Source organism: Solilutibacter silvestris, from assembly GCF_002895945.1.
Taxonomy (GTDB): Bacteria; Pseudomonadota; Gammaproteobacteria; order Xanthomonadales; family Xanthomonadaceae; genus Solilutibacter; species Solilutibacter silvestris.
Genome location: NZ_NPZB01000002.1, coordinates 57,672 through 173,014, shown reverse-complemented (window position 1 = coordinate 173,014; position 115,343 = coordinate 57,672). Strand labels below are relative to the sequence as shown.

Sequence of the window (115,343 nt, the reverse complement as noted above, 5' to 3'; positions counted from 1 at the left end):
GGTGGGATTCGGTTTGTCGGAACCGCAAGCGCTGGAACGCATCCGTGCGATGGGTGCGACGCCGGTGGTCGGGACGGCGCTGGTGCAGGAATTGGCAAACGGAATGCCGGCAGAACAGGCCTTTCTGGCGCGCGTCTGATCCCATTTGCTACCGTTGCATCGATGCCATGCGCGCACCTGCGCCCGCGAACGGAGCCCCGCAATGCCATTGCCGATAAAACTCATGGTCTTCCTGCTCGTCGCACTCCCCTGCGTGTTGTTGAGCGCCTGCGCGAGCGCACCCAAGCGTGCCGGCGGCACCTTCCTGGAACGCAGCATCGATATCGGCGGCAAGCAGCACCGCTATCAGGTCTTCGTGCCCTCCACGCACGCCGGTGGCGGCGAACCCCCGGTGATCGTCTTCCTTCACGGCACGGGCGAACGCGGCAACGATGGCGCCAAGCCGACTCTGGTCGGCATCGGTTCCTACATCCGCGCGCACCAGGAGACGTTCCCGGCGATCGTGGTGTTTCCGCAAGCGCCGGACGATACCGAGTGGAGCGACAACGTCGATCTCGTGTTCGCGGAACTCGATGCCGCAACTCGCGAATTCCACGGCGATCGCAACCGCACCTACCTCACGGGCCTGTCGATGGGCGGTTACGGGGTGTGGGAAATGGCCCTGCACGCACCGGAGCGCTTCGCCGCACTGGTTCCGGTTTGCGGCGCGGTAAAGCCTCCCGGTGACGAGCGCGCCTTGCTGGTCACCGCCGTGGCCAAGGAAGCCGATCCGTATGCCGTCATCGCGCAACGCCTGCGTCGCACCCCGGTCTGGATCTTCCACGGCGCGAAAGATGATCAGGTCCTCCCGAATGACGACCGCAAGCTGATCGTGGCCTTCCGTGCCGCCGGCGCGACGGACGCGCACTACACCGAATTCCCTGATGCCAACCACAACAGCTGGGACCCGGCGTATTCGCGGACGCCGGAACTGTGGACTTGGCTGTTCGCGCAGAAGCGCTGATCAGCCAGCCAGCGCCGCCTCCAGCACCGCCATCCGCACCGCGACGCCATTCGCCACCTGCCGCAGGATCAACGACTGCGCGCCATCGGCGACGTCATCGCTGATCTCGACACCGCGATTCATCGGGCCCGGATGCATCACGATCGCATCCGGCTTCGCCAACGCCATCCGCGCCGCCGAGATGCCGTAATCGCGGTGGTAATCCTCCAGCGACGACACCAGTCCTTCCTGCATGCGTTCGCGCTGCAGGCGCAACGTCATCACCACATCGGCGCCAGACAGCGCATCGGCAAGGTCATCGACCACCGCGCAACCGCGCAAAGTCTCGGCATCCGGCAGCAATGACGCCGGCGCGCATACTCGAATGTCGTTCGCACCCAGCGCACGCAACGCGCACAGGTCGCTGCGCGCGACGCGCGAATGCCTGATGTCACCGACGATGGCGATGCGCAATTTCGAGAAATCGCCGCCCTTGGTCTGGCGGATGGTCAGCATGTCGAGCAGCCCTTGCGTCGGGTGCTGGCTGCGACCGTCACCAGCATTGATCAACACCGTTCCCGGCTGCACCACTTCGGACAATCGCGCGATCGCGCCATCTTCGCGATGACGGATGACGAAGCCGCGCACACCCATCGCTTCGATGTTGCGCAAGGTGTCGACATCGGTCTCGCCCTTGGTCGTCGATGACGTCGCCGCGTCGAAATTCAGCACATCGGCACCGAGACGCTGCGCCGCGCGCTGGAAACTCAGGCGCGTACGCGTCGAGGGCTCGAAGAACAAGGTGCACACCGCGATCCCGGCGAGACGGCCGCGTGCGTCCGCGCCATCGGCGAACTGCTGCGCGCGATCGAGCAGCGCATCCAGATCAGTACGCGCCATCCCTTGCAGCGTCAGCAAGTGTTTTCCCGTCATCGTCACGTCGTCGCTCCGGGCACGGCAACCGCATCATTCGGGGAGGCAATCCAGCGTTCGACGATGATCGCTGCCGCCATCGCATCGAGCACTTCGGCATCGCGACGGCGCGAGGCACCAGCCGCACGGCGTTCGGCGAACGCACCTGCGGCCTCGACCGAGCTCGACCGTTCGTCCATCATCACCACCGGACGATTGCTGCGTGTCGCGACATCGCGCGCGAACTGCTGCGCGAATTGGCGGATCGGCTGATCCTCGCCGGCCAGCGTCAACGGATCGCCCACCACCAGACCGTCGGGCAGCCATTCGCGAATCAGCTTGTCGACCGCTTTCCAGTCGACCACACCATCGTGCACATCGACCACCGCGATCGGCCGCGCGCCGCCGCTGACCGCACTGCCGACTGCGACACCGATGCGGCGCTTGCCGACATCGAAGCCGAGCACGGTGCCGTCGGTTCTGATCACGTCAGGCGCGGCCGGAATAACCGGCCATCTGGATCAGATCGACGCCGAGCCGCCCAGCCGCCGCTTGCCAGCGCGATTCCAGCGGCGTGGTGAACAGCAATTCATTGTCCGCCGGCACGGTGATCCAGCTGTTCTCGGTGATTTCCTGTTCCAGCTGGCCCGGGCCCCAACTTGCGCAACCGAGTGCCACCAGCGCGCGCTCGGGACCAGTGCCCGATGCCAACGACTCCAGCACATCGCGCGAGGTGGTCAGCGCCAAGCCGTTGCCGAGGGTGAAACTCGAATCCCAGTCCTGCTTGCCATCGTGCAGCACGAAGCCGCGCTCGGGATGCACCGGGCCGCCGGCCAGCACATGGTGCATGCGCAGGATTTCGTCGCCGGTGGTGACCTGGATCTGTTGCAGCAACTCGCCCAGCAACATGTCGGACGGCCGGTTCACCACGATGCCCATGGCGCCGTTCTGGTCGTGCTGGCAGATCAGCGCAACGGTACGGCAGAACGTGGGGTCTTCGAGGGCCGGCACCGCAATCAGCAGTTGATTGGCCAGCGAGTTCGGTCCGGTCGGGATATCACGAGGCATGGCCCCATTCTAGTGCCTCGGGCTGATCCTCGCTTGGCAATCCGCTAGGCCATTTGGGTGCAATGCAAGGAAGAGGACGCCGCCAAGGCCGTGAGCCTTGGCAAGGACGATGACGCCGCAGTGCGCCCAAATGGTCAGCGGACTTCGGAGATTTCGACTCCATCTAGCCCCTGCGCCAGCGTCTTGGCATCGCCGCCCTGCGCCAGCTTGATCTTGAGGCGCACCTCGTTCTGCGAATCGGCGAAGCGCAGCGCGTCCTCGTAGCTAATGTGGCCGCCCTGGTAGAGCTCGAACAGCGCCTGGTCGAAGGTCTTCATGCCCTGCTGGGTCGAATCCTTCATCACTTCCTTCAGCTTGTGGATCTCGCCATCGCGCAGGTAGTCCTGCACCAGCGGCGTGCCGAGCAGGATTTCCAGCGCCGCGCGCCGGCCCTTGCCATCGACCGTCGGCACCAGTTGCTGCGCGACCACGCCCTTGAGGTTCAGCGACAGGTCCATCAGCAATTGCTGGCGGCGTTCTTCCGGGAAAAAGTTGATGATGCGATCCATCGCCTGGTTGGCGTTGTTGGCATGCAGGGTGCACAGCACCAGATGGCCGGTCTCGGCGAAGGCAATCGCATGATCCATGCCCTCGCGGGTGCGTACTTCGCCGATCATGATGACGTCGGGGGCCTGGCGCAGGGTGTTCTTCAGCGCGTTCTCCCAACTGTCGGTGTCCACGCCCACTTCGCGCTGGGTGATGATGCAGCCCTCGTGGCGATGCACGAATTCGATCGGGTCCTCGATGGTGATGATGTGGCCCGAGGAATTCTTGTTGCGATAACCGACCAGCGCCGCCAGCGACGTCGATTTGCCGGAACCGGTCGCGCCAACGAACAGCACGATGCCGCGCTTGGTCATCGCCAGCGTCTTCATCACCGGCGGCAGGTTGAGTTCCTCGATGGTCGGGATCTTCATCTCGATCCGGCGCAGGACCATGCCGACCTGGTTGCGCTGGAAGAACGACGACACGCGGAAGCGCCCCACCCCGGCCAGGCCGATCGCGAAGTTGCATTCGTGGGTCTTCTCGAATTCCTCGCGCTGCATCGGATTCATCACCGACAGCACCAGGTCGCGGCTTTCCTGCGGCGTCAGCGGTTCCTGGCCGACCGGCTGCAGCTTGCCGGCGACCTTCATCGCCGGGGCCATGCCCGCAGTGATGAACAGGTCGGACGCGCGCTGCTGTGCCATCAGGCGGAGGAAATTGGTCAGGTCGGTCGGAGTAGTGGGCATCGGGGGAGCTCCGTCGGCACGCCGCGCTCACGCGCGACGCTAGGGATACATCAATCGAAAATCTTCTTGTCCTTGGCGTACTCGCGCGCTTGCATGCGCGGCACGATGTTGCGCTTGACCAGGTCCTGCAGGCACTGGTCGAGCGTCTGCATGCCTTGCGCCTGGCCAGTCTGGATCGACGAGTACATCTGCGCCACCTTGTCCTCGCGGATCAGGTTGCGGATGGCCGGCACGCCGACCATGATCTCGTGCGCGGCAACACGCCCGCCACCAACTTTCTTCAACAGCGATTGCGAGATCACCGCACGCAGCGATTCCGACAGCATCGAGCGCACCATCGGTTTTTCACCGGCGGGGAACACGTCGATGATGCGGTCGATGGTCTTGGCCGCGCTGGACGTATGCAGGGTGGCGAACACCAGGTGCCCGGTCTCCGCCGCGGTCAGCGCCAGGCGGATGGTTTCGAGATCGCGCAACTCGCCGACCAGGATGTAGTCGGGATCTTCACGCAACGCCGAACGCAGCGCCTCGTTGAAGCCGTGGGTATCACGATGCACTTCGCGCTGGTTGATCAGGCACTTCTGCGACTGGTGGACGAATTCGATCGGATCCTCGACCGAGAGGATGTGGCCGTATTCGTTCTTGTTGATGTGATCGACCATCGCCGCCAGCGTCGTCGACTTGCCGGAACCGGTCGGCCCTGTCACCAGGATCAGGCCCTGCGGCTGTTCGATCAGTTCACGGAAGATCGGCGGGCAACCAAGCTGGTCCAGGCTCAGCACTTCCGAGGGAATGGTGCGGAACACGCCGGCCGCGCCGCGGTTCTGGGTGAAGGCGTTGACGCGGAAACGCGCCAGCCCCGGGATCTCGAAGGAGAAGTCGGTTTCGAGGAACTCTTCGTAATCGCGGCGCTGCTTGTCCGACATGATGTCGTACATCAGCGCATGCACTTGCTTGTGTTCCAGCGGCGGGATGTTGATGCGGCGGACGTCACCGTCGACACGGATCATCGGCGGCAGGCCGGCCGACAAATGCAGGTCGGACGCCTTGTTCTTGACCGAAAACGCCAACAGCTCGGCAATATCCATCCCATTCCCCACAGGTTGCGAATGGGGGCACCATGTCGGGGCCCCGGCTTCCGGCATGCTACCCCGTCTTGACGAAAACTTCACATGTCGACAATTGAACAGCGTCACCACGATCTTCTCGCCAGTTTGCAGGCCGCCGCAGGCCGCCAAGGGCAACGGCTGCCGCGCCTGCTGGCGGTGAGCAAATTCCAACCGGTGGCGGCTATCGCCGCCCTGCGTGACGCCGGGCAACGGGCGTTCGGCGAGAACTACGTGCAGGAAGCCATGGCCAAGCAGCGCGAACTGGCCGACCGCGACATCGAGTGGCATCTGATTGGCCATCTCCAGACCAACAAGGCGCGCGAGGCCGCCCGCCACTTCGACTGGGTGCAGTCGGTCGATCGGCAACGACTGGTCGATGCCCTCACCCGCGAACGCCCGGCCGACCTACCGCCGCTCAACGTGCTGGTGCAGGTCAATGTGGATGATGAAACGAGCAAGTCCGGCTGCCGCATCGATGAAGCCGAAGCGCTGTGCTCGGCCATCGCCACGCACCCGAACCTCAGACTGCGTGGATTGATGGCGATTCCGGCGCCTCACCCTGACCTTGAAGTGCGTCGCACGGCGTTCCGGCGCATGCGCGCGTTGTTCGACCAATTGAAAGTCGCGCATCCCGGCATGGACACGCTTTCACTGGGCATGAGCGACGATGCCGAACTGGCGATCGCGGAAGGTTCGACCATGGTGCGGATCGGCACGGCGCTGTTCGGGCAACGGGAAAATCGTTCACACTCGGACCATTGAGAGCCACTGGAGCCACCATGCCCACTTTATCTCTTGCGTTCATCGGCGGCGGCAACATGGCGCGCAGCCTGATTGGCGGATTGATTGCGCAGGGCCGTGATCCCGCTTCCATCCACGTTGCCGAACCAATGGCCGAGCTGCGCGAGGCGTTACGCCGCGATTTCGCCGTGCATGTGCACGAGTCCGCCGAAGCGGCGGCAAAACATGCGGCGATCTGGATGCTGGCGGTCAAGCCGCAGGTAATGCCCGAGGTTTGCCGCGATCTTGCAACGACCGCATCGACGCGACGCCCGCTCGTGGTCTCGATCGCCGCCGGCATCACCAGCGCACAACTCACACGCTGGTTCGGCACGGCGCTGCCGATCGTGCGTGCAATGCCCAATACGCCGGCATTGTTGCGTGCCGGCATCACCGGGTTGTACGCCAATGCGGAGGTGACGAAGGAGCAGCACGCGCAGGCCGATGCACTGCTGCGCGCCGCCGGCCCGACGATCTGGCTGGAAGACGAAGCGTTGATGGACGCGGTCACCGCTGTTTCCGGCAGTGGCCCGGCCTATCTGTTCCTGCTCGCTGAAGCGATGCAGGCCGCCGGCGAAGCGGAAGGATTGAGCGCCGGACAGGCGAGCGTACTGGTCGCGCAGACATTGTTTGGCGCAGCACGCATGCTCGACGAAAGCCGCGAAACCGCCGCGGAATTGCGCCAGCGCGTGACCTCGCCCAAGGGCACCACCGAAGCAGCGATCAACACTTTCGAAGCAGGCGGATTCCGTGCACTGGTGAAAGACGCCATCCACGCCGCACGCATTCGTGGCGCCGAGTTGTCGGCAGCCAATGATGAGGAGCCGACATGATCGCGCGCATCTTCCTAACCACCTCGTTGCTGGTACTTGCTGCGTGCAGTGGCGGCCACCCTTCCACGCAGGCCAGCGCAGCGACGACGAACGCGAATGCAAATGCATCGGCGGAAGCGAATGTCGATGGCGTGGTGGTGCATGCTTCGGCAGCGCCAACCGCACGGCTCAATACGATTACCGCGAGTCGTTACGGAATTCCCGTCGATGGTGATGCGCTGTTGCTGCTGGTGACGGTGCGCGACAGTCATGGCGATGGCGTCCCCGCCAATGCGGTGCAGCTCACGGCGCAGTCGGCGGTGTTGCCGGATGCACCTGCGCCGCTGTCGTTGCGGGCGATCACCACGAATGGAATGACGGACTACATCGCGGTGGTGTCGGCGAAGCCGCCGGCCAGCGTGCAGTTCAAGATCGATGCGCGCAAAGGCAGCGCGACTGCGACGATGGCGTTCACGCAGGATTTGTTGCCGCGCTGAATCCTCGGCTCGCGCGGGCTGGTATGGCCGGAGCTCCTCCCACGCGCTGGCTGGGCGCGTCCCGAACGATACGAAGTCGGCTTTATCGCGCCCGGCGTGCGCCCGCTTGGGTGTCCCTCTGGCCGACACGCCGTGAATCCATCCATGGAGGCTCAGCCGCCGCATCCATGCGGCGGAATGGTCGGCCATAGGGACACACCGCGCAGGCGCTGCCGGGCGGGCAGCGTTTCGTCGTTCCGATGAAGTCACAACATGCACGTGCAGTTGCTCTTTCGCGAGCCGCCACAACACGCGCGCGGCAAGTGGGCGGTCTGCCTGATGCGCGGGCATACGAGGCAGGATGCCGAGTCGAGCCTACATGGATGTATTCACGGCGTCCCGCGCATCGGGTCTGACCGGCCACGCCAGCCAGCGCGTGCGAGGCTCTGCACTAATCCCGCCCCGCCCAGCGCTGAATGATCGCGGCGATATCCGCCACGCCATCACTGAGCGCAGCCGGCCCCGGTTGCAGGATGCGTGGCGACTTTACCTCGTGCAGTTCGCCATCGCGCACCGCCGGAATGTCCTTCCATCCGGGCCGCTGCGCGACCTTCTCCGGTCGGAAACGCTTGCCGCACCAACTGCCGAAAATGATGTCCGGTGCACGCCGCGCCACTTCCAACGGATCCTCGAGAATGCGCTGCTTCGCCAATGGTTCGATGGCGCGTTCCGGGAAAATATCGTCGCCGCCGGCAATCGCGATCAACTCACTGACCCAGCGAATGCCGCTGATCGGCGGCTCATCCCATTCCTCGAAATACACGCGCGGACGCCGCGACAACTTTGCTGATCGATTGGCGATCGCATCCAGCCCGCGCTGCAATCCATCGGCGTACTCGTTCGCCTGCTCGGCCACGCCGACCAGCGCACCGAGGCGGCGGACGTAATCGATGATGCCGTCGACGCTGCGATGGTTGGAAATCCACACCTCCACGCCACGTCGCACCAGTTCGGCGGCGATATCGGCCTGGATGTCGGAAAAGCCGACCACGAAATCCGGCTGCAACTTCAGGATCTCGTCGATCTTGGCGCTGGTGAAGGCGCTGACCTTCGGCTTCTCCTTGCGCGCCCGTGGCGGTCGCACGGTAAAGCCGCTGATGCCGACGATACGATCCTCCGCGCCGAGCGCGTACAGCACTTCGGTCGGCTCTTCCGTCAGGCAGACGATGCGACGCGGACCGATCATCCTGTCACCGGTTTGCGGAAATACACCACGCGCTCGGTTTCCTCGAATCCGCAGGCGCGGTGCGCCGCGTGCGATTCATCGGCATCGAGCATCGCATCGGAACACAACTCGTCGCGGCCCCGCGCGCGTGTCCACGCGGCGGCGGCATCGACCAGCGCACGACCGATGCCGCGACCTTGCCAGCCATCCTCGACATACCAGCCTTCGATGAAGCCGACCGGTGATGATTCCGATCCGTTGACATAGTCGTGGCGGATCGCGACTTCGATGAAGCCGAACGGTCGTCCGTCGTGATCCACCGCGAGAAATGTCGTCGCCGGACGCGCGGGATCGATCGCCGTGCGCATGTCATCGTGTTCCGCCACGATGTCGGCGCTGTCATCCCACAGTCGCGCGCGCAACGCACCCCAGGCGGCGAAGTCCGCGGGCGTTGCCGGGCGCAGGGTCCAGCCGTCGCTCACCGGCTTTCACTCATGGGTACAACTGCTCGCGATGCCAGTCGCCGCAACGATCGGCCACATAGACATCGCGGCGGTGCAGGCGGTATTCGGCGCCGTACCAGAACTCGATGCGCTCGGGCCGCACACGGAATCCGGTCCAGCGCGGCGGACGCGGCACATCGCGCCCGGCGAATTCGGCTTGCGCCTGCTCGAAACGTTGCTCGAACTCGTCGCGGTCGGCCAGCGGCTGCGATTGCCGCGACGCCCACGCACCGAGCTGGCTGTCGCGCGGACGGCTGGCGAAATAGGCATCGGCCTGCGCGTCGCCGACCAGTTCGACCGATCCTTCGATGCGCACCTGCACCGCGTCGCGCACCCGCGGCCAGAAGAACAACAGCGCTGCATGCGGATTGGCCTGCAATTCCAGGCCCTTGCGACCGTCGAGGTGGGTGTAGAACACGAAGCCGCGTTCGTCGTGCGCCTTCAGCAACACCATTCGCAGTGATGGCCGGCCGTCGAGTGCGGCGGTGGCGACGGCCATCGCGGTGGGATCGGGTTCGCCGGCCGCACCGGCTTCGGCGAACAGGCGATCGAAGGTGGCGAGCGCTTCGGCGTGGAGATCGTTCATCCCCACATTGTGGCGCAGCGCCCGCGACGTTGCTCAGTCGACGATGAAACTGACCTTCATGTTCACCCGCCACTCGGTCACGCTGCCGTTCGGCTTGGTCACCACCTTGATTTCGTTGACCCAGGCGCCCTGGATGTTCTTGACGGTCTTGCCGGTCTTGGTCAGCCCGGACTGGACGGCGTCCTCGATGCCTTTCTTGGATGAGGAAGTGATTTCGATGACCTTGGCGATGCTCATGTCGGTGCCCTTGGTTGGGGTGGTGGAACGGGTTCCCGACCGTAGGCCATGACGCGTTAGCACGGCGTGGGCGCCGGCGCTGCAGATGCGCCTGATAGCATGTCGCCATGCAGCATCGTCCCATCGCATTCATCGGCCCCATGGGCAGTGGCAAGAGCCGCGTGGCCGAGCAACTGGCACGGCGGCTTGACCGGCCCTGTCTCGATCTCGATACCGAGGTGGAACAGCGGGCCCGCCAGTCCATCGCCACGATCTTCGCCAGCGCCGGCGAGACGCGATTTCGCGAACTCGAATGCGCGGCACTGCGCGACGTGCTGGTGGACACGTCGGCCGTCATCGCGACCGGTGGTGGCGTGGTGCTGGCGGAGCGCAACCGCGACCTGCTGAAGAAACACGCGATCGTGGTCTGGTTGCAGGCCGATCTGCCGACGCGCCTGGAACGCATGCGTGACGAGCGGGCACAACGTCCGTTGCTGCATGGCGACGATCCCGCCGCGACATTGGCGAAACTCGATGCGATCCGCACGCCGCTGTATCGCGAAACAGCCGACATCATGGTGGAGACCAGCGGTTTGAACGTGGATGAAGTCACGGATCAGGTGGTGATGATGTTGCAGCAACACGAGGCGGCGGCATGATCGCTGCGACAACGGTCGAAGTCGGCGGCGGCGAGCCCTACGCCATCCACATCGGCGATGGCCTGCTGGGCGATAGCGCGTTGCTGGCGAAAACATTCCGCGGTCGCCATGCATTGATCGTCAGCGATGAACACGTCGCTCCCTTGTATGCGGAGGCCGTGGCTGCGGCATCGCGTTCGGCATGCACGAACGTGCAACTCCACATCTTGGTGCTGCCCGCCGGCGAAGCCGCCAAGACCTTCGACAATTTCACCCGTGTCATCGATGCACTGGCGACACTCGGCGCCACCCGCGACGCCTGCGTGTTCGCGCTCGGTGGCGGCGTGATCGGCGACATGGCCGGCTTCGCCGCCGCCTGCTGGATGCGCGGCATCGACTGCGTGCAACTGCCGACCTCGCTGCTGGCGATGGTCGACTCCTCGGTCGGCGGCAAGACCGCGATCGACATCCCGCAGGGGAAGAACCTGGTCGGCGCCTTCCATCCACCGCGCGCCGTCGTCATCGACACCACGACCCTGCGCACCTTGCCTCCGCGCGAACTGCGCGCCGGACTGGCCGAAGTGGTGAAGTACGGCGCGATCATCGATGGCGCTTTCATCGACTGGCTGGACGCGCATGCCGACGCGCTGCTGGCGATGGACGCGACGGCATTGTCCGCCGCCATCGCCCGCAGCTGCACGCACAAGGCCGCGATCACCGAACGCGATCCGCTGGAACACGGCGAACGCGCCCTGCTCAACTTCGGCCATACCTTCGCCCACGCCATCGAGGCCGAACAGGCGGCTCTAAATGGAGGATGGGGCGCCGGACTCAACCACGGCGAAGCGGTGGCGGTCGGGATGGTGCTGGCCGCGCGACTGTCGACTCAGCTCGGCATGGCGACGATGGACGACGCCACGCGATTGACCGCCTTGCTCAAGCGCTTCGGCCTGCCGATCCGCATCCCCGCCGGGCTCGACGCCGACGCGCTGCTGGCGCGCATGCGCCTCGACAAGAAAGCTGCGGCCGATGGCCTGCGCTTCATCCTGTGGGACAGCATCGGCCATGCCCGCGTGGTCGCCGGCGTCGACGAATCCGCCGTGTTGCAGGTGTTGCGCGCGGACTGATCGGCGGCGACGCCGTACAATTCGCACATGCGTCTCCTGCTGCAACAACGGCCCGACGGCCACGAAGCGCCACGCTTCGTCCAGCTCATGCTCCAGCCTGATCTCTTCGGGGGTTGGGAGCTGGTGCGCGAAACCGGCCAGCAGGGCGCGCGCAGCACGCTCCGCCGCGAGCAGTTCCCCGACCAGGCCGCCGCCCTTTCCGCGATCGAAAAAGCCCGCGATGCCCAGCTGAAGAAAGGCTTCCAGCTGATGTTCGCCTCCGGCTTCGATGGCCCGCGCTGACCCATTGTTGGAATGAAATGAACGCACCTCTCCAGAACGATCGTTTCCTGCGCGCCTTGCGCCGCGAACCCGTGGACCGCACGCCGGTGTGGCTGATGCGCCAGGCCGGGCGCTACCTGCCGGAATACCGCGCCACCCGCCAGCGCGCCGGCAGTTTCCTGGCGATGGCGAAGAACCCGGAGATCGCCTGCGAGGTGACCTTGCAGCCGCTGCAGCGTTTCGACCTCGACGCCGCGATCCTCTTCAGCGACATCCTCACCATCCCCGACGCGATGGGCCTCGGCCTGCATTTCGTCGATGGCGAAGGCCCGAAGTTCGAGCGCCCGGTGCGCAGCCACGACGACATTGCGCGCCTCGCAGTGCCGGACATGGAAACCGACCTGCGCTACGTGATGGACGCGGTGCGCGTGATCCGCCGCGAGCTCGACGGCAAGGTGCCGCTGATCGGTTTTTCCGGCAGCCCGTGGACCATCGCCTGCTACATGATCGAAGGGCGCGGTGGCAGCGACTTCGGCCGCATCAAGGCGATGGCCCTGAACGATCCGGCGGCACTGCATCGCCTGCTCGGCGTCGTCACCGACGCGGTGATCGCCTATCTCTCGGCGCAACGCGCAGCCGGCGCGCAAGCACTGCAGGTGTTCGATACCTGGGGCGGCGTGTTGTCACCGGCGATGTATCGCGAATTCTCGCTGCGCTACCTCAAGCGCATTGCCAGCGAATTGCAGCGCGGCGATGGCGCGGAACGCACGCCACCAAGCAACGGCTTGTCCGTTGCGCACACACCTCTAATTCTGTTCGGCAAGGGCAACGGCCCCTATCTGTCCGAACTCGCCGATACCGGCACCGATGCTGTGGGTGTCGACTGGACGGTATCGCTGCATGGCGCCTGCCTGCGCACCCAGGGCAAGGTCGCACTGCAGGGCAACCTCGATCCGGCGACGCTCTACGCATCTCCCGGCACCATCCGTCGCGAAGTGCGCACCGCGCTCGACAGCTACGCCAAGGGCAACGGCGGATCGCGCGACGGCCACGTCTTCAACCTCGGCCACGGCATGGCGCCGGACATGGATCCGGAACACGTGCGCGTGCTGGTGGATGAAGTGCACGCGGCCAGCCGGGAACGTCGACTCGGCTAGTTGCGGCGGCACGGCCATCACGCCAGACTCGTGGAATTCCACTGCGAGGGGTTCGGCGATGGCGCTGCTTCCGATCAGGCAAGTCATATCGATACTGCTGGCATTGCTGCTGGCGGTGCCGGGTTCGGCGCTGGCAAAGGAACCGTCGCGTTCCGCGCAACATCCGTCCGCGAACTATTTCGACAACAGTGGCCGCAGCGACGCATGGAGCGGCGGCGTGCGGATGATCCCGGTCAAGACCAGTTTCGGCACCTTCAAGGTCTGGACCAAGCGCGTCGGCAACAATCCGCGCATCAAGCTGCTGTTACTGCACGGTGGTCCCGGCGCGACGCACGAGTATTTCGAAGAAATGGATTCCTGGCTGCCGGCCGCGGGCATCGAGTATTACTACTACGACCAGCTCGGTTCCGCCTACAGCGACCAACCGAATGATCCGCGCCTGCTCGATACCTCGCGCTTCGTCGAGGAAGTGGAACAGGTGCGCAAGGCGCTCGGCCTCGATTCCAGCAACTTCTACCTGCTCGGCCATTCCTGGGGCGGCGTGCTGGCGATGGAATATGCGCTGAAATACCAGAAGAACCTCAAAGGCCTGGTCATCTCCAACATGATGTCGAGCATCCCGGCGTACAACCGCTACGCGCACGATGTCTTGATGCCGCAGATGGACCAGAAGGCGCTGAAGGAAATCCTCGCGCTGGAAGCCGCCAAGCACTACGACGATCCGCGCTACGAGGAATTGCTGCAACCGTTCTACGAACAGCACATCCTGCGCAAACCGTCTGCTCAATGGCCCGAACCCGTGCTGCGTTCGTTCGCGCACATCAACAAGAAAGTCTACGTGCCGATGCAGGGGCCAAGCGAGATGGGCGCCAGCGGCATCCTCGAGCAATGGGATCGCACCACCGATCTGAAGAAGATCACGGTGCCGACACTGGTGATCGCCGGTCGTTACGACACCATGGATCCCGCCTTCATGCGCATGATGTCGAAGAAATTCCCGCGCGGACGCTACCTGGAAGGCCCGAACAGCGGCCACATGGCGATGTACGACGACCAGCCGATCTACATGAACGGGCTGATCAAATTCCTCAAGGATGTCGATCGCACGCAGTCAACGCATTAGTGCATCCAGCGCGCGCGACAACAGACTGCCGGTCACCGGCTTGCGCAGAAAGCTGTCAAACCCGGCGGAGCGCGCCAGCGTTTCCGCTTCGGCGTCGGCGCGCGCCGTCACCGCCAGCAAGCGCCCATCGAAACCGTTGCCGCGCAGCGTGCGCGCGAGATCGAAACCATCCATGCCGGGCAGGTCGAGATCGAGCAAGGCGGCATCGAAACTTCCGCTCGCCGCTTCGGTCAACGCCGCGAGCCCGTGCGGCGCATGCACCACATGATGCCCTTGCGCCTGCAACATTCCCGCCAATACCTCGGCGATGACGAGATCGTCCTCCACCATCAACAGGCGCAGCTGGCGTTGCGATGAAGGTTCGGTGGCCGCGCGTACATCCGGCAACGGGACGCCGTCGGCGCGTGGCAGCGGCAGCGTCACCCGGAAGCGCGCGCCTGCACCGGGCGCACTGTCGATGGCGATGGCGCCACCCATCGCACTGGCAAGTTCCTGGCTGATCGCCAATCCCAAGCCACTGCCGCCATAGCGTTCGTTGGTGCGTGCACCTTCCGCCTGCTCGAAGCGACGAAACAACCGCGCCTGCTGTTCGGCATTCATGCCCGGCCCGGTATCGCGCACTTCGACGATGACGCCCTGCGGCTCACCACGCCTGACGTGCAGTTCGATGCGTCCCTGCTCGGTGAACTTGATGGCATTGCCGATCAGGTTGAGCAGGATCTGCCGTACCCGCACCACGTCGCCGCGCAATGCCGGCGGCACGTCGTCGTCCACTGTCGCGGCGAACATCAATCCCTTGCGCAAGGCATTCGGCGCGGCCCAATCGCGGACATCGGAGACCAGCGCACCGAGGTCGAACGGCACATCGGCAAGCTCGATGCGCCCGGCTTCGATCCGCGCCAGGTCGAGCGCATCGTCGACCAATTTCAGCAGATGCTCGCCGGCACGTCGGATCGTGCGCACCTGGCTGTGTTGGCGCTCGTCGAGCGGAGTCGCCTCCAGCAGTTCCGACATGCCGAGCACGCCCGTCATCGGCGTGCGGATCTCGTGACCGAGCGTGGCAAGGAAGCGCGTCTTCGCCAGCGAGGCCTCTTCGGCGATCGTGCGTCGCTGTTCGGCATCGCGGAATGCGCGCTGCTGGTCGCGGCGCCTGCGCCACGCCCGCACACCCAGCGCCAGCAACACCAATGCACACACCAGCCACGCCAGTTTTGCCCACGAGGTCCACCACCACGGCGCCCGCACATCGAAATGCAATTGCTGTTCCCGCGCCGGATTGCCGAAGGCGTCCTGCGCACGCACACGCAAGCGATGGCGACCCGCACCCAGGCCGGTGAAGATGCGCTCCGGCGTCGCCCCCTGGTCCACCCAATCGCGATCCACGCCATCCAGCCGCGTCCAGTAGTGGTTGCCGGCGGGGTTCTCGTAGGCGAGGAGGTGCATCGCCGCACGCACTTCGTGATCCTCCGGCGCCAATCGCGCGGTATCGGGATCGAGCGCGCTCCACTGGCCATCGCGGCGCGCTTCGATGGTCGCGCCCGCGAGCAACGGCGTGTGCAAAGGCGGATCGTTTGCCAAGGTATCGACCAACACGACAGTGCCGGCCTGGGTCGATGCCACCAGGCGGCCATCCTTGCCCATCACCGCGCTGCCGCCGCTGAAGAAGAAATCCTGGTTCTGCAAACCATGTTCGCTGCCGACATGGTGCAACTGACGCACTTGCGGATCCCAACGCAACAGTCCGCGACGGGTCGTGAGCCAGACCCGCCCACGCGGATCGACCAGCAACGCCGAACTGTCGACCTGCGGCAATCCCGCTGGCGCGGTGGCAACGAAGGCATCGCGCCGCCAACTGTCATTGCGTGGACTGCCGTTGCTGTTATGCACGCGATAGTGCGCCAGCCCACTGCGACGATGCACCCACAAGCCGCCAGCGTGATCGAACCCCAGGGAATAGGTTTCGTCGCCGCGCAAATCGGGCACGGCGACGAAACGATTGCCGACGACATCGACGCGCAGGATCTCTTTGCCGATGATCGCCCAAGGCGTGCCTGCGGCATCGAGCACCAATTCCCGCGGCAACTGTTGGTCTTCGGCTGTGATCGTGCGCAACACCCGGCCCTGCGCATCGCGCTGTTGCGCGCCACCGCTCGCCAGCAACCACAGGCTGCCATCCTCCGCTTCGCGCACGCGATTCACGCGGGGACCCGGTGGCGCCTGCGCGCCGGCATCCGCCAGCCACGAGCGCATCTTGCCATCACCTTCGACGCGAAAGAGCCCATTGCGTTCGCCGATCCACAGTCCGCCATCGCGCGTCGGCTGGATCGAGAACGGATGCGTGCCTGCCAATCGTTGCCGGGTCTGCGCCGGAATACGTTCAAGCCGACCATCTCGGGTCACGCGTTCGATGTCGCCATCGTCGCCGGCCAGCCACGCGCTGCCATCGCCGCCGAGGCCAATGCCGCGATACATCATCCCCGCGAGATCGAGTGCGCCGGCGCCATAACGCAACTCCGCGATGCTGCGCCAATCCGGACGCAGGTAACCGAGTCCGGTCTGCGGCGCGCCCGCCCACACCTCGCCGTTCGGCCCGACCACCACGCCATTGACCACAAGCTCGATCGGACGCCCTTCGGGATCGATCGGCATCGGGGCCTGTCCCGGCACCACATGCCACAGGCGCTTCTGGCTGCCGATCCACAGTTCGCCACCACGGTCCGGCACGATGCGCAACGCTGCGTTCGGCCGCTGGAACTGCGTACTCCAGAATGGCGTGTGCCAATGGCCATCGGCATCGAGATAGTAGACACCGCTGGCCGCCCCGACCCATACACCGCGTCCCGTCGCGCACACGTGGTAGATGATCGGCGTCGGTGCAGCACCGGGCAGCGCGACGCGTTCGATGCGCCCGTCGCGCAAGCGCGCGAGCCCGGCCACGGTCCCGATCCACAACGTGCCATCGGATGCGAACGACAATGACGGCACGGTATCCGCGGGCAGGCTGGCGGGATCTTTCGGATCGTTGCGCAAGGGGTGGATGCGGCCGGCGGCGTCGAGGTGATACAGGCCATCGCTGCCGGTGCCCATCCACACATCATCCCCGCGACTGGTAATGGCATAGATGTTCTGGCTTGCGAATCCCGCGATTGCAGCGTCGTAGCGGGTGATCGTCTTGCGCTGCGCATCCAGCATCACCGCACCATGATCGGCCACCCCCACCCACAGGCGGTTGCGCGCGTCGACGTGAACGCGGTTGATTTCACCTCCAGGCAAGCCCTTGCTGGCATCGCCTTCCGGCCGCCAGATGCGCAGGCCGCTGCCGTCGTAACGCACCAGGCCGTCGGGCGTCGCCATCCAGATGAAACCCTCGCGATCGCGCGCGATGTCGGTCAATTCATTCGATGGCAGGCCGTCGATCACCCGCAACAGGCGCATGCGCGGGATGCTCGGCAGCTGCTGCGCTGCGATATCACCCACCACGGCGAAGGACACCACGGCGGCGATCAGCGCGACGACAACCTTGCTGGACATTCCATCCTCCCGTGGACTTCCCCTCCACGCCTGTCTGCAGTGTGACCGCCACGGCCGCCGCGCCGCAACCACCGCATCGCCCGCCCCGTGCTGACATAGAATCCGGTCATGCACCGCCACCCGCTCCCATTGGCACTCGCCGCCGCCATCGCCATGGCCTGCGCCGCCACCGCTCAGGCCGGCGAACCGCAGCGCTATGCCATCGACCCGGTGCACACGCGGGTGCTGTTCGCCATCGATCACGCCGGCTACTCCAAGGCCCTGGGCACCGTGTCCGGCAGCGAAGGCAGCCTGCTGTTCGATGCCGACGACTGGGGCGGCGCGCGACTGGAAGTGGATGTGCCGATCGATCGCATCGACATGGGCGATTCCGGCTGGGCCGCCGCGATCTTCGCGCCGCGCTTCCTCGACGTGAAACGCTACCCGCGCGCGCGTTTCGTCTCGACCACCATCACCCGCCACGATGCCAGCCATGGCACCGCCTGCGGCGACCTCACCCTGCACGGCGTCACCCGCCCGTTTTGCATGGAGCTCGTGCTCAACAAGATCGCGCGCTATCCGCTGCCGCCGTTCCGTCGCACCGCCGGTTTTTCCGCACAGGCGCATTTGAAGCGCAGCGATTTCGGGATGACGTCGTGGCGCTCGCTGGTCGGCGATGATGTCGAACTGCGGATCGAAGCCGAACTGATCCGCCACGATGGCGACAACGCGCCGTCATCTGCCCGGCAATAAAGGAGTCGACATGGCGCTGGAGAACACATCGGATCAATGGGGCGGCGTCAGCAAGACACTGCACTGGCTCATCGTCATCCTGATCATCGTGATGGGCTGGCTCGGCCTGACCATGGTCGACCTGCCCAACAGCCCGCACAAGATCGCCACCTACGCGTTGCACAAATCGATCGGCCTCACCATCTTCGCGCTGGTGATCGCGCGACTGGCGTGGCGCCTTTACGCCGGTGCCCCGGCCGAAGTTGCAGGCACGCCGCGCTGGCAGCACACGCTCGCGACACTGATGCACTGGGCGCTGTACGCGTTGCTGTTGGTGACGCCGCTCAGTGGCTGGATTGTCAATTCCGCGGCCGGCTTCCCACTGCAATGGTTCGGGATGATCAATCTTCCCGCACTCGTCGCCCGCGACCACGACCTGCACGAACGCATGGCCAACGTGCACCAATACCTGTTCTGGACGATGGTCGTGCTGGCGGTGCTGCACGCCGGTGCTGCCCTGTACCACCACTTCATCCAGCGCGATGCCACCCTCGCCCGCATGTTGCCGCGCGGCTGGTTGCGCGCGAATGACCAAGGAGACACCTGATGCCACGCCCCGCCCCGATCTTCAACACCTGCACACTCGCACTCGCGCTGTTCGCCGCGCCGGCCTTCGCCACCGATTACGTGCAGGCGCCCGGCTCCGGACTGGCCTTCGCCGGCAAATACCAGGGTGAAGTGTTCACCGGGAAATTCCCCGGCTTCGCCACGAAAATGACATTCGATCCGCAACAACTGGCGACGGCGAAACTCGAAGTCACCATCCCGATCACCACTGCCAGCACCGGCAATCCCGATTACGACGGCGAGATGCGCGGCGCATCATTCTTCGCCTCGGCGAAATTCCCGCAAGCCACCTATGTCGCGACCAGGTTCCGCGCGCTGGGGGGCGGTCGCTACGCCGCTGACGGCACGCTGTCGCTGCACGGCATCAGCAGGCCGGTCACGCTGGAATTCACCTGGACGCCGGGCGCGAAGCCGCTGCTGGTCGGCACGGCCTCGGTGAAGCGCCTCGATTTCGGCGTCGGTGCCGGCGACTGGGCCGATACCAAACTGATTCCAGATGCCATCGCCATCAGCACGAAGGTGGTATTGCAGCCGGTGAAGTGAAGGCGCGCACCCTGGCGACATCGAACGGCCAATCCAGTTCGGAAGCCGACTCGGAATCGCGCAACACGGGCACGCGCACGCCGTAACGTGCTTCCAGCACGTCGTCGCCATCGATGAAGACGCTGTCGAACTCGGGGCAACGCGCCTGCGCCAGCACCTCCAGCGCAAGATCGCAGAGATGGCAGTGGTCGCGCTGGAACAGGGTCAGGGCCATTGCCGCAGGATAGGTCGAAGCACGACGCGACGTCCATGCATTCCATGCAGTACGGGCACATCGCGCGCTTCCGGCCTAGAATCGTCGGCACTCCCGATCCGGAAACCGGCGTGATGCACAAGAATACCGACACTTGGGGCAGCGTCAGCCGCAGCTTCCACTGGCTGATCGTCGCCTTGTTGATCGTGCAGGGCGCACTCGGGCTGCTGCTCGACGACCTCCCGCGCGGCAGCATCCGCCTGCACGTTTCCATCGGCATCACCATCCTCGCGCTGGCGATCGCGCGGCTGGCATGGCGGCTGTACGCCGGGCGACCGGCGCCGATGCCCGGCGTCCTGCCATGGCAGCGACGCACCGCCGCGGTCGGGCATTTCCTGCTGTACGTGCTGTTGTTCGCCACCCCGATCACCGGTTGGCTAATGTCGAATTACGGCGACCATCCCGTGCGCTGGTTCGGCCTGTTCGAGCTGCCGCATCTGGTTGCACCGAACGACGACGCGCACGAAATCATGGAGTCCCGCCATCAGCTGATGTTCTGGTTGCTGGCAATCGTCGCCACCCTGCATGCACTCGCCGCGACCTACCATCACTTCATCCTCCGCAACGCCACGCTCACGCGGATGTGGCGCGGCTCCTGATCCACACCGGAATTCGCAACAATGGCCGTCAGTACCTTCGACATCTACAAGATCGGCATCGGGCCGAGCTCCTCGCATACGGTCGGGCCGATGTGCGCGGCAGCGCGTTTCGTCGAACATCGCCTCAAGGAAAGCGGGAAGCTCGAACAGGTCGCGCGCGTCCGCGCCGAAGTGTTCGGATCGCTGGCATTGACCGGTCGCGGCCATGGCACCGACAAGGCGCTGCTGATGGGACTGGAAGGCCACTGGCCGAACCAGATCGATCCCGACATCATCCCAGCCGCGCTGGAGCGAATCCGCAAGGACAAGCGCATCCGCCTCCACGGCGAACGCGAGATCGGCTTCAACGAAAAGACCGATCTCATCATGAACAAGCGCCAGAAATTGCCGTTCCACACCAATGGCATGCGCTTCGCCGCCTACGACAGCGACGGCAACGAACTGGCGACGCGCGATTACTACTCGGTCGGCGGCGGCTTCGTCGTCAACCAGGACGAAGCCGCGGAAGATCGCATCGTCGCCGACACCACCGAAGTGGCGCACCCGTTTTCCAGTGGCGACCAGTTGCTGGCGCGTAGCCGCGAAACGGGCTTGCCGATCGCACGATTGATGATGGAGAACGAACGCGCCTGGCGCAGCGATGACGAAATCCTCACCGGCTTGCGCGAATTGTGGACGGCGATGCAATCGTGCGTGGCGCGCGGCATCCGCGAAACCGGCACCCTGCCCGGCGGACTGCATGTGGCGCGACGCGCACCGGCGCTGTACGCGGAGCTCTCGGAGAAACCGGAAGCGGCGATGCGCGATCCGCTCACCGTGCTCGACTGGGTGAACCTCTACGCACTGGCAGTGAACGAGGAGAACGCCGCTGGTGGTCGCGTCGTCACCGCACCGACGAACGGCGCCGCCGGCATCGTTCCCGCGGTGCTGCACTACTACGATCGTTTCTGCCCCGGCGCCAGCGAACAGGGGATATTCGATTTCCTGCTCACCGCCGCGGCTGTCGGCATTCTCTACAAGGAAAACGCCAGCATTTCCGGCGCCGAAGTCGGTTGCCAGGGCGAAGTCGGCGTCGCCTGCTCGATGGCGGCCGCGGGATTGACCGCGGCGCTCGGCGGCACGTCCTCGCAGATCGAGAACGCCGCCGAAATCGGCATGGAACACAACCTTGGCCTGACCTGTGATCCGATCGGCGGGCTGGTGCAGATTCCCTGCATCGAACGCAATGCGATGGGCGCGGTCAAGGCGATCAACGCCTCGCGCATGGCGCTGCGCGGCGACGGCAAGCACAAGGTCAGCCTCGACAAGGTGATCAAGACCATGCGCGATACCGGCCGCGACATGCAGGACAAGTACAAGGAAACCAGCCGCGGCGGGCTGGCGGTGAACGTCATCGAGTGTTGATCGCCACGACGCCTGCCCACATCGGGCAGGCGTTGCAATGACGATTGACGATTACACCGCGTGGCGAACCAGGCTGCGCACGCGGAACGCGAACAACACGCGCAGGATGCCGATCACCAGCGCCCATGCACCGATCATCATCGACACGCTGAGACCACCGATGCCCGGCGCCCAGATCAACAGCAGGCCGAAGACCACCGAGAGGATGCCGGCGAGATAGAGCAGCCATTCGCTGCGTACCACCTTGCGAATGCTCACGCCAAACATGAAGACGGCGACGCCGAAGAAGATCGCCTGGAACGCAATCACCGTCACGAACAACAGCATCGCCGTGACCGGGCCGGTCAACGCATAGATGCCGATCAACACGCTGACCAAACCACCGAAGAACACCCACCAGCGACCATCGGCGCCTTTCGCCATCAATGCGCGGATCGCGCTGATGAAACCGTCCACCAGGATGAAGCAGGCGAACAGCACCGACAATCCGAGCAATGCTGCGGCGGGCCGACTCAGAGCCAGCACGCCGAAGATGATGTAGAGCAAGCCGCCCAGCAGGAACATCCACCAGTTGGCCTTGGCAAAATCGAGCGCATCCTGGAACAACGACGAGCCTTGGGTCCGATCGTTCATGTTTCCTCCGCAGTGATGGTCAGCGATTCGCCGGCGGGAGTGCCGACCGGCCGAGGATACGCGCAGGACCGAACCCGTGCGGTGACTAGCCCCTGATCGCCAACACGTCGTCCAGCAGCGCCGCCGCGGTGACTTCCGCGCCCGCGCCCGGCCCTTGGATCACCAGCGGCTGCGTGTTGTAGCGGTCGCTCCAGATCGCGACGCGATTGTCGGTGCCGGCGCCGCCCGCGAGTGGATGATCGGATGGCAACGATTCCAGGCCGACGCGCGCGCGACCGTTTTCCAGGCGCGCGATGAACTTCAGCACCTCGCCATTGCGATGCGCATCGGCGAAGCGCTGGCGCAGCGGTTCGTCCATCGCCGGCAACGCCGCATCGACATCACCGACCGGCAACGCTGCCAGCGCTTCAGGCACCAGCGATTGCACTGCAACATCAGCGCTTTCCAGCTCGACGCCGGCGGTGCGTGCAAGGATCAGGATCTTGCGACGTACATCCTCGCCGGAAAGATCATCGCGCGGATCGGGCTCGGTGTAACCGGCGTCGCGCGCCTCGCGGACGAATCCCGAGAACGGGCGCATGCCGTCGTAATGATTGAACAACCACGCCAGCGATCCCGACAACACGCCGGCGATGGCGTGAACACGATCGCCACCTTCCTTCAACATGCGGATCGAACGCAGCAGCGGCAATCCGGCGCCGACCGTCGCGCTGTCGCCGTAATGCGTTGCACCGGCACGACGCGCGCTCTGGATACCCGACCAGCGCGCGAGATCGCTGCCCTGCCCGATCTTGCACGCCGTCACCACATGCGCACCGCGACGCAACCATTCGCCATGGCGATCGGCGACAACGGCGCTTGCCGTCGCATCGACCACGATGTCGCCGCGACCGAAGCTGTCATCGCCCATCCATGCGCCATCGCGCGGACCAGTGGCATCGCGCAAGCCATCCAGCGCTTCGCGTTGCGATGCGAAATCGACCGGCACGAATCCGCGCGAATTGGCGATCGCTGCGAGTGCCGGCACCCGCAGCGCAGTTCCTTGCAACGCCGCAAGTCGCTCGACGAACGCGCTGCCGACCGTGCCAGTGCCGAGCAAAGTCATCCGCAGCGCTGCATTCGCATTCGTCATTGGAATCACCCGCGCCAGGCTCATGCCCCGATCCGTTTCGGCGGAGACGCGGCCAGTGCACGATCGAGTCCGACCTTGAGATCGGCGACGAGATCGTCCGGCGATTCGATGCCGACCGACACGCGCACCAATCCGTCATCGATACCGGCCAGCGCGCGCGCCTCCGGTGTCATCGCCGCGTGCGTCATCGTCGCCGGATGGGCGATCAGGCTTTCGACGCCGCCCAGCGATTCAGCCAGGCTGAAGCATTCCAGCCCATCAACCAGTTGTGCCACTGCAGCTTCACCGCCGACCAGTTCGAAACTCAGCATCGCGCCGAATCCGTGCTGCTGGCGCGCGGCGATGGCGTGACCCGGATGCGATTCCAGCCCCGGGTAATAGACCTTCGCGACCGCCGGATGCGACTGCAGGAATTCCACCAGCTGTTGTGCATTCTCTTGATGCAGGCGCAGGCGTGCGTCGAGCGTGCGCAGGCCACGCAAGGTGAGGAAGCTGTCGAACGGCGCACCGGTCAAGCCGAGCGCATTGCCCCACCACGACAGCAACTCGTGCAATTCGTCGGTCGCGCCGATCACCGCACCACCGACCACGTCGCTGTGGCCGTTGATGTACTTGGTGGTCGAATGCACCACCACGTCGGCACCAAGTTCCAGCGGGCGCTGTAACAGCGGCGACAGGAAGGTGTTGTCGGCAACCACGCGCGCGCCGGCGCGCTTGGCCGCTTCGGCGACGAAACGGATGTCGGTGATGCGCAGCAACGGGTTCGACGGCGTTTCGATCCACACCAGCGCAGGCGCCGGATCAAGCGCCTTGGCCAAGGCCGCGGGATCGGTGAGGTCGCAGGTCACCAGTTCGAACGCGCCCTTCTTCGCCAGCGCATTGAACAGGCGCCAGCTGCCACCGTAGCAATCGTGCGGAATCACCAGGCGATCGCCCGGCTGCAACAACGCGTGCAGCACCAACGTGATCGCCGACATGCCGGTCGACGTGATCACGCCGCCGGCGCCGCCTTCCAGCGCGGCCAAGGCATCGCCGAGCTGGTCGCGGGTCGGGTTGCCACTGCGGGTGTAGTCGTACTTGCGCTTGCCGTGCAGCCCTTCGAACGAGAAATTGGTGGAGAGCACGATCGGCGGCGACACCGCGCCGAACGCGGTATCGCTGTCGATGCCGGCACGCACGGCGCGGGTGGTGGCGGAATGCTTCTTGCTCATGTCGAAGTCTCGATGGCGGCGCGCAACACGCGCGCAATGGCGGAAGTTTCTTTCAGAAAGGCGTCGTGCCCGTAGTGCGAACGCAAGACGTGCAATTCGGAGTGCGGCAATTTCGCCGACAGGTCGAGCATGTCGGGCAGCGGCACCAGGCGATCCTCGGCGATGGCGACCACGGTGGTCGGCACTTTCACCTGCGCGGGATCGGCGTGATGCAGATCGATCGATTCCGACAGGCGGCGATACGCCACCGGCGGCATCCGCCCGATGAAACGCGCACCGCAGGCATCGAGATAATCCTCGGCGGCGACGCGCACCACATCGCCATCCACGGTTGTTCCCTCGGTGAAACGCGCCGCGAATTCTTCCGGTGTGCGATAGCTCAACATCGCCAGCTGCCGCGCCAACGACAGCCCGGCGTTTTCATCGCCCGATTCCAACCCGAGAGCGGCGATCCGCCGCTGCAACGCCCGCCATGCACTGGCGAACGGATGCGCGCGATGGGCACCACTGATCACCACCAGCCCGCGCAACCGCTGCGGATGACGTTGCGCAAACTGCAACCCACTCATCGCCCCGTAGGACGAACCGATCCACGCTACCGCTTGCGGCAGTTGCAACGCATCCAGCACCGCGGCAACCGCATCGGCCTGGTCGGCGCTGTCGATCGGCGCATCGATGCTGCCATCGGCGCCTACCCAATCGATCGACAACACGCGGAAGCGCGTCGGGTCGATCCCGAATCCGCGCTGCTCATCCCACCAGCCCGTCTCGGGAAACGCGGCGCTGGCGAGCGTGTGGCGATTCGCGCTGATGCCGCCGGCGACGATCAGCAGCGGCGCATCGGCAGGTCCATTCAATTCCCAGGCAATGCGGACGTCACGCGCACCGGCGTGACGCAACGCCAGTCGACACGCGACTTCGCCGCGCTCGGCATCGAGTGCGGTCGGAATTTCGGTTCGGGCGGCGGCGTGTGACATCGAACATCCTGCAGGCGATGGTTCCAGCTCTGCGGATCCGACGAGGCCGGCAGCATCGATAGCGATGCGCGCAACCATCTTCCGGTGGGCAACGCCCCCGCAGGAGTTGGCACCGTGCGGGTCATCCTCGACGGGATCGCCCTCAGGTTGCCCCGGCGTCGAAGGGCCTGTCCCTCAGCCGGTCTGGATGGAAACGCCAGTCTGCGGCAATGGTCCAACCATGTCAATCCTTTCATTCGGATGAAGAGATATAGTTTCGCCGGCAACCTTGCGGATACCATCCGGCGATGACGCCCACCCACCCCAACGCCAGCCGATCGACCGCCCTCATGCTGTTGCTGATGGTCGCCGTGCCCGCACTGGCCCAGGACTGGATGCAATGGCCGCCGCGTGCGGGATCAACCGCGATCGCCCCGGTGGAAGGACGCAGCGGATCGAGCAAGGTCGATCTGGTGCTGGAACGCAACGGCGACCATATCGATGTGCTGGTCGACAATCCGCTGGCCGGGCCGGTGCAAGCCGTCGTCACCCTCGATCGCAACGGCCGCCAGGAAGAAACCGCCGCGGTGGTGAGCCCCGGCAACCGCAGCCGCCTGGTGCAATTGCCGATCGGCCAGGCCATCAACGTGCAATTGCAGGCGATCCCCGGCGATCCCGCGTTGCAGCCGCGACCGTTCGACTACGTGTTGCCGGTGCCCGCGCAGGGCTTGCGCATCGACCAGGCCGATGGCGGCGCGCACAGCCACAACGATGACGAAAACCGCCACGCCGTCGATTTCGCCTTGCCGATGGGCACGATGGTCAGTGCCGCCCGCGATGGCATCGTGATGGATCTCGACAACGACGAGCCGGACAACACCGGCGCCAACAGCAATCGCCGCGCCCGCGCCAACTTCGTTCGCGTCCTCCACGTCGACGGCAGCATGGCGCTCTACGCACACCTGCAACGCGGCAGCATCCCGCTGCATCGCGGCGATCGTGTTGCCATCGGCCAGCGCATCGGCAGTGTCGGCAACAGTGGCTGGAGCACCGCGCCGCACCTGCATTTCGCAGTGCAGGTCAATGGCGACCGCCGCCTGCAGTCGATTCCGGTGCGCATCCTGGCACCACAAGGCGTGTTGAAACTCCCGAATTAGTGGGTGCGGCGGCACCACCGGTATAATTCAATCCTCCATTTTCAGATGAGCCGGCGCACGATGCGCCGCATCGCGTATGTCCACGGTTGCCCAGGAAGCCGCTCGCCGGCGCACGTTCGCCATCATTTCCCACCCGGACGCCGGCAAGACCACGCTGACGGAAAAGCTGCTGTTGTTCGGCGGCGCGATCCAGATGGCCGGTTCGGTCAAGGGTCGCAAGGCCGCGCGCCACGCCACCTCCGACTGGATGGCGCTGGAAAAGGAACGCGGCATCTCGGTGACGTCATCGGTGATGCAATTCCCGTACGAGGGACGCGTCGTCAACCTGCTCGATACGCCCGGCCACGCCGACTTCGGCGAGGACACCTATCGCGTGCTGACCGCGGTCGACAGTGCGCTGATGGTGATCGACGTTGCCAAGGGCGTCGAGGAACGCACGATCAAGCTGATGGATGTGTGCCGGCTGCGCGACACGCCGATCATGACCTTCATCAACAAGCTCGACCGCGAAGGTCGCGATCCGATCGATCTGCTCGACGAAATCGAGAGCGTGCTGAAGATCCAGTGCGCGCCGGTGACGTGGCCGATCGGGATGGGCCAGCGCCTGAAGGGCGTGGTGCACCTGATCAGCGGCGAAGTGCATCTGTACGAGAGCGGCAAGAACTTCACCCGCCAGGATTCCACCATTTTCCCGTCCATCGACGATCCCGGCGTGGTCGCGGCAATCGGCGCCGACATGCTGGTCACGCTGCGCGAGGAACTGGAACTGGTCGCAGGCGCCTCGCACCCGTTCGATCGCGACGCCTATCTGCGCGGCGAACAGGCGCCGGTGTTCTTCGGATCTGCGGTCAACAACTTCGGCGTGCAACCGCTGCTCGACTTCTTCGTCGATCACGCACCGTCGCCGCTGCCGCGCGCCACCACCGGCCGCGAGATCGACCCCGACGAGAACAAGCTCACCGGCTTCGTGTTCAAGATCCAGGCCAACATGGATCCGCAGCATCGTGATCGCGTCGCCTTCATGCGCATCTGCTCGGGACGCTTCAGCGCCGGCATGAAGGCCTTCCATGTGCGCACCGGCAAGGAACAGAAGCTCGCCAACGCCCTCACCTTCATGGCCAGCGATCGCGAGATCGCGGAGGACGCATGGCCGGGCGACGTGATCGGCCTGCACAACCACGGCACCATTTCCATCGGCGACACCTTCAGCGAAGGCGAAGCGATCAACTTCACCGGCATCCCCAACTTCGCGCCGGAACTGTTCCGTCGTGCGCGCCTGCGCGATCCGCTCAAGTTGAAGCAGTTGCAGAAAGGCCTCGCGCAATTGTCGGAAGAAGGCGCGACCCAGTTCTTCCGGCCGCTGATGTCGAACGACCTGATCCTCGGCGCGGTCGGCATGCTGCAGTTCGATGTCGTCGCCTATCGCCTCAAGGACGAATACGGCGTCGATGCCAGCTTCGAGCAGGTGCAGATCGCGACGGCGCGCTGGATCCGCTGCGACGATGCCAGGAAGCTGGAAGAATTCCGCGAGAAGAATGCCGGCAATCTTGCCCTCGATGCCGCCGGACAACTGGTCTATCTCGCGCCGACCCGCGTCAACCTGCAACTCGCGCAGGAGCGCGCTCCGGGTGTGACCTTCCTCGCCACCCGCGAGCACGCGCACGCGACGCACATCGATTAAGGGTCGTGCCGCGAGCCTGAACGGTTCGCTGCCGTTCACCCGCATTTGACTGGGGATCGGCGATCGTAGGCTGGGCATGAAACCCGATGTCCATCCCGTCGATGACATGCGCCCAGAAGATCGTGCGCCTGTCAGATCGTATGTCTGGATCCGCCGCCATCCGCTGTGGACGGTGTTCGGCATCCTGACGGTGGCGATCATCATCCTGATCCTGCTCTGGGACTGGAACTGGTTCAAGCGGCCGATCGAGCGCTATGTCCATGACAAGACGGGCCGCGAGCTCCACATCGATGGCAATCTCGGCGTCCATCTCGGCCGGCTGACCACGGTGACCGCCGACGGGCTGCGATTCGGCAATGCGGCGTGGTCGAAAACCCCGCTGATGGTGAAGACCGATCGGCTCCAAATGAGCTTCGAACTCTGGCCTGCGCTGTTTGCGCGCGATTTCCGCATCCCGGACTTGCGACTGGTCCATCCCGACCTGTTGCTTGAAACGGGGCCGGACGGCATCGGCAATTGGGTGCTGAAAAACAGTGATGCGCGCGGAATGCAACCCCAGTTCCAGCGCCTGTGGATCGATGGAGGGCGACTGCGCTATGTCGATGCGCCGGTAGGAACCGACGTCGACATCGCGGTGCAGACTGCGGCGCCGCAGTCATCCACGACGGGACCGCCCATTGACGTCAAGGGCTCCGGCCACTGGAAAGGCAGTCCATTCGCCTTGCAGGGACATGGCGAATCGCCGCTGGACCTGCGTGATCGCAACCGTCCTTACCAGGTGGATGCCCACGCCGTGGCGGGCCCGACCCGCGCCCATGCCCGCGGCACCCTGCTCGATCCGCTGCGCATGCGTGATTTCAACCTGCAACTCGCGCTTTCCGGCAGCAACCTCGACGATCTGTATCGATTGCTCGGCATCGCCCTGCCGCCCACGCCGCCGTATGCACTGGATGGCCGCCTCACTCGCGTTGTCAACTCACCGACCAGCAGCACGTGGAAATACGATGGTTTCAGCGGCCGCGTCGGCAACAGCGACCTGGCCGGTTTCGCGCACTTCACCACCGGCAACCGCCACTATCTGCAGGCGGACCTGCGTTCGAAACAACTCGACCTCGAAGACCTCGCCGGATTCATCGGCGGCGCGCCCAAGGCCGGTCATGAAAGCAATGGCGAACTGGCCGCGAAAGCCGCCCGCCAACAGGCGCGCGGGAAACTGTTCCCCGACGACCCGTTCAATACCGGCAAGTTGCGTTCCATGGATGCGGATGTCCGCCTGCGCGCCGCCCAAATCAACACGCAGACACTCCCCGTTGACGACATGGACGCGGTCCTGGCACTGAAAGGCGGGGTGCTGACCCTGCATCCGCTCGATTTCGGCGTCGCCGACGGCCTTATCCGCTCCGATATCCGCATGGATGCGCGCAAGGACATCCTGCACACCCAAGCGGAAATCCACGCCAGGGACCTGACTCTGGCCAAGTTGCTGCCGAAGGTGAAACTCGGCAACACCGCCATCGGCAAGCTCGGTGGCAATGCCACCATCAACGGAACCGGCAATTCCATCGCGGCCATCCTCGGCAGCGCCGACGGCGGCATCGACCTTGGCATGGGACAGGGCCAGATCAGCAAACTTGCGATGGCCTTCGCCGGCCTCGACCTGGCCAGCATCCTCAAGATCAAGCTGACCCGCGACCAGCAGATTCCCATCCGCTGCGCGTTCGGCGACTTCGCCATCCGCGATGGCATCGCCAGCCCGCGCGCACTCGCGTTCGACACCAGCGACCTGTTGATGACAGGCGCGGGCCAGATCGACATGAAGAACGAACGACTCGACCTCACCCTCCAGACCAAGCCGCGCCGCTTCAGCCCCCTGTCGCTGCGTGCACCGTTGTACATCCGCGGCAGCTTCGTCCATGCCAGCGTGCGCCCGGACTATGCGCGCGTGGGGTTGCGTGCGTTGGCGGCCACGGCGCTTGGCAGCCTGACTGCTCCGGCGGCGGCTTTGGTGGCCACCACCAATCTCGGTGGCAAGGCGGAGGCCTACTGCGGCGCGGCGCGCTGATCGTCAGCGACCATATCGATCGTGAACCTCTCCTTTTCCCATGACGTATGCTGCGGTCATGGGCCATGCCATCTCCACTTACACGCCGCGCGAAGAACGCGCCAACGTCTGGACCGCCGGACTTGGCGCCATTGCCGCCCTGATCGCGGGGATCGTGCTGCTGGTCGTCGCGGCAATGCAGGGCGCAGATGGCAAACAGCTGTTTTCGGCAGCGGTGTTCGCCGCATCGATGCTGGCGTTGTACGTCGCCAGCACCACCTACCACTCGGCCACCGACCCGGCACGACGCGCGCACCTCAAGGTGTTCGACCACTGCGCCATCTACCTGCTGATCGCCGGCACCTACACGCCGTTCACCTTGCTGGCATTGCCTGCGCCCGACGGCATGCGCCTGTTCATCGTGATCTGGATCCTGGCCGCGCTCGGCATCACCTTCAAACTGTTCTACACCGGCCGTTTCAAGCTCGTCTCCACCCTCATCTACATCGCAATGGGCTGGCTGGGGGTATTCGAATGGCGGACGATGCGCGCCGCACTCAGCCCGGGCGTGTTCGAATGGATCATTGCCGGCGGGCTCTGCTACACGCTTGGCACCGTGTTCTACATGAGCAAGAAACTGCCGTTCACGCACGCGATCTGGCATCTGTTCGTCGCTGCCGGAACGGTCTGCCATTTCGTCGCCGTGTGGCAACTGGTAGTGCCGTAAACCCTACGACGTGATGTAGTCCTGCAGGTGGCGCAATTCGTTGCGCTGCTCGTCGATCACCGCCTTCACCAGGTCGCCGATCGATACCAGGCCGATCACTTCCTTGTGGTCGAGGATCGGCAGATGGCGCACGCGCTTTTCGGTCATCACCTGCATGCACTGGTGGATATCGTCGCCGGGCCGCGCGCACACCACTTCATGACTCATGATGTCGCTGACCGGCGTGGTCGCCGAGGTGCGTCCCAGCAACACGACTTTTCGGGCGTAATCACGTTCGGAAAGGATGCCGATCAGTTTCGATCCTTCCATCACCAATACCGCGCCAATGCCGTGTGCGGCCATCAGCTTCAGGGCATCGATCACCGGCGCCGTTGGCGCGATCGATACCACCCCGGAAACCTTTTTCCCCTCAAGCAAAAACCGAACCTGTCCCATGACGATTCCTCGCGCGGCAAGCCGGTCTCCAGCTTACTCCCACCGCCGTGCCCCGCTCAACGCCCGGCGTCTTCCACATCCTGCAACGCATCGACGCCGCCAAGATTACCCATCTGGCGCTGGATCGCATTGGCGCGTCGCAAGACATAGGTGCTCGGATGCGCGGCACTGAAACGCCGCGGGCTCGGCAACACCGCCGCCAGTCGCGCCGCCTGCGCCGACGACATCCTTGACGCATCGACCCCGAAGAAACTGCGCGACGCCGCCTGCGCGCCGTACACGCCATCGCCGAACTCCGCGATGTTGACGTACAGCTCGAGGATGCGTTCCTTCGGCAACAGGTGTTCCATCAGGAACGTGTACCAGACCTCCAGTCCCTTGCGCGCCCAGCGCAACACGCCGTCACCCTGCCACAGGAACAGGTTCTTCGCGGTCTGCTGGCTGATGGTGCTGGCGCCGCGCACTTTCGTCACCGGCCTGCCACGCGCTTCCGCCCGCGCCTTCATCCGCGCGTTGTAGCGTTCCGCGGCCTGGATCGCATCGAAATCGAAGCCATCGTGTTCGGCGAACTTCTGGTCCTCGGACGCCATCACCGCCACCGGCAACGATGGTGAAATTTTCGCCAGCGGTCGCCAGTCGTAGGCGACGCGGAATCCGCCATCGCCGGACAGCCACGCGCCCAGCAAACGGATCGCCATGAAACTGGAAAACGGCGGATTGATCACCCGCAGGCTCGCCACTTGCAAGATGCTGAATCCCAACGCGATCGCCGGCAGCCACAGCAGCCACTTGCGCAGGCGTTTTCGCCGACTGCCTCGACGCGTCCCTTGCGCATCCAACGATGCGTCCCCATTTGAATTGACTGAAGATCGACCCATCCGATCATTATCCCCGCGATCCACGACCATGAGCGATTCCAGCGATCTCCTCCATCGTTTCCTGCTGCCGGATGCCCACGTCCGCGGCGCCCACGTGCGACTCGACGCCACCTGGAAGCACATCCTCTCCCACGCCCACTACCCGCAAGCGGTGGAAGCAATGCTGGGTGAAGCGCTGGTCGCCAGCGCCCTGCTCAGCGCACATACCAAGGTGGAAGGACGCCTCTCGCTGCAGGCCCGCAGCAGTGGCGCCTTGCGCACCCTGTTCGCGGAATGCACCGCCGCCGGTACCCTGCGCGGCATCGCCCGCCTCGCCGAAGGCGCCGAACCGCCACGCGACCTCACCGCGCTGGGCGACGATGCCCTGCTTGCCGTCACCATCGAGAACCCCGGCCTCGGCGGTGGCGAACCCGTGCGCTACCAGGGACTGGTGCCGCTGGAATCGCCGACGCTGTCGGGCGCGCTCGAAGACTATTTCGATCGTTCCGAACAATTGCCGACCCGGTTGATCCTCGCCGCCGATGGCGAACGCGCCGCCGGCCTGCTGTTGCAAGTGTTGCCCGGCGCCGGCAGCGACGACGATGGCTGGAACCGCATTTCGATGCTGGCCGCCACCCTGGGCCGCGACGAATTGCTGGCCCTGCCCGCCGACACCCTCCTCACCCGCCTGTTCCATCAGGAAACCGTGCAGGATTTGGGGGCGAAACCACTGGAATTCGGCTGCTCCTGCTCGCAGGGCCGGGTCGAGGACATGCTGCGTGCGCTCGGCCGCGAAGAAGCCGATGCCGCCGCCGAGTCCGGACAGGCCGAGATCATCTGCGAGTTCTGCGGCCAGCACTATCGTCTCAGCAAGGGCGAGATCGAACAGCTGTTCCAAACCCCGCCTCCCGTGGCATCCTCTTCACGCCTGCAATAGCTGAATTGCGCTAGTCTCCGCAGTTGTTAAGGAAACATAAACGGACTAGAATCAATCCGTTCAAAGAGGGGAACTTCGGGCATCACGCCCAGTCTGACTGCCGATGAACAACCGGTTCCGTACTGCCGTCGCCGTTTCCCTGCTGGCCATTGCCTGCAGCGGCTCTGCGTATGCGCAGTCATCGGCCCTGGTTCCGATCGTGAACAACAAGAGCGGCAAGGTCGAAGCCTTCCTGCGGCTTGATCCGATCGCCGTCGGCGGCAAGCGCGCCCAGTGGCGCTTCGGCAGCAGTTCCCTGGAAAGCGCCTTTGGCCTAGGCAGCGGTGAATCGCTCGCCCTGCTCTGCGATTCCGGCACGACCGAGCAATCGATCCGCAATCTCTCGAGCAGCTGCATGCTCGGCACGCTTGGCGGCAACAATCGCCACGGTGTCGGCGCCAGCGTCCAGAAGGGCGGGAATCACCTCGGCTTCAACATCGGCAAGGGCAATACCGGCCTTCCCGAATGGCTGACACCGGCCGGTGGCAAGGTGCAGCAGACCGACATGGCGCTGTTCGCGGAACGCACGATTGGCCGCAACGGCGTGGTCTCGATCGCCGGAACCACCGCGAACGCCCGCCTCGTCCCCGCCACCGAAATGCAGGTCCTCGCCGACCACTGGAACACCCAGTCGCTCAGCCTCGGCGGCGGCGTCGGCAACATCCGCGCCAACATCTTCGGCCGCGTCGTCAACGTTCCCGGCCAACCGAAATTCGAAGGCTTCGGCCTCGGCGTCACTTGGCGCACCCCGTGGAGCGGCCAGCTTTCGGTCGGCGCGGAAAACATCGTCACCAAGGGCAGCAATCCCTTCGCCGTCCCCAACAAGGATGGCAAGGAAGATAGCGCGGTGCCGTATGTGCGATATCAGCAGGATCTCTAAGGCGGGGTTTTGTCGCCTAGCAGTCGCCGGTTCGGACTCCCAACTCCTGTAACCGGGTAGTCAACGGCAACAAATGCCGTTCATACGGCTTCCACTTCGGGGTATCCCGCCGAACGACACCCTCCCGTACCTGCATGGCACTCGCGGTCGCCACGCTGCGCTGCGATGAAGACGTGCTCAGCATCGCCTGCTCGAACTCCAGTCCACAGAATTCCGCGACCTCCCGCATCACCTGTCCGGGATCACGCGTCAGTCGCGTGTAATCGACGTCGAGAATGCGACCGGGGAAACGCGCCTTCCAGTGCGCCATCAACTCCCGATACATCGCGTAATACTCCGCCACCTCGATCTGGTCGTAGGAATATGGATTCGCTTCCGAGAACAACTCACGCAGATTCGAGAAACAGGTCTCGACGGGATCCCGCACCATGTGCAGTATCTTCGCGTTCGGCAGCGCCTGCGCGATGAATCCGATATTGAGGAAGTTGGACGGGAGTTTGTCCGTGAACATTGGCTCCGGCCCCAACCGCCATTCGAGGCCATCCAGATAGCGCTTGCCGATCGCCGGGTAGTCCGGAGTATTGGCCAGCGTCCGCTCGACCAGGGCCGCATCGATCACGCCTTTGCTGTGATAGTCGGTCTCGTAGCGCATGGCGCTGGTGAAATCATAGAGCTCGCCGATGCCGTGGACCTGCGAATGCGCGCTGAGCAACTGCTCCAGTAACGTGGTTCCCGAGCGGTGCATCCCGACAATGAACACCGGTTGGCGCGCCGACCCCGTCCAACCACCGCTGGCGGCTGACGTCGGAAGCTGCTTGAGCAATTCGATCAGCCGTCGCGAGTCTGCGCTCTCGTATCGGAGCGTATCCCGCTTGATTCGCATTCCCTGTGCAAGGCGAGCGTAGGCCTGGTCGTACTCAGCCGCACCATCGTGGAATCGGTGCAGGGCATACGCAAGATTCATCGCAGCCGACGCTTTGTCGCCGCCAATGCGGGATAGTTGCTGCTCCGCAGCTTTCGCGACATCGACATCACCCCACACCGATTTCCCGAGCTGGGACAGCAACAGATACGTTTCCGGGATTTCTGGCGCCCGTTGCAACGACCTGCGCAATGCATTGAGCGCACGAACCGGATACCCCATGTAAATGCACACCTGGGCCAATGCCAACAATGTCGGTGGGTAATCCGGATCCCCGCGGAAGGCTTCCTCGACATATTCGAGCGCACGGTCCTGCAGGTTGAAGAACGAGAGTTCGGATGCAGTCGCCAACAACACCGGGATCGGCATTCGCGACGGCGGCCCCAACCGCTCGACATAGGCGAGAAAATCATCGGCCATGTTGTAGACCCGCAACCGGGCCATCACATCGGACAGCACTTCGATGCTCTCCGGGCGCAACTTGGACGCGCGCACCGCGTATTCCGTTGCCAACCGGAAGCGTCCCAGCTGCGATTCGACATGGGACAGCTTGATCAGGATGTCCGCACGCTCGCCGGCCGATGCCAATTGCGCCAGCAGCGACGTCCGGACATCGGGCCAGCGCCCCTGCGCAAAGAGGGAATCAGTCGATGTCATCCGAACAGGGTAACAACAAAAAAGCGGCCACCCGAAGGTGGCCGCTCTGGTATTGCACTACTGGTAACCGCTATCAGTAGTCGTAGCTGACGCTCAACTGCACGTAACGCGGGGCCTGGGAGAACAGCGGCAGACCGTAGGCAGCACGGACGGTGCCGTCACCCGAACCCGACGCCGAGCTGGTTTCCAGCGTCGGATCGTACTGAAGCGGCTTGCGATCGTTGGTGATATTGAACACGTCCAACGAAGCGGTCAGCTTCTTGTTGAAGTACTTCGGACGGTAGACGATGCCCAGGTCGAGCTGCTTGGTCCACGGACCATGCGTCTTGCCCGGGGGCGATGCCTGGTTGTAGCAAGTGTGGTAGGCCGAACCGTATCCGATCGGATCGGTATCACCGAAGAAGTAACCCAAGCAGTTCTTCGGCACGCCGGATTGCACCAGCAGCTTGCCGGTCAACAGCCATTCCGGAGCAAACTGGTACATGCCACGCATGCGCAGGGCATGGCGACGATCGTTGGCCATGTAGCCATACGAATTGACCATCAGGCCGCCGTAATCCCAGTCCTCGGTCTTGGAAACGTCGGTCTGGCCGATGTCGGAACGCACCTGGCCTTCGGTATTACCCGGGTTGCGGCTGAAGGTGTAATCCACGCGATATTGCCACTTGCCGTCGAACGGATGCTCCAGGTACAGATCGAGCGCTTCGTACTTGCGAATCGGCTTCTCGGCATTCGATGAGTTGAAGCCCATTTGCGCGTTGGTCAGGATAACATCCGTATATTGGCCGGTCACATTGTTGCGGACATGGAACGTATTGGAACGGCCAGGATTGACGATATAGCAACCCGGCACGGTGTAATCCGCGCCCCCACCCGGCAGCATACCAGCAACAGGTCCCGTGGCGCACCAGTCGTCGATAACGGTACCGAGCTTGCGATAAGTGACCTTGGCACCAGCGACCCACTTCTTGCTGAACTGGTAGTCGAGGCCGAGGATGGCTTCATCATTATATTGCGGCTTCAGGCTCTTGGCTGCGATGCCGGCCGGATCGGGGACCTGGCCGAATTCGTTGTTGCCCGAGAAGCCGCCATTCGCGGTTGCAGGGTTCGGGAAGTAGGTCAGGCCGGTCGGTTGACCATGAGCGTCGACGCCAGTGTAAGTGTAGTTCTGGTAGTAGTAGGTGGACGGCGAAGCGCCACGGATCGCGACTTCATTCGGCAGGGCGAGGTAGTAGCGACCCACGTTGCCGAACAACTTCATGGTCGAATCGCCCTTCATATCCCAGGCAAAACCGATGCGCGGGGCGATCTGGTGCTTCTCGTGGACGTAGCTCTGGCCGGCGCTGTTCTTGTTGTTGAAGTCATCGCTGCGCAGACCGGCCTTCAGCAGGAAGCGATCGGTGACCTGCCAATTGTCTTCCACGTAGATCGCCTTCTGCACCACCGACATCGACGCTTGGGTGTTGAAGAAGTATTGGCGAACGTTCACGCCATTGGGGCGATAGCTCCAGTAGTAACCGGGGCCGGACGTGGCGGCACCCTGCCCGACCGCGTTATTGGTCAAGTCATCAATACCACCGGTGATCTGATGCGAACCGATTTTGTATTGAACGTCGAAACGCACGCCCGTGACTTGCATCCTGGCATTCGGCGTGCCGCCGCCGCTGGAGACCTGCGGCAGATCCAAGCCACCCGGGTAGTAGGCCGTCGGGATGTACTGCGTGTTGGCAATGAACGGCAGCGGTGAAGCAACGGCCAACATGGTCGGGTTATGCACCACGTCCTTGCCATAGGTCACCGAGAAGTTCAGATTGTCGGTCAGGTAGTTGGTGTACTTGGCGATGTAGACGAAGGTATCTTGCTTGGTCGGCGTCGCATTGCCTCGAAACGCGCCGTCAGTGCCGTACGACGACGTACCACCACCATCGTTATAGCGAACACCTTGCGAATGATCGTTTTCCTTGATGCCGGTCAGTTCAAAGATGTTGGAGTCATTGATGTTCCAGTCGATCTTGCCGTAGATCTTGGTTGACGGACTATCGATATACGAACGGGTAGTAGCGGGCACATTGGTTCCAGTGCTGACATAGGAGTCCTTGGACTTCTCTGCCGACAGGAAGAAGAACAACTTGTCGGGAACCAGTGGGCCGCCGATATAGGCGTCATACGTGGTGTTCCACAGCTTGTCCTTGCTGCGGTCACGGTACAGGCTGCCCGGCAACGCGGCATTGTCGTAATGCCACGCTTTGACCGGCACGCCATTTGCATTGGTGGTGCCAATCATGCTGGCCGGGTCACCGGTGTTGGTGCCGCCCGGCAGGTTCGCGGTGGGATAGAAGATGTTCTTCGGCGCGGAGGCAAGCGCCTTCGGGCGCCAAGAGACCTGACCACCGAAGTGCCAGTCATTGGTGCCGCGCTTGCCGACCTGGCTGATCACGCCACCATCGGAACGACCGTACATGGCGCTGTAGCCGCCAGTGTAGGTTTCCTGCTGGGCGATCGAGCCGTACGGCAAGCCGAGGCCGCCGATGTTGGCGAGCGGATCGGAGACGTTGAAGCCGTTGATGTAATAGGCGTTTTCGGTCACGCCGGCGCCGCCGAACGACACCGTACTACCGTTGCCGAAGTAGCCACTGCCCTTGACGGTGCCCGGGGCCAGCAACGCGATGGCTTCGGCGCTGTGCGCCACCGGCAGCACAGCCAAGTCCTTCGCGGTGATGACGGTGCGTGAGTCGACCTGCGTCACGTCGATGCCGGCGCCAGTCGCGGTGACGGTAATCGTGCCAAGTTCATTGCTGGTGTTCGCAGCTGCACCGGCGAACGATGCTTCCGTACCCGAGCTCACCTTCACCAGTATCTGCTTGGTGCCGACGACCTGGTCGCCCTTCTTGGCGGTGACGGTGTAATTGCCGACCGGCAGGTTGCCCGCGCTATAGCGGCCAGAGCTGTCGACGCCAATAGTGCGTGCAAAGCCGGTGTCGCTGACGAGGGTGATGGTTTCGCCGGGAGCAGCGTTGCCGTACACGGTGCCGGTGGTCGCCTGCGCGTGGACGGTGCCTGCGAAGCAGAGACCGAGCGCAACCGTCAGAGCACTACGCTTGAAGCCGGACCTGATTGAATTGGATGCCATTGATTTGAACCCCATGGGTGTGGAAACGCGTGAAATGCTCGCAGGCATACCCGTTCTACCGAGATTGCCTGACCGACCGACTATGCGACAGAAACAAATCCTTAACAAGTCCCTCATCACGCATTCATAAATGAATTTTAGGTGAGAAATTCATACTCCGTACATTAAAAGTGACAGGCGCCACACAAATCGGCTGCACATTCAGTTTGGTGGCTGGAGTTCCACCACGACCACACTGACCTGTATAAAAGAAAGGCCATCCGAAGATGGCCGTTCTGGTACTGCACTTCCGGGGCTTTACCTGTCAGTAGTCGTAGCTGACGCTCAACTGCACGTAACGCGGCGACTGGAAGTAGATCGGCATGTGATATTGCGAGTAGATCGTGCCGCTGCCATGGCAGGCAATGCCCGGATCGTAATGACAGATCTGGCCAGTCTCCAAGGTCGCGTTGTATTGCCGTGGCTTGCGATCGTTGGTGACATTGAACACATCCATCGCCAGCGTCAGCTTCTTGTCGAAGTACTTCGGGCGGTAGACGAGCCCGAGATCCAGTTGCTTGGTCCAGGGGCCATGGGTAGCGCCCGGCGCCGCCGGCTGGTTGAGGCAGGTGTGGTACGAGGAGGTGTAGCCGATCGGATCCCCATCGTTGAAGTAATAGCCCAAGCAGTTGAACGGTGTCCCGGACTGCACCAGGAAATTGCCGGTGACCAGCCACTCCGGCGCGAACTGATACATGCCTCGCATGCGCAATGAATGACGACGATCGTTGGCCATGTAGCCATACGAGTTGTACATCAGGCCGCCATAGTCCCAGTCCTGGGTCTTGGAGACGTCGGTTTGGCCGATGTCGGACTTGACCTGTCCCTCGGTGTTGCCCGGGTTGCGGCTCCAGGTGTAGTCCATGCGCCACTGCCACTTGCCGTCGAACGGATGCTCCAGGTACAGATCCAGTGCCTCGTATTTGCGGATCGGCTTCGCGGCATTCGATGAATCGAAGCCGAGCTGGGCATTGGTCAGCGTGACGTCGGTATAGCTGCCGTCAACATTGTTTCGGATATGGAAGGTATTGGTGCGGCCCGGATTGATGATGTAGCAACCCGAAACCTTGTAATCCACCCCACCATTTGGCAACGCAGCAGCTACGCGCCCGCTATCGCACCAGTCGTCGATCAGCGTGCCGAGCTTGCGGTAGGTCACCTTGGCACCGGCCACCCATTTCTTGCTGAACTGGTAGTCGAGGCCGAGGATGCCTTCATCCTGATATTGCGACTTCAGGCCCTTGGCGGCGACACCATTCGGATCGGGAATCTGGCCGAACTCGTTGTTGCCCGAGTAACCGCCATTGGCCGTCGTCGGGTTCGGTTCGTTGGTGAGGCCGGTCGGGATGCCATTGCTGTCGATGCCGGTGTAGGTGTACTTCTGGTAGTAGTACGTCGATGGCGACGCACCACGCTTCGCCACCGAGTTGGGCAACGCCAAGTAATAGCGGCCGAGGTTGCCGAACAACTTCATCGTCGAATCGCCCTTCAGGTCCCAGGCGAAGCCGAGGCGCGGGGCGAGCTGGTGCTTCTGGTGGACATAGCTCTGGCCTCCATCGTTCTTGTTGTTGAAGTCATCGGTACGGAGACCCATCTTCAACACGAAGCGATCGGTAATCGACCAGTTGTCCTCGATGAAGGCGGCCTTCTGCACCACCGTCGAGGACGAGAGATCGCTGTAGAACTGCTGGAAGACATGGGTACCATCGTTCTGGTAATCCCAGTAGTAGCCTGGGCCGGAAACGAACGTCCCCTGGTCCTTGGCCTTGTAGGTCATGTCGTCAATACCACCATGGAACTGGTGCGCACCAATCTTGTACTCGACGTCGAAACGCACACCTGTTCCCTGCAGGCGCGCCGTCGGGACGCCGATCGTCTGGTACGGCTGCGGAAAGACCATGCCCGCCGGCGGATTCGTCATGTTGAACGTCTCGGCGATGTAGGGCAGCGGCGAATTGATCGCCAACAGCGTCGGGTTGTTCACCACCTGCTTGCCGTAGGTCACCGAGAAGTTCAGGTTGTCGCTCAGGTAATTGGTGTACTTGGCGATCTCGACGCGGGTATTCGTCTTGGTCGGCGGTGCCGGCTGGTAATACGCGCCTTCGCCCTGACCCGCAAAGGTGACCGGATCGTAGTTGTAGTAGTAACGGGAGCCGTTGGTGTGATCGTTGGACTTGATCCCGGTCAGTTCCAAGATATTGGTGTCGTTGATGTTCCAGTCGATCTTGGCGTAGATCTTCCCGACATTATTGGTGAAGTGGTCGCGATAGGTGGGCGCCTGCTCGCGATCCGAAGTGGAGATGTAATTGTCCTTCGACTGCTCCGCTGACAGGAAGAAGAACAACTTGTTCGGCACCAGCGGACCGCCGACATAGGCGCTGTACGTGGTATTCCACAACTTGTCCTCGCTGCGCTTGCGGAACAGCTTTCCGGGCTTGTTCGGATCGTCGTAATGCCAGCAATACTGTCCAGCGACCGGCGTCGCCGCCGGGCATGTGGAATCGCCGGCAACCTCGCTCGGATACAAGGCCGCATTCGTGTAGTCACCGGCCAATCCACCCGGCAGGCCGATCGCCTTCGGGTAGTAGACGTCCTTCGGCGCCGAAGCCAGCGCCTTCGGGCGATACGTGACCTGGCCACCAAAGTGCCATTCATTCGTGCCGCGCTTACCGACTTGGCTGATCACACCGCCATCGGAACGGCCGTACATCGCGCTGTAACCGCCGGTATAGGTTTCCTGCTGGGCAATCGAACCGTAAGGCAGACCAAGACCACCGATGTTGCTATACAGCTCGGAGACGTTGAAACCGTTGATGTAATAGGCGTTCTCGGTCACGCCAGCACCACCGAAGGACACTTCGTTACCCTTGCCGAAATAGCCACTGCCCTTGACCGTGCCCGGGGCCAGCATGGCGATCGCCTCCGCACTATGTGCGATCGGCAGCACGGCCAGATCCTTCGCAGTGATGACGGTACGCGAGTCGACCTGTGTCACATCGATGCCGGCGCCGTGAGCAGTCACGGTAATCGTGCCAAGTTCGTTGCCCGGCGTCGCGGCGCCTGCGCCGGCGAACGAAGCTTCCGTACCCGAGCTCACCTTCACCAGGATTTGCTTGGTGCCGACGACTTGATCGCCCTTCTTGGCGGTGACGGTGTAGTTGCCGACCGGCAGGTTGCTGATCGAGTAACGGCCAGTGCTGTCAACGCCGACGGTGCGCGCAAAGCCGGTCTCACTGACGACCGTGACCGCCTCACCGGGAGCAGCGTTGCCGTAGACGACACCCGTGGTCGACTGCGCGTGGACAGTGCCAGCAAAGCAGAGACCCAGCGCGATGGTCAGCGCACTACGCTTGAAGCCTGATCTGATTGAATTGGATGCCATGGATTTGAACCCCTCGAGAGTGAAAACGCGTGAAAACTTGCCGGCACACACAAATGAAGTGAGCAGCCTGACTCATCGACTATGCGTTTGGAACAAATCCTTAACAAGCACTTGCTGCGCATTCATAAATTAATTTTTAGTGAGAAATTCATCGCCGCGCATTAATAAAGCAATGTGCGCGACTGCATCAGCGTTCCTTGTCAGCCAACTACCTGGTGATGCGTTTTCTCTCATCCACCAAGCGCTCGGGCATCCGCTCCCCGTACTCCTGCAGGTATTCGCCAATGTGCTCGAACTCGGCAGTCCACCCTGCCCTGTCATAGCCAAACAGTTTCTCGCGCGCTTCGGCAGTCAGTTCAACGCCATCCAGATTGATATCTTCCGCCTTCGGCAGATGTCCGATCGGCGTTTCGACCGAACCCGCCTTGCCATCCACGCGCTTGAGCATCCACTCGAGCACGCGCATGTTGTCGCCGAAGCCGGGCCACAGGAAGTCGCCGCCATCGCCCTTGCGGAACCAGTTGACGTGGAAGATCTTCGGCAGCTTCGCGCCTGCCTTGTCGAACGACAACCAGTGGCTGAAGTAGTCGGCGAAGTTGTAACCGCAGAACGGCTTCATCGCCATCGGGTCGCGACGCATCACGCCGACGGCGCCGGTCGCGGCCGCCGTGGTTTCCGATCCCATCGCGGCGCCAACCAGCACGCCATGCGTCCAGTCGCGCGCCTCGAACACCAGCGGCACCAGCGAGGCGCGACGACCGCCGAACACGATCGCCGAGATCGGCACGCCTTGCGCGTCTTCCGCATGCGGCGAATATGACGGGCATTCCTTCGCACTCACGGTGAAGCGCGAGTTGGGGTGTGCGGCCGGCTGCTTCGATGCCGCATCGAACGGCTTGCCCTTCCAGTCGGTGACGGGCACGCGCGTGTCCAGACCTTCCCACCACGGCTGGTTGTCATCGGTGACAGCGACGTTGGTGAAGATGGTGTTCTGCTGGATCGAAGCGAGCGCGTTCGGATTCGATTTCTCCGACGTGCCCGGCGCGACGCCAAAGAATCCGGCTTCGGGATTGATGGCGTAGAGACGACCATCGGCACCGGGACGCATCCAGCAGATGTCGTCGCCAATGGTGGTGATCTTCCAGCCATCCTTGCGATAGCCTTCCGGCGGAATCAGCATGGCGAGATTGGTCTTGCCGCAGGCGCTGGGGAATGCCGCGGCGATGTAGTGCGTTTCTCCCTGCGGATTCTCGATGCCGAGGATCAACATGTGTTCGGCCAGCCAGCCTTCCTGGCGCGCCTGGTGCGAGGCGATGCGCAGTGCATGGCATTTCTTGCCGAGCAGCGCGTTGCCGCCGTAACCGGAGCCGAATGACTGGATTTCCAGGTCTTCCGGGAAGTGCATGATGAAGCGGCGATCGGGATCGAGCTCGCCGGTGGAGTGCAGGCCCTTCACGAAGCTGCCCTCGCGCTCGATGCGCGCCAGCGCCGCCGCACCCATGCGCGTCATGATGCGCATGTTGGCGACCACGTACGGGGAATCGGTGATCTCGACGCCGCAACGCGACAGCGGCGAGTCGATCGGGCCCATGCAATACGGCACCACGTACAGGGTGCGGCCCTTCATGCAGCCATCGAACAGCGATTTCATTTGTTGGCGCGCGGCATCGGGCGCCATCCAGTGGTTGTTGGGGCCGGCATCATCGCGATCTTTGGTGCAGACGAATGTCAGGTGCTCGACGCGCGCGACATCGTCGGGATGCGAACGATGCAGGTAGCTGTCGGGATGCGTCTGTTCGTTGAGTTTGATCAGCGTGCCGTCGGCCAGCATCTGCGCGATCAATGCATCGTTCTCGGCATCGCTGCCATCGCACCATTGGATGCGATCCGGATGGGTCAGTTGCGCGACTTCCAGCACCCACTGGTTCAGTGCGTCGAGGTTTGATGCAGTCGCGTCGTGATTGCTCATGTTGCCCTCCCCCATGGTGTTATCCCTGTTTCGGAATCAGCGTCGCCATCATGTGCGCGACGTAGGCTTCGTACTCCTCCTTCGACGGCCGTTCCTGCGGCAATTGCAAACCGAGCTGCAGGAAGCCGACATACGCCGAATAGACCAGTCGCGCGCGATAACGCGCGGTATCCACATCGAAGCCGGCGCGGCGGAACGAATCGGTCACCCACTCCAGGCGTCGCCGCGAGATGCGCGATACCGCCGGTTGCACCAGGGGATTGTCCATCGCGCGCAACAGTTGCCCGTAGATGACGTGCGAGACGTCGTCATGCGCGACCAGCTGGAACAGTTGTTCAAGTCGCGCGCGCGAATCGCCGATCGCTTCGAGTCGATCGAACACTTGCGTCTGTTCGTACTGTTCCCAGCGATCGAGCGCCGCCTGCAACAGCGCATCCCGCGTGGGGAAATGCCAGTAGAAACTGCCCTTGGTCACGCCAAGGCGGCGCGCCAGCGGTTCCACCGCCAATGCCGGGACACCAAGTTCTCCGATCTGCTGGAGGGCCGCGGCCGCCCAATCGTCGGCGCTGAGTCGGCCGGCGCGATCCGCCTTGCCGGATATCGATGCGATCTGGTCTGTCATCGCCCAGTTTAAGCACATTCCGTACGATTCCGTCAAAGTCCGTATGGTGTTGCACTGCAACTTGACGCTGGCGAATCCACTTCAATACTTTTGCGTATGGAAAAGGGCGTCGGCATGGTTTACGCTCGCGTTCATTCATTCGATTGTTTGAATTTCAGCGGAGCCGCCATGAGTATCGTTCTGCCCCTCCTCGCCGTCGTGATCGCCACCGGCATCGCGGCCTACCATCGCTGGAGCCTGGCCTTATGGTCGGCACTGATGGCGGCGTTCCTGCTGGTCGCCTGGTTCTTCGGCGGCAATTCCACACTCACTATCGTGCTGGCGGTGCTCGCGGCCGTGGTGGCGATCCCGCTGCTGGTGCCGGCACTGCGCAAGTCGCTGGTGACTGCGCCGTTGCTGAAGTTCTACACGCGCATCCTGCCGCCGCTCTCCGACACCGAGCGCACCGCGCTGGAGGCGGGCACGGTCGGTTTCGAAGGCCAGCTGTTCTCGGGCATGCCGGAGTGGTCGCAACTGCTGAAGTTGCCGAAGCCGGAACTGAGCGCGGAAGAACAGGCCTTCCTCGATGGCCCCTGCGAAGAGCTGTGCGGGATGGTCGACAACTGGGAGATCGACCACGTCCGCGCCGACCTGCCGCCACAAATGTGGGAGTACGTCAAGCGCAACAAGTTCTTTGGCCTGAACATCCCGAAGGAATACGGCGGCCTTGGTTTCACCGCGCTGATGAACCACAAGGTGATCCAGAAGCTGGCGTCGATTTCGACGGTGGTGAGTTCCACTGTTGGCGTACCGAATTCACTCGGCCCGGCCGAACTGCTGATGCACTACGGCACCGACGAGCAGAAGGCGCATTACCTGCCGCGCCTGGCCGATGGTCGCGAAGTGCCGTGCTTCGCGCTGACAGGTCCGTTCGCCGGTTCCGATGCCACCTCGATTCCCGATTACGGCATCGTCTGCAGCGGCGACTGGAATGGCGCCAAGGTGCTGGGCGTTCGCCTCACCCTCAACAAGCGCTACATCACGCTGGCGCCGGTGGCGACACTGATCGGCGTCGCGTTCCGGATGTACGATCCCGACGGCTTGCTCGGCGACAAGAAGGACATCGGCATTTCGCTGGCGTTGGTGCCACACGATGCCGACGGACTGGAAATCGGTCGCCGCCACTTCCCGCTCAACTCGCCGTTCCAGAACGGCCCGATCCGCGGCAAGGATGTGTTCGTGCCGCTGTCGCAACTGATCGGCGGCGAAGACTACGCAGGACAAGGCTGGCGGATGTTGATGGAATGCCTGTCGATCGGCCGCTCGATCACCCTACCCTCGACCGCCAGTGGCGGCGCGCGCATGGGCGCGGTGGTGACCGGCAGCTACGCACGCATCCGCAAACAGTTCGGCTTGTCGATCGGCCGCTTCGAAGGCGTCGAGGAAGCGCTCGCACGCATGGGCGGTCGCGCCTACGCGATCAGCGCGTTGTCGCAAGCGACTGCGGCTGCCGTGGCACGCGGCGAAAACCCGGCGGTGCCATCGACCATCTCCAAGTACCACTGCACCACCATGGGTCGCGAAGTCGCGATGGACGTGATGGACGTGATCGGCGGCAAGGGCATCATCCTGGGCCCGCGCAATTTCGCGGGTCGCGCGTGGCAGGCATCGCCGGTGGCGATCACGGTGGAAGGCGCGAACATCATGACGCGCTCGCTGATGATCTTCGGACAAGGCGCGATCCTGTGCCATCCATGGGTGATGAAGGAAATGAAGGCGACCCAGATCCCCGATGCCGGTGAACGCATCGACGCGTTCGACAGCGCACTGTTCGGCCACATCGGCGCGGCGATTTCGAATGCCGTTCGCAGCCTGTGGTTCGGGTTGACGTGGTCGCGCTTCGGGCGCGCCCCGGGCGACGATTACACGCGTCGCTACTACCGCAAGATGAATCGCTATTCCGCCAATCTGGCGGTGATGGCCGACATCTCGATGCTGATGCTCGGCGGCAAGTTGAAGTTCAAGGAGTCCCTGTCCGGTCGCCTTGGCGATGTGCTGAGCCAGCTCTACATCGCCAGCAGCATGTTGAAACGCTATGAGGACGAAGGCCGCCCGGACAGCGACCAGCCGTTGCTGGCCTGGGCCTTCCACGATGCGGTGAACAAGATCGAGACCGCGCTGTCGGGCGCGTTGCGCAACTTCCCAGTGCGCCCGGTGGCGTGGCTGCTGTGGCCGATCATCTTCCCGTGGGGGCGCCGTGCGCAGGCACCGAGCGATCGTCTCGGCCACAAGGTGGCGAGCCTGCTGATGACGCCATCCGACGCGCGCGATCGCCTGGCCGAAGGCATCTTCACCACGCCGGGCGAGAACAATCCGGCGGGCCGCATCATCAGTTACCTGCCGAAGTTCGTGATGGCCGAGCCGGTGGAACGCAAGTTCCTGAAGGCGCTGAAGAGCCACGAGATCGAAGCGCTGGAGTTCGAGGATCAACTCGTCGAAGGCGTGCGCGAAGGCTGGATCACTGCCGAGGAAGCCGATCAGTTGCGCGAGCTGCGGACGATGACGCTCGACACCATCATGGTTGACGACTTCGATCCGGAGGAACTGCGTTCGGCCGGGTATCGCGATCTCGTCGCACACGAGCAGCGGTCGTCGCGCGCGGTGGCGTAGTTATCGCCCGGCTGTGCGCCTGCGTCGGTTGTCCATATGACCGCGACCGTGAATACGTCCATGTAGGCTCAGCCGCCGCATCCATGCGGCGGAATGGTCGGCCATACGGACGAACCGCGCTGACGCCGCCGGTGGTGGCTTTCAAGTCTCTGAAAAGCAACAACACGCGCGCGGCAAGTGGGTGCGCCAGTCCGATGCACGACCGTGACGTGCCATGGATGGCACGTACGAGCCTACATGGACGTATTCACGGCGTGTCGTGCATTGGAGCTGGTCACACACGCCAGCCAGCGCGTGGTTCGGAACGACGTGCGCCTGTTACTGCGCGCCCTTTTCGCGCCCACGCAATGTCAACCGCGAAATTTCCGGATAACGCCCCATCCGCAACGGCAACCAACTGGTGCCGATGCCGGGTGACACGAACAGCGTGCGCTCACCGACATGGTATTCGCCGCTCAACGCCGCGGACTTGGCGCGGAACGTCGACGGCGTGCGCAAGCCAAACGGATTCACCTGGCCACCATGCGTGTGTCCCGCCAGGACCAGCGCGGTCGATTCCGGGAACTTCAGGAACATCTCGGGCTCGTGCTCCAGCGCGATCGTCGGCAGGCCGGGATCGATCCGCGCGTAAGCCGCCAGCGGCTGCGGCTTGCCGGCGGTGAGATCATCCACGCCGACCAGGTTGAAGCCACAATCGCGCACGCCAACGCGCGTCGATTCGTTTTCCAGCACCTGGATGCCGACACGCTCGAACTCGGCCGCCACGCGCGGACCGCCGTCCCACCAGTCATGGTTGCCGAGCACGGCATAGACCTGCTTCTTCTGCGTCAATGGCGCGAGATGATTGGCGATGGTCGCGGGATCGACGTATTTGCCCAGCACCACGCTGAGGATCACGTAGTCGCCGGTGAACACCACGACGTCGGAATCACTGGCGGCGAGTTTCGCAACGACGCGATCGACATTGTCGATGCCGTTCATCCACGAACCGGTGTGGAGATCGGTGACCTGGTCGATGCGCAGGCCATCGCACTGCGCCGGCCAGTTCGCCAGGTGCAACGTGTAATCGCGCTCAATCAGCTGGCGCGGCTCCCATAGCCATGCATACAGGCCGCAGGCGACGAGGAACGCCACGACCACCAACAGCACGCGCTCCCACTTCCGGCGTTGACGCCTGCGCCGACGCAGCGTGGCTGCCGAATCGTGCGGCGTATCGCTTTCCCTGCCTTGCGGTTCAGTCGGCTGATCTTGCATCGCGTGCATCCTGCGCCTTATTGGCTGTATGCCAGCCGATCCAGCCGGCCAGCAACGCGCTGATCGTGCTGAGTGCGGCGAACACGCCCACTGTCGCACCGATCCCGCGCAGCAAATTCATGCCGGTGGCGATCGCCATGTCGCCAAAGCGCCAGACTGCGGTGTCGACCGCACTCTGTCCCTTGTAGCGCAGCGCACGCGGCACCGAGGCGAACAGCGCATGCCGGGCGGGTTCGGACATGCCATATGCCAGGCCGCGACTGACGATCAATGCCAACGCGACCACCGGCAATCCCGCCAGCATCGGCGCGTGCGGATCGGGGGTGAACACCACCAGCACCAGCATGGCGGCGCTGACCAATGCCCAGACCAGGATCACCACGCCCGGCCCCTTGCGTGGCAGCAGCCAACGCGTCACCAGCAGTTGCGTCAGCGCGGTAAGGATGTTGCCGATCTGATCGATCCGCGCATGGAACGCGGTGCGCGCCACCGGATCGAGGAAGGTCACGTGCGAGTAATCGGTCACCAGGGCGTAGTTGACCGTGCCGATGCCATCGGCGAGCAGCAACAGGATCGCCATCGCGCGCATGAACGGCGTCGCGAAGATCTGCTTCAGCCCATCCCACATGCTGCCGCCAACCGCAGCTTCGTGGTCGGGATCGTGGCGCTTCTCGCCATGGACGCGCGCCCAGCGCCCGAGTGCGATCACGCATCCCACCGCGATGGCCAGCAATCCCGCCGACACCGCCAGCAACGGCGCGACGCCGATCACCGTGACCAGCGATTGCGTGAGCGCCGGGCCGGCGATCGCACCCAGCGTGCCTGCCAACGCGATCAGTGGAAACAGCCTGCGCGCCTGTTCAACCGTCCAGATATCGGTCATGAAAATCCAGAACACCGAGACCACGAACAGATTGAAGACGCTGACCCAGACGAAGAAGGCGATGCCGAGCGCGCGCGGTGACAGCAATCCCGAATGGGCGAAGAACGGGATGAATCCCAGCAGGCAGATGATGAAGACGATGTTGAGCATCGGCACCACGATGCGCCGCGGCCAGCGCGACACCACCGCGCCGAAGATCGGCGCCAGCACCAGCATGGCCGCAAAGGTGGCCGCGTAGAACCATGGCAACTGGGTCGACCCGACTGCGGAAGCCAGTTGCTCGCGCACTGGCCGGATCACGTAGTAGGCAGCCAGCACGCAGAAGAAATACAGGAAGGACAGCGCCATCGCCGGCCATTCCCCCTGGTGGACGCGCTGAGAATCTGTGACGGGCATCGGCCAAACGCGTTTCGACGTTGCGCGACGTTAACACGGTTGCAAGGAAATTGAATGCTGGTGACCGAATGCTGTCAGCATGTCCTTTTACGCCCTGCTCCCGCGCATGTCGAAATCGAAAGTCATCCTGATCGCGGTCGCATGCTTGTGCGCAGTCACTGCGGTCGCGCACTACGCCACGCCGGAGGGGTTGCCACCGGAGGTGAATCAGCACCCATTGGGACGCAGCTACGTGGCGGCGCATCGTGGCGGCTATTTCGGATTGCAGAACGTGCAGCGCCAGTTCGATGCCACCACGGCTGCCGGGACTGCGGACATCCTCGAGATGGATCTGCACGCCTCGAGCGATGGCGATGTGTTCGTCTTCCACGATGATGACTTGTCGACCAAGAGCACCTGTCGTGGCGCTCCCGACAGGCTGACTTCCGCGCAGATCCGCCAATGCCGGTTGCGCGCTGGCGATCCGTTGCCGCGCTTCGAAGAGACGCTGGCGCATGCGAAGGCGAACGGCAGGATCATCCTCGACGCCGAGTTCAAGACGCTGGACGTGGTTGCGCCGGCGATCGCACTCGCCATCCGCGCCGACATGCTCGATCGCGTGTATTTCCAGGCCCAGGGCGATCGTGAGAAATACGCCGCCGCGCGCAAGATCTCGAAGGACGTGTTCCTGCAATTCAAGGCGACCAGCGACGACGACATTGACTGGATCATTGCGCAACACGATCCCAAGCTCGTGGCAGTCGAGATGAACGCCACCTTCGCCACCGCTGCGCGCATCGCGCGGCTGCATCAGGCCGGCAAGCTGGTCTCGGTGAATTCGTGGCGCTACCAGATGCTGGAAGAACGCCTCACGGCGAGTTGCGACCAGGCTTTCCGACGCGGCGTCGACATCGCCGTGACCAACAATCCGGCAAGCTGCAAAGAGCAACGCGATCTCACACCCTATTCCGGCCCCCGACAGGCCCTGCGCAATTTCCTGATGCGCCCGAACGACCGCGGCGAGACCGACTGACCCCACCCGGGCTCGCGGGATGCTCTTTTGAAATCAAGGTGATACCAGGCACTCCTCTCCCTGTTCATGCAACTCGCAGACAGCCTGATTACACTGCCGATGACCACTTGGGAAGCCTCGCCGTGAACAATCCGCGTACCGGGATCCACCGCATGCGTCAGTCCATGCTGTCCATCCTGGTTCCGGCGATGTTGTTCGCCGCGACCTCCGCGACGGCGCAGACCGCAGAAGGCTGGGCGCGCCCGGATCCGGCGCAGCAGACGCCTGCAGCAGCCATCAAACCGAATCCGCCGACCACCGGAAACATTTCGGTGTCGCAGGTCGACCTGCGCGAAGTCGATCGCATCGCGCGCGCACTGGTTGCCGGCGAACGCGTGCCCGGCCTTGCGGTGGCGGTCGTCCAGAACGGCCAGGTGCTGATGGAGCGCGGCTATGGCGTGACCGATGTCAGCCATCCGCAACCGATCGATGCGCATACCGCCTTCCGCTTGGCATCGCTGTCGAAATCCTTCGCCAGCGCGTTGACCGGGTTGCTGGTGAACGATGGTCGCCTCGCCTGGAACAATGCGGTGGTGCGTTATGTGCCCAGCTTCCGCCTGCAATCGGAAGGCGCGACCCAGAGCGTGACCGTCGCCGACCTGATGAGCCACCGCGTCGGCCTGACCAAGAACGCCTACGATCGCGATATCGAAGGCAATCTCGACTATCCCAGCGCCGTGCAGAAGCTCGCCTCGGCGCCGATGAAGTGCATGCCCGGCGAGTGCTACGCGTACCAGAACGTCGCCTTCAGCCTGATCGGCGACGTCGTGTTCGCCGCCACCGGCAATTTCTATTCCGACGCGGTGCAGGCGCGCCTGTTCAAGCCGCTCGGCATGAACGACGCCAGCTACGGCCTGAAGGGCATCGAATCGAGTCCGCGCTGGGCCAAGCCGCATGTGCGTGGTGGTGCCCGCTGGCGCGCGTTGATGCCCAAGCCCAACTTCTACCAGCTCGCGCCCGCCGCGGGCGTCAACGCCAGCATCAGCGACATGGCGCAATGGATGATCGCGCAGAGCGGCCATCGCCTCGATGTGCTGCCAGCCAACGTGTTGGCGCAGTTGCATACCTCGCAGGTGTCCACGCCGACCGAGCTGCGCGGCAGCGGCTGGCGCCGCGAACGACTGGACTCCGCCGGTTACGGATTCGGTTGGCGGGTGATGAGCTACGCCGGCCATCCGTTGTATTTCCACGGCGGCGCGGTGCAGGGTTATCGCGGCGCGATGGCGGTGCTGCCCGACCGCGACCTCGGCGTGGTCATCCTGTGGAACAGCGAAAGCGCGCTGCCCTCGGGATTGTTGCCGACCATCCTCGACCGCGCGCTCGACCTGCCGGCGGTGGCGTGGATTCCCAACACCATCACCGGTGCGGCGATACCCGATATCGCCGGTGACCATTCGGCCACGCCGAACAGCGACGACAGCAACGGTTCCGGCAACGACTGACGCGCATAAAAAAACTCCCCCGCCGCGAACGGGGAGGAGTTTTCAAGTAACGCAAGCGCGATCGACGATCAGATCATCGGGGTCGGCATCATCGGCAGTGCAGCAGGCTTCTTGGAAGCGCGCTTCTTGCCAGCCTTCTTCGCAGCCTTTTTGGCCGGCTTCTTCGCAGTCTTCTTGGCGGCCTTTTTCGCAGTCTTCTTGGCGGCCTTCTTCACGGTCTTCTTGGCAGCCTTGCGGACGGTCTTCTTGGCGGCCTTCTTCGCGGTCTTCTTGGCAGCCTTGCGGACGGTCTTCTTGGCGGCCTTCTTCGCGGTCTTCTTGGCAGCCTTGCGGACGGTCTTCTTGGCGGCCTTCTTCGTGGTCTTCTTGGCAGCCTTGCGGACGGTCTTCTTGGCGGCCTTCTTCACGGTCTTCTTGGCAGCCTTGCGGACGGTCTTCTTGGCGGCCTTCTTGGTGGCCTTCTTCGCCGGTTTCTTGGCGGCCTTCTTCGCAGCTTTTTTCATCGCCATTGGATGGCTCCTCGTCTTGAGTTGTAACGAACCAGCCAGGCCGGTTCATACGCACAGCGGGAGTCGGACCCGCCACGGACCGTTGTCGCGCCCGAAGTCGCGGAACGGATTGGGTGTGGTGCCGCGCACAACGACAGTGCTGCGCGACCCCTCATTCGATTCGATGGGGAGGAATGGGACAGGGAGACGAACCTTTCCGCGCCGGATGCGCGTCGCGATTGACTCCCCACGTTGGACTTGCGTTCGATCACTCGATGCGTTACCGCATTCCAGTTGGGCGAAACGTAAGTAGACGTTTTCTCCGTGTCAACACCTTTCGTGAAATTTTTTTCATGTACGCCCCGATCCGGCCCGCGCTTGATCTCCACGAAGATCGCCCGGCATCGACGCGTGTGCGCCACGCGATGCATCCACGCGCGCAATCGCTTTTCAGAAAAGACTTGTTTTCAAGTTGTTTCTTTTTTGCGTCAGCAGTGATGCAGTGATGTTGCGGATGCTTCGCGGGAACGCAGTGACGCGTTCGAGACCGGTTCGACGACGGGTGAATCGCGTTGAAATTATTTTCGGCGAAGATACCGTTTCCGGCATCGCAACATCCGATTTGCGTGAAAGTGCGCGAACTTCAGACGGTGCAATCGACGTGTTCAAGTGGTGAAGAGACGTCGATGAAAACGAAGAAGCCCGGTCGATGACCGGGCTTCGCGTGATGCAGATCTGGTGACGACCAGCGACGTCGATCAGTGCTCGTCGTCGGCCATCGCCTGTTCGTAGTCGTCCGGCGAGAGCAGTTCCTTCACCTGGTCGGGCTCGCTCATCTGCATGACGAACAGCCAACCATCGCCGTAGGCGTCCTCGTTGATGGTCTCGGGCTTGTCGCTGAGCGCGGCGTTGACCTCCAGAACCTTGCCGCTGACCGGCGCGTAGACGTCGGATGCCGCCTTCACCGACTCGACCACGGCGCAGGCGTTGCCGGCTTCCAGCGCCTCGCCGACGGCGGGCAGTTCGACATAGACGAGATCGCCCAGGAGTTCCTGTGCGTGGTCGGAAATGCCGATGGTGGCGCGACCGTCACCTTCGACGCGCACCCATTCGTGCGACTTCAGGAATTTCAGATCACCGGGGATTTCCTGGCTCATGGGGCGCTCCGCGTTTGCAGGGTTTCGGGGGAAGGTGGCGATAGTCTAACGAAGAGATGCGTCATGGTGCGATCAGACGCCATCCTGGATCTTGCCGTCCCGGACGAACGGGAACTTGACGACGCGCACCGGGACTTCCTTGCCGCGGATGTCGACGCGCACGTCGCCCGGTTCGCCCGCGGGCACGCGCGCGAACGCGATCGCCTTGCCGATGGTCGGCGAGAAGGTGCCGGAGAGGATCTCGCCGTCGCCATTCGCGGTGAGCACGCGCTGGCCGTGGCGCAACACGCCCTTCTCGTCCATCACCAGACCGATCATCTGGCGCGGCGCCGACTTGGCCTGCGGTTCGATCACGGCGCGACCGGTGAAGTCGCGCGGCTTTCCATCAGCAAGGTCGTCCAGCACCACCGTCCAGCCGAGTGCGGCTTCATACGGCGACACGCTGTCGTCCATGTCCTGGCCGTAGAGATTCATGCCGGCTTCGAGGCGCAGGGTGTCACGCGCGCCCAACCCGGCCGGCGCGACGCCGACCGCGTGCAGTGCATTCCAGAACGCGACGGTGCGATCTTCCGGCACCACGATCTCGAAGCCATCCTCGCCGGTGTAGCCGGTGCGCGCGACAAACACGTCGATGCCATCGGTGGTCTTCGCTTCGCGGGCGCTGAAGCGCACCAGCTTCGAGACCGGCGCGCGATCTTCCTCGCGCAACAGGTCGATCACCTTGGCGCGGGCGTTCGGACCCTGCACGGCGACCATACCGAATTCGGGACGTTCCTGCACTTCGACATCGAAGGCGCGCGCTTCACTGCTGATCCACGCCAGGTCCTTGTCGCGGGTGGCGGCGTTGACGACGAGACGGAACCAGTCTTCCGACATGAAATAGACGATGAGGTCGTCGATCACCCCGCCCTGCGGGTTGAGCATGGCGGTGTAGAGCGCCTTGCCCGGCTTCTGCAACTTGTCCACCGAGTTGGCGACCAGCTTGCGCAGGAACTCGCGGGTGCGGGCGCCGCGCAGGTCGACCACGGTCATGTGGCTGACGTCGAACATGCCGGCATCACGGCGCACCTGATGGTGCTCCTCGATCTGCGAGCCGTAGTGGATCGGCATGTCCCAACCGCCGAAGTCGACCATCTTCGCGCCCATGGCGCGGTGGGTGTCATTGAGGATGGTCTTCTGGGTCATGGCGGATATCGCGACAGGGAAACCGTGATTATCGCGGATCAGGGCAGCTCGTCGCAGGTGGTCGGGAATAAATCCGCCCCCGCGGCGATCTGGATAGGTGAATCCCCGCAGGAGTCAGCCGTGAACAGCAACCCTCCGCAAGACCAGGACCGTGACAATCCCGAACGCCCCGACCGCCGGCAGGCACTCGGCTGTCTCGCGGCATGGACCGGCAGCGCCATCGTCTGGAGCGTGGTCGGCGGGATCCCGCAGGCATTCGCAACATCCGACCCGAATCATCCGGCCGCGGTCGCGAACGCCGGCTTCAGCTTCGTCCAGATCAGCGACACCCACATCGGCTTCAACAAGGCGGCCAATCCCGACGTGGTCGGCAGCCTGCGCCGCGCCATGGGCGAGATCAACGCACTGCCGACGCGGCCGGCGCTGGTCGTGCATACCGGCGATGTCAGCCATCTGTCCAAGCCCGAGCAGTTCGGGCAGGCGCGTGAACTGTTCCAGGAGCTGAAGGTGGACCGCGTGCACACGATTCCCGGCGAGCACGATGCGCTCGACGACGGTTTGAACGGCTATCTGAAGTACTTCGACCACGACGGCAAGGGCCGCGCGTGGTACAGCTTCGATCAGGGCGGCGTCCATTTCATCGGCTTGTCCAATGTATTGAACTTCACCATGGGCACGATGACATCGCTGGGCGATGCGCAGATCGCCTGGCTTCGGCAGGATCTGGCGCGCGTCTCGCACAGCACGCCAATCGTCGTGCTCGGCCACATCCCGTTGTGGACGGTGTACGCGGCCTGGGGCTGGGGCACCGCCGACGCCGAACGCGCGCTTGCGCTGCTGCGTCCCTATGGCTCGGTCACGATCCTCAATGGCCACATCCACCAGGTGCTGCAGAAGGTGGAGGGCAACATCGCCCTGCACACCGCGATGTCGCTCGCCTATCCATTGCCGACGCCCGGCCAGAGCGGGATCGGCGAACCGGGACCGGTGACGGTGCCCGCGGGTGAACTCGGCAAGATGCTCGGTACGCGGCAATTGACGGTGGTGCGTGGCAAGCGCGAACTCGCGCTGGTCGACACCCCGCTCGAACGCATGCCGGCGCAGCCTGCGATGAACGGAGGTGGCTGATGAAAGCCTCGACCGCAATTCTCGGTCTGGCGTTCGCGCTGGCATCGGTGGCGCAAGCCGCATCATCGACCATGCCCGCCACGACACCGCCCACGATCGTGATCGACAAGTTCGCGTTCACCCCCGGCGAAATCACCGTGGTGGCGGGCACCACCGTGGTTTGGCTCAACCACGACCAGACGCCGCACGCCATCGCCGCACGCGACCACAGTTTTGCCTCGAAAGCGATGGACACCGACGATCGTTTCGAGCATCGGTTCGCAACCGCTGGCGATTTCAGCTACGTTTGCAGCCTGCACCCGTTCATGACCGGGATCGTGCATGTCCGTCCCACTTCCCCATCCGCCGCGCAACGCCCACGACACTTGAAGTGACCTGATGGCGACACCCGCATGGGTCGGCGAACTTGCATTGCGGCATCTGGACGCCGCCTACAACCTTGCGCGCTGGCTGCTCGGCAACGAAAGCGACGCCGCCGATGCCGTCCACGATGCCTACCTGCGCGCTGCACGCGGTTCACACACCTACGCAGGCGGCGATGCCCGTGGGTGGTGGCTGGCGATCGTGCGCAATTGCTGCCTGGCGAAACTCTCCACGCGCAAACGCGAAATGCGACTGCACGTCGCCGATGGTCCGCGCGTGATCGAGACATTGCGAAACGCCGGTGACGACGAGGTTGCGGACCACCTGTATGCGGAACAGTGCAGTGCACGCATCGCCCGTGGCTTGCACGCACTGCCTGCGGAGTTCCGCGAGGCGTTGGTCCTGCGCGAAATCGAGGGCCTGTCCTACCGCGGGATCGCCGACGTCTTGGGCATCCCCATCGGCACGGTGATGTCGCGCCTGGCGCGCGGCCGCGCGCAACTGCAACGCGCGCTCGTCGCCACGACAATGGAGGGTTCCCATGGACTGTAGGCTCGCACGCTCCCTGCTCGACGCCTATCTCGACAATGAACTCGACCGCGCCGATGCGCGCGCCTTCGAGGCCCATGTCGATGGCTGCGCCAGTTGTCGTGGCGCGTTGAGCGAATCCGACGAATTGCGCCGCGCCTTGCACGAAGCGTCGCTGCGTTACCCGGCACCGCCGGCGCTGCATGAGCGGATCGTAGCCGCGATCGCCACGCCAACGCCTGCGCAACCGCAACACGCATGGCGGCCGGCACCGACATGGATGCGCTACGCCGCCGCTTGCGTGATCGCATTCGGTGCAGGCGGGCTGTCACTGCAATGGTGGCATTCGACGCACGATGCGTCGGTGCAGGCGCAACTCGCCAGCGATCTGTTCGCGAGCCACTGGCGTGCGCTCGCGGCCACCTCACCCGTCGATGTGGTCTCCAGCGATCACCACACCGTCAAACCGTGGTTCGCGGGCAAGGTCGCGCAATCGCCCGAGGTGCGCGACTTCAGCGGGCAAGGTTTCGCGCTGGTCGGCGGCCGCATCGATTACGTCGGCAGCGAACGCGTCCCGGTGCTGGTCTATCGCCATGGGCAACATCTCATCGACGTATTCGTGCTGTCCCGCACAGGGGCAACGCGCGTCGGCCCAGCGCAGCAGCAGGGCTACGCGCTGCAAGCCATCACGCTCGACGGGCAACCCGCCGCGATCGTCACCGACATGGACCCGCAGGAAGTCACGCGGTTCGCGCAGTTGCTGTCCCACTGAAGCAGTGCCAACCGCGACGGGTCGCCGCGCTCAATCCAGGATGGTCAGCACCTGTGCGAAGTGGTCCATCTGGACCCGGGTGCCGTAACGCGCCGCAGCGTTCTTGCCCGGCGGACCCATCACCACGCGCCGGGCCACGCCCTGCACGGTGATGTGCTTGTTGCGGAAGTAACGGGCCGCCGAGTGGTGGGTGCGGGCAAGGATCTCGCGTTGTGCCGATGGCATCACTTCGACCACCAGCAGATCGGGTTTTCGCGGATCATTTTCCGAGTCCAGCAGGACGATGCCATCGCGCACGACCACCGAGCGCACGGTCAGTTCGAAGATGCCGGCGACGTTGCGGGTGGGTGCGGATTGCGCGCGAGTCACCGCGTCCGGTGCGCTGATGTAGGGATCAGCGGTTGCATCGCGCGCGGCATCAGATTTCGCGGTCGGTGGGGTTGACGCACAACCGCCCAGCGCGAACGCCAATGTGGTGCTGGTTGCGACGATCGTTTTCTTCCATGAAAACTTGCCCCTCGGGATGGGGCGAAGTCTTCCGAATCTCATTCATTGGCTCCAACAGCAGGCTCGACAGTGAACACCATGCCATCGGTCGAGGCGATGCGCACGCGGGTGCCAGCGGGCGCATCGGGACCGCGGATGGTCCAGAACGCGTCGGCGATCTGCAGTCGTCCCTGGCCGTTGACGATCGGTTCGGCCAACACCACGACAGTGCCGACCAGTTGTTGTGCGCGGCGATTGAGCGTGGGTTGATCGCTGTGGCGCGCGCGTTTGCGAAACCAGCGCTGGTAGATGAGGATCGCGATCACGCTGAGCACCGCGAACACCACCACTTGCGCCAGCACCGCCATGCCCGGCATCAGCAAGACGAGCGCAAACGTCGCGGCGGCGGCCAGCCCCAACCACAGCATGAAGGCGCCCGGCGCCATCGCCTCGGCGGCGAACAGCAATAACGCCAACGCAGCCCAGACGACGACTTCGGTACGCATGGCTCAGCCCCGCTGCGACAGTTGCGGTGGTTTGGAAGCGCTGGGCTGGCGCTCCAGCGCTTCGCGCGCGAGTTCGGCGATGCCGGCCAGCGAACCGATCACGCCCGACGCTTCCATCGGCATCATCACGAACTTCTGGTTCGGCGCTTCGGCCAACGCCTTGAACGCCTCGATGTATTTCTGTGCGACGAAGTAGTTGATCGCCTGGACGTTGCCCGCGGAAATCGCGTCGGACACCAGTTGCGTCGCCTTGGCTTCGGCTTCGGCCGCGCGTTCGCGTGCTTCGGCGGCGCGGAACGCGGCTTCGCGGTTGCCTTCGGCTTCGAGAATCACCGACTGCTTCTCGCCTTCGGCCTTCAGGATCGCAGCCTGGCGGAAACCTTCCGCTTCAAGGATGTTGGCGCGCTTCTCACGCTCAGCCTTCATCTGCCGCGCCATCGAATCGACCAGATCGCGTGGCGGCGCGATGTCCTTCAGTTCGATGCGGTTGACCTTGATGCCCCACGGATGGGTGGCGGCGTCCACGGCGACCAGCACTTTGGCGTTGATCTCATCGCGCTTGGACAGCGATTCATCGAGATCGAGCGAACCGATCGAGGTACGGATGTTGGTCATCACCAGGTTGAGGATGGCGATTTCCAGCGTCGCCACTTCATAGGCCGCCTTGGCGGCATCGAGCACCGAGAAGAACACGATGCCATCGACCTTGACCACCGCGTTGTCCTTGGTGATCACGTCCTGGCTGGGGACTTCCAGCACCTGTTCCATCATGTTGATCTTGCGACCGACGCCTTGATAGATCGGCATCAGGAAATGCAGGCCCGGCGACAACGTGTGCGTGTACTTGCCGAACGTCTCCACCGTCCATTCATAACCCTGGGGCACCATCCGCACCGCTTTGGCGACCAGCACCACCAACGCGAAGATCACGATCGCAGCAAGAATTCCACCCATCGCACCACTCCTCACCCTTGTCTATGTGGCGAGTATAGGCCGATGTCGAAAACAATCAGCCGACAGCCGCCTCCACCCTCGCCCACAACGCGTCGTCGACCTGCAAGTCCAGCGCCGGCAGGTTCTGCAGCAGTTGTTCGACGCGGCTGGCACCGAGCATCACCGTGGAGACATGGGGATTGCGCAGGCACCACGCCAGCGCCAGTTGTGCCGGGATCAGGCCGGCTTCGCGCGCGATGGCGACGAAGGCGTTGGAACGCGCGATGCGGGTGCCACCATCGCGATCCTCCAGCAGTTCATGACGCAACGACTGGTGATCGCTTTGCGCCAGTCGCGATTCCGCCGGCACGCCGCTCGCATATTTCCCGGTGAGCATGCCCGAGGCCAGTGGCGACCAGATCGTGGTGCCCATGCCGTAGTCGCGGTAGAGCGGCGCGTATTCCTGCTCCACGCGGCGGCGATGCAACAGGTTGTATTCCGGCTGCTCCATCGCCGGCGGCGTGTAGCCACCCGACTGCGCGATGCGATGCGCCTCGACGATCAATTCCGCCGGCCATTCCGATGTCCCCCAATAGAGCACCTTGCCTTGGCGCACCAGCGTGTCCATCGCCGCTACGGTTTCCGCGATCGGTGTGTCGGGATCGGGGCGATGGCAGAAGTAAAGATCGAGGTAATCGACGCGCAGGCGCTGCATCGCCGCGTGGCAGGCATCGAAGACATGCTTGCGCGAGAGGCCGCGCTGCGTCGGCAGCGGGTTCGGGCGCGCACCGAAGAACACCTTGCTGGAAACCACGTAGCCGTCGCGCGGCAGGCGCAGGTCGGCGATGACATCGCCCATCACTTCCTCGGCGCGGCCATGGGCATAGATCTCGGCGTTGTCGAAGAAATTGATGCCGTGATCCCAGGCGGCGGCGATCAGGTTGCGCGATTCGGTGCGGCCGATCTGGTCGCCGAAGGTGATCCACGCACCGAACGACAGCGCCGACAATTGCAATCCGGTGGTACCCAGGCGGCGGTATTGCATGGCGGTGTCCTTGACTGCGGAACGACAGTCTAATGGCGCGACCGGGTAAAATTCGCCGATGATCGACCTGCCCTTCTCCACCGCGCTGATTTCCGCCGGCACCATTGCCCTGTCCGAGATCGGCGACAAGACGCAACTGCTTGCCCTGCTGCTGGCCGCGCGTTTCCGTCGCCCGCTGCCGATCATCGCCGGCATCCTCGTCGCGACCCTGCTCAACCATGCCGCCTCGGCCTGGCTGGGTTCGCTGATCGCGCACTGGTTGACGCCAGAAGTGTTGCGCTGGGTGGTGGCGACCAGCTTCATCGGCATCGCGTTGTGGACCTTGAAGCCCGACACCATCGAGGAAGACGCGCCATTGCCTGCGCACGGCGCCTTCCTCGCCACCGCCATCGCGTTCTTCCTGGCCGAGATCGGCGACAAGACACAGGTCGCGACCGCTCTCCTCGCCACCAAGTATTCACCACTGTGGCAGGTGATTTCCGGCACCACGCTGGGCATGCTGGTCGCCGACGTCCCGGTGGTGTTGCTGGGCGCGCGCTTCGCCCACAAGTTGCCGTTGAAGGCAGCGCGCATCACCGCGGCGCTGGTGTTCCTGGCGTTGGGCCTGTGGGTGGCATTGCGCGGGATCGGATGATTTCGCGTTAATCTCCGTCCCGGGAACCCAAGACCGGACACACCATGAGCTTGAAGCTGCGCCTCACCGTGATGAACTTCCTGCAGTTCTTCGTCTGGGGGGCATGGCTGATCACCATCGGCCGCTACTGGTTCGAGAATCGTGGCTGGTCGGGTACCAGCTTCGGCGCGATCTTCTCGACCATGGGCATCTCGGCGCTGTTCATGCCGTCGCTGATGGGGATCGTCGCCGACCGCTGGATCAATGCCGAAAAGCTGTACGGCGTGCTGCACATCCTCGGTGGCGTCTTCCTGTGCCTGCTGCCGCAGGCAGCCAATCCCAACCAGTTCTTCCTGCTGATCCTGGCGACGATGATCTGCTACATGCCGACCATCTCGCTGGCGATCGCGGTGGCCTACAACGCGCTCAAGCAGAACGGCATGGACGTGATCCGCGACTATCCACCGATCCGCGTCTGGGGCACGATCGGTTTCATCGCCGCGCTGTGGACCACCAGCCTGCTCGGACTGGAGAAATCGCCTGGCCAGTTCTACGTGGCTGCAGGTGCCGCATTCGTGCTCGGCATCTATGCGTTCAGCCTGCCTCCGGCGCCGCCGCGCATGGCCCAGATCGGCAGCCGTTCGCTGCTCGATATCCTCGGGCTGACGTCGTTCCGGTTGTTCCGCGATCGCAACATGGCGGTGTTCTTCATCTTCGCGATGTTGCTGGGTGCGGCATTGCAGCTGACCAATGCCTACGGCGGCACCTTCCTCGGTGAATTCGAGAAGAATCCGGCCTACACCGGTTCGCTGGCGGTGAAGTACCCCGCCATCATCATGTCGATCTCGCAGATCTCGGAAACGCTGTTCATCCTCGCGATTCCGTTCTTCCTGCGCCGCTTCGGCATCAAGACAGTGATGACGATCAGCATGGTGGCGTGGTTCCTGCGCTTCGGCCTGTTCGCCTACGGCAATCCGGGACCGGGCCTGTGGATGATCATCCTCAGCTGCATCGTCTACGGCATGGCCTTCGACTTCTTCAACATCTCCGGCTCGCTGTTCGTCGAGCAGCAGAGCGATCCGCGCATCCGTGCCTCGGCACAAGGCCTGTTCATGCTGATGACCAATGGCATCGGCGCGGTGCTGGGCAGCTCGATCAGCGGCTGGATGATCGATCGCTGGTTCACCAGTGCCGGTGGCGTGAAGGACTGGCATGGCATCTGGATCACATTCGCGCTGTACGCGCTGGTGATGGCGATCCTGTTCGTGCCGCTGTTCCGCTATCGCCATGATCGCAACAAGGACGTGCAGATCGCGCATTGAGGTGACATCACCCGATCGCTTCCACGAAACCCGGCCCAGGCCGGGTTTTTCGTGCGCCACTACAATGTGCCCATGCAGATCGGGCCGTACCGCATCGAACCGAAGGTGATCCTCGCGCCCATGGCTGGGGTCACCGACAAGCCATTCCGCCAATTGTGCAAGCAACTGGGCGCGGGCTTGGCCGTGTCGGAGATGACGACGTCCGATCCGCGTTTCTGGAACACCAGCAAGTCGCGCACGCGAATGGACCACGATGGCGAACCGGCGCCGATCAGCGTGCAGATCGCCGGAACGGTGCCGGCGATCATGGCTGATGCCGCACGCCACAATGTCGATCACGGCGCGCAACTGATCGACATCAACATGGGTTGCCCGGCGAAGAAGGTCTGCAACGCCTGGGCCGGTTCGGCATTGATGCGCGATGAGACCCTGGTCGCCGGAATCCTGTCCGCCGTGGTCAACGCCGTCGATGTCCCGGTGACGCTGAAGATCCGCACCGGCTGGGACGCCGAACATCGCAATGCGCCGATGATCGCGCGCATCGCCGAGGACTGCGGCATCGCCGCGCTGGCGGTGCACGGCCGTACCCGCGACCAGCAATACAGCGGAACCGCCGAGTACGACACCATCGCCGCGATCAGGTCGATGTTGCGCATCCCGGTGATCGCCAACGGCGACATCGATTCTCCACGCAAGGCTGCCGAGGTATTGCGCCGCACCGGCGTCGATGCGGTGATGATCGGGCGCGCCGCACAGGGTCGGCCATGGATCTTTCGCGAGGTCGCGCACTTCCTCGCGACTGGCGAACTGTTGCCCGCGCCGGAGCTGGCCGAAATTCGCGGCATTCTGCTCGGCCACCTGCATGCACTGCATGAGTTCTACGGCGAAGTCTCCGGCGTGCGCATCGCCCGCAAGCATCTCGGCTGGTATGCCAAGGATCGCCCGGAGAACTCCGCGTTCCGCGCAGTGGTGAACGCCGCGGAAACTGCAGAAGGCCAGGTCCGCCTGACCAGCGACTATTTCGACACATTGATCGCCGGGGAACGCTACGCCATCGCGGCGTGATCGCGCACCGCTACGCCGCCTTCGGCAACGCCTCTTCCATCACCAATTGCAGGCGTGGTGGCAATTCGGACAGCACCTCGCCCGCGTGCGACAACAGCCGCAAAGTGCCATCGCGGTCTTCCGCCAGCGCGGTCAAGCTCTCCACCCAATCGCCATCGTTGGCGTAGATCAGTCCTTCGTGTCGCACCAGTGCGGGACGATGGATATGGCCGCAGATCACGCCATCCAGCCCGCGCCGTCGCACATCGTCGAGTGCAGCCTGCATGAAGCGATCGATATAGCGCTCCGCCGCGCCACTCTGGCGCTTGAGGAATTCCGACAGCGACCAGTAGCGCAGGCCGAAGCGACGGCGCGCGCGATTCAACCACTGGTTGCCGGTGAGGATGCGGTAGTACAGCCAGTCGCCGAAACGTTCCTGCACCCCGCCGAAATGCGTGACCGCATCGTAGTCATCGCCATGCACCACCAGCAGGCGACGACCGTCAGCGGTGACGTGGACCATGCGTCGACGCACGCGCATCGCCGGCAGTGCGAGGCCGCAGAACCGACGGATCGGGCGATCGTGGTTGCCGGGGATGTAGACGATTTCGGTTCCGGCGCGACGCAAGGCGTGCAGCGCCTCCACCACGCGATGTTGCGCGACGCCCCACACCGCGCGCCGCTGCGCCATCCACCACAGATCGACGATATCGCCGACCAGGTACAGGCGCTCGCACGCCAGATTGGAGAGGAACGCAGCGAGTTCCTCTGCGTGACAGTGGCGCGAGCCGAGGTGGACGTCGGAGAGGAAGACCGCGCGCTGGCGGCCTGCAGTCATGCCGGAACCGGCGTCGCCGCGCCGAGGTAACGCTGGCGTTTCTTCGCACGCAGGCGTTGGAGATCGACTTCGATCAATCCATCCACGGCATTGCTGAAGTCGGGATCGACACCGAAGGCGAGAAATCGCGCGCCACCCGGCTCGCACAATTCGGTGTATTGCTTGTAGAGCACCGGCACCTGCGCACCCAGTGCATCGAGATTGGCCCTGAGCACGCGGAACGCGGTATCGCCGTCGAGATCGCCGAATTCCGGCGGCGCGGCGAAGTAACAGAACGGGCGGCGCGAGGTCGCAAGACTCGACTGGCCGCCGAAAAAACGCGAGTAGTACGCGACCAGTTGCTCGCGCGCCGACACCGGCAACGCGGCGCTGATCGACACTGGCCCAAACAGATAACGAATGTCGGCGTGTCGTTGCAGGTAGGCGCCGATGCCCTGCCACAGGTAATCGAGGCTGCGGCTGTTCCAGTAATCCGGCGCCACGAAGCTGCGTCCCAACTCCATGCCCTGGGCCAGATGCGGGATCGCGGCTTCGCGGTAATCGAACAGCGACGCCGTGTAGAGACCCTGCAATCCGCGTTCGGCCAGCACGCGCGCACCGCGGGCGATGCGATACGCCCCGACGACGCGTCCAGCCTGCGCATCCCACAGCACGATGTGTTCGTACCAGCTGTCGTAGAGATCGAGATCGACGCGCCTGCCGGTGCCTTCGCCGACCATCCGGAAGGTCAGCTCGCGCAGGCGACCGATTTCGTCGAGCAAGGCCGAACCCGCCGCCAGTTGGCCGATGCGGATGTCCTTGCCGTCGCTGGTGCGGCCGAGCAGCTCCAGCGCCTGCACCGCATCGCGGATCACCGTCACCGATTGCGATGGCGCCAACGATTCCTGTGCAAGCGTCGCCGCTTCCGATCCATCCCGCGGCCGCCGGGCCAACGCGTAGACCGCGCGACGCACGGTATTGATCGCTGCAGCCGGCGCAGCATCCGCCGCGAGGATCATCGTCTCGCCAACGCGCAAGCGGATCTGGTCGTTGCGACGGGCGAACATCTCGCGGGCCAGCAATGCTGTCGCCACCGGCTTGAACATCGCCGAGGTGCCGTAGAACAACAGGGAATTGCGCGCCTTGACGTGCACCGGCAGCACCGGTGCGTTGGCCGCGCGCGCGAATTTCAGGAAGCCGCGGCGCCAGCGTCCGTCGCGGATCCCGCGCGGCGACATCCGCGAGACTTCGCCTGCGGGAAACACGATCACGCATTCCTCGCGCTGCAACGCCGCTTCGATCGCGCGCAATGAATCGCTGCTTGGTCGCCCGCCGAGGATGCGCACCGGCAGCAACAGGTCGCGGAGCGGTTCCAGCGCGGTGAGGAAATCGTTGGCGACGATACGAACATCGCGCCGTACCCGGCCAACCGCGTCCAGCAGCGCGAAGGCATCGGTCGCGCCGGAGGGATGGTTGGCGACGATCACCAGGCGTCCCTGCGGCGGAATCCGCGCCAGATCCGCATCACCGATGGCATAGCGCACCTGGAGGAAATCGAGCCCGGCGCGGACGAAGTCGTGCCCCCGCAAATCGGCATGGGCATTCAGGAATGTATCGATCCGATCCAGCCGCGACCAGCGCGCCAGCGATCGCAGCAACGGCCGCACCACGTGCGCGCGCCGACCATGGAACCAGCGCGGGAAGCGGGACTGCAGGCGGTCTTCAAGTTGCAGCATCGGCGGGCGTACCCTGTGGATGCCGGCAGCGTCTCCGTCGGCAACGACAGCGGCGTGTCATCGCGGCGGCAGTTGTGTGACATCCGTGGCAGGGATTGCACAACCGGCGTTAAATCACCGGGGCCGGACTGTGCGCAGGCCCCGTCTCCGTGTATCATGCGCACCTATCTCTCCATCCGTATAAAAGGATATAAGCCGATGTCCGACTATCTGTTCACCTCCGAATCGGTGTCCGAAGGCCATCCCGACAAGGTCGCGGACCAGATTTCCGACGCCGTGCTCGACGCGATCCTGGCCCAGGACAAACGCGCCCGCGTGGCCTGCGAAACCCTGGTCAAGACCGGCGCGGCCGTGGTCGCTGGCGAAGTCACCACCACTGCGTGGGTCGACATCGAGCAATTGGCGCGCAACGTCATCAATGGCATCGGCTACGACAACTCGCGCGTCGGATTCGATGGCCACACCTGCGCCATCATCAACATGCTCGGCAAGCAGTCGCCGGACATCGCCGCCGGTGTCGATGGCACCAGCAAGAAAGCCAAGAAGCCCGAGGAAATGGGCGCCGGCGACCAGGGCCTGATGTTCGGCTACGCCAGCAACGAGGCACCCGAATACATGCCCGCGCCGCTGTACTACAGCCACCGCCTGGTGGAACAGCAGGCCAAGGTGCGCAAGAACGGCAAGCTGAAGTGGCTGCGCCCGGATGCGAAGTCGCAGGTCACGCTGCGCTACGACGGCGAAGGCCACACCATTACCGGCATCGAAGCGGTGGTGTTGTCGACCCAGCACGACCCGGACATCAAGCAGAAGGATCTGGTCGAGGCCGTCCGCGAGCACATCATCAAGCCGGTGCTGCCGAAGAAGTGGTACGACACGCTGCCGAAGAACAAGGTCCACATCAACCCGACCGGCATCTTCGTGATCGGCGGCCCGGTGGGTGACTGCGGCCTGACCGGTCGCAAGATCATCGTCGACAGCTACGGCGGCATGGCCCGTCATGGTGGCGGCGCGTTCTCCGGCAAGGATCCGTCGAAGGTCGATCGTTCGGCTGCCTATGCCGCGCGCTACGTGGCGAAGAACATCGTCGCCGCCGGCCTCGCCGACAAGTGCGAAGTGCAAGTGAGCTACGCGATCGGTGTCGCCGAACCGACCTCGATTTCGGTCACCACCTTCGGCACCGGCAAGATCGCGGACACCGAGATCGAGAAGCTGATCCGCGCCCATTTCGACCTGCGTCCGTACGGCATCATCAAGATGCTCGACCTGGTGCACCCGATCTACCAGCGCACCGCCGCCTACGGCCACTTCGGCCGCAAGCCGGAACAGATCACCTACGCCGGTCTGGATGGCAAGAAGGAAAAGGCCGTCGCCTTCAGCTGGGAAGCGACCGATCGCGCCGAAGAACTGGCCAAGGCCGCGAAGGGCAAGGCGCGCCGCAAGTAATCGCCTCGCACCTGATGCAATACACGGACGGCCCGCGCAAGCGGGCCGTTTGTCTGGGGAGGATCAATCCTCCTCCACCCTCGGTTTCCACGCCGCGGCCAGCGCCTGCTGCATGCGCGCCGGCGCCGGATCGTAATGACTGAAGTCGATGGCGTAGCGTCCGCGCCCGGCGGTGATCGATTTCAGTTCCGCGGCGAAGCCGTCGAGTTCCGCCAATGGCGCTTTCGCGCGCACCACGATCTCGCCGCCGCGCAGCGAATCGGTCGCGAGGATCTGCGCACGCTTCGATGACAACGCGCCGCTGACGTCACCGACGTTCGCATCGGGTACCGTCACTTCAAGATCGACCACCGGTTCCAGCACTTGCGGCTGCGCCTTGGCCACCGCATCCAGAAACGCCTTCTTGCCCGCCGCGACGAACGCGACTTCCTTGCTGTCGACGGAATGATGCTTGCCGTCGTAGACGATCACGCGGACGTCCTGCAACGGGAATCCGGCCAGCGCGCCCGCCTTCAACACTTGGCGCACGCCCTTCTCCACCGCCGGCAGGAATTGCCCGGGAATGGTGCCGCCCTTCACTTCATCGACGAATTCGAAACCGCCGCCGCGCGGCAACGGCTCGACGCGCAGGAACACTTCTCCGAACTGTCCCGCGCCGCCGGTCTGTTTCTTGTGGCGATGATGACCCTCGGCCTTCGCACCGATGGTTTCGCGATAGGCCACGCGTGGCGGATGGGTGGCGACGGCGACGCCATGGCGCGACTTCAAGCGATCGATCAGCACGCGCAGGTGCAAGTCGGACAATCCGCGCAACACCGTTTCGTTCAACTCGGCGTCGTGATGCACCTGCACCGCGGGATCTTCGTCCGCAAGCTTGTGCAAGGCCGATGCGAGTTTCTGTTCCTGCCCCTTGCTCGCCGCCTCGATCGCCAGCGCGAACATCGGACTCGGGAACGACGTCGGCTTCAGGTGGATCTGGTCCTCGTCATGCGAATCGTGCAGGACCGCATCGAAATGCAGTTCGTCCACTTTCGCCACCGCGGCAATATCGCCGGGCACGGCGCGCGCGATCTCGACGTATTCCTTGCCCTTGAGCTTGAACAGGTGCGCGACCTTGAACGGCTTGCGGCCATCGTCGACGAACAACGTGGCGTCCTTCTTCAGCGTGCCCTGGTACACCCGGAACACCGCGAGCTTGCCCATGAAGGGATCGTGGATGATGCGGAACACGTCGGCGATCACATGCGCGGAGGGATCGGGGCGGGCCTCGATGGCGACGGCATCGCCGCCAATTCCCTTGACGAACGGCGGCGGATTGGCTTCGCCCGGATGCGGAAACAGGCGTTCGGCGATGTCGAGCAATTCCGCCACGCCGGCGCCCTGCCGCGCCGAGACGAAACACACCGGGATCAGATGCCCTTCGCGCAGGCATTGCTCGAAGGCGTCGTGCAGTTCCTGCCCGGACAAACCACCTTCGCCGAGCTCGAGGAAATGGTCCATCACCGTTTCGTTGATCTCGACCACCTGGTCGATGATGCGCTGGTGCCAATCGGCCACCGGCCCGAGATCGCTGTCGCCGCTGCTGTTGCCGAAGCAATCGATCACCGTGCTTCGGCGTTGCGCAGGAAGATTGAGCGGCAGCACCGCGTTGCCGAAGTTCGATCGCAACTCATCCATGACGCGTGCGCAATTTGCACCCGCTGCATCGATCTTGTTGACGACGATGGCACGACACAAGCCGCGTTCCGCCGCGATCTGCATCATCCGTCGCGTGCCGTGGCCGACGCCGGTGTCGGCATCCACCACCACCGCCACGGTATCGACCGCCGCCAGCGCCGCCAGCGCTGCGCCACGGAAATCGGGATAGCCCGGCGTGTCGACCAGATTGACGTGGATGCCCTTGTGATCGGTGCTGGCGATCGCCGCGTCGATGGAGTGGCCGCGCTCCTTCTCCAAGGGATCGAAATCGGAGACGGTGCTGCCGCGCTCGACGGAGCCGGGGCTGTTGATGGCGCCGCCGGCATGCAGCAACGCCTCGAAGAGCTGGGTCTTGCCGGCGCCGGGATGCCCGGCCAGCGCGATGTTGCGGATCTGCTCGGTACCGTAATCCATGGAGCCTCCAATGGACTTGGACTGACGAGAGTGCCACGGATGCGTTCAGCCTGCGTGGATTCCGGCGAAATCACCGATCCATTCATCCCTTTATCGCGATATTGCGATAAAATGGCGGCCTGCCGAGGGGCGCTGCGATGGCCGCTTTCCAAGTGAAGCGTGGTCCACCAGGCTCGGCAATCGACAACGGCGCCCGTAGTGACGAGCCATCGGCTCACCAATACGGAGTCCCACCATGAACGCCCAAATCAAGACCTTTTCCCAGGATGGCGATTACAAGATCGCCGACATCACGCTGGCCGACTGGGGCCGCAAGGAAATCGACATCGCCGAGCACGAGATGCCGGGCCTGATGTCGATCGGCCGCAAGCACGCCGCCACCAAGCCCCTGCAGGGCGTGCGCGTGACCGGCTCGCTGCACATGACCATCCAGACCGCGGTGCTGATCGAGACGCTGAAGGACATCGGCGCCGACGTGCGCTGGGCCTCGTGCAACATCTTCTCGACCCAGGACCAGGCCGCCGCCGCGATCGCTGCCGCCGGCACCCCGGTGTTCGCGTGGAAGGGCGAATCGTTGGAGGAATACTGGGACTGCACGCTGTCGGCGCTGAGCTTCCCCGACGGCAAGGGCGGTTTCCTCGGCCCGCAACTGGTGGTCGATGACGGCGGCGACGTCACCCTGCTGATCCACAAGGGTTACGAACTCGAACACGGCGACGATTGGGTGAATACGCCGGCGTCGAATCACGAAGAACAGGTGATCAAGGATCTGCTCAAGCGCGTGGCGACGGAACGTCCGGGCTGGTGGACGAAGGTCGTCGCCGAGTGGAAGGGCGTGTCGGAAGAAACCACCACCGGCGTGCATCGCCTCTACCAGATCGCCGAACAGGGCAAGTTGCTGGTGCCGGCGATCAACGTCAACGATTCGGTCACCAAGTCGAAGTTCGACAACCTCTACGGTTGCCGCGAATCGCTGGCCGATGGCCTGAAGCGCGCGATGGACGTGATGCTGGCCGGCAAGGTCGCGGTGGTCTGCGGTTACGGCGACGTCGGCAAGGGTTCGGCGCATTCGCTGCGCGCGTACGGCGCCCGCGTGATCGTCACCGAGATCGATCCGATCTGCGCGTTGCAGGCGGCGATGGAAGGCTTCGAGGTCAACACCGTCGAATCCTCGCTCGGACAGGCCGACATCTACGTCACCACCACCGGCAACAAGGACATCATCACCGTCGATCACATGACGAAGATGAAGGACCAGGCCATCGTCTGCAACATCGGCCACTTCGACAACGAGATCCAGGTCGATGCGATGCGCGCGCTGCCGGGCGTGCAGCACGTCAACATCAAGCCGCAGGTCGACAAGTACATCATGCCGAACGGCAATGCGATGTTCCTGCTCGCCGAAGGTCGCCTGGTGAACCTCGGTTGCGCCACTGGCCACCCGAGCTTCGTGATGTCGAATTCGTTCTCCAACCAGACGCTGGCGCAGATCGACCTGTGGGCGAACAAGGACAAGTACGAAAACACCGTCTATCGCCTGCCCAAGCATCTCGACGAGGAAGTCGCGCGCCTGCATCTGGAAAAGATCGGCGTGGTGCTGACCAAGCTCAGCAAGGACCAGGCCGATTACCTCGGCGTGGCGCTGGAAGGCCCGTACAAGCCGGAGCATTACCGCTACTGATCGACGCGGCGATCATCATCGCTGCTTGAAACGACACGGGCGCCGCAAGGCGCCCGTTTTGTCTGACCGATGACAGCGCGACTACCTCGCAGCGTGCGTTGCATCCAGCGCTTCGATCGCCTCCAGCACCGGCGTGGCATATTTCTTCGGATCGACCCATTCGCTGTTGGTCATGATGACGATGCCGCGTTTTTCCTGCGGCCAGATCGCCAGCCAGGTGCGCGTCTTCTCCTGTGATCCGCTGTGTGCGATGCGCAGGCGTCCACCTTCATTGCTGACATCGAAGCCGAGGCCGTATCCGGTCGCCTTGCCATCCGCTGTCTTCTGCGGCGTCCACATCGCGGTTTGCGTGGCGGCGGACACCAGGCGACCATCGAGCACGCCCTTGGCGAAACCGGCGAAATCGCCAATGTCGGAAATGTAGCCACCACCGCCGAGTTTCCAGCTGACGTCGGTATCGGTCGAGCGCGCGACCGCGCCGTCCTGTTTCACGTAACCGGTCGCGCGATCGGGAATCGCGATCCATTGGTAGTCCGGCTGCATCGTTGTCAGATGCAGCGGCTCGATGATGCGTTCGCGCACCTGCTGCGCGAACGGTTCGCCACCCGCACGCTGCACCACGGCCGCGACCAGCATGAATCCATGGGTGGTGTAGTTGAACTTGGTCCCCGGCGCGTTCACCAGCGGCGAGTCCTTGAACGCATCGAGCGCGACGACGACATCGGCGAACGGATGCGCCTGCGCGTAGGTCTTCACGGTGGGTACCACCGGCCCGTTGTCGTAATGGACGATGCCGCCCTGGTGGCCCAGCAGCTGGCGCGTGGTGATCTTGACGCCCTTGTCCGGGAATTCGGGCACGTAGCCGCGCACATCGGCATCGAGATCGAGCTTGCCCTGCTCGACCAGCTGCATCGCCGCGATCGCCGCCACCGGCTTGGAGACCGAGGCCCAGCGGAACATCGTCCGCGTCGTCACCGGAACGTGTGCCTCGCGATCGGCGTCACCGTAGCCCTTGAGGTAGACGATGCGGTCGTTCTCGATCACGCCGATGGCCATGCCGACCGTGCCATCGCGGCGCATGCCTTCCGCCACCGCGGTATCCACGGCTGCAGCCTGTGGCTGCGACAGCTTCGAACCCGAGGGCGCGGACCCGCCGCCCGTGGCGGCGCAACCCGCGAGGAACAGCAGCGGCAGCGTCCGGCCCAACATCGTCATCTTGTTCACTATCGACTCCCGCAGATCATTGATTTCATGTAGTTCGATGGTGCCAGACCGCCCCGTCGCGATTAGATATCGCTTCATCGCGACAAAGAGATATACTGGACGCCACCCGGAAACCGACCGCCTGCGATGACGCCTCTTTCCTTCGAGTTTTATCCGCCCAAGACCGACGAACAACGCGCACAGCTTGATCGCAGCGTGCAGAAGCTCAAGCCTCATTCGCCGGAGTTCATGTCGGTGACCTTCGGCGCCGGTGGTTCGACCCTCAGCCACACGCCGGAAACGGTGCAACGGCTGCGCGGCGAGCATGGTGTTGATGGCGTGCCGCACCTGACCTGCGTTGGTGGCAGCCGCGAGGAAATCCGTTCGTTGCTGAAGCTGTACCGCGCGCTCGGCTGCTCGCGCATCATCGCACTGCGTGGCGACATGCCCTCGGGGATGATCGGCCAGGGCGACCTGCGCTACGCCAACGAACTGGTCGAGCTGATCCGCGCCGAGCATGGCGATCATTTCCAGGTCACGGTGGCCGCGTATCCGGAAACGCATCCGCAGGCCGACGACGCCCATGTCGATCTCGCCAACTTCGAGCGCAAGGTCAAGGCCGGCGCGCACAACGCGATCACCCAGTATTTCTACAACTCCGACGCCTACTTCCACTTCATCGATGACGTGCGCAAACGCGGCATCGACATTCCGATCATTCCCGGGATCATGCCGATCTCCAACTTCACCCAGTTGCGGCGCTTCTCGGAAGCCTGCGGTGCGGAAATCCCGCGCTGGATCGGCCAACGCATGCGCGCACACGGCGACGACGCCGAAGCCATCCGCGAATTCGCCGCCGATCTCGTCGCCACCCTGTGTCGTCGCCTGGTCGATGGTGGCGCGCCCGCCCTGCACTTCTACACGCTGAACATGGCGCGCCCGACGCAGGCGATATTGCAGCGGCTGGCTTGATCGCGAGCGAAACATGACGCATTCCGCGCTAGAGTGCGCGGGTGCGCAATTTATCCATCCTCGTTTCCTGCCTGGCATTGCTGGCGATCGCGTCGTTGCCGCTGCGCACCCACGCACAATCCGCCATCCACGAATGCACCGGCGCGAGCGGCGAAGTGCTGTACAGCGACAAACCCTGCGCCGCCTTCGGTGCTGCAGATCGCGGCGTTCCGCACACACCGCCTTCGGGCGCGACGATGAGCCTGGGTCGCCAGGCCGTGCGCGCCGGCTGCGCGCACACGCTGGATGATCTCGTCCACGAAATCACCCTCGCCTTCGATACCAGCGATCCCAACCGGCTGGTTGGCGTCTACCACTGGCCGGGGTTGGGAACGGAATCCGGCTACGACATCGCCGACCGACTCGCTAGCCTGACCCGCAACCACCAGCTGCTCGACACCCAGCTCTCCACTGGCGCCGTTCGCCTGGTGCTGGCCCAAGGCAAAGGCAACGCCACCACCAGCACCAACTTCCATCTGCGGCGCCACGAAAACTGCTGGTGGATCAGCTATTAGTCGAACCTGCCCCTAGCCCGGGGTGGCCGCCAGCGGCGACAATAGCGGTTCCCTACCGCCCAGGACGAACGCAATGGACTACCCGCAATGGATCTGGCACAACGGCCAGGTCAAGCCTTGGGCCGAAGCCACCACCCACGTGATGTCACACGCGTTGCACTACGGTTCGTCGGTGTTCGAAGGCGTCCGTTGCTACGACACGCCGCACGGCCCGGCGATCTTCCGTCTGGAAGATCACACCAAGCGCTTGTTCGCCTCGGCGCGCATCCATGAAATCGAGATTCCCTACACGCCGGAGCAGATCAGCGAAGCCCATCGCGAGATCGTGCGCCGCAATGGTTTTCGCGAAGCCTATCTGCGCCCGATCGCGTTCCGTGGACTCGGCGGGTTCGGGCTAAGCGCCGACACCCCGGTCGATGTCTCGGTGGCGACCTGGAAGATGGGCGCCTACCTCGGTGAGGGCGTGCTGGAACAGGGCATCGACGCCTGCGTGTCGAGCTGGCAGCGTTTCGCCCCGAACACCATTCCTGCGGGCGCCAAGGCCGGCGGCAATTACCTGTCGGGTCAGTTGGTCGCGCGCGAAGCGCGTCGCCTCGGCTTCGGCGAAGGCATCGCGCTGGCCTCGACCGGCCTGCTCAGCGAAGGCGCCGGCGAGAACCTCTTCCTGGTGATCGATGGCGCGTTGCACACCACGCCGATCAGCGCCGCACTCCTCAACGGCATCACCCGCAATACACTGATGACGCTGGCACGCGAAATGGGCATCGACATCGTCGAGCGCGACATCCCGCGCGAATACCTCTACCTCTGCGACGAGTTGTTCATGTGCGGCACCGCCGCCGAAGTCACGCCGATCCGATCGGTGGATGGCCGCACGATCGGCGCTGGCAAGGCCGGCCCGGTCACGCTGAAACTGCAAAAGGCCTATTTCGATCTCGTCCACGGCGCCAGCGCCGACACCCGCGGCTGGCTCGACTTCATCTGAGCGCGGAAAACCTGAGCGTCGCCACGGTGCCAACGGTGCCGTCGCGACGCGGTTGCACCTGCATCTGCCAGCCATACAGCGCGCAGATGCGATTGACGATGGCAAGACCGATGCCGGCACCCTTGGTATTGCTCGATGCGTTGCCGCGATAGCCTCGTTCCATCATCCGTTGTTCGTCCTCGTCGCTGAGTCCGCGCCCGGTGTCGATCACGTCGACCGAGTCGCTGTCGAGGCGCACGATCACGCTGCCGCTATCGGTGTAACGTACCGCGTTGGCAATCAGATTGCCCAGCGCGACATTCACCGTTGCTTCCGGCGCATCCACCATCAGCGCGGTATTGCCTTCCATGCGCAGATCGAGCTGCTTGCCGCGACGTTGTTGCAGGCGCTGCGCTTCCAGCAACTGCTCGGCCACGCGGGCAACCGATGTGTCGCCGCGCACGCGTTCCTCGCGCGACAACAGCAACAGTGTTTCGGTGATCGCGGTGCCGCCTTCCTGGGCGCGCTGGATGCGCAGGATGCGTTCGCGCATCTTGTCGCCGAGGTCAGGTTGTTCCAGCATCAGTTCCACCGTGCTGCGGATCACCGCCAGTGGCGTGCGCAACTCGTGGCTGACGTCGGCATTGAACTCGCGATCGCGAAGGGCGGCATCGTTGATTCGGTCGGAATAATCGTCGAGCGCGCGCGCCAACTCGCCCACCTCGTCGTCGGCGAAATGCGGTGCAAATGCTCGATTGTCGTCATGGCCGCTGGAGCGACGACGGAGCAGGCCCACCAGGTCGGAAACCGGGCGCATCACCCGCGACGCCGACCACCAGCCGAGCAGCAGCGACAGCAGGCCGAAGATCGCGATCGATTCCCACAGCACATATTTGATCTTCTGCTCGCCACGCGCCGCGCGCGAGGTGTCGTAGGCGAAAAAGAACCATTCCTCCGGCGTCTTGCGCACCGCCAGTTTGTAGGAGAAGGCGGAACCGTCGACGTTGTTGCCGCTGATGGTATGAATGCCGTCGCCAAGGCGATACCAGTCCGGCTGCTCCACCTTCAGGCTTTCGAACTTGTCCTTCCCCACCACTTTCCCGTACATCTGCTGGTAAGGCGCGCCCACATCCTTCTTGTCGGTGGCCGCGTACCAGCGCCGCGCGTACTCGTCGATGTTGTTGTTGAGCGCGTCCTCGATCAGCGAGCTCTCGATGCGCACGCGCACTTCGTTGGTGGCATAGGCGAACAACATCGTCAGCCCGAGGCCGAGCAGGAAGAACGACAGCACGATGCGCGTGCGCAGACGGCGCCGGTTGTGGCGCGTCGGCAAGCCTGGCAAGTTGGAGCGAGTGGGCTTAGCCGGCATCCGGCACAGCGATGCGATAGCCGATGCCGTGGCGAGTCTGGATCAACGGCACCGGGAACGGTTTGTCGATCACCGCGCGCAGGCCGTGGATATGCACGCGCAACGAATCGGAATCGGGCAGTTCCTCGCCCCACACGCGTGTTTCCAGATCCTGGCGCGTGACCACCGCAGGCGCGGCTTCCATCAGCGCCTGCAAAATCTTCAACGCCGTCGGGTTGAGCTGCAGCAACTTGCCGCCACGCCGTACTTCCAGCGTATCGAGGTTGTATTCGAGATCGGCGATCGACAGCACGCGCGGCTTCGGACCCTTGCCACGGCGCGCCAACGCATTCAATCGCACATCGACTTCCTGCAGCGCGAATGGCTTGACGAGGTAATCGTCGGCGCCGGACTCGAAGCCTTCCAACTTGTTGTCGAGGCTGTCGCGAGCGGTCAGCATCAGCACCGGCGTCTGCTTGCGCGCGTCGTTGCGCAGCTTGCGGCAGACCTCGAGTCCATCCATGCCGGGCAGGTTGAGGTCGAGGATGATCGCATCGAAATCGTTCACCACCGCCAGATGCAAGCCAGTCACGCCATCGGCGGCGAAATCGACCGCATGGCCGCGATCCTCGAGGTAATCGCCAAGATTGGCGGCGATATCCTGGTTATCTTCAATCAAGAGCACGCGCACGGGCTGTCTCCTCCATCCTTCGATTCATTCTGGCACAGGGGGCTCAATCGCGCTTCTTCGACCGGGCCGAGAGAGGTTTGACACGCTTGCGGCCATTCGGTTCCTTCGCGCAAGCAGCCACGTGGTCGATGATGGCGCCGGCGATGTCGACTGCGGTCGCGGCTTCGATGCCTTCCAGTCCTGGCGACGAATTGACCTCCAGCACCAGTGGCCCGCGCCTGGAACGGATCAGGTCGACACCGGCGATACCAAGGCCCAGCACCTTGGCCGCACGCACCGCGACTTCGACTTCATCGTCGCGCGGCTCGGCCGGTTCCGCGGTGCCGCCACGATGCAGGTTGGAACGGAAATCGCCGCTCGGTGCCTGGCGCTTCATCGCCCCGACCACGCGATCACCGACCACGAAACAGCGCAGGTCGGCGCCCTGCGCTTCGGCGACGAATTCCTGCACCAGGAATTGCGCGTAGAGGCCACGCAATGCCTCGATCACCGCCTGTGATGCCGACGGTTTTTCGGTGAGCATCACGCCCGCGCCCTGCGCGCCTTCGTTCAACTTGATGACATGCGGCGGTGGCCCGAGCATCGACAGCATGTCGACGGTGTCGTCGGGGTTGTCGCCGAACACGGTGGCGGGAAGATCGATGCCCTCGGCGGCCAGCAACTGGTGGCTGCGCAGCTTGTCGCGCGCACGCAGGATGGCGTCGCAACTGTTGGGCGATGTCGTGCCCATCAATTCGAACTGACGCAGCACCGCAGTGCCATAACGCGTCACCGATGCGCCGATGCGCGGGATCACCGCGTCGTAACCGGAAATCCGCGCGCCCTTGTAATGCATCTCGAAGTCGCCCTTGCCAATCTTCATGTAGCAGCGCAGCGGATCGAGCACTCGCACGCTATGGCCGCGCACGCGCGCGGCTTCCACCAGTCGCTTGGTGGAATACAACTTGGCATTGCGCGACAGGATCGCGAGTTTCATTCGACGGACTTCCTGCGGCGATGGAGGTGCGAGCGTGAGGGGTCGACGATGAAGCTTTCCTGCATGGCCTGGCGACCCAGCAACATCGGGAAGCGCATGCCACGGCGATCGGCGAGGTTGAGTTCGATCTCGCGCTCGACGTCGGCCAGGCGCATGCGCGTGCGGATGAACGGCCGCCGCACGCGATGGCCACCGGAATCGATGACGTCGCGTTCGTCCACCAGCAGTGCTTCCACCGTCACCACCTCGGCACCGGGTCGTGGCTGGATCACGAATCCCACCCACGGCTGGCCGTCACGTTCGAGCCGCCACTGGCGATCGACATGCAACGATGAACTGCGCGCGCCGGTATCGATCTTGGCGCGGATGCGCTCGATCCCGAATTCCGGCAACGCCACGGTTTCCCGCCATCCCACGGTGACCGTTTCCGACATGTGATGGCCTCCAGACGGTCACGGCGGCCGAAGCCGCCGTGAATGGATTGGAGCGGGTGAAGGGAATCGAACCCTCGTCAGTAGCTTGGGAAGCTACAGCTCTGCCATTGAGCTACACCCGCGAACGCTGCGGATTCTAACCGCAGCGTGCTGGCCGTGTGTCAAGCAATGGTTAGTTAGAACGTCTTGCCGACGGTCAGCGACAGCGAACGATAGTTGCCGCCCTTGCGTGCAACGGTCGTGGTCCCGCCGGCCATCACGTCGAGGCCATCGAACTGGCCGCGCAGGCCGACGGCCAGCGAACCGTAGCTGCGATCGAACGACGGGCCCGGCACCGCGAACTCCATCGAACCGACGCTCGGCATGCTGGCGCGCGCTTCCGTCGGCATCTTGCCGAATTCACGGTCGACGCTGAGGCGCGCGAACGGCGTCCAGCCTTCGGCGATGTGGTAACGACCTTCGTAGCCCAGCGATGCCAAGCGCGAGTTGAAGGTTTGCTTCGGATAGGCCAGCGCGGTCGAAAGATTGGCGTCGCTTTCTGTGAAACCATCGACACTAATGCGCTGGATCAGCACTTCGCCCACCGGACCGTGGTCGAACTTGGTGCCGTGGAACATCCAGCCGGCATCGATGCCGCCGTAGATGTCGCTGCCGTTGGCTTTGCCCGTATGCGTGCGGATGACCTGTCCCAGCGGCACGTCGCGGTGCACGTTGTACTGCAGGCGCGAATAGCCGAGCTGGGCGTTCACCCAAGCGTTTTCGTTGTGCCAGCCGGCGAAGCCGGCGATGGAGATGTCGGTCTGGCGGAAATCGCCGCGCCTGGCCGAGTAATCGATGCTCTGGCGACCGTAGTTCATCGCGCCGCCGTAACGGAAGGCGCCGCTGTTCCAGCCAAGGCCGCCACCCAGTGACGGGCCGACGCCGTTGAAGCCATCACCGGACGGGCCACGATTGTAGCGTTGCTGATCGAGGTTGCCATTGAACCACCAGCGCATGCCGTCGTTGCCACGCATGCTGGCCAGCTGCGACGACAGCAGGTCGGCGCGCGCGCGGCCGACGCTCATCGCCGACAGCGGCAGGATGGCGATCTGGCGCGGGCCTTCCAGGGTGGCGACAGCGTAATCACCGAGGATCTTGTGGGCGGCAAGGCTGGGGTGCACGCCATCAGCAAAGGCATAGGTATACGGCGCATCCGGAGTCACATAGGACGTCGGGTTGCAGGTCAGCGAATTCGCGGTGATCTGCGGCTGGCAGGCGGTGCCGGTGACATTGGTGAAACCGTAAGGCGCCGGATTGGCGACGATTTCCTGGATCATCCCGAAGGTGTTGAGCGGGATGAAGCGCAGGCCTTGGCCGGCCAATCCCTGATACAGCGCGCTGTTGTAGGCCATCGCCAACTGCGTGCCCTGGGCCTGTGCTGCGGCGCCTTGCGCACGGAACGACGGCGTCTGGCCGAGGTCGGGGATGTTGGGCACCAGTACATAGCGCGCGCCTGCTGCCTGCAATTTGCCGACGATGCCGACTTCGCCGCCCACCGCTGCGCCGATGGTGGCCTGGGCCGGAGCACCTGCGACCACTGCGAACAGATCGTTGGCACCACCCCAGACGGTGTAAAGCGCGCGCGGGTCGGCACGACCGCCAGTGCTGGCAAGATAGAAATTCACTTGCTGATCGACTGAAGGAATCGGACCCAAAGCACCCGAAACTGGCGCGACCACGCGCGCACCACCCACGGCGTAATCATCGCCGGTACTCGCAGCTGGTCCGGTCGGCGATGCCAACCACGCAGCGTTCCCGTTCTGACCGTAATAGCGCGCCAGGTTCTGCGCCCAAGTCGTGCCCGGGTTGGTGGTGAACTGGCCGATCACCGGCTGCGCATTGGCTGGCAGCAGCGGCCGGAAGAAACCGGCATCGGTCAGGCTGTCGCCGAAGAAGATCGTCTGACTGAAGGTCTGGGCGTGGGTGTCCACGTACTGGGCGGCGGCCGGCAGGGCCACCATCGAGAGGGCAGACGCCAGGGCGGTGCAAAGCAGCTTGGTGCGCATGGTTCGGATCTCGTTCGACCGGGCTGGATTCGCCCGCGTATGGCGAATGGTTTCACGAAAACCTAACGCCCGCATGTTGCGTCGCGTCACGGTCCGGATCGGGCGACAATGTGCAGATGGATATCCAGCTCAACGGCGAACCGCATATTTGCGTGCCCGCCACCACCATCTCCACGCTGCTTCAGTCGGAAGGATTGGCGGATCGACGCGTCGCGGTCGAGGTCAATGGCGAGATCGTTCCGCGCAGCCGCCATGCGACGACGGAATTGCGGAATGGCGATCGCGTCGAGATCGTGCATGCGCTGGGTGGTGGGTAAGCGATCGTCCGAACTTCCAAGCACCCCGGCAACCGTTCATTCCTTTCGGCGATAATTTCCCCATGAACACTTCCGACGACGCCCTGATCATCGCAGGGAAGACCTACCGTTCCCGCCTGCTCACCGGCACCGGCAAATTCAGGGATCTCGACGAAACCCGCGCCGCCACCGAAGCCGCCGGCGCCGAGATCGTCACCGTGGCGATCCGCCGCAGCAACATCGGCCAGAATCCGGGCGAGCCCAACCTGCTCGACGTGCTGCCGCCCGATCGTTACACCATCCTGCCCAATACCGCCGGCTGCTACACCGCCGAGGACGCCGTGCGTACCTGTCGCCTCGCGCGCGAGTTGCTGGACGGCCACAACCTGACCAAGCTCGAAGTGCTGGGCGACCAGAAGACCCTGTTTCCCGACGTGATCCAGACCTTGAAGGCGGCGGAACAGCTGGTCGCCGATGGTTTCCACGTGATGGTCTACACCAGCGACGATCCGATCCTGTGCAAGCGCCTGGAAGAAATCGGCTGCGTCGCGGTGATGCCGCTGGCCGCGCCGATCGGTTCCGGCCTCGGCATCCAGAACCGCTACAACCTGATGGAGATCGTCGAGAACGCCAAGGTGCCGATCATCGTCGATGCCGGCGTCGGCACCGCGTCGGACGCCGCGATCGCGATGGAGCTCGGTTGCGCTGGCGTGCTGATGAACACCGCGATCGCCGGCGCCAAGGATCCGGTGCGGATGGCGCGGGCGATGAAGCTTGCCGTCGAAGCCGGCCGCGATGCCTTCCTCGCCGGCCGCATCCCGCGCAAGCGTTACGCCAGTGCGTCGTCGCCGCTGGATGGATTGATCGGATGACGAACCCGTTCTCCAGCGACGGCGCGAAAGTTCCGCCGAAGCCGTTCACGGTGGAGCCCGGTCATCGTCGCATCCGCAGTTTCGTGTTGCGCCAGGGCCGCTTCACGCCGGCGCAGCAGAAGGCCTTCGATGATCAATGGCCACGCTTCGGGCTGGACTACAGCGGCCAACCGCGTGATTTCGATGCGGTGTTCGGCCGCCATGCGCCGCGCATCGTCGAGATCGGCTTCGGCAACGGCGAGGCGCTGCGTTATTCCGCCGCACTCGATCCGGCGCGCGACCACATCGGCATCGAAGTGCATGCGCCCGGGGTCGGTCGCCTGTTGAATGCGCTTGCCGCCGATGATGCAAAGAACGTGCGCCTGTATCACCACGATGCAGTGGAAGTGTTGGAAAACGAAATCGCCGACGCTTCCCTCGACGAAATCCGCATCTATTTCCCCGATCCCTGGCACAAGAAACGCCACGGCAAGCGCCGGTTGGTGAACACGGAATTCGCCGCGCTGCTGGTGCGCAAACTCGCGGCCGATGGTCGCCTGCATCTCGCCACTGACTGGCCCGATTACGCCGAACAAATGTGGGACGTGCTCGATGCCACGCCCGGCCTGGTGAATCGCGCTGGCCCGCGCGGACAGCCGCCGCGCCCGGCGTGGCGTCCGCAGACGCATTTCGAGACGCGCGGCCAACGGCTTGGCCATCCGGTGTTCGACCTGATCTACGACCGCAACTGACCATGGGCAGCGGCCTCGTCCTCAGCAGCGACATGGCCATGGTGCTCGGCCTGGTCGGGCTGACGATGGTGCTGTTCCTGTTCGAACGCATCCGTCCCGACGTGGTCGCGTTGTGCGTGCTGGTGCTGCTCGGTCTCACCGGGTTGATCGCGCCGGAAGACCTGTTCGGTGGTTTTTCCGGCAGCGCGGTGATCAGCATCATCTCGACGATGATCCTTGGCGCCGGACTGGAACGCACCGGTGCGCTGAATCGCTTGGCGGGATGGTTGCTGCGACGTTCCAGCGGATCTGAAAAACGCCTGCTCACCCTCACCTGCCTGTCGGCGGCGGCGGTGTCGCCGTTGATGCAGAACCCGTCGGTGATGGCGATGTTCCTGCCGGTGTCCTCGCGCATTTCCGCGCGCACCGGCATCGCCACGTCGCGGATGTTGTTGCCGATCGCCGCGACCATCGTGATGGCGGGCGCGTTGACCATGGTCGGCAATTCGCCGCTGATCCTGCTCAACGACCTGCTGATGTCGGCCAACGCCAACATGCCGTCGGGCGCGGCCTCGATCCATCCGTTCAAGATGTTCGCGCCGATGCCGATCGGCATCGCGATGGTGATCGCGGTGCTGCTGTATTTCCGCTTCCATGGCGACCGTCAATTGCGTGAGGAAGACCGCGCGGTGACGCCCGGTCGCACCGAGAGTTATTTCGCCAATACCTACGGCATCAACGGCGATGTCTTCGAACTGACGGTGACGCCGCAGAGCCCGTTGGTCGGCACCACCATCGGCGAAGCCGAACGCATGGTCGGCGCACCACTGCTGCTGGCCCACCGCAGCCACGGCGAGTCGCGACTGGCGCCGCCGTCCGATGCGCGCATCTGGGTCGGCGATGTGCTCGGCGCGATGGGACCGAATGACGAGGTGCTGCGTTTCGCTGACGCGCACAAGCTCACCGCATCGACGCGCTTGCGCGAATTCGGCGATCTGTTCAACCCGAGCCGCGCCGGCATCGCCGAAGCGGTGGTGCCGCCGAATTCGCGCTTCATCGGCAAGACCCAGGCCGAGTTGCGCTTCCGCAAACAGTACGGCATCAGCCTGCTGGCGATCAATCGCGATCGCGAAGTGCTGCGCGAGGACGTGCGCAATATCCCGCTGCGCGCCGGCGACATGCTGGTACTGCATTGCATTTGGCAACGCCTGGCGGAAGTCGCGGCGCAGAAGGATTTCGTCGTCGTCACCGACTATCCGAAGGCGCGCCAGCGTCCGCACAAGTTCAAGATCGCGATGGCCATCTTCGCGGTCACCATGCTGATCGCGTTGTCATCGCGGGTGCCGGTGCCGATCGCGCTGATGACCGGTGTCGCCGGCATGCTGTTGACCGGCGTGATCCACATGGACGAGGCCTACGCCGCGATCAGCTGGAAAACCGTATTCCTGATGGCCTGCCTGATTCCGCTCGGTTGGGCGATGGATTCCAGCGGCGCCGCGGCGTGGGTCGCTGGCCATACCGTCGATCGCATCCCGCAGGCCACGCCACTGGTATTGATCGAACTCGCGCTGGCGATCCTGACCGTGCTGTTCTCGCTGATCATCAGCCACGTCGGCGCGACCATCATGCTGGTGCCGATCGCGGTCAACCTGGCACTGGCGACCGGCGGCAATCCCACCAGTTTCGCGCTGATCGTCGCGCTGTCGGCGTCGTGCAATTTCATGACGGCATCGAATCCGGTGATCTCGATGATCATCGGCCCCGGCGGTTATACCCCGCGCGATCTGTGGCGCGTCGGCGGACCGCTGGCCTGCATCTACATCGGGATCGTGGTGGCGATGGTCAATCTGTTGCAGATGTTCCGCTGACGTCACGCAGGAACACCGCGCCATCGCGCACGACCACCGGTACCGCGCGCAATGATGCGCCCAGGCACGGCCCCCCCGTGCAACGGCCATCGATCGGTGAAAAACTGGCGCCGTGCGCTGCGCACACCAGATCGCCGGTGCGCGACAGCAGGAATTCCCCGGGCGCCCAGTCCAGTCGTCGTCCCGCGTGCGGACAGATATTGAACCAGGCGGCCACACGCGTGCCGTCGCGACGCAGGATCAGCGATTCGGCATCGCCATCGACCGTGCCGCTCGCTTCCGCGAAACCGTGGTCGGGAATGTGTTCCAAGGTGATGAGCGGATCGGACACGGCGTGGCTTGCAATGGCGGGGAATTCGATCGCAGGATAACGTTCCCGTCGCATCGATGCAGCGCCATGAACGATCTCTTCCCGCCCCTGCCGATTCCACGCGTCGCCACCGCCGATGGCCGCACGATCCCGGTGCATCGCATCCATTGCATCGGCCGCAACTTTGCCGACCATGCCCGCGAGATGGGCGCGACGCCGGCAGCGCCGGAAGCGCGTGGCCGTCCCGTGCTGTTCCAGAAGCCGGCCGACGCCATCGTCACCGATGGTCGAGTGGCCTATCCCTCCGCCACGCATGAGTTGCACCACGAAGTCGAACTGGTCGCGGTGCTCGGCGCCGATGCAGCGCCCGGCGAACTCACGCGTGCGCAGGCCGAGGCGCTGGTGTTCGGCTATGCCATCGGCCTCGACCTGACGCGGCGCGACCTGCAGGCCGAGTGCAAGGCGAAATCGCTGCCGTGGGACATCGGCAAGGCCTTCGATCATTCCGCGCCGATCAGCACGGTGATCCCCGCTTCGGAGGCGGGCGATCTGTCGGCACTGGAGATTTCCCTCGAAGTGAATGGCGAACTGCGCCAGCGCGGCGCATTGCGCGACTGGATCTGGGACGTGCCCGATGTGCTGATCGAACTGTCGAAGCTGTATGCCCTGCGCCGTGGCGACCTGGTCTTCACCGGCACCCCCGCCAGCGTTGCCGCACTGCAGCGCGGCGACCGTTTCGTCGCCCGGCTGGGCGGGCTTCTCGCTCTCGAAGGTGAAATCGTCTAGACAGTGCTGCGCTATGCTCCGGCCACCTCTCCACACAGGGCGCAACGCATGGGCATGGTCAGCGAGTTCAAGGAATTCATCGCCAAGGGCAACGTGGTCGATCTGGCGGTCGGTGTCGTCATCGGCGCCGCATTCGGCAAGATCGTCACCGCGCTGGTCGAAGGCATCGTGATGCCATCCATCAGCCTGCTCAGCGGCGGCGTCAGCTTCAAGGACTGGAAGCACGTCATCACGCCGGCGGTGATGGATCCGGCCACCGGCAAGGAAAAAGTCGCGGAAGTGGCGATCAAGTACGGCGACTTCATACAGACCTGTATCGACTTCCTGCTGATCGCAATCGTGATTTTCCTGTTCATCAAGGTCTACAACCGCATGCGCAAGCCCGCCGAGGCGCCGGCCGACGCACCGCCGAGCGAGGAAGTTCTTCTGTTGCGCGAGATCCGCGACGAACTGAAGAAGTGATCCGTACGCCGCCGTCGGCATGACGATTGGCACGGATCGCAGGCAACCCCGGGCTGCTACGCTCGGGGTTTCCTTTGCGCCGAGGCCATCACCATGCACCGCACCCTGCTCGCCGTTTCCCTCGCCGCCCTGATCGCCGGCACGCCCGCGTTCGCAGCGGAAACCAAGGCATCCCCGGCGATGGTGCAATCGGCGGCGTCACTGCGCGACCAGGCACTGAAGGACGAGACCGGCTGGCAAGTGCTGGAATCGCTGACCACCGAAGTCGGGCAACGACTGGCCGGCAGCGAGGCCGATGCCCGCGCGGTGGAATGGGCCAAGGCCAAGTTCAAGGCACTCGGCTTCGACAAGGTGTGGACGCAACCGGTGACGTTCCCGAAATGGGAGCGCCGCAGCGAGCACGGTGAAGTACTGGGTGCGCATTCGCAGAAACTGGTGTTGACCGCGCTCGGTGGCAGCCCCGGTGGCACTGTCGAAGGTGACGTGGTGCGTTTCGATTCGCTGGACGCGCTGAAGAATGCCGCGCCGGGATCGCTGGCCGGCAAGATCGCCTTCGTCGACGTGATCATGCCCAGGGCGAAGGACGGCCATGGTTACGGTATCGGCAGCAGGGTGCGTACCACTGGCGCTTCCGCCGCATCGAAGGCTGGCGCGATCGGTTACGTGATGCGCCCGGCCGGCACCGACTGGCATCGCAATCCGCACACCGGCATGACGCGCTTCGAGAACGGCGTCAAGCCAATCCCGGAAGCCGCGCTCAGCAACAACGACGCCGATCAACTGGGGCGTCTCGTCAAGCTCGGGCCGACGCGCATCCGCGTCGCGCTCGATTGCGGCTTCAATGGCACTTACACCTCGCAGAACGTGATCGGCGAAATCACCGGGCGCAGCAAACCGAACGAGATCGTCGCGCTCGGCGCCCACCTCGATTCCTGGGACCTCGGCACCGGCGCCATCGACGACGGCACCGGTATCGCCATCTCGATGGCGGCGGCGAAACTCGCGGGTGGGGTGCAGCGCCCGCAACGCACCATCCGCGTGATCGCCTTCGCCAACGAGGAACAGGGCCTGTGGGGCGGTCGTGTCTATGCGGAATCGCAGAAGGACAAGATCCGCGACAGCCAGATCGTGATGGAATCCGATTCCGGTCCCGGTCGCGTCTATGAATTCGGTGGGCGCTGGTCGAAGGCCGCAGACCCGGCGATGGCCCAGGTCGCGGACCTGCTGAAGCCACTCGGCGTCGCCTATACCCCGGGCAAGGGCGAAGCTGAATCGGAAATGGGCCTGATGCAGGATGCCGGCTCCGCAGCCGGCGCGTTCGCGCACGATGCCAGCCGCTACTTCGACCTCCACCACACGCCGGATGACACGCTCGACAAGGTCGATCCCGAAGACCTGCGCGTCGATATCGCCGCCTACGCCACCCTCGCCTTCATCGCCGCCAATGTCGACGGCAGCCTGGGCAGCGGCACGCTGCCGGCGCCGGAAAAGCCGAAGAAATAATCGTCGCGACGATCAGCCGGTGCTGCGCGCCCAGGCGGCCAGCAGCACTGCGGTCGCCGAGGCGACGTTGAGGCTTTCCACCGCGCCGCTGCCGGGAATCGACACGCGCAGATCGCAGTCGGCCGCCAGTCCACGATCCATGCCGCGCTGTTCCGCGCCCATCACGTAGACCAGTCGCTGCGGCAACGGCGTCGCGAACAGGTCATCGCCACCATCCACCAGCGTCGCTGCCGTGGTGTAGCCGGCGCGACGCAGCATCGACAACGCCTCGTGTGCTGCCGGCAAGCGCACGAAATCCACTGCTTCGGCACCGCCTTCCGCCACGCGTGCCGCCGCACCCGACAATTGCAGGTCGGAATCACGCGGAATCAACAACGCGCCGATGCCGAAATGCGCGGCGCTGCGCAGGATCGCGCCGAGGTTGTGCGGATTGCCGACGCCATCCAGCCACAAGGCGCAATCGCGCCCGGCGGAGCGTGTGGCCAACCACGTATCGAGGCGCGGCATCGGCATGCGTGCAACATCGGCGACCACGCCTTCGTGATGCGAACTCGCCGCGAGCTTGCGCAGGTCCTCATCAGGCACGATCCGGTAGCCGACACGATGCGCTGCGCACCACTTCAGCACATCGCGCAACGCACCGACGCGCTCTTCCGACAACCACAGTTTCCGCAATGCCTCGGGGCGACGCGCGAACACCGCGCGCACCGCGTTGACGCCATACATGCGCAGCTCGCGGGTGGCGGCCGGATCAGGCATGACCGCCCACGTTCGCGGTTTCCGCTTCCAGTTTGTCGAGCTCGTGGCCGATCGCTTCCGGCGAGTGCGTGTGCGGCGCGATCACCAGATAGAACGCCGGGATCACGAACAGCGACAGCAACGTCGATACCGAGACGCCAAAGACCACCACCACGCCGATGGTGGCGCGGCTGGCCGATCCCGGACCGCCGGCAACGATCAGCGGGATCGCGCCCATCACCGTTGCGATCGACGTCATCAGGATCGGGCGCAGGCGGATCGACGCCGACTCGATGATGGCGTCACGCACGCTGCGGCCTTCGTCGCGCAGCTGGTTGGCGAATTCGACGATCAGGATGCCGTTTTTCGCGGCGAGGCCGACCAGCATCACGATGCCGATCTGCGAGAACAGGTTGAGCGTGCCACCGGTGATCCACAGCCCGAGCAACGCGCCGAGCACGCCCAGCGGCACCGTCAGCATGATCACCAGCGGATGCAGGAAGCTCTCGAACTGCGCGGCCAGCGCCAGATAGACGATCAGCAGCGCCAACGCGAAGGTGAGCAGCACTTCGCCGCCGGATTGCTGCAACTCGCGCGATTCGCCTTTCCAGCTGATCTGCGCGTGTTCCGGCAATGATTCCTTCACTGTCTTCTGTGCCCACGCCACCGCATCACCGAGGCGCGCGCCCGGTGCGAGGCCGGCGGAAATCGTGATCGAACGCAGGCGATTGAAGCGCGCCAGCGAACCCGGTTCGGCGATTTCCTTGAGCGTGACCAGATTGGACAACGGCACCAGCACGCCGCTCTTGGAGCGCACCTGGATGTCATTGAGATCGGCCACCGAATCGCGATTGTCGCGCCCGGCCTGCAGCATCACGTCGTATTCCTGGCCATCGTCGACGAAGGTGGTCATGCGCTCGCCACCCATCAGCGCCTGCAATGCACCGCCGATCGCCTGCGCGGTGACGCCAAGGTCGGCAGCGCGCGCGTGGTCGATGATCACCCGCATCTGCGGCCGGGTTTCCTTGTAATCGGAATCGACGCCGTTCAAGCCGGGATAGTCGTTGATCTTCGCCATCAGGATATCGCGCCACTGCGCCAGCTCGGCGTAGTCGGGACCGCCCAGCACCAGCTGGAACGGCTGTCCGCGCGTGCGCACCAGCCCACCGGTCAGCATCGTGCGCGACTTCACGCTGGTGATGGCGGAGAGTTTTTTCTGCAATTCGGCGGCGACATCGGCGGTGCTCTGTTTGCGCTCGCGCCAGTCCTTGAGGAAGACGCTGGCACGACCGATGTACATGTCCTCGCTGACGCCGAAGCTGCCGGGCACGCGCGGATTGGCGCGCTCCAGCGGCTTGCCGGGCCCGGTTTCGCCCAGCAGCACCTGCTCGACCTTCTTCATCTGCGCGACGGTGTAGTCAAAGCTCGCGCCCTCCGGGCCTTCCGCCATGATCTGGAAGGTGCCGCGATCTTCCGCCGGCGCGAGTTCGCTCGGCAATGCCTTGAACAGCAGCACCGTCGCCACCAGCGCCACCACCATCAAGCCGGCGAACAACCAGGCGCGGCCGACCACGCGCGTCAGCAATGCACGATAGGCATCGGCCATGCTGGTGAAACGCGCGTTCAACCATTCACTGACGCGATTGGAATGCACCGCGTGCGGACCGGTATGCGGCTTCAACAATTTCGAGGCCATCATCGGCGTCAGCGTCAACGCGACGAAGGCCGAAATCGCCACCGCCGCCGCCATCGCCACCGACAGCTCGCGGAACAATCGCCCGGTATTGCCTTGCAGGAAGCCGACCGGCAGGAACACCGCGATCAGCACCGCGGTCGTCGCCAGCACCGCGAACGCGACCTGCGCGGTGCCGCGTTTTGCCGCGACCAATGCCGGCTCGCCAAGATCGACACGACGCTGGATGTTCTCCACCACCACGATCGCGTCGTCGACCACCAGGCCGATGCACAGCACCAGTGCCAACAATGTCAGCAGGTTGATCGAGAACCCGAACGCATACAGCGCGATGAACGATGCAATCAGGCACACCGGCACCGTCACCGCCGGGATCAGCGCCGCGCGCACGCTGCCGAGGAACAGCCAGATCACCACCAGCACCAGGATCACCGCTTCGATCAGCGTGCCGTAGACGCGCTCGACAGCGGCGGCGATGAATGTGGTGTTGTCGAAGGCGACGTAGATGTCGGTACCGGCAGGCAACGACTTGCGGATGCGGTCGGCTTCAGCCTGCGCTGCCTTGGCGACATCGAGGCTGTTGGCGGTCGAGGTCTTGACGATGCCGATGCCCATCGCCAATTCGCCGTTGCTGTGGTACCACGCACGGCGTTCCGCCGATTCCTGCTTGACCGTGGCGATGTCGCCGAGCTTGACGACATAGCCATCGTTGCCGCGTGTCACCGGCAACTGCGCGAATGCTTCCGGCGTGGTGTAGTCGCGCATCACCCGCAGGATGAAGTCGCGGTCCTTCGATTCGAGATGGCCGGCGCCGAGCTCGACGTTCTCCTGCTTCAACGCGTTTTCGACATCGGGAATGGTGATGCCGCGCGCAGCCATCGCATCGTTGTCGAGCCAGATACGCATTGCGTAGATCTGGCCGCCGCCCATGCGCACGGTGGCGACGCCGGGCAGGCTGGAGAAACGATTGACCAGGTAGCGTTGCGCATAGTCGGTGAGCTGCAGCGTGTCCATGTTGGACGAGCGCAGGTTGAACCAGATGATCGGATCGGAATCGCTCTCGACCTTGGTGATTTCCGGCGGGCGTGCTTCCGGCGGGACATCGCCGGCGACGCGACTCACCGCGTTGCGCACGTCATTGGTGGCGCCTTCGATGTCGCGGGTCGGCAGGAATTCGATGCTGATGCGCGAGCTGCCGTTCTGGCTGGTGGAGTCGATGGTGTTGATTCCCTCGATGCCAGCCATGCTGTCTTCGAGGATCTTGGTGATGCGCGTCTCCACCACGCTCGACGATGCACCGGGGTAATCGACCTGCACCGACACGATCGGCGGATCGATCGCCGGCAGTTCGCGCAACGTCAGGCGCATGAACGACATCACGCCCAGCACCACCAGCAGCAGGCTCATCACCACCGCCAGCACCGGCCGCTTGATCGAGACGTCGGACAGTTTCACTTGTGCGCTGTCCCAGTCGGCACGGTCGCTGGCGGCGCAGCCTTGAGCGTGGCATCTGCCTTCACCTTGCCGACGCCATCGACCACGATGCGATCGCCGCCATCCAGTCCCTTGCTCACCATCGCTTTGCCGGGAATGCGCCCGCCAAGTTCGACCTCGACTTTCTGCGCCTTGTTTTCGGGCGTGACGCGCCAGACGAAGGTCTGCGAACCGACCTGCATCACCGCGAGTTCGGGTACGACGATGGCCGGATGCGTGCCGCGCGTGACCTCGACGTTCACCAGCATGCCGGGCTTCAACGCGCGATCCGGGTTGGCAAAATCGCCGCGCATCGTCATCGCACGCGAGCCGGTATCCAGACGTCCCGCCGAAGTCTGTACCGTGCCGGAGAATTCGCGCCCCGGCCATGCCTGCGTGGTGCCGGTGATCGATTGCCCGGGCGACACGTTCGCCAACTCGGTTTCCGGCACAGGGAAATCGACGTAGACGCGCGAGACATCATCGAGCGTGGCGATCGCCGTGCCCGGCGTCACCAGCGTGCCCGGACTCACCTGGCGCAAGCCGAGCAATCCGGAAAATGGCGCGCGGATCACCCGATCGGAGAGATTGGCGCGGATCTGCGTCACCTGCGCGATGGCGGCATCGCGCGTCGCCTTCTGGGTATCGAGCATCGACTTCGCGATCAGCTGCTGCGCAGCGAGTTGCGACTGGCGCTGATACAGCGTGTCGGCTTCCTTCGCGCTGGCTGCCGCAGCGGCCAATGCTGCCTGCTGCTGCTGGCCCGTCAGCGTCACCAACGGCGCACCGCGGTTCACCCACTGGCCGCTGTCGAAATGCACGCTCTGCACGGTTTCGCTTACCTTGGCGGTCACCGTCACCGATTCATGCGCCTTGACCGTGCCCAGCGCCTGCACCGTGTCCGTCCACGGCTGCGGCTGGATGCGTTCGATCACCACCGATACCGGCTGGTCGCCTTTAGCGGCGGATTTCCCGGCATCGGCGCCGCGCTGGCAACCGGCAAGCAGTAGGCCCGCGACCATTCCACCGGCACAGAGCCGGCCCATCGAATCTGTACGGAATTTCATCAGGCAATTTTATGCGGATGGAGGATGACGCACCCGTGACTTTCGACATGGATGCGCGAAGCTCGATCTCCCAATAAAAACGCCAGCGCAAGGCTGGCGTTTTCGATCACGGCCGCGCAGCAGCGTCAGGCATCAGCGCTGCCACTGGCCCAGTGCAGCCAACCCGTTCGCCTTGGCGCGTTCATACACGGTGGCCTGCGCCTTGGCCCAGTTGCCGGCCATGTCCTGCGACCACAGCTTCAACGCGGCCTGCTGCATGGCGCGACCATAGGAGAACGACAGCGGCCACGGATTCGGGCCCATGCGGTTCATCGCATCGAGATGCGCGGTGGCGGCTTCATCGCTCTGTCCACCCGAGAGGAACACGATACCCGGCAGGATCGCCGGCACCGTCGACTTCAGGCACATCAGGGTGGCTTCGGCAACTTCCTCGACGCTGGCCTGGTCCGGGCAATCCTTGCCGGGAACGACCATCGACGCCTTGAGGATGGTGCCTTCCAGCGCGACGTTGTGCTGGTACAGCGCGTCGAACAGCGAACGCAGCGTGACCTCGGTGACTTCGTAGCAGGTCTCGATGTCGTGGTCGCCGTCCATCAGCACCTCGGGTTCCACCATCGGCACGATGCCCTGCTCCTGGCACAACGCGGCATAGCGCGCCAAGGCGTGGCTGTTGGACTCGATGCAGGTGCCGGACGGGATGTCCTCGCCGATGTTGATCACCGCGCGCCACTTGGCGAAACGCGCACCGAGCTTGTAGTACTCCTGCAGGCGCGCGCGCAGGCCGTCGAGGCCGTCGGTCACCAGTTCACCGGGGAAGCCGGCCAACGGCACCGTGCCCTTGTCGACCTTGATGCCCGGGATCATGCCGTGATCGGCCATGTACTTGGCGAACGGCACGCCGTCCTTGGTCGACTGGCGGATGGTTTCGTCGAACAGGATGGCGCCGGACAGGTAGTCGTCGACCTTCGGTGCGGTCAGCAGCAGCTCGCGATAGGCGCGGCGGCTTTCCTCGGTGCTGGCGATGCCGACGCCATCGAAGCGTTTCTGGCAGGTCGATGCGGATTCGTCGATGGCGATGATGCCCTTGCCCGGGGCGACCATGGCACGGGCGGTTTCGGCAAGCTGTTCGATGCTCATTGCGTTTTCGTCCTGGCGCAGGGAAAACGCAATTATAGCGGGTTGAAAAGAATTTCAGCCTTGCGAACCGGAGCTCGACTGCGGTTTGGGCGACGGCGATGGCGGCGGCGGTCCGGGTATCTTGGGAGCAGGGTCAAATCGCACGTTGGGCCCCTCATTGGCCACGCGCAACGCCCTCGCCTCTTTCAACACCACTTGCAGGTTCAGACGGTAATCGTCTGCAGCAGCATAGCTGTCATGCGCGTTGCGAACCATGCACCGATTGTCTTCTGCGGCATCCGGTCCAAACGACACTCGCGACACCGTCCGCACCATCTCTGCAGGAGCCTGCATTCGCACCTTGGTCTGAGCCACCTGCACGGCTTGGGCGGCGATCTTGCCATAATTTTCCCAATAGAGCCGCAGTCTCGCGCTTGCCGGCGGCTTGCCGCTCCACGCATCCACGACCTCGAACTCCCCGAGGGCCCCATCGGGTTTCACCGTGTAACCAACGGCAACACAAGCGTTCACGTTATGGTCTTCACCGATTGGGGCCGGAGCCACCAACTGCAGGGGTGAGCCATACAGAGTCGCATCTTCCACGACCGGCGCCCTTGGGCCATCGGCCGCCATTGCAAGCGGCGACGCGAGCAACAACCACAGTGAAATGGTGGATTTCATTGGCCCCTCCGGTTCCTGATCGATGCTTAGCGTTATTACACCCAGATTCGATCAATGTCAATTCACGCCGTCGGCATGTTGTGGCTGGCTTCCAGCACGCGCAGGGTATTGGTGGAACCGTGCTGATGCATGCTCTCGCCACTGGTGAACAGCACGCGCTGGCCCTCGTCCAGCAATCCGGCGTCCAGCAGGTGGCGGATCGCCTGGCGGGCGGCCTGGCCAGCGAACAGGCCGCGGCTGTCGAAGGCGATCGGGAACACGTCGCGCATCAGCGACATGCGGCGACGGGCATCGGCATGGCGCGAGAAGGCGTAGATCGGCACCGGCGAACGGAAACGCGACAGGTAGCGCGCGGTGCCGCCGGATTCGGTCAGGGCGATGATCGCCTCGACAGGAATGTGCTGGGTCAGGAACATCGTCGCCATCGCGATGGCGTTGTCGACGCGATCGAGATCACGCTGCGCGCCTTCGTAGTTGGTGTCGCTATTGAACTGCTTTTCGGCGCCGATGCAGATGCGCGCCATCGCTTCCACCGCGCGCACCGGATACTGGCCGGCGGCGGTTTCCTGCGACAGCATCACCGCGTCGGTGCCGTCGATCACGGCGTTGGCGACGTCGAGCACTTCCGCGCGCGTCGCCATCGGGCTCGACACCATCGACTGCAGCATCTGCGTCGCGGTGATCACCACCTTGTTGCGCTGCACCGAGTGCTGGATGATCTTCTTCTGCAGGCCGGGCAATTCGGCGTCGCCGATTTCCACGCCAAGATCGCCGCGCGCCACCATCACCACGTCGCTGGCGTCGATGATCTCGTCGAGGTTCTCGATCGCCTCGGCGCGCTCGATCTTGGCCACCAGCGCGGCGTGGCTGCCGTGCGATTGCGCGGCCCGGCGCGCTTCCTCCATGTCGGCGGCATCGCGGCAGAACGACACCGCGATGAAGTCGGCATCGAGTTGTGCAGCGATCGCAATGAGTTCGTGGTCGCGTTCGGTGATCGCGCCCAGCGACAAACCGCCACCCTGCTTGTTGAGGCCCTTGCGATCGGACAGCACCGAATCGTTGAGGACGCGATTGATGATGCGCTGGCCTTCGATCTTCTCGACCTGCAACTGCACCATGCCGTCGTCGAGCAGCAACACGTCGCCGGGGACGACATCGCCAGGCAGGCCGAGGTAGCTCACGCCGACCTGGCTGGCATCGCCCGGTGGGGGATTGAGTTCGGCCACCAGATCGAAACGCTGGCCTTCCTTCAGCGCCACCTTGCCATCGGCGAAACGTTCGACGCGGATCTTTGGGCCGGGCAAGTCGGCGAGGATGCCGATCTCGCGCCCCGCACGCGCCGCGGCTTCACGCAGCGCGCGGGCGCGCTCGACCTGCGCCGAGGGATCGCCGTGGGAGAAATTGAGACGCACGCAATCGACGCCGGCACGAATCAGCGCATCCAGGACTTCCGGCGAATCAGTGGCCGGGCCAAGGGTGGCGAGGATGCGGGTGCGGCGGCGGTGCTGTGACATTCGAGGCTCCTGATTGGACCAATGACGCTAGCACATCCGCACGACAGCCCGGAACGTGTATTCGTTGTCAGGGCGCCCCCGCCGGTTCGATATAGGCCTGGTGCTTCCTGAAGAGGGTGAGGCGTTCGGTCATGCGATTGATCGTCTCGGAATTGGTCGCGCCGCGCGCCAGTAGCGCCTGGGTCTGCGACACCACCAACTCCTGCAAGCGCGTCGCTTCGTCGAACTGGCCGGCTGCGGCGTAGCAGGCGGCGACGGTATCCAGCGTGCCGGGCTCGAGGGGCTTGTCGATCTCCTGCATTCGCTTCGACACCTGAAGCCCCTTGCCGGCATCGCGCAAATCGGCAAAACGCGAAGTGCAATGGGCCCATGCGAGGTTGTTGCGCGCGAGGGCCGAGCCCCCTGCGTCCGCCTCCTGCAACAACTGGATGCCATGCACGTGATCGGCCCGGGCGTCGCTTTGCTGGACCAGCCAGCTGCCGTACTGGATGAGCGCGATGCGCGATTTCGTCGCGACCGCTTTCTCCATCCAGCGCCGCCCTTCGGCAACGTCCTTGGCACCGCCGATGCCATAGAGCAGCCATGTGGCATACATGGTCTGCGACTCGGCATCACCGGCACGCACGTCGCGATCGATCATCGCCCGCGCCTTCGCGCCATCCTTGGCGATGCCGGCACGGCCATCGACCGTCATCATCGCCAACTCGCGCCGCGCCCGTGCGCCTTCGGGCGCGACCGCCAGCGCATCGTAGACTTGGCGCGCGAGTTCCGGCGTGCCATAAAGCCCCTTGTAACCCTGTTGCCACAAATTCAGCAGCATGTAGGTCGATGCAACATCGCCCTCGGCCATCGCCGGCAGCAACTGCAGTTCCGCGTCGCGCCAGCGCTTGCCCAGAAGTGCCTGGATCGCCAACAGCTGCATCGCCACGTGATCGCCTGCGTATGCCCCACGCTTCAGCAAGTCGAGGGTGGCGGCATCCGCTTGCTGTCCCGGATGCGCATCCAGCCAGCGCTCCGCAACCCGGCGGCTGGATTCGCCGTCCCCAGCTGCGGCAGCCTTGTCTTCCCAGGCCATGGCGTCGGCATTGTCGCGGTGCGTCCTCAGGTTCATCGCGATCAACCGATCGCCATTTCCTTTCGCGTTGTTCTCCGGCTTCGACAATTCGGCGATGCCGGCCGCATCGATCTTGTGGCCGTGCGTCCCTTCAAAGGACAACGCAATCCGCAATGGGCCTGCTTCGGGATTGCCGGCCATCGCTGCGCGCGCAAGGCGCTCGTCGAACCCGTTCGTTCCACCATCTGGGTGCAACGTTGCCTCGAATCGCGCCGCCTCCACCGAAGCGCCACGCTGCCACCACTGGTCGTCCGCCGCATCGAGCAGCAAGTTGGCCGCTTTTTCATCACGGGCGATGCCGATGCCGTTGCGATAGGCCGTCGCCAGCATCACCATCGCAAAACCCTGTTTCTTCTCGGCCAGCGACAGCAAAGCATCGATCAGTCCATCGGCACAGCCCGCGTATGGCTTGAGTCCGCACACGATTTCCCAGGTGCCGAGCGAGAGCAGCCCACCCTCGCTCGCCAGCGGACGCAACGCCGCCACACGCTCCGCAAGCGCCTCTTTCTCCAATGCGACGTTGACCGCTTTCACGTCGCGTGCGGACAACTCCCCTGCCTTGTTGTAGGCATCGACGAACTCACTCGCGGTCCCATTGAGATGCGCTGCGGTGCCGGCGTTCGGGTTCTTGCGATCGATGACTGCCTGGGCCACTACATAGTCGAAGCTGAAATGGCGCTCGACCTTGCGCTCCGGATCCCGCGCCACGATCTGGATGGGGAAATCGCCATGGGCGCGAACGCCTTCATAGAATTCGTGGTTGAACTCCAGGCCCATGGCATCGAGCGCGGCATAGGCATCATTGAGCACCACGATGCGGAGCGGCCGGCGCCATGCGCCGCTGCCGGCCTGCTGCCCGGCATATTTCCATAGCGCGGCGAACGCCGCGACCTCGGCATCCGCCGCGACCTTGTCACCGCGCGCCTCCGCGCACAGTTGCAGCGCGCGATGCAACGCCAGCGAAACCGGGACTTTCACCGCTGCGCGTTTCAGGCCAGCCTCGCCCTTCGCGCAAGTCTCCGTGGTGACACGCGAACGCACGTAACCGCTGTCGCCGAGCGCCGAATAGAGATCGCTCACGTCCTCGCTGCTGGCGTTCGACAGGAACCACGACCAAGCCTGTTCGGGTGCCTTGCCCGCCACCTGCGCCAACGCGACCGGGGCAGCGGTCACCAGCAGGGAGGCCAAGGTAATTCGCAACATCGCTTTCATTTCTTCGCTCCGGAGACATCATCCAGCAATGCCTTGAGTCGGCGATCGCGGTCCGCCGCCTCGCCTTGAAGCGGCACCCGATAACGCAACGTGGAAGACAGGTCGTCGCGCACCTTGCGCAATGCCTCGACGTGCGCCACGCCTTGATCGGCCGCCACGTAGCGATCATCGATCTTGACCTCGTAGACGACGTGCGCCTCCTGGCCACTGGTTTTGACCGAACGCGTGTAATCGAACGCTTTCGTCTTCTGCTCATCAGTGTCGCCACCGAAGGCCGCCACCCAGGTCGCTGGCGCGGTCACCCGGGTTTCGTGGCGGTAGGTGCCTTGACGCGCGAAATACAGCGGCCCGCTGCGCGACATCGTCTTCGGCAGTTTCAATGGCTGCGACAACGCCTCACCGTAGATTTGCAGCGCCTTGAGCGCGCCTTCGTTGCCGATGGCATGGACGATGCGGTACGACTCGTTCACCTTCAGGACATTGCCGGGCAAGTCGTCGCTGATGACTGGCGCGGCCAATACGTCGAGCTGGCCATAACGCTTCTGGTAATACTCGGCATAGTTGCGCTTGAGGTCGTCGAGGCGCTGGCGGTTGACGCTGGAGCGCATGTCGTCGGCCGCGCCGCCTCGGTACTCGGTGGTGATGTCGAGGCGCGCGGAACCATCGGGCTGGATCACGAAGTGTTCGCTGGTATTCACTGCAAGCCGGTTGGTCACCGGTGCGGCAATCGACTCCAACCCCTGTTGCCCCGACCGGATCGGCAAGGCCATGCCGTAAGCGCTCAGATCGGTATCGCGCGGCATCCCACCTTGCAGCGAAGCCGTCGGATCGACCCACACCGCCTGCCCGCCGATGTCCACACGCACGATGACATGGTTGAACACCGCGCCCGATGGTGAAAATTCCCCGATCCGCTTGCCGCGAACCGTGGAAACCAGCGCCGGTTCCGCGCGGATGTCGAGCTGGCGCAGGATCATCGACAGCAGGTAGGCCTTGTCCTTGCAGTCGCCATAGCGACGCGACCAGGTCACGCCCGGTGCATTCGGGCGATGGGAATTCTGCCCGGTCTCGACGCCGAAATAGCGCACTTCGTCCTGTACCGCGCGCAATGCCGCGGCCAATCGCGCATCGGGGTCGGGCAATGTTTTCCATTGCGTGATGCGCGCTTGCAGATCGGCCGGCAATTGCCTGTCCGATGGATACAACGGCAACGCCCACGCCACCACGTCGCCCCAGCTCCGACGCTGCGACGCCTGCACGTAGGGATACGGCTGATACCACACCGGATAGTCATCCTCGTTCTGGATGGCAGGCGTGCCGTGTTGGTGGAACTCCATTTCGCGCCCGTCCGCAAGCTCGCGATAGTCGGCCTGCACCTTGGTGTGTTCGCTGTGGATGGCGACATCGCTGCGTGGCGGATACAGGACCCGCAACCAGCTGTCGAGCATCGGACTGTTCCAGCCCAGGTAGATCGATTCCGATTCCTGGCCGGCGAGTACCGGATTGCCGCCTTGCACGGTGTAGCTGATCCTGACGAGATCGTCGACGCGGATGTCGTCGAGCACGATCAATGCCTCGACTGTGCCGTTGGCAATGTCCTGCTCGAATTCGCTTTCCCGGCGAGCCACGGTGATGGTTGCGGGGCGCAGGCGATCCTCCCACTTGCCGTTGCGGCGCAACGCCACCGCATGGATCACCAGGTGCTGGTAGTCGGGATTGAATTCGATCTGGTAGCGACCGGCCTGGCCGAGGTTCGACTGCGTCCGCGGCTGGTAGATGTACTCGAAATAGTCATCGTTCCTGCTGGCGCGATGATCGACTTGCTCGTCATAACGCCAGGTCCGCCAGTTGCCTTCATCCCCACCGGGCGCGGATGCCGGCCACGCGTCGGGAAGCGGCCCGCGCAACTGCACGAATGCAGGAACCGGCCCGGTTGTGAATTCATATTCCCCGCGCTTGAACGTTTCCGCTGGCGCCGCGCCGGCGCAAACCAGCAGCAACGCACACCACAGTGTTTTCATCCCCATTGCGATTCCCCCGAGATTGCACGTCAAGACTAGCCGCAAGTTGGGGGATTGTCAGCCGCGCGCCTCCAGCGCCATGACCGCCGGCAAGGTCTTGCCTTCGAGGAATTCGAGGAAGGCGCCGCCGCCGGTGGAGATGTAGGACACGTTTTTCTCGATCCCGAACTTGTCGACTGCGGCCAGGGTGTCGCCGCCGCCGGCGATCGAGAACGCTTTCGATTCGGCGATGGCACGAGCCACGGTTTCGGTGCCGCCCGCGAAGGCCTTGAATTCGAACACCCCGACTGGGCCGTTCCACACCACGGTGCCGGCGTCCTTGATCATCAACGCGTAACGCGCGGCCGTCTCCGGCCCGATGTCGAGGATCATGTCGTCGGCGCCGACAGCATCGACCGGCTTGATCGTCGCCGGCGCGTCGGCCTTGAACTCCGGCGCGACCACCACGTCGACCGGCAACGGAATCTCCGCGCCGCGCGCTTTCGCATCGGCCATGATCTGTTTTGCAGTACCGATCAAATCGTGTTCGACCAGCGATTTGCCGACGCCATGGCCCATCGCCGCGATGAAGGTATTGGCGATGCCGCCGCCGACGATCAGTTGATCGACCTTGCTGACCAGCGACGACAGCAGTTCGAGTTTGGTCGACACCTTGCTGCCAGCGACGATCGCCAGCAACGGGCGCGCCGGATGCTGCAATGCCTTGGCCAGCGCGTCGAGTTCGGCCATCAGCAACGGACCGCCGGCAGCCTGCTTCGCGAATTGGATGACGCCATGCGTCGAGGCCTGCGCGCGATGCGCGGTGCCGAACGCATCCATCACGAAGACATCGCACAGCGCGGCATATTTCTTCGAGAGTGCCTCGTCGTCCCTGCCTTCGCCGGCATTCATGCGGCAGTTTTCCAGCAGCACCAGTTGCCCCGGCGCGACGTCGACGCCATCAAGGTAATCGCGCAGCAGCGGAACCTCGCGGCCCAACAATTCCGACAAGCGACGCGCCACCGGCGCCAGCGAATCGGCCTCACTCCATTCGCCTTCCTTGGGACGGCCGAGATGCGACGTCACCATCACCGCCGCACCGGCATCGAGCGCGGCCTTGAGCGTGGGGATCGAGGCGAGGATGCGCTGGTCGGAAGTCACCACGCCGTCGGCGACTGGCACGTTCAGGTCTTGGCGGATCAGCACGCGCTTGCCGCGCAGGTCGAGATCGGTCATGCGGGTGATGGCCATGGCGTGGTTCCGGAGCGTGGGAGACGCCTATTGTCGCGGGACGACGGGTACGGTTCAAATCGCCCAAAAACGAAGGCCCCGCATTTGCGGGGCCTCGAGTGCATCGATTGGCGATCAACGGTAGCCGGAATCCTTGGGGTCGTTGACGATCTTGATCAGCACGCTGCGCGAATCGTAAGCCGATTGCGAGGTGAAGATCAGGCGGCCGAGGCCCTTGTACGCGCATTCCCAGCGCGATGTATCTCCACCGTGATAGAACGGAATCCATGCTTTGCCGGTGGAATAGCCACCACAATCGGCGTCGCGGTGTCCAAGCAGATCCTGCACCTGTTTCTGTGGCATGCCGATTTCGAGCCTGCTGAACGGCGAGCCGGCGGCGGCAGTGCCGTAGATTTCGCCTTCGACGCCATCCTTGCCCTTCACGGTACGCATCGGCCCATGATCCGTCTGTTCGCTCTTGGCCTTGTCGTCCTGCTTGGACTCATCCTTCTTCTTGCCCCACGGCAGGCCTGCGCTGGCATCGGTGCAAAACAACACCGACGCGAATGCCAAGGCGATGCCGCCCACCAATACACGTTGCTTCATTTTGATTCTCCTTCCCCACCCCAACGAAACCAACCGCGACCCGGGGTACGTGACCGCGGTCAACATTTGTGGAAAGTCTGCCATGAATCCGCTTCGTGTTGGTGACTACCCGAAACGAACAAGGCCCCGCAAGCGGGGCCTCTAAAACATCCTGAATGGGTAGCGCGGCTTACTTCGCCGCAACCACCTTGACCATTTCCAGACACTTGTTGCTGTAGCCCCACTCGTTGTCGTACCAGCTGACCAGTTTGACGAACGTCGGGTCGAGCGCGATGCCGGCGTCGGCATCAAACACCGAGGTGCAGGTTTCGCCGCGGAAGTCGGTGGCGACGACCTTGTCCTCGGTGTAGCCGAGCACACCCTTCAATGCACCTTGCGATTGCGCCTTCATCTCGGCGCAGATTTCGGCGTAGGTCGCCGGTTTCTCGAGTTCGACGGTGAGGTCGACCACCGACACGTCGCTGGTCGGCACGCGGAAGCTCATGCCGGTCAGCTTCTTGTTGAGTTCGGGGATCACCACACCCACCGCCTTGGCGGCACCGGTGCTGGACGGGATGATGTTTTCGAGGATGCCGCGACCACCGCGCCAATCCTTGTTGCTCGGGCCGTCAACGGTCTTCTGGGTCGCGGTGGCGGCGTGCACGGTGGTCATCAGGCCACGCTTGATGCCCCACTTGTCGTTGATGACCTTGGCGATCGGCGCCAGGCAGTTGGTGGTGCACGAGGCGTTGGAGATGATCGCCTCGCCGTTGTAGGTCTTGTCATTGACGCCGTAGACGAACATCGGCGTGTCGTCCTTCGACGGGGCCGAGAGCACGACCTTCTTCGCGCCGGCATCGAGATGCTTCTGCGCGGTGGCCTTGTCGAGGAACAGGCCGGTCGATTCGATCACCACCTCGGCGCCGACTTCATCCCACTTGAGGGCGGCCGGATCGCGTTCCTGGGTCAGGCGGATCTTCTTGCCATTGACGACCAGGGTGTTGCCTTCGACCTTGATATCGGCCTTGAAGCGGCCATGCACGGAGTCGTACTGCAGCATGTAGGCGAGGTATTCCGGCTCGAGCAGGTCGTTGATGCCGACGATTTCGATGTCGTTGCCGAAGTTCTGCACGGCGGAACGGAAAACATTGCGACCGATGCGACCGAAACCGTTGATGCCGACCTTGATGGCCATTGCCTGCTCCTGTGGGTGGTGGATGGCGCCGGGCGCGCCGGTAGGATTCATCATTTTAGCCGTTCTCCTCGGCTACCATCGGGCCATGAACAAAATCACCAAACCGCGCCTCCTCATCGCCCTCCTCCTGCTCGCCTGCGCCTTGCCCGTCCTGGCCTGGGCGCCGCTGGGCCACCGCATGATCGGCGATCTCGCCGAACGCCACCTCACGCCCGCCGCCAAGGCCGAAGTCGCGAAGCTGCTGGCCGGCGAACGCGAACCGACGCTGGCCGGCGTCGCCAACTGGGCGGATGAGCTGCGCAATACCGATCCCGACCGCTTCAAGCGCACCTCGCGCTGGCATTACGTCAAGTTGAGCGGCCCGGAATGCGCGTATGAACCCGCGAAGGAATGCAAGGACGGAAATTGCGTGATCGCCGCGATCGAAGCGCAGCTGGCGATCCTGCGCGATCGCAGCCAGCCACTCGATGCGCGCCGTGATGCGCTGAAGTTCGTGGTGCATCTGGTCGGCGACGTCCACCAACCGTTCCACGCCAGCAGCCACGACGATGTCGGCGGCAACCAGTACCAGATCAGCCTGCGCACCAAACTGAAGCCAGAGGTGTATGCGCAGAAGAACTACGTCGATGGCGTGATGGGCACCAACCTGCACGCGATGTGGGACTACTACATCCTCGGCGAAACCGGCATGCACCCGCGCGCCTTCGCCGACGACTTGGCACGTCGTCCGTGGCCGCCGATCGCAACCAGTGACGCCAATCCAACGCAATGGGCGCAGGAATCCTGCCGCCTGATCGATGCCTGGGGCACCTATCCCGACGGTCACAAACTGGATGCGAGTTATGGCGAGGCGATGCGCCCGCTGGCGGAACGTCGCGTGTTGCAGGCGGCGGACCGCCTCGCACTGGTGTTGAACGAAGCGCTGGATCCGGGATTCAAGCCGCAAGCCGCACCGTAATCGTCAGGACGAACTGGAAGTGCGTGCGCCTCAGCGGGCGCACTTCACTGCATCCTGATCCGCAGCGGCACCGCTGACGACACGGATATTGGCGAACGCCGCGCTGAATGGTGCATTGGCGTCGATGTGGAACGGCTCCTCGATCCCGGGCATGTCCGCACCGGCCTTGGCGAAACATGCCAGCGGAATCTTGATCGTTTTCTTCTGGCCAATGCCGGCCGCGGCGATCGCTTCGCTGATATCCACTTTCCCCTTGCATCCGGCACCGCATTGCATCGATGCCAGCACCGGCGACTTCGGCACCGTCCGCACCACGACATCGAACAGCAATGCCGCATTCGCGGTCTGCATCGCCGCGAGATTGTTGCGCGACGGGTTGCGCGAGAAGAACGACGCCGGCGCCAGCCACGTCACCTGTTTGGCGTCCTGCTGGGTATTCACTTGCACGGTGGCGATCTCGACCGCCGGCTTGTCGGCCGGCCACCGCAACACTCGATTGAGATCACCACCGAGTGCCTGGTCCTTTCCATCCGCACCGACATACAGCGCGAACATCGGTGCATCGGCCATGTTGAAGATCGGCAACACCGTGGCATCGCCGCAGCGCTCCAGTGTCGAGACCGGCAACGCTTGAAGCGAAGCCTTCTGTCCGTATCGCAGGCCGTATCCGACCTTGAACAACCACGGCCGCTTGGCATCGGGATGATTGATCGGTGCGGGACATGGCACGCTAGGCCAGGGGAAACCGAGGCGCCCACGGAACGCGGCACCATTGCGCGCGAACAGCACATCGGCGACGCCACCACCTTCGGTCCCCGGCAACCACGCGGCCACGAAGGCATCGGACAGATTCATCAGGTCATTGGTATAGAGCGGGCGCCCCGCGACGAACACCGTCACCACCGGCTTGCCACTGGCATGCGCGGTCTTGAGCGCCGCGAGATCTTCGGGGAAACGTCGGCTGTGCGTCACGGTATCGGACGACACGATGTCGCCGTTGGTCTCCGCATAGGGCGTTTCGCCGATCACCGCGACCACCGCGTCGAACTTCGACGGATCGACATCCCTGCCATCGGTGCTGACGATGACGCGATCATCGCCCGCAGCCTCGCGCAATCCCGAGAGGATGCTTTGCGCGTTGGGGAAATCGGCATTGCTGTTGTCGCTGCCCTGCCAGGTCAACGACCAGCCACCGGTCTGGTTGGGAATCGAATCGGCAGTCTTGCCCACCACCAGGATGCGCTGGCCGCGATGCAACGGCAGCAGGCCACGCTCGTTCTTCAACAGCACCAGTGACTCGCGCACCGCACGCCGTGCAAGCGCACGCGCCTGCAATGCTTCGGATTTGCCTGCAAAGCTGCTGTCCGATGGTTTGCGCGTGAACAGTCCGGCGCGCAGCTTGACACGCAGGATCCGGCTCACTGCATCGTCGATGCGCGACACCGGGATTTCACCGCGTTCGACCTGCTTCGTGGTGTTGGCGATGAATGCTTTCCAGTCATCCGGCACCATCACCATGTCGACACCGGCATTGATCGCCTTGGCGCAACTGTCATTCGTGCAGCCTGGCAATTGGCCGATGGCGTTCCAGTCGGAAACGATGAAGCCGTCGAAGCCCATCTTCTGCTTCAACGCATCGGTCAGCAGTGCCTTCGCGCCATGCATCTTGCCGTAGTCGATGCCATCGCCACGATCGTTCCAACTGTTGTAACTGGCCATCACCGTCTGCACGCCGCCAGCGAGCGCGCCGTAATAGCCCTGCGCATGCACGTTGAGCATTTCCGCCCGACTGACCGTACTGATGCCTTGATCCTTGCCGTTGTCGGTCGAACCATCTCCGATGAAATGCTTGGCGGTGGCGATCGTCGTGCCGTCGCCGCGCAGGTCACCCTGCATGCCGCGCACGTAGGCTTCGCCGTACTGCTTCACCAGCATGCCGTCGGAGGAGAAACTCTCGTAGCTGCGACCCCAGCGCGGGTTCTGCACCACCGCCAGCGTCGGCGAGAACGCCCAATCGATGCCGGTGGCGCGAGTTGCACGCGCGGTCGCCGCGCCGATTTCGTGGATCATTTCCGGATCGCGTGCCGCACCCAGTCCGATGTTGTGCGGGAACGTGGTGGCGCCGAACACGTTGCTGTGCCCATGCACGGCGTCGGTGCCCCAGATGATCGGGATCGGCACCTTGGCATCAGTGCCCATCGACGCGGCGTGATAGGCATCGGCAAGCGCCAACCAATCCCTGGCGTCTGCGTGCTTGTTCTTGCGCGACCATGATCCGCCGCCATTGAGCACCGAGCCAATGTAGTAGCGACGCACTTCATCGGGTGTGATCGTTTTGATCTCGGGCTGGGTCATCTGCCCGATCTTCTGCGCCAGCGTCATCGACGCCAGGATCTCGCGGACCCGTGCTTCGATGGCTGCGTCTTTCGCGACCGCGCTATGCACGCGCGGCCAATCGTGCAGTGTCGCCGTATCGCGACTGTTCTGTCCCGCCAACACCGGTGGCAGCATCAACCCTGCCACCACGGCTATCGCAAGTGCACGCTTCATCGCCACCTCAGAGTTTGTAGCTCAGGCCGACCATGTACTGTCGCCCATAGGTGGTGTATTCCTGTGGCGCCATCAGGCCACCGGGGAAATTGCTGTCCTGCACGGTCCGATAGGGCGTATTGGTGATGTTGTTGACCTGGAACAGGATCGACAAGCCGTGCAGCCGCGTGTTGTCGCCGAACTCGTAACTGGTCTGGAAATCGAGCTGGCGTTCGGACAACGACCGCAGGATGCTGCGCGAACCGAACAGGTACGAATACTCGCCGCGATACGAGCTACGATAGCGCTCGCTCAGGCGGATCGAGAAGCCACGGCGTTCGTAGTAGACGGTGCCATTGGCAACGATCTTCGAGAGCCCTGGCAGCGTATCGGTTTCGACAGAATCAGGCCCGTTTGGCTTGATCGACGTCTTGGTATACGAGCCGTTGATCGTCGCACCGAATCCATCCAGCACCGGGTGCAACATCCCTAAGTTGATCGCGGCACTCAACTCGGCGCCCTTCATCTCACCACCGGTGCCGTTGGCCCAAGTGTAGAAGGTGCCCATGTTGGAGACCGGCGTGACACCACTGCTATTGGCATAGCCGGTGAAATCCCACGGGATCGAACGCTGGTAGACGTAGGTATTGAGTTTCTTGTGGAAGAATGCCAAGCCGACATAACTGGCCGTACCGAAGTATTTTTCGAACGAAACGTCGAATGCGTTGGCGCGGTACGGCTCCAGCTTCGGATTGCCGCCACCGCCGCTCCACGTCCGCGTGGTGATATCCACGCCGGCGCCGCTGGCCGCGCTGAGATAATTGATCGGCGCGCGCGACAAGGTCTTGGCGGCACCGAAACGGGTGATCCAACCGTGTCCGAAATCGAATACCAAGTTCAGGCTGGGCAATGCATCGGAATAATGCGTACCGATGGTCTGAGAACCGGCCAAGCCGTTATTGACATTGAACGCGGTGGACGACTGATTGGTCCGCACCCATTGCACGCCGGCGTTGCCCCGCATGTGCACGTGACTGCCAAGATCGGCATCGATGTCGACCTTGGTATATGCCGTCGTGACGTTCTCGATGACATTGAAGTCCTTCTTCACGTCATCGTCGCTCAGGTTGAGCGACACGTCGTAGTACTTGCCGAGAATCGATCGTGGGTCGTAGCTGAGCACGTTCCCGATGCCGGAAAAGCCCAGCGAAGTCGGGGCCAACAGATCGGAAGCGCTCAATGGCGCGGTGGTCGCGCCGCCCTTGAGGTTGGCGAAGTAGACCAGCGAGCTCTTGTCCTTCTCGCGACGATTGATGTTCAATCCCGCCGACCAGTGGCTCAGGAACTTCGAATCCAGTGCACGATCGAGATCGAAGCGCAGCGCATGCATCTTGTCTTGCTGGTATGAGTTTTCCAGGCGCCCATCATGGCCCCAGCCAGCTGGATCTCCCAGCAAAATCGTGGATGGATCCGCGAAGTTGCCGGTCGAGAACTGCGCATAGGCCGGCGACAGCGGGATGCTGAAGCCGATGTCCTGTCCGGTGGTAGGACCAGAATAGGTCTCGAGTTGCGACTGATGGCGGCGTGCACGCGACCAGCTCATGTCGACGGTCGCGGTCCACGGATCCAGCTGGAAGGTATTGTTCCAGCCGATCGCGGCCACCGTATCTCCGCGCGTGTTGCTGTCGTTGCGCACTACCGGCCTCACGTTGTGCAGTGTGCCGCCGGTGACGAATTGCGCGCCATTGACATTGGTGGTTTGCACGCCGGAATAGGTGACATTCCCGCCATTGGTCCATGGATCGTTGGCCCACATCACGCCACGCATCAGCTCGTTCTGGTCGAACTTGGTGTAATACAAATCGAACACGCTGTGGAAACTCTTGTTGGGACGGAACTCCAGCACGCCCATCACGCCGGTACGCTTGAGGTCATGCGTCTTCACCCAGTTTTCGGCACCCTGCAGAGCGATCGCGCCGTCCGGCTTGCCATGTCCACTCGGGAACCAACCCTCGGACCCACCCCACCACCAAGCCTTGTAATGCTTCTCCTGCCACGGTGAATCCATCCGCGCGATGCCGATCGCCACGCCGATGGTGTTGTCGCGGAACTGGTCGACATACGACGCGCTCATGCGGTAGCCCGTCGATTTCGCACCCGATGTCAGCTTCCCGAACGAATTGTGCTCGCCCGATGCGGAGAACACGACCCGGCGCTTTCCGACGCTCAGTGGGCGGATCGCCTGCAGATCGACCGTGCCGGCCAACCCCTGCCCGACCAGGGCGGCATCGGGTGTCTTGTACACGATCACGCCATTCATCAGTTCCGCCGGGAACTGGTCGTACTCGACGCTGCGGCTGTCGCCGGTGCTGACGATCTCGCGGCCATTCAACAAGGTGGTGCTGAAGTCCGGCGACATGCCGCGGATGTTGATGACCTGGCCACGACCATCCACACGCTGCGAGGTCACGCCCGGCAATCGCGCGATCGATTCGGCGATCGAAATGTCAGGCAGTTTGCCGATGTCTTCAGCGCTCACCGCTTCCACGATCGAGTTTGATTGTTCCTTCTTCTTCACCGACTTTTCGACGCTGCCGCGGATGCCGGTCACAGTGACCGTCCCAAGCTGGTTCTGATCCTTGTTGGACTCGTTCGTCGTTGACTGGCTGGATGGGGCGGTGGTCTGGGCGCTTGCGTTGCCCATCAGCAGCAGCAAGCTGCATGCGGCCGCCAATGGTGCAAGACGCAAGGCGTGGGGGGAACGACGTGTCGAACGGGCAGCACGGAGCATGGGCGTCTCGCGAAATCAGCAATTGACAGCGCTGTCATAACGGAGCCCTAATGGATTGTCAACAAAACCTTCATCCATCGGGCAAGACCGCATGACTCTGCATTCGATCGCCGGCATTCATCGATTTTTTACCCCGCACTGCAGCACCGGATCGCCGCTCGCATCGCTGCTGTTCCTGTTGGCCTCGGGCCTGATGCCGGCAACCATCGCTTACGCCGCCAACGTGCGGGCACAAGCGTGGATCACCACGGATGACCACCGCATGCGCCTGCAACCGGTCGCGGTGCAACGTCTGGCCACGCCGATCGCGCATCCCGACATCCGCATCGATTCCAGCCACCGCATGCAATCAATCGTCGGATTTGGTGCCGCCATGACCGATGCCTCCTCGTCGCTGTTGCTCGCCATGCCCGAGCCACGACGCGATGCGGCAATGCGCTACCTGTTCTCGCGAAACGATGGCGGACTGGGTTTCGATTTCACGCGCATCCCGATCGGCGCATCGGATTTCTCGTCCATCCACTATTCGCTGGATGATCCGCCCGGCAACCTGCCCGATCTGCGACTGCAGCACTATCGTTTCGATCATGTGCGCGACACCGTCATCCCCCTGATGCGACAGGCGCACGCACTCAATCCGGACCTCAAGGTGATGGCGTCACCATGGAGCGCACCGGGTTGGATGAAGGACAGCGACAGTCTGATCAAGGGCACGTTGCGTCCCGAATATGTCGACGCCTTCGCCACCTACCTCGCGCGTTTCGCCCACGACATGGACTCCGCGGGAGTGCCGCTGTTCGCGCTCACGATCCAGAACGAACCGTCCTTCGAACCCGGTGACTATCCCGGAATGCGTCTGTCCGCGAAGCAACGTGTGGCGGCAATTGCGGCACTCGGGCCACGTCTGCCCGCGTCCGTGCAGATCCTCGAGTGGGACCACAACTGGGATAAACCCGATGAACCGCTGGCGGTCCTGTCCGAGCCCGCCGCGGCGCGCTACGTGCGCGGCATCGCCTGGCATTGCTACGGCGGAAACGTCGATGCGCAAAGCCAGGTGCATGATCGCCACCCGCAACTCGATGCATATCTCACGGAATGTTCCGGTGGCGATTGGGAGCCGGTGCGCAGCAATGGCATCAGCGGGCAGACCACCAGCCTGGTCATCGCGCCGCTGCGCAACTGGGCGCGCGGCGTATTGTTCTGGAACCTCGCACTGGATGATCACGACGGACCACACCTGGGCGGCTGCGGCAATTGCCGCGGCATCATCGCCGTGCACCCCGATGGCCGCTTCACACCAACTGATGATGCCTGGGCACTGGCGCACGCCAGCCGTTTCATCCGCGCCGGTGCGGTGCGTGTCGCCAGCTCCGGTGACGCAATCGATCAGGTGGCCGTCGCAAATCCCGACGGCAGCCGGGTGGTGGTGGCCGCAAACACCAGGCGCATCCCGCGCACGATCATCCTGTGTGATGGCAACAGCTGCCTGCGCTGGAAGATGCCTGCGCGCAGCGTCGCAACAGTACAATGGCCGGGCATGCGGCGCTAATGGCAGAATCCATTCCATTCAAACCGTGATGACACGTGGAACAGGGAAGCCCCATGCGCGCAAGAATCGAGGATGTCGCCGTAGCCGCCGGCGTATCGATGAAGACCGTGTCGCGCGTGATGAACGGCGAAGCCAACGTGCGGGAAGGGACGCGCCTGCGCGTGACTGCGGCGATGGAGAAGCTCAACTACCGGCCCGACCCTTCCGCGCGCCGGCTGGCCGGCCAGCGTTCGTACGAAATCGTGCTGGCCTACAACAACCCATCGCGCAATTATCTGATGGATGTCGTCACCGGCGTACTCGCAGCCTCGCGTTCATGCCACTACAACCTGGTGCTGTCACCGATCAGCAGCCCGCGCGACATCGACGAAATCTTCGTGCACGCCCATCCGGATGGTGCCGTACTGACACCCCCGTTGACCGATGACCCTGTCGTGATCGCAGCACTGGAACGCCACCAACTTCCTTACTCCTGCCTGTCTCCCCTCGATCGCATAGCCAGAATCGGCGCCTACATCGATGATGTTGCAGCAGCACGCAGTCTGGTGTTGGAACTGGCAGCCCTCGGCCATCGCCGCATCGGCCACATCTGCGGCGCGAAAGGCCACGGTGCCCGCGAATGGCGTCTGGCCGGATACAAACAAGCATTGAAGGAAGTCGGGTTGCCCTACGATCGGTCATTGGTGGTGAGCGGTGAATTCCTGTTCGAGTCGGGCGTCGACGGTGCACGCACGCTGCTCGGATTGAAGCAGCCGCCGACCGCAATCTTCGCCGCCAACGACGACACCGCCGCCGGCGTGTTGCGTACCGCCGCAGAATTGGGACTGCGCGTTCCCCACGACCTCTCTGTCTGCGGTTTCGACGATACGCCGGTCGCCAGCCAGATCCTGCCCGCGCTCACCACCGTGCAGCAGCCGATCACGGAGATGGCACGTATCGCCACCCTGCAGCTTATCGACCGCATCCGCGACCCGAAGGCCGGGGCGATGGAGCAGGTCGACTATCGCCTCATCCAGCGCGAATCCGTCGGCCCTGCTCCATAGGCGCGCTCAACCCAACGCGCGCGCCGCCTCGACCACATGCTCGACGGTGAAGCCGAAGTGTTTGAACAGCACGTCGGCGGGTGCGGATGCACCGTAACCTTCCATGCCGATCACCGCGCCGTCGAGGCCGACGTATTTGCGCCAGAAATCGCTGATGCCAGCTTCGATCGCGACGCGCTTGCGCACCGAGTTCGGCAGCACCGATTCGCGATAGGCCGCATCCTGGCGATCGAACACGTCCGTGCTCGGCATCGACACCACCCGCACGCGCTCACCCAATTGCGCCGCGGCATCCATCGCCAACCCGACTTCCGAACCGGTGGCGATCAGGATGAGTTCCGGCACACCGACGCTGTCCTTCAGCACGTAGCCGCCGCGACGAATCGCTGCGACCTGCGCGGCATCGCGTGGCTGCGGCGCCAGGTTCTGGCGCGAGAACACTAGGCAACTCGGGCCATCCATGCGTTCAATCGCGGCCTGCCACGACACCACGGCTTCCACCGCATCGCAGGGACGCCACAGGTCGTTGTGCGGGATGTAGCGCAGCGAGGCCATGTGTTCGATCGGCTGATGGGTCGGACCGTCTTCGCCGAGACCGATGGAATCGTGCGTGTAGACGTGGATCACGTGCGCGCCCATCAGCGCGCTCATGCGCACCGCATTGCGCGCGTAATCGCTGAAGACGAGGAAGGTGGCGTCATAAGGAATGAAGCCGCCATGCACCGCCAAACCATTGCTGATCGCCGTCATCGCGAATTCGCGCACGCCGGAATAGATGTAGTTGGCATTGGCATCGCTGGTCGATACCGACTTGCTGCCGCTCCACAGCGTCAGGTTGGAATGCGCGAGGTCGGCGGAACCACCGATCAACTCCGGCAGATGCGGCGCGAACGCTTCGATCGCCATCTGCGAGGCCTTGCGGCTGGCGACGACCGGGCCTTCGACCTGCAACTTCGCGGCATAGGCATTGGCCAGCGTGTTGAAATCGGACGGCAGCACGCCGTTCATGCGCCGCGTCAGTTCCGCCGCTTCCTGCGGGAATGCAGCGCGATAGGCAGCGAATGCGGCGTTCCAGTCGGCTTCGCGCTGCGCTCCGGCTTCGTGCGCATCCCATGCCTGCTTGATCTCGGCAGGAATCTCGAACGGCGCGTACGGCCAATTGAGCGCCTGGCGCGTCGCCTCGACTTCGTCCTTGCCCAACGGTGCGCCGTGGCTGGATTCCTTGCCGGCCTTGTGCGGCGAACCGAAACCGATCGTGGTACGGCAGCAGATCAGCACCGGCTTGTCGGTGACGGCGCGCGCGGTGTTGATCGCGGTTTCGATTTCGACCGGGTCCTGGCCGTTGACGCCGCGGATCACCTTCCAGCCATAGGCCTCGAAGCGCGCCGGGGTGTCATCGGTGAACCAGCCATCGGTATTGCCGTCGATGCTGATGTGGTTGTCGTCCCAGAACGCGACCAACTTGTCGAGCTTCCACGTGCCGGCCAGCGACGCGGCCTCGTGGCTGATGCCTTCCATCATGCAACCGTCGCCCATGAACACCCAGGTGCGATGGTCGACGATGTCGTGGCCTTCGCGATTGAAACGCTGCGCCAGCAACTTTTCCGCCAACGCCATGCCGACCGCATTGGCGAAGCCCTGGCCAAGCGGACCGGTGGTGGTCTCGATGCCCGTCGTCTCGTAGTTTTCCGGATGGCCCGGCGTCTTCGATCCGAACTGGCGGAACTGGCGGATGTCGTCGATCGACAGGTCGTAGCCGGTCAGGTACAGCAACGCGTATTGCAGCATCGACCCGTGGCCGTTGCTCAGCACGAAGCGGTCGCGGTTCCACCACTTCGGGTTGGCCGGGTTGAACGACAGGTGATCGCGCCACAGCACTTCGGCGATGTCGGCCATGCCCATCGGCATGCCGGGATGGCCGGAATTCACGGCCTGAACCGCGTCGATGGCGAGGAAACGGATTGCGTTCGCAAGTTCGCGGCGCGTCGGTGTGGTCATGGCGGCATCGGCGGGCGCCCACGGCTCGGGGCCCGCCTATTGTCCCACAGAGGCGCCCACGGCTCAGGCCACCTTTCGTCCCACAGCCGTCCGGCGCGGCTGAAATCCGCTCAATGCGCCACGCTTTCTTCCACTTTCTCCAGCGCGGCGTCATCGGGCAGGTCGGCTTCGCCGCTGCGCTTGGACACCACGACTGCAGTGGCGAGATCGCCGGTCACGTTCAACGCGGTGCGGCACATGTCGAGGAAGGTGTTGACGCCGAGGATGATGCCGATCTTCTGCGCATCCATGCCGATGATGGCGCAGATCATCGCAATCACCGGCAGCGATCCCGACGGGATGCCGGCGGTGCCGATGCCGCCGAGGATGCACAGGATCAGCACCAGCAATTGCTGCGTGATCGGCAAGTGCATGCCCGACGCCTGGGCGAGGAACAGCACGGTGATGCCTTCGAACAGCGCGGTACCGTGATGGTTGGCCGATGCGCCGACGGTCAGCACGAAGCGCG

101 protein-coding genes, 1 tRNA gene, 1 pseudogene and 2 riboswitches (2 of these 105 cut by a window edge) are annotated in these 115,343 nt (G+C 63.8%); of the genes and pseudogenes, 46 read left to right on the top strand and 57 right to left on the bottom strand.

Features of this window, described 5'->3' with window-relative positions:
- Positions 1–139, top strand: partial view of a tryptophan synthase subunit alpha gene (gene trpA / locus Lysil_RS08350; RefSeq protein WP_103075171.1) — the 3' portion only. It extends 602 nt beyond the left edge of the window; only the last 139 of its 741 coding nucleotides appear in the window; its start codon lies beyond the left edge, outside the window; the stop codon is at positions 137–139.
- Positions 140–202: 63 nt separating this feature from the next.
- The gene (locus tag Lysil_RS08345; RefSeq protein ID WP_103075170.1) at positions 203–1,003 is read left to right on the top strand and encodes a carboxylesterase family protein; all 801 of its coding nucleotides are present in this window, start codon (positions 203–205) and stop codon (positions 1,001–1,003) included.
- Here Lysil_RS08345 and Lysil_RS08340 read toward each other — a convergent pair whose 3' ends face one another.
- The 5 genes from Lysil_RS08340 to Lysil_RS08320 all read right to left on the bottom strand — a co-directional run bounded on the left by Lysil_RS08340 (position 1,004) and on the right by Lysil_RS08320 (position 5,321).
- Complete coding sequence (locus Lysil_RS08340) at positions 1,004–1,915, bottom strand: aspartate carbamoyltransferase catalytic subunit (RefSeq protein ID WP_103075169.1); 912 nt, start codon at positions 1,913–1,915, stop codon at positions 1,004–1,006.
- 2 nt (positions 1,916–1,917) lie between these two features.
- Entirely contained in the window at positions 1,918–2,400 is a 483-nt protein-coding gene (gene ruvX / locus Lysil_RS08335) for a Holliday junction resolvase RuvX (RefSeq protein ID WP_425477170.1), read from the bottom strand.
- Complete coding sequence (locus Lysil_RS08330) at positions 2,384–2,962, bottom strand: YqgE/AlgH family protein (RefSeq protein WP_103075168.1); 579 nt, start codon at positions 2,960–2,962, stop codon at positions 2,384–2,386. The genes ruvX and Lysil_RS08330 overlap by 17 nt, the downstream gene beginning before the upstream one ends.
- 134 nt (positions 2,963–3,096) lie before the next feature.
- Positions 3,097–4,233, bottom strand: coding sequence for a PilT/PilU family type 4a pilus ATPase (locus Lysil_RS08325; RefSeq protein ID WP_103075167.1), 1,137 nt, complete (start codon positions 4,231–4,233; stop codon positions 3,097–3,099).
- Positions 4,234–4,283: 50 nt separating this feature from the next.
- Positions 4,284–5,321, bottom strand: a complete 1,038-nt coding sequence (locus tag Lysil_RS08320) for a type IV pilus twitching motility protein PilT (RefSeq protein WP_103075166.1) — start codon at positions 5,319–5,321, stop codon at positions 4,284–4,286.
- A gap of 84 nt (positions 5,322–5,405) precedes the next feature.
- Here Lysil_RS08320 and Lysil_RS08315 point away from each other — a divergent pair, with 84 nt between their 5' ends.
- From Lysil_RS08315 to Lysil_RS08305, 3 genes are read left to right on the top strand one after another with little or no spacing between them, the layout of a single operon-like run.
- A complete protein-coding gene (locus Lysil_RS08315; RefSeq protein ID WP_103075165.1) occupies positions 5,406–6,104 on the top strand; it encodes a YggS family pyridoxal phosphate-dependent enzyme in 699 nt (232 codons plus the stop codon).
- 17 nt (positions 6,105–6,121) lie between these two features.
- Positions 6,122–6,955, top strand: a complete 834-nt coding sequence (gene proC / locus Lysil_RS08310) for a pyrroline-5-carboxylate reductase (protein WP_103075164.1) — start codon at positions 6,122–6,124, stop codon at positions 6,953–6,955.
- Entirely contained in the window at positions 6,952–7,431 is a 480-nt protein-coding gene (locus tag Lysil_RS08305; RefSeq protein WP_103075163.1) for a DUF4426 domain-containing protein, read from the top strand. Before proC ends, Lysil_RS08305 begins: the two co-directional genes overlap by 4 nt.
- A 430-nt stretch (positions 7,432–7,861) precedes the next feature.
- Here Lysil_RS08305 and Lysil_RS08300 read toward each other — a convergent pair whose 3' ends face one another.
- Genes Lysil_RS08300 through Lysil_RS08285 form a run of 4 tightly spaced genes read right to left on the bottom strand, consistent with a single transcriptional unit; the run spans position 7,862 to position 9,961 of the window.
- Positions 7,862–8,656 carry a cobalamin-binding protein gene (locus Lysil_RS08300; protein ID WP_103075162.1) on the bottom strand — a complete coding sequence of 265 codons (795 nt, stop codon included), beginning with the start codon at positions 8,654–8,656 and terminating at the stop codon, positions 7,862–7,864.
- The gene (gene aac(6'), locus Lysil_RS08295) at positions 8,653–9,117 is read right to left on the bottom strand and encodes an aminoglycoside 6'-N-acetyltransferase (RefSeq protein WP_103075161.1); all 465 of its coding nucleotides are present in this window, start codon (positions 9,115–9,117) and stop codon (positions 8,653–8,655) included. The genes Lysil_RS08300 and aac(6') overlap by 4 nt, the downstream gene beginning before the upstream one ends.
- Positions 9,118–9,127: 10 nt before the next feature.
- On the bottom strand, positions 9,128–9,724 hold the full coding sequence (pdxH, locus tag Lysil_RS08290; protein ID WP_103075160.1) for a pyridoxamine 5'-phosphate oxidase: 597 nt from the start codon (positions 9,722–9,724) through the stop codon (positions 9,128–9,130).
- Positions 9,725–9,757: 33 nt separating this feature from the next.
- The gene (locus tag Lysil_RS08285; RefSeq protein ID WP_103075159.1) at positions 9,758–9,961 is read right to left on the bottom strand and encodes a dodecin family protein; all 204 of its coding nucleotides are present in this window, start codon (positions 9,959–9,961) and stop codon (positions 9,758–9,760) included.
- A gap of 107 nt (positions 9,962–10,068) precedes the next feature.
- Between Lysil_RS08285 and Lysil_RS08280 the strand changes: the two genes are divergently transcribed.
- Genes Lysil_RS08280 through Lysil_RS08260 form a run of 5 tightly spaced genes read left to right on the top strand, consistent with a single transcriptional unit; the run spans position 10,069 to position 14,246 of the window.
- Complete coding sequence (locus Lysil_RS08280; protein WP_103075158.1) at positions 10,069–10,599, top strand: shikimate kinase; 531 nt, start codon at positions 10,069–10,071, stop codon at positions 10,597–10,599.
- Positions 10,596–11,705, top strand: a complete 1,110-nt coding sequence (gene aroB / locus Lysil_RS08275) for a 3-dehydroquinate synthase (RefSeq protein ID WP_103075157.1) — start codon at positions 10,596–10,598, stop codon at positions 11,703–11,705. The genes Lysil_RS08280 and aroB overlap by 4 nt, the downstream gene beginning before the upstream one ends.
- Positions 11,706–11,732: 27 nt before the next feature.
- Positions 11,733–11,987: a WGR domain-containing protein gene (locus Lysil_RS08270; protein WP_103075156.1), complete on the top strand. Its 255-nt coding sequence runs from the start codon at positions 11,733–11,735 to the stop codon at positions 11,985–11,987.
- Positions 11,988–12,004: 17 nt separating this feature from the next.
- Positions 12,005–13,123: a uroporphyrinogen decarboxylase gene (gene hemE, locus Lysil_RS08265; protein WP_103075155.1), complete on the top strand. Its 1,119-nt coding sequence runs from the start codon at positions 12,005–12,007 to the stop codon at positions 13,121–13,123.
- A 58-nt stretch (positions 13,124–13,181) separates the two neighbouring features.
- Positions 13,182–14,246: a proline iminopeptidase-family hydrolase gene (locus Lysil_RS08260; RefSeq protein ID WP_103075154.1), complete on the top strand. Its 1,065-nt coding sequence runs from the start codon at positions 13,182–13,184 to the stop codon at positions 14,244–14,246.
- Here Lysil_RS08260 and Lysil_RS08255 read toward each other — a convergent pair.
- Positions 14,235–17,777: a hybrid sensor histidine kinase/response regulator gene (locus Lysil_RS08255; RefSeq protein WP_103075153.1), complete on the bottom strand. Its 3,543-nt coding sequence runs from the start codon at positions 17,775–17,777 to the stop codon at positions 14,235–14,237. The two genes, Lysil_RS08260 and Lysil_RS08255, sit on opposite strands and share 12 nt — an antisense overlap.
- A 108-nt stretch (positions 17,778–17,885) precedes the next feature.
- Here Lysil_RS08255 and Lysil_RS08250 point away from each other — a divergent pair, with 108 nt between their 5' ends.
- Genes Lysil_RS08250 through Lysil_RS08240 form a run of 3 tightly spaced genes read left to right on the top strand, consistent with a single transcriptional unit; the run spans position 17,886 to position 19,658 of the window.
- Positions 17,886–18,509 (top strand): YceI family protein, encoded by a 624-nt coding sequence (locus Lysil_RS08250; RefSeq protein ID WP_240600456.1) that lies wholly within the window; start codon positions 17,886–17,888, stop codon positions 18,507–18,509.
- A gap of 10 nt (positions 18,510–18,519) precedes the next feature.
- Positions 18,520–19,095 (top strand): cytochrome b, encoded by a 576-nt coding sequence (locus Lysil_RS08245; protein WP_103075152.1) that lies wholly within the window; start codon positions 18,520–18,522, stop codon positions 19,093–19,095.
- Positions 19,095–19,658 carry a YceI family protein gene (locus tag Lysil_RS08240; RefSeq protein WP_103075151.1) on the top strand — a complete coding sequence of 188 codons (564 nt, stop codon included), beginning with the start codon at positions 19,095–19,097 and terminating at the stop codon, positions 19,656–19,658. The genes Lysil_RS08245 and Lysil_RS08240 overlap by 1 nt, the downstream gene beginning before the upstream one ends.
- Here the strand turns inward: Lysil_RS08240 and Lysil_RS08235 are convergent.
- Positions 19,624–19,872 carry a glutaredoxin family protein gene (locus Lysil_RS08235; protein WP_103075150.1) on the bottom strand — a complete coding sequence of 83 codons (249 nt, stop codon included), beginning with the start codon at positions 19,870–19,872 and terminating at the stop codon, positions 19,624–19,626. The two genes, Lysil_RS08240 and Lysil_RS08235, sit on opposite strands and share 35 nt — an antisense overlap.
- A 35-nt stretch (positions 19,873–19,907) precedes the next feature.
- Between Lysil_RS08235 and Lysil_RS08230 the strand changes: the two genes are divergently transcribed.
- Positions 19,908–20,510 carry a cytochrome b gene (locus Lysil_RS08230; RefSeq protein ID WP_240600454.1) on the top strand — a complete coding sequence of 201 codons (603 nt, stop codon included), beginning with the start codon at positions 19,908–19,910 and terminating at the stop codon, positions 20,508–20,510.
- Between the two features lie 21 nt (positions 20,511–20,531).
- A complete protein-coding gene (locus tag Lysil_RS08225) occupies positions 20,532–21,914 on the top strand; it encodes an L-serine ammonia-lyase (protein ID WP_103075148.1) in 1,383 nt (460 codons plus the stop codon).
- Positions 21,915–21,965: 51 nt separating this feature from the next.
- On the opposite strand, the gene Lysil_RS08220 is transcribed toward Lysil_RS08225, so the two are convergent.
- The 4 genes from Lysil_RS08220 to metX form a co-directional block, all read right to left on the bottom strand.
- On the bottom strand, positions 21,966–22,547 hold the full coding sequence (locus Lysil_RS08220) for an HdeD family acid-resistance protein (protein WP_103075147.1): 582 nt from the start codon (positions 22,545–22,547) through the stop codon (positions 21,966–21,968).
- Between the two features lie 85 nt (positions 22,548–22,632).
- Positions 22,633–23,703, bottom strand: a complete 1,071-nt coding sequence (locus tag Lysil_RS08215) for a homoserine dehydrogenase family protein (protein ID WP_103075146.1) — start codon at positions 23,701–23,703, stop codon at positions 22,633–22,635.
- Complete coding sequence (gene metB, locus Lysil_RS08210; protein WP_103075145.1) at positions 23,700–24,890, bottom strand: cystathionine gamma-synthase; 1,191 nt, start codon at positions 24,888–24,890, stop codon at positions 23,700–23,702. The genes Lysil_RS08215 and metB overlap by 4 nt, the downstream gene beginning before the upstream one ends.
- A complete protein-coding gene (gene metX / locus Lysil_RS08205) occupies positions 24,887–25,945 on the bottom strand; it encodes a homoserine O-succinyltransferase MetX (protein WP_425477155.1) in 1,059 nt (352 codons plus the stop codon). Before metX ends, metB begins: the two co-directional genes overlap by 4 nt.
- Positions 25,939–26,061: riboswitch (SAM riboswitch) on the bottom strand. It overlaps the preceding gene by 7 nt.
- A gap of 93 nt (positions 26,062–26,154) precedes the next feature.
- On the opposite strand from metX, the gene Lysil_RS08200 reads away from it, so the two are divergent.
- From Lysil_RS08200 to trhA, 4 genes are all read left to right on the top strand, one after another.
- Complete coding sequence (locus Lysil_RS08200; protein WP_103075144.1) at positions 26,155–27,003, top strand: M23 family metallopeptidase; 849 nt, start codon at positions 26,155–26,157, stop codon at positions 27,001–27,003.
- 76 nt (positions 27,004–27,079) lie between these two features.
- A complete protein-coding gene (locus Lysil_RS08195; protein ID WP_103075143.1) occupies positions 27,080–28,684 on the top strand; it encodes a peptide chain release factor 3 in 1,605 nt (534 codons plus the stop codon).
- 76 nt (positions 28,685–28,760) lie between these two features.
- The gene (locus Lysil_RS08190) at positions 28,761–30,746 is read left to right on the top strand and encodes an AsmA family protein (RefSeq protein ID WP_240600452.1); all 1,986 of its coding nucleotides are present in this window, start codon (positions 28,761–28,763) and stop codon (positions 30,744–30,746) included.
- A gap of 58 nt (positions 30,747–30,804) precedes the next feature.
- Positions 30,805–31,452: a PAQR family membrane homeostasis protein TrhA gene (gene trhA / locus Lysil_RS08185; RefSeq protein WP_103075972.1), complete on the top strand. Its 648-nt coding sequence runs from the start codon at positions 30,805–30,807 to the stop codon at positions 31,450–31,452.
- A 3-nt stretch (positions 31,453–31,455) separates the two neighbouring features.
- Here trhA and Lysil_RS08180 read toward each other — a convergent pair whose 3' ends face one another.
- Both Lysil_RS08180 and mtgA read right to left on the bottom strand, forming a co-directional pair.
- On the bottom strand, positions 31,456–31,887 hold the full coding sequence (locus tag Lysil_RS08180; RefSeq protein WP_103075142.1) for a CBS domain-containing protein: 432 nt from the start codon (positions 31,885–31,887) through the stop codon (positions 31,456–31,458).
- A gap of 56 nt (positions 31,888–31,943) precedes the next feature.
- Positions 31,944–32,765, bottom strand: coding sequence for a monofunctional biosynthetic peptidoglycan transglycosylase (gene mtgA, locus Lysil_RS08175; protein WP_103075971.1), 822 nt, complete (start codon positions 32,763–32,765; stop codon positions 31,944–31,946).
- A gap of 28 nt (positions 32,766–32,793) precedes the next feature.
- Here mtgA and hslO point away from each other — a divergent pair, with 28 nt between their 5' ends.
- A complete protein-coding gene (gene hslO, locus Lysil_RS08170; RefSeq protein ID WP_103075141.1) occupies positions 32,794–33,681 on the top strand; it encodes an Hsp33 family molecular chaperone HslO in 888 nt (295 codons plus the stop codon).
- Positions 33,682–33,784: 103 nt separating this feature from the next.
- A complete protein-coding gene (locus Lysil_RS08165) occupies positions 33,785–34,600 on the top strand; it encodes an XOO1806 family protein (protein ID WP_103075140.1) in 816 nt (271 codons plus the stop codon).
- Between the two features lie 16 nt (positions 34,601–34,616).
- Here Lysil_RS08165 and Lysil_RS08160 read toward each other — a convergent pair whose 3' ends face one another.
- From Lysil_RS08160 to Lysil_RS08140, 5 genes are all read right to left on the bottom strand, one after another.
- Positions 34,617–36,110, bottom strand: a complete 1,494-nt coding sequence (locus tag Lysil_RS08160) for a tetratricopeptide repeat-containing sulfotransferase family protein (protein ID WP_165782440.1) — start codon at positions 36,108–36,110, stop codon at positions 34,617–34,619.
- A 142-nt stretch (positions 36,111–36,252) separates the two neighbouring features.
- Positions 36,253–39,309 carry a TonB-dependent receptor gene (locus tag Lysil_RS08155; protein ID WP_103075138.1) on the bottom strand — a complete coding sequence of 1,019 codons (3,057 nt, stop codon included), beginning with the start codon at positions 39,307–39,309 and terminating at the stop codon, positions 36,253–36,255.
- A 304-nt stretch (positions 39,310–39,613) separates the two neighbouring features.
- Entirely contained in the window at positions 39,614–42,730 is a 3,117-nt protein-coding gene (locus Lysil_RS08150) for a TonB-dependent receptor (RefSeq protein WP_103075137.1), read from the bottom strand.
- A gap of 208 nt (positions 42,731–42,938) precedes the next feature.
- On the bottom strand, positions 42,939–44,699 hold the full coding sequence (locus tag Lysil_RS08145; RefSeq protein ID WP_103075136.1) for a phosphoenolpyruvate carboxykinase (GTP): 1,761 nt from the start codon (positions 44,697–44,699) through the stop codon (positions 42,939–42,941).
- Between the two features lie 19 nt (positions 44,700–44,718).
- Positions 44,719–45,321 (bottom strand): TetR/AcrR family transcriptional regulator, encoded by a 603-nt coding sequence (locus Lysil_RS08140; protein ID WP_103075135.1) that lies wholly within the window; start codon positions 45,319–45,321, stop codon positions 44,719–44,721.
- A gap of 168 nt (positions 45,322–45,489) precedes the next feature.
- Between Lysil_RS08140 and Lysil_RS08135 the strand changes: the two genes are divergently transcribed.
- Positions 45,490–47,970, top strand: coding sequence for an acyl-CoA dehydrogenase (locus tag Lysil_RS08135; RefSeq protein ID WP_103075970.1), 2,481 nt, complete (start codon positions 45,490–45,492; stop codon positions 47,968–47,970).
- A gap of 318 nt (positions 47,971–48,288) precedes the next feature.
- On the opposite strand, the gene Lysil_RS08130 is transcribed toward Lysil_RS08135, so the two are convergent.
- Both Lysil_RS08130 and Lysil_RS08125 read right to left on the bottom strand, forming a co-directional pair.
- The gene (locus Lysil_RS08130) at positions 48,289–49,119 is read right to left on the bottom strand and encodes a metallophosphoesterase (RefSeq protein ID WP_165782439.1); all 831 of its coding nucleotides are present in this window, start codon (positions 49,117–49,119) and stop codon (positions 48,289–48,291) included.
- Between the two features lie 85 nt (positions 49,120–49,204).
- A complete protein-coding gene (locus Lysil_RS08125) occupies positions 49,205–50,455 on the bottom strand; it encodes an NTP/NDP exchange transporter (RefSeq protein ID WP_240600449.1) in 1,251 nt (416 codons plus the stop codon).
- A gap of 127 nt (positions 50,456–50,582) precedes the next feature.
- Here Lysil_RS08125 and Lysil_RS08120 point away from each other — a divergent pair, with 127 nt between their 5' ends.
- Both Lysil_RS08120 and Lysil_RS08115 read left to right on the top strand, forming a co-directional pair.
- Entirely contained in the window at positions 50,583–51,515 is a 933-nt protein-coding gene (locus tag Lysil_RS08120; protein ID WP_103075132.1) for a glycerophosphodiester phosphodiesterase family protein, read from the top strand.
- A gap of 152 nt (positions 51,516–51,667) precedes the next feature.
- Positions 51,668–52,996 carry a serine hydrolase domain-containing protein gene (locus tag Lysil_RS08115; RefSeq protein WP_103075131.1) on the top strand — a complete coding sequence of 443 codons (1,329 nt, stop codon included), beginning with the start codon at positions 51,668–51,670 and terminating at the stop codon, positions 52,994–52,996.
- A 68-nt stretch (positions 52,997–53,064) separates the two neighbouring features.
- Here the strand turns inward: Lysil_RS08115 and Lysil_RS08110 are convergent, their stop codons facing one another.
- The 3 genes from Lysil_RS08110 to gcvT all read right to left on the bottom strand — a co-directional run bounded on the left by Lysil_RS08110 (position 53,065) and on the right by gcvT (position 55,826).
- Positions 53,065–53,505 carry a hypothetical protein gene (locus Lysil_RS08110; protein ID WP_103075130.1) on the bottom strand — a complete coding sequence of 147 codons (441 nt, stop codon included), beginning with the start codon at positions 53,503–53,505 and terminating at the stop codon, positions 53,065–53,067.
- A 737-nt stretch (positions 53,506–54,242) separates the two neighbouring features.
- On the bottom strand, positions 54,243–54,641 hold the full coding sequence (gcvH, locus tag Lysil_RS08105; RefSeq protein WP_103075129.1) for a glycine cleavage system protein GcvH: 399 nt from the start codon (positions 54,639–54,641) through the stop codon (positions 54,243–54,245).
- A 72-nt stretch (positions 54,642–54,713) separates the two neighbouring features.
- Entirely contained in the window at positions 54,714–55,826 is a 1,113-nt protein-coding gene (gene gcvT, locus Lysil_RS08100; protein WP_103075128.1) for a glycine cleavage system aminomethyltransferase GcvT, read from the bottom strand.
- A gap of 120 nt (positions 55,827–55,946) precedes the next feature.
- On the opposite strand from gcvT, the gene Lysil_RS08095 reads away from it, so the two are divergent.
- The 4 genes from Lysil_RS08095 to Lysil_RS08080 are packed head-to-tail and all read left to right on the top strand — an operon-like array spanning position 55,947 to position 58,617.
- Complete coding sequence (locus Lysil_RS08095; protein WP_240600447.1) at positions 55,947–56,954, top strand: metallophosphoesterase family protein; 1,008 nt, start codon at positions 55,947–55,949, stop codon at positions 56,952–56,954.
- Positions 56,954–57,328, top strand: coding sequence for a cupredoxin domain-containing protein (locus tag Lysil_RS08090; protein WP_103075127.1), 375 nt, complete (start codon positions 56,954–56,956; stop codon positions 57,326–57,328). Before Lysil_RS08095 ends, Lysil_RS08090 begins: the two co-directional genes overlap by 1 nt.
- A gap of 4 nt (positions 57,329–57,332) precedes the next feature.
- Positions 57,333–57,869 (top strand): sigma-70 family RNA polymerase sigma factor, encoded by a 537-nt coding sequence (locus Lysil_RS08085; RefSeq protein WP_103075126.1) that lies wholly within the window; start codon positions 57,333–57,335, stop codon positions 57,867–57,869.
- On the top strand, positions 57,859–58,617 hold the full coding sequence (locus Lysil_RS08080) for an anti-sigma factor family protein (RefSeq protein WP_103075125.1): 759 nt from the start codon (positions 57,859–57,861) through the stop codon (positions 58,615–58,617). The genes Lysil_RS08085 and Lysil_RS08080 overlap by 11 nt, the downstream gene beginning before the upstream one ends.
- A 30-nt stretch (positions 58,618–58,647) precedes the next feature.
- On the opposite strand, the gene Lysil_RS08075 is transcribed toward Lysil_RS08080, so the two are convergent.
- The 4 genes from Lysil_RS08075 to Lysil_RS08060 form a co-directional block, all read right to left on the bottom strand.
- Positions 58,648–59,088 carry a hypothetical protein gene (locus Lysil_RS08075; RefSeq protein WP_103075124.1) on the bottom strand — a complete coding sequence of 147 codons (441 nt, stop codon included), beginning with the start codon at positions 59,086–59,088 and terminating at the stop codon, positions 58,648–58,650.
- Positions 59,089–59,162: 74 nt separating this feature from the next.
- Positions 59,163–59,609 (bottom strand): NfeD family protein, encoded by a 447-nt coding sequence (locus tag Lysil_RS08070; RefSeq protein ID WP_103075123.1) that lies wholly within the window; start codon positions 59,607–59,609, stop codon positions 59,163–59,165.
- A 3-nt stretch (positions 59,610–59,612) separates the two neighbouring features.
- The gene (locus Lysil_RS08065) at positions 59,613–60,563 is read right to left on the bottom strand and encodes an SPFH domain-containing protein (RefSeq protein ID WP_103075122.1); all 951 of its coding nucleotides are present in this window, start codon (positions 60,561–60,563) and stop codon (positions 59,613–59,615) included.
- A 55-nt stretch (positions 60,564–60,618) separates the two neighbouring features.
- Positions 60,619–61,587, bottom strand: a complete 969-nt coding sequence (locus Lysil_RS08060; protein WP_103075968.1) for an aldo/keto reductase — start codon at positions 61,585–61,587, stop codon at positions 60,619–60,621.
- Between the two features lie 58 nt (positions 61,588–61,645).
- Here Lysil_RS08060 and Lysil_RS08055 point away from each other — a divergent pair, with 58 nt between their 5' ends.
- From Lysil_RS08055 to dusB, 3 genes are all read left to right on the top strand, one after another.
- Entirely contained in the window at positions 61,646–62,221 is a 576-nt protein-coding gene (locus Lysil_RS08055) for a TMEM165/GDT1 family protein (RefSeq protein ID WP_103075121.1), read from the top strand.
- A gap of 44 nt (positions 62,222–62,265) precedes the next feature.
- Positions 62,266–63,522 carry a nucleoside permease gene (locus Lysil_RS08050; RefSeq protein ID WP_103075120.1) on the top strand — a complete coding sequence of 419 codons (1,257 nt, stop codon included), beginning with the start codon at positions 62,266–62,268 and terminating at the stop codon, positions 63,520–63,522.
- Positions 63,523–63,594: 72 nt separating this feature from the next.
- Positions 63,595–64,587 (top strand): tRNA dihydrouridine synthase DusB, encoded by a 993-nt coding sequence (dusB, locus tag Lysil_RS08045; protein WP_103075119.1) that lies wholly within the window; start codon positions 63,595–63,597, stop codon positions 64,585–64,587.
- Between the two features lie 10 nt (positions 64,588–64,597).
- Here the strand turns inward: dusB and Lysil_RS08040 are convergent, their stop codons facing one another.
- Together Lysil_RS08040 and olsF are read right to left on the bottom strand one after the other, a co-directional pair.
- A complete protein-coding gene (locus tag Lysil_RS08040; protein WP_103075118.1) occupies positions 64,598–65,404 on the bottom strand; it encodes a UDP-2,3-diacylglucosamine diphosphatase in 807 nt (268 codons plus the stop codon).
- Positions 65,401–67,119, bottom strand: a complete 1,719-nt coding sequence (gene olsF, locus Lysil_RS08035; RefSeq protein ID WP_103075117.1) for a bifunctional ornithine lipid synthase OlsF — start codon at positions 67,117–67,119, stop codon at positions 65,401–65,403. The genes Lysil_RS08040 and olsF overlap by 4 nt, the downstream gene beginning before the upstream one ends.
- Before the next feature lie 198 nt (positions 67,120–67,317).
- Here olsF and metK point away from each other — a divergent pair, with 198 nt between their 5' ends.
- Positions 67,318–68,562 (top strand): methionine adenosyltransferase, encoded by a 1,245-nt coding sequence (gene metK / locus Lysil_RS08030; protein ID WP_103075116.1) that lies wholly within the window; start codon positions 67,318–67,320, stop codon positions 68,560–68,562.
- A gap of 63 nt (positions 68,563–68,625) precedes the next feature.
- On the opposite strand, the gene fusA is transcribed toward metK, so the two are convergent.
- Positions 68,626–70,674, bottom strand: a complete 2,049-nt coding sequence (gene fusA / locus Lysil_RS08025) for an elongation factor G (protein ID WP_103075115.1) — start codon at positions 70,672–70,674, stop codon at positions 68,626–68,628.
- A 118-nt stretch (positions 70,675–70,792) separates the two neighbouring features.
- Positions 70,793–70,876, top strand: a riboswitch (S-adenosyl-L-homocysteine riboswitch).
- A gap of 33 nt (positions 70,877–70,909) precedes the next feature.
- Here fusA and ahcY point away from each other — a divergent pair.
- On the top strand, positions 70,910–72,355 hold the full coding sequence (gene ahcY, locus Lysil_RS08020; RefSeq protein WP_103075114.1) for an adenosylhomocysteinase: 1,446 nt from the start codon (positions 70,910–70,912) through the stop codon (positions 72,353–72,355).
- Positions 72,356–72,436: 81 nt separating this feature from the next.
- Here ahcY and Lysil_RS08015 read toward each other — a convergent pair whose 3' ends face one another.
- The gene (locus Lysil_RS08015; RefSeq protein WP_240600585.1) at positions 72,437–73,570 is read right to left on the bottom strand and encodes a serine hydrolase domain-containing protein; all 1,134 of its coding nucleotides are present in this window, start codon (positions 73,568–73,570) and stop codon (positions 72,437–72,439) included.
- Between the two features lie 135 nt (positions 73,571–73,705).
- Between Lysil_RS08015 and metF the strand changes: the two genes are divergently transcribed.
- From metF to Lysil_RS08000, 3 genes are all read left to right on the top strand, one after another.
- On the top strand, positions 73,706–74,530 hold the full coding sequence (gene metF, locus Lysil_RS08010) for a methylenetetrahydrofolate reductase [NAD(P)H] (RefSeq protein ID WP_103075112.1): 825 nt from the start codon (positions 73,706–73,708) through the stop codon (positions 74,528–74,530).
- A 41-nt stretch (positions 74,531–74,571) separates the two neighbouring features.
- Positions 74,572–75,084 carry a DUF4124 domain-containing protein gene (locus Lysil_RS08005; RefSeq protein WP_103075111.1) on the top strand — a complete coding sequence of 171 codons (513 nt, stop codon included), beginning with the start codon at positions 74,572–74,574 and terminating at the stop codon, positions 75,082–75,084.
- Positions 75,085–75,157: 73 nt separating this feature from the next.
- Positions 75,158–76,069: a branched-chain amino acid transaminase gene (locus tag Lysil_RS08000; protein ID WP_103075110.1), complete on the top strand. Its 912-nt coding sequence runs from the start codon at positions 75,158–75,160 to the stop codon at positions 76,067–76,069.
- Here the strand turns inward: Lysil_RS08000 and Lysil_RS07995 are convergent.
- The 6 genes from Lysil_RS07995 to Lysil_RS07970 form a co-directional block, all read right to left on the bottom strand.
- Positions 76,062–77,417 carry a sensor histidine kinase gene (locus Lysil_RS07995; RefSeq protein ID WP_103075109.1) on the bottom strand — a complete coding sequence of 452 codons (1,356 nt, stop codon included), beginning with the start codon at positions 77,415–77,417 and terminating at the stop codon, positions 76,062–76,064. The genes Lysil_RS08000 and Lysil_RS07995 overlap by 8 nt on opposite strands.
- Complete coding sequence (locus Lysil_RS07990; RefSeq protein WP_103075108.1) at positions 77,407–78,087, bottom strand: response regulator transcription factor; 681 nt, start codon at positions 78,085–78,087, stop codon at positions 77,407–77,409. The genes Lysil_RS07995 and Lysil_RS07990 overlap by 11 nt, the downstream gene beginning before the upstream one ends.
- 43 nt (positions 78,088–78,130) lie before the next feature.
- Positions 78,131–79,063 carry a 30S ribosomal protein S6--L-glutamate ligase gene (gene rimK, locus Lysil_RS07985; RefSeq protein WP_103075107.1) on the bottom strand — a complete coding sequence of 311 codons (933 nt, stop codon included), beginning with the start codon at positions 79,061–79,063 and terminating at the stop codon, positions 78,131–78,133.
- A complete protein-coding gene (locus Lysil_RS07980) occupies positions 79,060–79,497 on the bottom strand; it encodes an ATP-dependent zinc protease family protein (RefSeq protein ID WP_103075106.1) in 438 nt (145 codons plus the stop codon). The genes rimK and Lysil_RS07980 overlap by 4 nt, the downstream gene beginning before the upstream one ends.
- Positions 79,498–79,545: 48 nt before the next feature.
- A tRNA-Gly gene (locus Lysil_RS07975) sits at positions 79,546–79,619 on the bottom strand.
- Positions 79,620–79,673: 54 nt separating this feature from the next.
- Entirely contained in the window at positions 79,674–81,542 is a 1,869-nt protein-coding gene (locus tag Lysil_RS07970; protein WP_165782437.1) for an autotransporter domain-containing protein, read from the bottom strand.
- Positions 81,543–81,658: 116 nt separating this feature from the next.
- Here Lysil_RS07970 and thiS point away from each other — a divergent pair, with 116 nt between their 5' ends.
- The 4 genes from thiS to Lysil_RS07950 all read left to right on the top strand — a co-directional run bounded on the left by thiS (position 81,659) and on the right by Lysil_RS07950 (position 85,288).
- Complete coding sequence (thiS, locus tag Lysil_RS07965) at positions 81,659–81,859, top strand: sulfur carrier protein ThiS (protein ID WP_103075104.1); 201 nt, start codon at positions 81,659–81,661, stop codon at positions 81,857–81,859.
- 62 nt (positions 81,860–81,921) lie between these two features.
- The gene (locus tag Lysil_RS07960; protein ID WP_103075103.1) at positions 81,922–82,710 is read left to right on the top strand and encodes a thiazole synthase; all 789 of its coding nucleotides are present in this window, start codon (positions 81,922–81,924) and stop codon (positions 82,708–82,710) included.
- Positions 82,707–83,441, top strand: a complete 735-nt coding sequence (gene trmB / locus Lysil_RS07955) for a tRNA (guanosine(46)-N7)-methyltransferase TrmB (RefSeq protein WP_103075102.1) — start codon at positions 82,707–82,709, stop codon at positions 83,439–83,441. Before Lysil_RS07960 ends, trmB begins: the two co-directional genes overlap by 4 nt.
- A 2-nt stretch (positions 83,442–83,443) precedes the next feature.
- The gene (locus Lysil_RS07950; RefSeq protein WP_103075101.1) at positions 83,444–85,288 is read left to right on the top strand and encodes an SLC13 family permease; all 1,845 of its coding nucleotides are present in this window, start codon (positions 83,444–83,446) and stop codon (positions 85,286–85,288) included.
- Here the strand turns inward: Lysil_RS07950 and Lysil_RS07945 are convergent.
- Positions 85,263–85,619, bottom strand: coding sequence for a Rieske (2Fe-2S) protein (locus Lysil_RS07945; protein ID WP_240600442.1), 357 nt, complete (start codon positions 85,617–85,619; stop codon positions 85,263–85,265). The genes Lysil_RS07950 and Lysil_RS07945 overlap by 26 nt on opposite strands.
- Before the next feature lie 66 nt (positions 85,620–85,685).
- Between Lysil_RS07945 and Lysil_RS07940 the strand changes: the two genes are divergently transcribed.
- The 3 genes from Lysil_RS07940 (at position 85,686) to Lysil_RS07930 (ending at position 88,349) form a co-directional block, all read left to right on the top strand.
- Positions 85,686–86,384, top strand: coding sequence for a fumarylacetoacetate hydrolase family protein (locus Lysil_RS07940; RefSeq protein WP_103075099.1), 699 nt, complete (start codon positions 85,686–85,688; stop codon positions 86,382–86,384).
- A 48-nt stretch (positions 86,385–86,432) separates the two neighbouring features.
- Positions 86,433–86,846 (top strand): large-conductance mechanosensitive channel protein MscL, encoded by a 414-nt coding sequence (gene mscL / locus Lysil_RS07935; RefSeq protein ID WP_103075098.1) that lies wholly within the window; start codon positions 86,433–86,435, stop codon positions 86,844–86,846.
- A 93-nt stretch (positions 86,847–86,939) separates the two neighbouring features.
- Complete coding sequence (locus Lysil_RS07930; RefSeq protein WP_103075097.1) at positions 86,940–88,349, top strand: M28 family peptidase; 1,410 nt, start codon at positions 86,940–86,942, stop codon at positions 88,347–88,349.
- A gap of 12 nt (positions 88,350–88,361) precedes the next feature.
- Here Lysil_RS07930 and Lysil_RS07925 read toward each other — a convergent pair.
- The 11 genes and pseudogenes from Lysil_RS07925 to gap all read right to left on the bottom strand — a co-directional run.
- A pseudogene (locus Lysil_RS07925) lies at positions 88,362–89,126 on the bottom strand (TrmH family RNA methyltransferase); the annotation flags it as partial.
- Positions 89,101–92,235 carry an efflux RND transporter permease subunit gene (locus tag Lysil_RS07920; protein WP_103075095.1) on the bottom strand — a complete coding sequence of 1,045 codons (3,135 nt, stop codon included), beginning with the start codon at positions 92,233–92,235 and terminating at the stop codon, positions 89,101–89,103. The pseudogene Lysil_RS07925 and the gene Lysil_RS07920, both read right to left, overlap by 26 nt.
- Positions 92,232–93,320, bottom strand: coding sequence for an efflux RND transporter periplasmic adaptor subunit (locus Lysil_RS07915; RefSeq protein ID WP_103075094.1), 1,089 nt, complete (start codon positions 93,318–93,320; stop codon positions 92,232–92,234). The genes Lysil_RS07920 and Lysil_RS07915 overlap by 4 nt, the downstream gene beginning before the upstream one ends.
- A gap of 132 nt (positions 93,321–93,452) precedes the next feature.
- Positions 93,453–94,457: a class I fructose-bisphosphate aldolase gene (locus Lysil_RS07910; RefSeq protein ID WP_103075093.1), complete on the bottom strand. Its 1,005-nt coding sequence runs from the start codon at positions 94,455–94,457 to the stop codon at positions 93,453–93,455.
- A 54-nt stretch (positions 94,458–94,511) separates the two neighbouring features.
- Entirely contained in the window at positions 94,512–95,117 is a 606-nt protein-coding gene (locus Lysil_RS07905; protein ID WP_103075092.1) for a hypothetical protein, read from the bottom strand.
- Between the two features lie 62 nt (positions 95,118–95,179).
- Positions 95,180–96,631 (bottom strand): pyruvate kinase, encoded by a 1,452-nt coding sequence (gene pyk / locus Lysil_RS07900; RefSeq protein WP_103075091.1) that lies wholly within the window; start codon positions 96,629–96,631, stop codon positions 95,180–95,182.
- 67 nt (positions 96,632–96,698) lie between these two features.
- Entirely contained in the window at positions 96,699–98,957 is a 2,259-nt protein-coding gene (locus tag Lysil_RS07895) for a tetratricopeptide repeat protein (RefSeq protein WP_103075090.1), read from the bottom strand.
- Positions 98,954–100,984 carry a DUF3857 domain-containing protein gene (locus Lysil_RS07890; protein ID WP_103075089.1) on the bottom strand — a complete coding sequence of 677 codons (2,031 nt, stop codon included), beginning with the start codon at positions 100,982–100,984 and terminating at the stop codon, positions 98,954–98,956. Before Lysil_RS07890 ends, Lysil_RS07895 begins: the two co-directional genes overlap by 4 nt.
- A 51-nt stretch (positions 100,985–101,035) precedes the next feature.
- A complete protein-coding gene (locus Lysil_RS07885) occupies positions 101,036–102,208 on the bottom strand; it encodes a phosphoglycerate kinase (protein ID WP_103075088.1) in 1,173 nt (390 codons plus the stop codon).
- 114 nt (positions 102,209–102,322) lie between these two features.
- Positions 102,323–102,793, bottom strand: coding sequence for a hypothetical protein (locus Lysil_RS07880; protein WP_103075087.1), 471 nt, complete (start codon positions 102,791–102,793; stop codon positions 102,323–102,325).
- A gap of 169 nt (positions 102,794–102,962) precedes the next feature.
- Positions 102,963–103,967, bottom strand: a complete 1,005-nt coding sequence (gap, locus tag Lysil_RS07875; protein ID WP_103075086.1) for a type I glyceraldehyde-3-phosphate dehydrogenase — start codon at positions 103,965–103,967, stop codon at positions 102,963–102,965.
- A gap of 85 nt (positions 103,968–104,052) precedes the next feature.
- On the opposite strand from gap, the gene Lysil_RS07870 reads away from it, so the two are divergent.
- Entirely contained in the window at positions 104,053–104,925 is an 873-nt protein-coding gene (locus Lysil_RS07870; protein WP_103075085.1) for a S1/P1 nuclease, read from the top strand.
- A gap of 30 nt (positions 104,926–104,955) precedes the next feature.
- On the opposite strand, the gene Lysil_RS07865 is transcribed toward Lysil_RS07870, so the two are convergent.
- Positions 104,956–107,475 (bottom strand): glycoside hydrolase family 3 protein, encoded by a 2,520-nt coding sequence (locus tag Lysil_RS07865; RefSeq protein ID WP_103075967.1) that lies wholly within the window; start codon positions 107,473–107,475, stop codon positions 104,956–104,958.
- A 7-nt stretch (positions 107,476–107,482) separates the two neighbouring features.
- Entirely contained in the window at positions 107,483–110,245 is a 2,763-nt protein-coding gene (locus tag Lysil_RS07860; RefSeq protein ID WP_103075084.1) for a TonB-dependent receptor, read from the bottom strand.
- Positions 110,246–110,336: 91 nt separating this feature from the next.
- Between Lysil_RS07860 and Lysil_RS07855 the strand changes: the two genes are divergently transcribed.
- A complete protein-coding gene (locus tag Lysil_RS07855) occupies positions 110,337–111,794 on the top strand; it encodes a glycoside hydrolase family 30 protein (protein WP_103075083.1) in 1,458 nt (485 codons plus the stop codon).
- Positions 111,795–111,847: 53 nt separating this feature from the next.
- Positions 111,848–112,837, top strand: coding sequence for a LacI family DNA-binding transcriptional regulator (locus Lysil_RS07850; RefSeq protein WP_103075082.1), 990 nt, complete (start codon positions 111,848–111,850; stop codon positions 112,835–112,837).
- A 6-nt stretch (positions 112,838–112,843) separates the two neighbouring features.
- Here the strand turns inward: Lysil_RS07850 and tkt are convergent, their stop codons facing one another.
- Positions 112,844–114,835, bottom strand: a complete 1,992-nt coding sequence (gene tkt, locus Lysil_RS07845) for a transketolase (protein WP_103075081.1) — start codon at positions 114,833–114,835, stop codon at positions 112,844–112,846.
- Positions 114,836–114,945: 110 nt separating this feature from the next.
- Positions 114,946–115,343, bottom strand: partial view of a dicarboxylate/amino acid:cation symporter gene (locus Lysil_RS07840; protein WP_103075080.1) — the end only. 937 nt of this gene lie beyond the right edge of the window; the window shows 398 of its 1,335 coding nt (coding positions 938–1,335); its start codon lies beyond the right edge, outside the window; its stop codon occupies positions 114,946–114,948.

Coding starts and splice junctions, on each gene's coding strand:
- Lysil_RS08345 (WP_103075170.1), top strand. CDS start 203: ATGCCATTGCCGATAAAACTCATGGTCTTCCTGCTCGTCGCACTCCCC.
- Lysil_RS08340 (WP_103075169.1), bottom strand. CDS start 1,915: ATGACGGGAAAACACTTGCTGACGCTGCAAGGGATGGCGCGTACTGAT.
- Lysil_RS08330 (WP_103075168.1), bottom strand. CDS start 2,962: ATGCCTCGTGATATCCCGACCGGACCGAACTCGCTGGCCAATCAACTG.
- Lysil_RS08325 (WP_103075167.1), bottom strand. CDS start 4,233: ATGCCCACTACTCCGACCGACCTGACCAATTTCCTCCGCCTGATGGCA.
- Lysil_RS08320 (WP_103075166.1), bottom strand. CDS start 5,321: ATGGATATTGCCGAGCTGTTGGCGTTTTCGGTCAAGAACAAGGCGTCC.
- Lysil_RS08315 (WP_103075165.1), top strand. CDS start 5,406: ATGTCGACAATTGAACAGCGTCACCACGATCTTCTCGCCAGTTTGCAG.
- proC (WP_103075164.1), top strand. CDS start 6,122: ATGCCCACTTTATCTCTTGCGTTCATCGGCGGCGGCAACATGGCGCGC.
- Lysil_RS08305 (WP_103075163.1), top strand. CDS start 6,952: ATGATCGCGCGCATCTTCCTAACCACCTCGTTGCTGGTACTTGCTGCG.
- Lysil_RS08300 (WP_103075162.1), bottom strand. CDS start 8,656: ATGATCGGTCCGCGTCGCATCGTCTGCCTGACGGAAGAGCCGACCGAA.
- pdxH (WP_103075160.1), bottom strand. CDS start 9,724: ATGAACGATCTCCACGCCGAAGCGCTCGCCACCTTCGATCGCCTGTTC.
- Lysil_RS08285 (WP_103075159.1), bottom strand. CDS start 9,961: ATGAGCATCGCCAAGGTCATCGAAATCACTTCCTCATCCAAGAAAGGC.
- Lysil_RS08280 (WP_103075158.1), top strand. CDS start 10,069: ATGCAGCATCGTCCCATCGCATTCATCGGCCCCATGGGCAGTGGCAAG.
- aroB (WP_103075157.1), top strand. CDS start 10,596: ATGATCGCTGCGACAACGGTCGAAGTCGGCGGCGGCGAGCCCTACGCC.
- Lysil_RS08270 (WP_103075156.1), top strand. CDS start 11,733: ATGCGTCTCCTGCTGCAACAACGGCCCGACGGCCACGAAGCGCCACGC.
- hemE (WP_103075155.1), top strand. CDS start 12,005: ATGAACGCACCTCTCCAGAACGATCGTTTCCTGCGCGCCTTGCGCCGC.
- Lysil_RS08260 (WP_103075154.1), top strand. CDS start 13,182: ATGGCGCTGCTTCCGATCAGGCAAGTCATATCGATACTGCTGGCATTG.
- Lysil_RS08255 (WP_103075153.1), bottom strand. CDS start 17,777: ATGTCCAGCAAGGTTGTCGTCGCGCTGATCGCCGCCGTGGTGTCCTTC.
- Lysil_RS08250 (WP_240600456.1), top strand. CDS start 17,886: ATGCACCGCCACCCGCTCCCATTGGCACTCGCCGCCGCCATCGCCATG.
- Lysil_RS08245 (WP_103075152.1), top strand. CDS start 18,520: ATGGCGCTGGAGAACACATCGGATCAATGGGGCGGCGTCAGCAAGACA.
- Lysil_RS08240 (WP_103075151.1), top strand. CDS start 19,095: ATGCCACGCCCCGCCCCGATCTTCAACACCTGCACACTCGCACTCGCG.
- Lysil_RS08235 (WP_103075150.1), bottom strand. CDS start 19,872: ATGGCCCTGACCCTGTTCCAGCGCGACCACTGCCATCTCTGCGATCTT.
- Lysil_RS08230 (WP_240600454.1), top strand. CDS start 19,908: ATGCATTCCATGCAGTACGGGCACATCGCGCGCTTCCGGCCTAGAATC.
- Lysil_RS08225 (WP_103075148.1), top strand. CDS start 20,532: ATGGCCGTCAGTACCTTCGACATCTACAAGATCGGCATCGGGCCGAGC.
- Lysil_RS08220 (WP_103075147.1), bottom strand. CDS start 22,547: ATGAACGATCGGACCCAAGGCTCGTCGTTGTTCCAGGATGCGCTCGAT.
- Lysil_RS08215 (WP_103075146.1), bottom strand. CDS start 23,703: ATGAGCCTGGCGCGGGTGATTCCAATGACGAATGCGAATGCAGCGCTG.
- metB (WP_103075145.1), bottom strand. CDS start 24,890: ATGAGCAAGAAGCATTCCGCCACCACCCGCGCCGTGCGTGCCGGCATC.
- metX (WP_425477155.1), bottom strand. CDS start 25,945: ATGGTTGCGCGCATCGCTATCGATGCTGCCGGCCTCGTCGGATCCGCA.
- Lysil_RS08200 (WP_103075144.1), top strand. CDS start 26,155: ATGACGCCCACCCACCCCAACGCCAGCCGATCGACCGCCCTCATGCTG.
- Lysil_RS08195 (WP_103075143.1), top strand. CDS start 27,080: ATGTCCACGGTTGCCCAGGAAGCCGCTCGCCGGCGCACGTTCGCCATC.
- Lysil_RS08190 (WP_240600452.1), top strand. CDS start 28,761: ATGAAACCCGATGTCCATCCCGTCGATGACATGCGCCCAGAAGATCGT.
- trhA (WP_103075972.1), top strand. CDS start 30,805: ATGGGCCATGCCATCTCCACTTACACGCCGCGCGAAGAACGCGCCAAC.
- Lysil_RS08180 (WP_103075142.1), bottom strand. CDS start 31,887: ATGGGACAGGTTCGGTTTTTGCTTGAGGGGAAAAAGGTTTCCGGGGTG.
- mtgA (WP_103075971.1), bottom strand. CDS start 32,765: ATGGGTCGATCTTCAGTCAATTCAAATGGGGACGCATCGTTGGATGCG.
- hslO (WP_103075141.1), top strand. CDS start 32,794: ATGAGCGATTCCAGCGATCTCCTCCATCGTTTCCTGCTGCCGGATGCC.
- Lysil_RS08165 (WP_103075140.1), top strand. CDS start 33,785: ATGAACAACCGGTTCCGTACTGCCGTCGCCGTTTCCCTGCTGGCCATT.
- Lysil_RS08155 (WP_103075138.1), bottom strand. CDS start 39,309: ATGGCATCCAATTCAATCAGGTCCGGCTTCAAGCGTAGTGCTCTGACG.
- Lysil_RS08150 (WP_103075137.1), bottom strand. CDS start 42,730: ATGGCATCCAATTCAATCAGATCAGGCTTCAAGCGTAGTGCGCTGACC.
- Lysil_RS08145 (WP_103075136.1), bottom strand. CDS start 44,699: ATGAGCAATCACGACGCGACTGCATCAAACCTCGACGCACTGAACCAG.
- Lysil_RS08140 (WP_103075135.1), bottom strand. CDS start 45,321: ATGACAGACCAGATCGCATCGATATCCGGCAAGGCGGATCGCGCCGGC.
- Lysil_RS08135 (WP_103075970.1), top strand. CDS start 45,490: ATGAGTATCGTTCTGCCCCTCCTCGCCGTCGTGATCGCCACCGGCATC.
- Lysil_RS08125 (WP_240600449.1), bottom strand. CDS start 50,455: ATGGCGCTGTCCTTCCTGTATTTCTTCTGCGTGCTGGCTGCCTACTAC.
- Lysil_RS08120 (WP_103075132.1), top strand. CDS start 50,583: ATGTCCTTTTACGCCCTGCTCCCGCGCATGTCGAAATCGAAAGTCATC.
- Lysil_RS08115 (WP_103075131.1), top strand. CDS start 51,668: ATGCGTCAGTCCATGCTGTCCATCCTGGTTCCGGCGATGTTGTTCGCC.
- Lysil_RS08110 (WP_103075130.1), bottom strand. CDS start 53,505: ATGGCGATGAAAAAAGCTGCGAAGAAGGCCGCCAAGAAACCGGCGAAG.
- gcvH (WP_103075129.1), bottom strand. CDS start 54,641: ATGAGCCAGGAAATCCCCGGTGATCTGAAATTCCTGAAGTCGCACGAA.
- gcvT (WP_103075128.1), bottom strand. CDS start 55,826: ATGACCCAGAAGACCATCCTCAATGACACCCACCGCGCCATGGGCGCG.
- Lysil_RS08090 (WP_103075127.1), top strand. CDS start 56,954: ATGAAAGCCTCGACCGCAATTCTCGGTCTGGCGTTCGCGCTGGCATCG.
- Lysil_RS08085 (WP_103075126.1), top strand. CDS start 57,333: ATGGCGACACCCGCATGGGTCGGCGAACTTGCATTGCGGCATCTGGAC.
- Lysil_RS08080 (WP_103075125.1), top strand. CDS start 57,859: ATGGACTGTAGGCTCGCACGCTCCCTGCTCGACGCCTATCTCGACAAT.
- Lysil_RS08070 (WP_103075123.1), bottom strand. CDS start 59,609: ATGCGTACCGAAGTCGTCGTCTGGGCTGCGTTGGCGTTATTGCTGTTC.
- Lysil_RS08065 (WP_103075122.1), bottom strand. CDS start 60,563: ATGGGTGGAATTCTTGCTGCGATCGTGATCTTCGCGTTGGTGGTGCTG.
- Lysil_RS08060 (WP_103075968.1), bottom strand. CDS start 61,587: ATGCAATACCGCCGCCTGGGTACCACCGGATTGCAATTGTCGGCGCTG.
- Lysil_RS08055 (WP_103075121.1), top strand. CDS start 61,646: ATGATCGACCTGCCCTTCTCCACCGCGCTGATTTCCGCCGGCACCATT.
- Lysil_RS08050 (WP_103075120.1), top strand. CDS start 62,266: ATGAGCTTGAAGCTGCGCCTCACCGTGATGAACTTCCTGCAGTTCTTC.
- dusB (WP_103075119.1), top strand. CDS start 63,595: ATGCAGATCGGGCCGTACCGCATCGAACCGAAGGTGATCCTCGCGCCC.
- Lysil_RS08040 (WP_103075118.1), bottom strand. CDS start 65,404: ATGACTGCAGGCCGCCAGCGCGCGGTCTTCCTCTCCGACGTCCACCTC.
- olsF (WP_103075117.1), bottom strand. CDS start 67,119: ATGCTGCAACTTGAAGACCGCCTGCAGTCCCGCTTCCCGCGCTGGTTC.
- metK (WP_103075116.1), top strand. CDS start 67,318: ATGTCCGACTATCTGTTCACCTCCGAATCGGTGTCCGAAGGCCATCCC.
- fusA (WP_103075115.1), bottom strand. CDS start 70,674: ATGGATTACGGTACCGAGCAGATCCGCAACATCGCGCTGGCCGGGCAT.
- ahcY (WP_103075114.1), top strand. CDS start 70,910: ATGAACGCCCAAATCAAGACCTTTTCCCAGGATGGCGATTACAAGATC.
- Lysil_RS08015 (WP_240600585.1), bottom strand. CDS start 73,570: ATGACGATGTTGGGCCGGACGCTGCCGCTGCTGTTCCTCGCGGGTTGC.
- metF (WP_103075112.1), top strand. CDS start 73,706: ATGACGCCTCTTTCCTTCGAGTTTTATCCGCCCAAGACCGACGAACAA.
- Lysil_RS08000 (WP_103075110.1), top strand. CDS start 75,158: ATGGACTACCCGCAATGGATCTGGCACAACGGCCAGGTCAAGCCTTGG.
- Lysil_RS07995 (WP_103075109.1), bottom strand. CDS start 77,417: ATGCCGGCTAAGCCCACTCGCTCCAACTTGCCAGGCTTGCCGACGCGC.
- rimK (WP_103075107.1), bottom strand. CDS start 79,063: ATGAAACTCGCGATCCTGTCGCGCAATGCCAAGTTGTATTCCACCAAG.
- Lysil_RS07980 (WP_103075106.1), bottom strand. CDS start 79,497: ATGTCGGAAACGGTCACCGTGGGATGGCGGGAAACCGTGGCGTTGCCG.
- Lysil_RS07970 (WP_165782437.1), bottom strand. CDS start 81,542: ATGCGCACCAAGCTGCTTTGCACCGCCCTGGCGTCTGCCCTCTCGATG.
- thiS (WP_103075104.1), top strand. CDS start 81,659: ATGGATATCCAGCTCAACGGCGAACCGCATATTTGCGTGCCCGCCACC.
- Lysil_RS07960 (WP_103075103.1), top strand. CDS start 81,922: ATGAACACTTCCGACGACGCCCTGATCATCGCAGGGAAGACCTACCGT.
- trmB (WP_103075102.1), top strand. CDS start 82,707: ATGACGAACCCGTTCTCCAGCGACGGCGCGAAAGTTCCGCCGAAGCCG.
- Lysil_RS07950 (WP_103075101.1), top strand. CDS start 83,444: ATGGGCAGCGGCCTCGTCCTCAGCAGCGACATGGCCATGGTGCTCGGC.
- Lysil_RS07940 (WP_103075099.1), top strand. CDS start 85,686: ATGAACGATCTCTTCCCGCCCCTGCCGATTCCACGCGTCGCCACCGCC.
- mscL (WP_103075098.1), top strand. CDS start 86,433: ATGGGCATGGTCAGCGAGTTCAAGGAATTCATCGCCAAGGGCAACGTG.
- Lysil_RS07930 (WP_103075097.1), top strand. CDS start 86,940: ATGCACCGCACCCTGCTCGCCGTTTCCCTCGCCGCCCTGATCGCCGGC.
- Lysil_RS07915 (WP_103075094.1), bottom strand. CDS start 93,320: ATGAAATTCCGTACAGATTCGATGGGCCGGCTCTGTGCCGGTGGAATG.
- Lysil_RS07910 (WP_103075093.1), bottom strand. CDS start 94,457: ATGAGCATCGAACAGCTTGCCGAAACCGCCCGTGCCATGGTCGCCCCG.
- Lysil_RS07905 (WP_103075092.1), bottom strand. CDS start 95,117: ATGAAATCCACCATTTCACTGTGGTTGTTGCTCGCGTCGCCGCTTGCA.
- pyk (WP_103075091.1), bottom strand. CDS start 96,631: ATGTCACAGCACCGCCGCCGCACCCGCATCCTCGCCACCCTTGGCCCG.
- Lysil_RS07895 (WP_103075090.1), bottom strand. CDS start 98,957: ATGAAAGCGATGTTGCGAATTACCTTGGCCTCCCTGCTGGTGACCGCT.
- Lysil_RS07890 (WP_103075089.1), bottom strand. CDS start 100,984: ATGGGGATGAAAACACTGTGGTGTGCGTTGCTGCTGGTTTGCGCCGGC.
- Lysil_RS07885 (WP_103075088.1), bottom strand. CDS start 102,208: ATGGCCATCACCCGCATGACCGATCTCGACCTGCGCGGCAAGCGCGTG.
- Lysil_RS07880 (WP_103075087.1), bottom strand. CDS start 102,793: ATGAAGCAACGTGTATTGGTGGGCGGCATCGCCTTGGCATTCGCGTCG.
- gap (WP_103075086.1), bottom strand. CDS start 103,967: ATGGCCATCAAGGTCGGCATCAACGGTTTCGGTCGCATCGGTCGCAAT.
- Lysil_RS07870 (WP_103075085.1), top strand. CDS start 104,053: ATGAACAAAATCACCAAACCGCGCCTCCTCATCGCCCTCCTCCTGCTC.
- Lysil_RS07865 (WP_103075967.1), bottom strand. CDS start 107,475: ATGAAGCGTGCACTTGCGATAGCCGTGGTGGCAGGGTTGATGCTGCCA.
- Lysil_RS07860 (WP_103075084.1), bottom strand. CDS start 110,245: ATGCTCCGTGCTGCCCGTTCGACACGTCGTTCCCCCCACGCCTTGCGT.
- Lysil_RS07855 (WP_103075083.1), top strand. CDS start 110,337: ATGACTCTGCATTCGATCGCCGGCATTCATCGATTTTTTACCCCGCAC.
- Lysil_RS07850 (WP_103075082.1), top strand. CDS start 111,848: ATGCGCGCAAGAATCGAGGATGTCGCCGTAGCCGCCGGCGTATCGATG.
- tkt (WP_103075081.1), bottom strand. CDS start 114,835: ATGACCACACCGACGCGCCGCGAACTTGCGAACGCAATCCGTTTCCTC.